This window comes from Paenibacillus algorifonticola (genome assembly GCF_050481745.1).
Lineage (GTDB): Bacteria > Bacillota > Bacilli > Paenibacillales > Paenibacillaceae > Pristimantibacillus > Pristimantibacillus algorifonticola_A.
Genome location: NZ_JBCNGR010000008.1, coordinates 1 through 113998 on the forward strand (window position 1 = coordinate 1; position 113998 = coordinate 113998).

The window sequence follows — 113998 nt, forward strand, 5'->3', positions numbered from 1 at the left end:
CGACGCGGGATGGTGTCGTTACCCTAAAACCTCCGCAAATTCAGACGGTCAGTTTGTCGCTATTGCAATAAACTATTACGCGTATAGTTTGTCGGAATGGTCAGCGAAAATTCATCGCTAAGAGAGGCGTGTTAAAATGAACCGTAGTAACCCGAAGTTTACGTTTATCAGCCGTAAGGAGCAAAGTGTTAAGATTGATTTGGATACGCAGATAGGACGGTTTTTGCAGGCGAAAAGCTTAGTAAAGCGATCGAAGAAAACGATTCATACGTATGCGCAATCGTTGTCACAGTTTCGTACGTGGTATGAAGCGCAAGTAGATGCGGTGATAGACTCTGAGACTTTGAAAACGTTTATCCACTATCTCACATTCGTAAAAGTACGGTGGGACGACCACCCTACGAATAGTAGCGCTGTTGTCGGACTATCGGCGCGCTCGGTGAACAATATTATCCGCGTTCTTAAAATCTTCTTTAATTACCTCGTAGCAGAGCGGACGATAACCGCTTCGCCTATGGATGCGCTATCGTATCAAACGGAAGAAAAGAACACCTTCGAAGTATTCACGGATGAACACGTAGTCTTACTCATGTCCGCGCCGAACCGCCGAGTCTACACGGGAATGCGCGATTACTGTATGATGCTCATGCTTTGCGATACCGGCCTACGTATCGGCGAGCTGACCGGCTTAAAAATATCGGATATCGACTTTACGCTGCGCCAACTCGTCGTCCGCGCTGAAATATCGAAATCGAGAACAACGCGCATCATTCCGTTATCTCCACTTACCATTAAAGAGCTTGAACGTTTGATTTCGTACATGGACGTATCCGACGACGACTACTTATGGCTTACGCAGTTTGGGAACCGCTATTTCGGAGATACGTTCAGCAAGATGCTGAAACTCTACGCGAAAAGGGTCGGCGTTACCGGTCCCCGCGTCAGTCCGCATACCTTCCGTCACTACATGGCGGTCAAGTATCTGCGCGGAGGCGGCGATCCTATATCGTTAGCGCGTATACTCGGCCATTCATCGCTAGATATGACGCAAGTGTACGTCAAGTTTACCGGAATGGATTTGCGCGATCAGCACGACAAAGCATCGCCAGTAACGAATCTACTCGATAAGGGTAACGAGAAAAAGCGCGGTAAGGTGCGGTTTTAACTAAGTAAACGCAGAAAAACGGCACTTACGAACTATTTAGCGGAGGCTGTCCGTTAAGTAGCGTAAGTGCCGTTTCATGTTTCTTCTATTATATGTCGCCGTACGCGAAATGAATCTACTTCCACATATCGCCAAATTGCGACTTTTGTAGTAGGATAATAGTATCTGCTAAGATATAAGGAGAGATTCAAATAATGGAAGAGTATGATACACTTTCCGAAAGTTTGAAGGCGCTTGATACTATTTTAAGCAACGACCCATTAAATAAAGAAATGCTTTGGAGGGTAGTCGATAATTTTTTCAAGCATTCTAGAGAATCAAGCTATTTATCGGCTTCTATAGATACAGTTTTTAGTAAACCCAGCGGGAGCGTTATTGAGTTCTTGCTACAAGATATTAATCTATCCAAAAATGTACTACAAGACCTTCAATCCGAACACGAATTGTTTTATTTAGCACTTTGTGCATCTTTTGCAGACGTTTTCAAGCGCCACTGCATGAAGCAGATGAATAAAGATTATCTAGAAATGATGTTTTGGTCAGATGATTCTACTTTGAAATTGATAAAAGCCGATGGGGATTACTTAGATATACATACGGATACAAGTACGCTTATTTTTATTTCCAAAAAAATTTATGCCGCCCTTATTAACAGAATTGAAACTCTAGAGCCTTTTGATGCAGATATTATAGAAACTCAAATTATAGACTTGTACAATTCACTTCAAGGAGTGGTTCAATACTTAAAAAATCGGGAGTCTGAGGTCGAGGGTGGGCCGGATGAATAATGATAATAATAACACGTTCTTAAATCGCCTTAACCTCACACCATCTTATACAAAACAACTTAGCGTTATGCTCGGCGAGGATTCGGTGAACAGGTTTAATATCGGCAATGAAGCGGTTAATAGCTTTAACGTCGGTAACGAAGCTGTAAGAAACTTTGATACCAAGGGTGCAAAGTATTCAATTCTAAGGCAAGCAAGTATTATTGACCAAGAAATTTTCAATAATACTGCCAATGCAAAAGAGGACATTTATACCTTAGGAGAGAAATTAAAAACTATCTCAGCTTCTTTAAATGCCCTGCTATCAACAATAAATCTAATGGCTGGAGGTTTAGACATGAGTGCGGAGAATTTATCCGAAATTAAACTACGCGTGGAGGATATAAACAAGTCCCTCAATAAATTAACAACTGATGTTGCAGTTATAGACGAACGAATAAAAAACAGATTTGATTCTTTGGATAAATCTATAGCTGATATAAAGAATAGTATAGCGGAAATTAAAGCACCAGTTACTACATTATCAAGTGATTCAATTGAATTTAAGAAAGATATAGAGAGTATTAAGGCTAAGCAGGCAGATTCAGTTACAAATAAAAAATGGCTATTGACTACTATCCTGTCCGGTGCATCTGTATTAGGAGTTATACTTAAATTTATAATAAAATAATCAAAGGCGCCAATCAAAGGCGCCTTTTCAATTCGTACTTACTGCGTCTTCTGCCCGCTAGCCACGCGCAGTACATTCGCCAGCCTATTCGCTTCCTTCTTGCGCGGCTCGTCTTTCTTTACGTTAGCAGCCGCCCATTCCGCCTTCAGAAATACGATAATCGCGTTAGCATCTTCGACTTTCAATTCCGGCTCCTCCTTCGTAATCGCGTTAATCTTCGCTAATGCTGCGCTCGTCTGCGCCGCCGTCGGACGTAAGCCTGCGCGATACTCAGCCGTTGAGAGTCCGAACGTCATCTCGAAGTGTGGCGCGTCCTTAAACGATGTCCAATCGCCGCCCCATGCGAAGCCCAGCGCTTTAGCCTCCGTTACAACTTCGCTCCAATCCGCTACGCCGTCCTTATCCGCGTCCCTCTTCGTATCCCAATAAACGGAGCGGCCGTCGTCCGAGAGCAGCGCGAAATCAATCGCTACTCCGAAATTGTGAAACGAATAGCCTGCGCGCGCATTCGTTACAATCGCGCCTGCTTTCGTACGGCCTTGCGCGTAGAGTCCGTCTTGCTCCGCGTACGTACGAAGTCCTTGCGTAATCACGATCGGTACGCCGCGTTTATAACTGCGCTCGATTAACGCTTCAGTCGCCGCTTTGACTACCGGTAACAGTCCGCTTAATCGCGCGGCCGACTTCGCCTTCACTTCCGCAAGTGTCAACGCCATTACTTAACGCCTCCCTTACGCTTCAGCACGTCGATCATCTCGCGAAACTTGTCCGGAAGTGGCAAGCCGAGCCGACCGTAATTCTCCGTTATGGATATCAGCTCATTCGCGATGTAGAAGTACGTAGCGGCCGCCATTGCTACGTTATCAAGTTCGAGCAGCACGTCGACGCGGTGCGCCAGGATGATAACGAGAAGCATAAGACCTTTCTTCACGCCGCCTGCCGAACCGATAGCGGAGCTGAGTCCGCGACCCTCCTTGAACGAAGCGCTGATGCCCGTAATAATATCCGCTACCATCGCGATTAACAGGAACGTTAGTGCCTCCGTCCAGCCTCCGAAAGCAAACGCAATAAAAGCGCCAGCAACGCCAGCGCCTCCGTTTAATATGATCTGTCCGTTCATTCGGACGCCTCCTCTGCGCTAAGTAACGCACCAACAGCGGCGCGGTCACGCTGCGGTACGTCCTCCAATTTACGTAAGCCGAGTTTGATTAATCGGCAATATACGTACGCCATTAAGCGTCGCCTCCTTCGTTTGTCTGTAACGCGATAAGCTGTTCGTATACGTCCGCGAGCGCCGTCATTAATGCGACATTATCGGCTTCTAGCGATTCTATACGCAGCTCTTCTAGCGATTTCTGCGGTAATAGTGCGGCCTCTTCTTCCGGTGTTTTAGCGCGCTCCGCTACGTCAACTAACACACCATCCACGATAACGAATGTGTAATACGGATATAGCGCCTGCACCTTCACCGCTAGTTCCGTGCCATCCGCGACAAAATAAGCGTCAGGATACGTATCGGCCGTCAGCCATTCACCAGTTTCGTAACTACCGTTTGCATGTACGATCATTGTAGACCCCCCCTTATCTGAACGCGATGTAGTTATACACGGCTCCGGTTGTATTCGTGTAGAGTGAGTTAACCGAGCCTACGTCACGGTAAGCGACCTTGAAACCGTTCGTAGCCGTCTGAACGATCGGACCATACACAGGACTACCGTTATACGCAGGACTACCGCTTATTGCAAAGCCGCAATACTCAGTCCGACCGAATAGTGTACTCAGTATTACGAGTACCGCACTCGGCGTAAACGGCAACGCTATATCCCGCAATGCCGTACCGTCGCCTGTATACGTACCCGCCGCGTAAGCAGCTCCTGCCATAATTCCGTCAAGCTTCGTTTTATCGGACGAACTCATAAGTCCGTTAGCGACCGCTGAAGCAACTGCCGTCGACGCCTTGCCGTTCCACGTATTCTTTTCCGCGTCCGATACGAAACGGTTGCTCGCATCCTGAACGATAATAGACGGCGGATGCGTTGTCGGATGCGTGTAATTATTAGCGCCCGTTGCAATTGTATCGAGCTTCGCTTTATCTGCCGCGCTTTGAAACCCGGCAGAGCCAGTCGTAACCAATGCGTGCGCCGTCCCGCCCGCTCCTTTATGCGCGGTCAAGTCCGCACTTACGCCATCTACTTCAGTCCCTAATGCACCTAACTCCGCTATCTTTGCGTCCAATAAGTCCGCGTTAGCGTTGAAGTTAACGATTGTCGCGTTATCTGACGCCTCTACCTTTTTAATGCCGTTTGGTAACGTCTGCATACTACGGTCCCTCCCATATTTCTAGTTGTGCATACGTAAGTCCGGCCGTTTGTATGCCGCCGAACGTAACGTCATAGCCTTCGAGCTTACCAAACGTCGTATAAATGAACACGTACTCGACGGCCAAATGCGCCGGCATAGCGTCCCGCACCGCAGCTTCCAAGTCCGCGAAGTTAGGCGGCTGCCCTAATGCGGAAACGAACGTCAGCTTCACCGTATAGTTCGCGTTATCCTCTACGACCTCGACTTCGCCGTTTGCGTAAGCTTCCGCAATGGATTCGATTAAGGCCGCCGTTACCGTACCGACTCCGCGAATACGCGACTTAATAACAGCGCGGCGCTGGTCGATCGGCTTATCCGCGTCGGTCGCTAGCGCAAAATTACGCTCCCAGCGCGGTAAGGCCCAAGTCGCCGTATCAACGAACATTTGCGCAAGCACGTCGTATATATCCGCATTAATCTGCGCTGCCTCAGCGGCCTCACGGTCGATGATATTCGTAGCGGTCGGAATGTCTTCGTAATAGCGCGGCAAGTAATCGTGCATATCGCGTTGAATCTCCGTTAGCGTCCTCATTCCGTCACCACTACCGTTCCTGGCGTAGCGACTTGGCCCGCGTTAATCAAGACGTTTGAGACGCCGCCATTAACCGTTAAATCCTCGTAATCCACAACCGGCGGAATGTCGAGAATAACCGCAGCTATGCGCGTGTAGCGAACGAGGTTATCTTTAAACGCAATCGACGCGAGATACGCCGTTACGCCTTCGGTAATCTGCGTCTCGACGGCTTCAATCGTAGCTCCTGGCGCGAGTGTAACGGAGACGGAAACGTTAATCGGTATCTCTGCCGCGCCCGTAACCGTAACCGTTGCGCCGATCGGACGCAGGCTTTCGATATAAGCCGCCGCTGCCGTCACCGTCGCGCTATCTGGCGCTGTCTTATCTGCCGCGAGAAGTACGACCTTGACCGTACCAGGACCGGCCCACACTGGAATAACTTGCGCGTCCGATACGCCGCCGACCTCTAGCGCCCACTGGCGGTATTGATTCGCGTTACCGCTCGTCGCAGGCTTGGCCGCCCGTTCGAGGATACGCGTCCGGAACTCTTCTTCCGTTTCTCCGACCGCGCCGCCCGTAAATGCTGCGCTATTTGTAACGGTGACAACTCCGGCCAAGCCGCCGAGAACGGTATTAATCGCGCCAGCCGCTACGTTACCGGACGCGCTTGCTTCGTCTGCTTCCGCTGGTACGGTGACTCGCGCAGGCCGACCCGTAAGTGTACCGGACGCTGTTGTTGTAAAATAAACGGGCTCTTCGCCTGCTGTCGACGTCTGTACGCGAGTCCCAATCGGTACCGTTACGCCGCCTGCTCCGCCGAACGTTAACGAACCCGCAGCCTTAGTCGACAGCTTACGTGTCAATCCGTACTCAGCCGCGCGTAAATCTAAATACGGGCCGTACGTCGTATCGACAAAGCCGAAGTTGAGTACGTTGTCCATTTCGATATATGCAAGCGCCATTTCGATTGCGGCCGGAGATAGTAAATCGTAAGTCGCCGAACCTTGCCGCTTATCAATTTCCGCAGGACTCGCGTCAAGCATCCGCTGAAGTATCGCGGCTTTCGTTTGATCTTCATACATTAAAGCGTCACTCCTTCCGTAATGATGTCACCGTTAATCGCCTCGACTGAGAACGTAATAAAACAAGCGTCGGCGCTCCGCTGGATTACGAAGTCATCGACGCTTAATATGCGGTCATCGTAAATAATTGCTTCGCGGATAATACGCGTTATCTCCGCGTCAAACAGTTCGTTGTTAACGTTCTGGCCGATCAATGACGTTATCTCGTTACCGTAATCCGTGTCGTAAATGATGTGCTGGTCACGCGCTGTAACGAGCGCCTTCCGGATAAACTGGCGGAGTGCCGATTCGCCGTCAATAATCGCAGTTAGCTGCTGCTCGAATATATCGTAAGTCCGGCTCGGCTCCGGCGTAACGTCCGCCGTTATTACGCGGTCGCTCGTTGAGCTTAACGGTTTTAGCGCCATTAAAACGCCCCCAATCGGTCGAGGATAGCGTAAGTTTGGCCGTCCGATAATTCCGCGAGAATAACGCGGTCATCAACGGCGAGGCCGCTTTCGATAAGACGTTCGGACACGACGCAATCGTCCGCATCAAGTTCGAGTTTAGTACCGTCAATCTGTACGGTAAACTCCGGCGACGCGGCCGTAACCGTTCCGAGTTCGAGCTGCGTGTCCTTATTCGCGCCAATCTGCCGAATAACGTCGTGTAGTTTCTGCGCTACGCTTCCCTCCGGTTTCATTCCGCGTCCTCCTTCGTTTTAGTCTTCGTCTTCTTGTCCGTCTCCGCTGGCGGCGTATATTCGAGTGTCGGCAGATCGTCCGTTGCTGATAACGTTAGCACCATCTTGTGCATACCGGCTGCCCACGTGTGGACGTCGCTGCTCACGTAATAGCTGCCGATAATCTGAGTCATCGCATCGTGAACGTAAACCGATACGCCAGCGTACGTGTCGTCGTAACCCTCTGCCGTTACGATAGCTTCATCGTCTATGACGTTTAATTCCGCGAGTCTATCCGCTGCCAGCTTCGTTATTTCCGCCTGAGTCGCGTCGGAATCGCCCGTCTCAAAGTGCTGCATGAGTCCGTAGCCTTCAATCGAAGCTTGGTCGGATGCGACCGCAATAATCGGCTTCTTCTCTTCATCGCCACCGACAATGCGGACTTGATTGCGCATGTCCTCGATTGATTGCGAATAGGACGCTTCGAGTAAGTTCGTCGCCGACTCGATGATGAACGCTGCTTTCCGATCCGTCCGTTTCGCGAGATGAAGCGCGCCTTCCGCAGCGTAGATAAAATAGCGTCCGCCTCCGTGTTTGCGCGTAACCGTCAGCGCCGTCGTCATCATATCCCATAGCGTCATGTCGCGTAGAATAAGCTTCGGAATAACGTACGGCGTTTCCGCGATCGTGCCGACATTAATACCGAACTCGACGCAGAGCTTCCGGATAATCTGGCTCGCGGTCATCTTCGTAAACTTCTTCGTGTCTTCATTCTTCGCAAGGTATACGTTCTCGTCATAGGCGACCAACGTCATCGATCCGGATTGATCCGTGTTGCGGCGGAATATGAATCCGCGAAACAGTTCGACGCCATCCGAAAACAAACGGAGGTCCTTGCCGAGCTGAAATTCCGCGATAGGTTTAACGCCGTCGAGCGTGTTGGTTAGCGTCACCTGAAGCGTGCGGTACGCCTGCTTGACGTCGCCCGACCATTCGACTGATTGCGTTATCTCTTCTATATAAATGTCTCCGTTGCCTCCATTATAGAGGACGCGTAAATCCTGCGGTACATTCATCGCGGAATCACCAGCTTTTGGCCGAGCGCGATTAAATTCGGATTCGCTCCGATTAGTTTTTTGTTCGCGTCGTAAATCTGCCGCCATTTATCGCCGTTTCCGTATATTTCCGACTTGGCCGCGATCTTAAACAGCGAGTCGCCGCGCGATACGGTATAATTCGATAGCTTCTCGCCTGTGTCCGCTCGGCCCGCTGAAGCCGTCGTTACTGTCGTTTTATCCGCAGCGTAACCGAGTTTGCGGTACGAAACGAATCGATACTCGCGCAGGGATAAATCGAAGTAAATATCGCCGGGATTTCCGCCACGCTCCGGCTCGTACGTAAAGTCACGGACAGTTACCGCGAGATTAATCGGCGTTCCCGTCACCGTTAAGCGCAACGGTTCTCCCGACCGCATCCAGCGCTGTATTTTATGGACGCAATTCCACGGCTTTGGCAGCGGCGAGTAAGCGCAGTAAGTCGCGTTGTAATCGCGCGGAAAGAACGAGCTGAACCGGAACTCCGTTTGGCGACGTTGGCCGATAACGGTATACTCGCCGAATTGCGCCGCGTCCAAGTCCGTGTAGCCGTGCGAAGTAGATACGGAAATAGATTCGGGATTGACCGGAAGCCACAAGCGTTCGGCTCCGTTGTTGAAACTGAGATGAAACTGTATCGGATTCTTCGCCATTAGTTTTCGCTTGGCCCCCCTAACCGTTTTCCGCCTGGCTTCGCGTTCGCGTTGTTAGCGTCAGAAATCATCGTATACAAACTACGCGCGATTTTCCCGACGTCCGCTTCCTCACGAATTGTAGCTCCGCCCATGTTGACGGTAACGGTCGTATTGTTCGTAATTGGCATCGGCTGTGACGGTACAGAGGGTGCGTAACTTACCTGACTGGCGGGAGTGTCCTTACCGCTACCTGAAATAGCTTCGTCAATCTTCTTACTCAAGCTATTCAGCCATAGTGGGTTGTCTAGGAAATCCGAACCCGCGTCCTTCATCTTATCGTAAAAAGAGGTCTTCGGCTCAGTCGCTGATAGTGACGTATTTCCATAAAGTGGGGTATCTTTAGGTTTGTTTTCCATCGCCTCATACAGAGATGAGATATTCTCCGCCCTGGCCGCTCCCTTTGCTGCGGGGCTTTGCGAGCTTATATAGTCCAGAAGCTGTATAACCCACGGAGCAGCCGCGATAGAGATACCTACGACAAGTCCTACGTACCCGCCTGCGTGCAGCCCCGCAACTGCTCCCAACACTAACGCTAAGACAGGGTCGTTCTTTATGCCTTCTACGAATCCAGAAGCTGCACCTTCCGCTATTCCCTTTCCGACTGTCAGTCCCATACTCGTAATTTGCGGGTAGTACCCTTCTGCTGATCCTAGTAGCGTTCCGACTATCTTTTCCGAATAACCTTTAAAGGCCGCTTCTCCCGATCCTTCCCACCATTTATCGAAGGAAGTCTTTACGGTATCAAAAACAAACTCTACCTTGCCTTCAAACGTGGGAATCTTCATAAACTTAGAGTTGTTTGTAAAGTTATCCGCGATATACTTCTTTCCTTTGTCAATCGCCTTTACTAAGTTGCTGACTAGTCCCGTAAGTGCGTTACCGCCGAATTTCGAAATAGCCGCAGAATTGACGTCGAGCCACTTATTTACGTCGCGTAATATCGGTTTCAACTTCTCAAGCGCACCAAAGCCCATGTCACGGAAAGTCATTCTCGTCTTATCGACCGATTTTCTGTAAAGCCCTAGCGCAGTTTGTCCTTGTGCCGTGATGAGTTCTTGGGTAATGCCGTATTTCGTCAGTTCCTTGTCCAGCGCCGCTAATTGCTTAGCCAATGGGAGGTTTTTTATTTCTTTAAGTACGCTCCTTGGTATCTCAAACCTCTCGGCCAAACTAGTAATGTCTCCGCTGTTTAACTCGCGTAGCGCAACGGCAGCACCTTCTAGACCTTGCATAGGGTCCAGAATTGCCAGGCGTTCCGCTATGTTTGTCAGCTCCCGTAAGTCGTCCATATCTTTACTCATTATGATGAAAGATTTCGACGCGTTTAAGAAGTCCGTATCACTTAGTACGGACTCGGCCGATTTCTGACTAATAAAGTCATAGTATTCCTTCGCTTTCTTCTCGTCGCCTTTGAATAGCGCCGTTATGGTACTCGTACTCATCTCCGCCTCCGCCGCTGCGCCGATCGTACTATGGAATAATTTTGCCGCAGCGCTAGCTCCCGTGTAAGCTGCCGCTAATGCGCCTACGCCTGCGGTAAGTCCAGACAATTTGCCCGCCGTTCCTACGATTGCCTTACTGACTGTGCGCAAAGGACGCGATGCCTGGTCAACAATACGCATGTATGCCGTTAAGTTAAACGCCATACGTTACCTCCTCTCTGCTTTACGTCGTTCCCGCGCCTCTTCTTCGAGTTGGTAGCGCATAGACTCGTACATAAAGCGTTTTTCGCGTTCCCCAAGCTGATACACGACGTGTGGCGGAATATGATGCCGTTGAAATATGACGTGTAACAGCCACGCCTCACCGTCGCTCTTTATTAGTTTGGGAAATCGATTTCCTCTTCGCCGTAACCATTAGCCTCTAATGCCGCTTGAAACAATCGTTTAATTTCTCCGTCAAGCAGCGCTTTCTCAACGCAATCCGCTGCGTCCTCTGCTTTGTAATGCGCAATGAGGGCAGCGTCGGAAAAGTCCGGCTCTACGCAGGTCTTAACGATAATCGCCGCTGCGAACATATCCGCGTTCAGTTCCTTGCCGCCTTTACCGTTACCGAACGTAGACTCCTGGCGCGCTCTTTCGATGACGTCCCGGTCGACCGCCTTAACCGTAAAATTAACGCCTAGCCGCGCCATCGGGACGTCGCGTGTTACGTATTTATTAGCGCCAAGCAGCGCCTGAAGTGCGTTAGATTTCGTTTTCATTCGTGATTCCTCCGTTTGGGTTATTGGTCAAATTAAAACGGAGCAGCCGCGTTTTAATGCGTACTACTCCGTTGATATTGCGCATGTTAAGCGGTAACTACCGCATTAGCTATTACGCAGCGGCGTCATGATTTGGTGACCGGTAAATGTGAACGGAAACTCGTTTTCGACCATGCTGCCGACGTCCGACGTAATCAGCGGAATCGAATCGAACGTTACGCCCTTAAGACGTACGCGGTAAGTACCGCCGTTGTCCGGATCGGTTACGGAATAAATCAGCTCCGTTACAAGCGCCGACTTCGTGTCATCCGTACCTTGGCCGATTTTTTCGATGAGTTCGGAGGTTACGAGATAGCCGCTGAAATCGCCGCTGCCACTTACTCCCGTTACCTTTTTTCCGATCCAGCGTGTGCCTGCGATTTTGATATCCTCTTTATCGAAGTTAATCGTCGCGTTAACGGTCGTTACATTCGTGAGCCAATTACCGTCCGCGTCGAATAGCTTGCCGAATCGTCCGCTTATAACTTTCGATGGGTCCATCGTCATTTTTCTTCGCCTCCTTATACGTTAATGGTCATGAAAATACGTTCCATCGAATCGATCTCAACGTAGCTAATCGCGAGGAACACTTTATCGCCAGTCGACGGATTGTTCGGATCGAGCGCGACCACGGGGCCGGACAAGACGCCGTTATCCGCGAGCGTTTCGAGGTATTTCGTAACGCTGGCAATCAGCGCAGCCTGACCATCGTCGTCATTCGGCAGCTTACCGATGTACGATTCGTTAGCCGTTTTCTGAATGTCGTCAATAACCGCCTGTCTTGCGCGAATGCTCCGAATCTTAGCGCCGGAAGTCGTAATGCCTTGTTCGATTTTTACGCGCTTGCCATCGTTGGTTAAGACGAGACTGCCCGCCGCTAGAGCCGCGTTTGTCTGCGCGTTGGATAAGCGCTTTGTCACGTCGTTAGCCGTAGTAGCTGCGTACGTAATCGAGGCGTTAATCGCTGTGCCTGCGATAAGGCCCGCAACAAATGGCGCGTACTCAGAGGACGAAAGAGATACGTCACCGATGACCGCGCCGTTAATTACGTTGACGATGTAGTCGTCTTCGTTCAGCGTTGAGCGCGCGTTACCAAGCGCCGGATCGGCGTCCGTTGTCGCATTACCTCCGATGACGAGCATATACTGCTTGCCGTCAGCGCGATTAGCGATTGTCCACGTTTTAAGCGCCGCATGCTCCGTGACGTCGTATTCATGCGCGACGAAGACGTTAAAGAACTGCGTATCAAAGCCCGCACGCATTGCCGTATAGTCCGCTGTTACTGCTTCGTCCGGCAGCGTATAAACAAGCACGGATGCTGCTCCGCCTTGAAACGCGAGCGTAATCGGACTGATATTATCAACGCCGAATAGCGCTTCCGCTTCTCCGACCGTTTCTACTTCGTAATATTTTTCCTCTACCGCCGTGCCTGCGTACGTACTAAGCGCCAGTGCAACGATGCCGCGTTCGCCGCCTGTAATTGCGTCTACTGCCGCCTGTACAAAGTTGATGTACACGCCTGGTCGCGTAGGTAGAGACGTCGGATCAAATGTGCCTCCCGCCAATGTAAAGCCCCCTTATATGTTCGTAGTAATTTTCGTTCTGACTTCGCCAATTAACGGCACGTCAGTTTGCGTCCGTCTCTCGCGAACTTGCGCACGTAAGACGCCGATTGACGCGAATAAATCGCCGTCCGTCTCAAACGGCTGTGCAAAAGAAAACGCCCCGACGCGTAAATATCGCGATGAGGCGTTAATTGGTATTAAATTTCGGTCGTACAGCACGCTGCTTAACACGTCCATTTTCGTCAAGACATCCGCTATCTGTGCGCCAAAATAAATGATTTGATAATCGCGGTCGGCGCGGTAGTGTTGGTACGTCTCCGTCGCTCGCCCATCGTTTATCAAACGGATGACGAATAGACCGCTATAAGGCTGACGCGGTACTACTTGCTTCTCGGTCAGCGCGTCCGGAAACGTAGCCTTGACGAAAGCTTCAATCGATTCGAGTTCGTTAACGACGCCCAATTCGGAACCCCCTTCGCCGCAGCTCCGCTTTTATATCGTCTTCCATTTGGGCCGCCCAATCTGCGCCATAACGCTCCAACGGTTCATCAATAAATCGCGGAATCGTGCCGGGCGTTGTCGGATGGCGGAACCTGTCACCGTGCTTAACCGGATACTCATCGTGCAGATACGCCGCGTAGTCACGTTTTCGCGCGCCATGCGTCTCGATAACGCTTGCCGATATCGTACCGGTAACATTATCTCCGTCCTTTTCCGTATCAACTTTAATGCTGCGCCGCAAATGGCCCTTATCAAGCGGAGCCACGTCGACCGCTTTCCGCTTCCACGTATCCATAACGTCATGAGCCGCAACGACTGCGCCTTCATCTAGCGCGTCATCTAGCCGCCGATCCCAGCTCCGAAAAAATGCGCCAAGAATCCGTTGCGCTATGTTCCGCCGACCATCGATATTAACCGTTATCCTGTTACTCGCGCCCATTATACGTACACCTCCGTCAAGATAGCGCGGCCGTTAAACATGCGAATAGGCCGTATCTTAATCGGTCTGCGTTCGATCGTTACGCCTAATTCGTTTACATACGTTATTACGTCGTCGTACGCAATGGCCGCTAATTTATCGAGCAATATTCGCATGTCTGCGACCGCCTCCTCTCCGGCTTGATTCGTGACTACCTTCGTCGTCTCTTCGACGCGAGCCTTTAGCGTAATGACTTCGGCTGCCGATGTGCGTCCCCATCCGTCAGACGCGCCAGCTTTCGTTACAATAACCGTCTGCTTCAGCGGTAATATCGCCATTACAGCACCGTCCATTTAACGCCGCGTTTCGATATGACAACGCCGTTTTCCGCGCCTATAAGATCGAGCGCTACTTGCGGAATCAATGCCGCAGGATCGGCGTCAGGTCCGACGACTAAGTCCACTTTGAAACCGACCGATACCGTAAGATTGAGCGCAAAGTCTTCGATGCCTTGGCGTGCTAGTTTATTCGTATCGTTATAAGCCGTCGCGAGTACGTTAGCGAACTCGTAAGTCGCCGCGTCGGGTATCATATATTTCGGGTATTTTCGGGCTAGCGTCCGTCCAGCGACGTTTAGTATGCGTCCTTTACTCGCTTCGTCTGCGTCCGTCCAATCCTCAATTACGATGCAATTTGCGCTGATATACTCGTCCGCTTCCGTTACATTTACCGCCACATTGCGGCCTCCTCCGTTTGTTATTTTACGGAGGATTTACGCGAGGCGGGCGGCTTAACGTGTTTCTCCGCTTTATCCGCTGCTGCTACTTCCTCCGGTTCTTCGACACGCACAACGTCCGCCAATTCGTTTAGTACCGCGATCTCCGCTTCGGACTCCGTGACGAAGAAGCCTCCGCAAAATCTACGGAAGCTCCCGTCTACGTAAAATCCAAGTTCCGGATAACGCGGCGATTCGTATTTCGCTATCCGCTCCATCTTACGCCAGGCCTTTCAGGCGACCGTGTGCTTTCTCTTGCTGGAACTCAAGCGTGTATTCACCGACGATTTGACCGTTCATATAATCGCCTTTAGCACCCATAAATGTATGCCCGAACTCGCGTGACTTAAGCGGTTTGATAGCCATTCTATTTGCATCAACCAGTAGCAGCTCGTCCGAAGACAGGTTTTGGTTGAGGACAATTTCGAATTGACCGAAGTCTGTAACGAGATGATCCACCTTTACCCCGCGAATATTCTCATCCTGCGTGATATGGATTTTATTCGAATCCGCAGCCGAAAGTACAACCTTCTGCTTAGCAGGAACCATGATTTTATAGTTACCGCCACTTGCAAAACCGCCTGATTCATAAATACCTTGCGCAAGGTTGGTAACCGCGCTAATTGTGAGCGCACCGTTTACGTTAGTTACGTTCGTTTGAATAAACTGGCGGATACCTTTCATTTGGCGGATTTGACCGGACTCGTATTGCACGCCGTTAATCAGCGCCTTTTCGAGCTGAAGCGCAAGCTCAAGCTGTTTCTTCTGCTTTTCGTGTTCGTAGAGATTGTCGATTCCAAACTGAGCAACGGCCTGCGCTGTACCGGAGATGTCAATTGAGTCGTCGAAGATTTGTGTAATGTTCGATTTACGCACACGCGGTTTGAATCGAGCAGAACGAGCGTCAGCACCTTCCGTACCCTCTACGAACAACACCTCAACCTTCGCGCCGGAAGCGATAGCAGCGGCCGTTGTAGATGCGTAACCGCGTGTCACTGTCAACGTTTTTGCTCCGACATCGGTTGCGGAAACGTAAAGCAGCTCCTCACCGATTTTGATAACGTGCCCTACACGGAATGGCTCAACGGATACGACGGCAATGCTCGTAGCGCCGACAAGGGCGGATGCAGTCGTTACCGTTTCATCTCCGTACATTTCATCCTCATACCAAACGTGTTCTACCGCCGTAACTGCCTCTGCGAAGCCTAGCGCGTTCAGCAACGGAGTTTGATGCGGATTAAGCAGAAGAATTTCGTCAACTACCGACTCGCGCTTGCCTACTAGATTTGCGTTATATACTTTAGCCATTATTAAATATCCCCTTTATGTTGGTTTTTGTTTATTTATTCAGTTCGTCTTTAAGTGCGGCGTAAGCCATGCGGTCTTCGATGCGACCTGTCCTGCGCGCTTTCTCGCCAGCTTCCGCGATAAGTTGTTCCTTCGTTTTCTCCGCTTTCTCCTCGCTACCGCCCGTACCTCCGCCGATCGCACGCGGTTCCTTCTTCGTTTCAGCGACTAGATACGGTTTCGCGGCCAGCAACGCAGCCACAACGTCATCAACTCCGGCCACATTTCCGTCATCATCTACCGACGCGCCGCTCAAGTCCGCGAGTCTGTATGCGTCATCTACTGCGTCGGCTCTTACGCCAGCCTCTTTCGCGAGCAATCGGAACTCTGCGCGAATAACGCGGTCATTAGCGGCCTTCAGCGCTTTATCGCCGCGTTCGGACGCTTCCGCTGCCTTGCGTTCGGCTTCGGCTTTTTCCGCCTGCAACCGCTCCGTTTCCGTCAATTCCGCAGTTTTACGCGCGTCCTCTTCGGCTTTCAAGCGGTCGCGCTCCGCCTTCAGCTCGTCATAATCGGCGTACTTACTTTTAACGCGGCCTTTTTCGCGTCCAATTAGCGCGTCTAGTTCTTCCTGCGTAAATTCGAGCTTCTTCGGCTTTTCGTCACCTTCGCCGGAATCTTCGTCGCCTTCCGCAAATAATTGTAGATTCAACGGTAGCGAATACATGCGTTTAGTTTCGTTATTCATACGTCCTCCAACCGTTTAAAGCCCGTCGGCTATCGTTTAGTACAGCCGCGCAGTTTAGCGTCATAGGCGTATCGGACAATTGTAGTAACGTTAAATTTTTACGATTTGGAAATCCGTCCAAGCCAATCCGTTACCTGAGTTCGCGCCGCCGTTTCCGCGTCCAAGTGCGATCGTCAAGAACGTCGTATCGAACGGTAAGGTAAACGGAACGCGGAGAAAGGAGCCTTCGCCTGGCTGCGCATAAAACTCGCCCCATAGGTTTTCGTTCGTTGCTCCCGCTTGGATATCGAGGAACAAGCCGGACGTACCCGTTAATTGCAGCTTAATGCGCTGTTGCTGCGCTGTCGTTGATCGTACGCGACAGCGGATTTCGAACGTCTCACCCGCGAATGCGAACAAGTTATTCACACGTCCAACGAGGCTTTTATTGCCGGTCACATCGTACAAATTAGACTGTTCGAAGCTCGGCGTACCCCAAACAGGGTCGGCTGCGTGGAATGTCTTATCTCCCCAATAAAGCGCGTCCGTCACGGACCAAAAGCCCGGAGTTGCTTGCGACACGCCCGCGAAGGCGATACCGTTATCGGTCGCTAAGTTCTGGCGCACGCTGGACTTATTGACGTAGTGTAGGCCGGATAATGTCAGAATCTCGGCTGTTCCCGCATCGCGTGCGGCAACTAGTGCGTCGAGTATTTGCACTACATGATTCCAGTACATTTGATTCGTCGATCCTGCGTTAGTCCGGTCGATTTGCTGCGGATGGATAAGGAGAGCAAGCTGCCATCCGTTTTTAACGCAAAGGTCAATTTGCGCGAGTGTATCCGCAAGATGCTGCGCGCTTGTCTTGCCTGGCGGCATTGCCGTAACCGTGTACCGCGAGCCTCCGAAATAGTTACCGGTAGGCGGTCGACGCGTAATCGAGCCGATATACCCGGAGTAATGCGCGTGATTTTCGTAAATGATCCGTCCCGCATCGCTTTTTATGTTCGTTAGCAGCTTATCTTTGTCGAGGTTGTTATACGCCCCGGATGGTGTTGCGCCTACTTGAATAAAACCTTGGCATTTCAGCTTGTGCGTCGCTTCAATAGTTGTTTTCGACTGAATTACCTCGCGCTCCAAGTCCGATACGTTATTTGGCGTGTTATGGTCGTAACCGTGCGACCAGGTCTCCATGCCCCAGCGCCAGCTCCACTTCTGCAAATCCGCTGTTGTGACGCCTTGATTGTTATCATTCGCCGGATTAGCGATTAATCCCATCGTGAACGGCAGTTTACGCGACCGCATCTCCGCAATCATGTCTTGTTTTAGCCAATACGTAGAGTCGTCGAACGTAATCGCGAATGACGCTTTATTCCCGATGCCGATGCCGTCGCCTTTACTTTGCTGCGCCTGCTCACGTAATGCCTGACCGTAGATTAAATTCGCTAATTGAGCGGTCGATACTCCACCACTACTTCCGCCGCTGCCGGGTTTCTTCGTAAGTCCGCGTCTACTCATCGCGTTTCGTTCCCTTGGCGACGGGCATACCCGAAGTAAGCGTCAGTTGCTGTTACCGTAATCTCTTTAAACGGTTCCAATTCTTCATCGAGCGTGTATCCGGGACGCAGCGTGAACGTCTCTCCGTTTACAGTGAACGTTAAGTTAGCTGCTCCGTCATTGCATATTACTAGTTCGTTCATTGTCTTAGGCATGACGAACGTATTCGTAGTTGTGCCGCTAAATGCCTTTAGTGCTTTCGCCATTTCTCGTCCCCTCTCGTTATTCCGGATTTCTTATCGGCACTATTACGTGCTTACAGTTTGGGTGGAATATCTCTCGTCTCGGCAAGTCGCCAATATACAGATAATCGCCCGGAGCGTCCGGCGTAAGTTTAATCGTACGACCTTCCCACCTTGCGCAAGCATCCTTCGCGCCATGACTTGATATCGTAGCGTACATAACTCCGCGTCCTAGCGCCTCGTTAATTGTCCCGTTAATCTGCGCTTGCATCAGCTTCGTACGCGTAACCATATCGACGTATGTCCCTACCTTCCAGCGCCTGCCGCCCGCGTCCACGATCGCGCTATCAGCCGCAGCTCCTAAGTCCGCGCGGATACGGGCGATTGTCGCAGCGTTAATCGTCTTCCGTCCGTTGATTCCGACCGCCATTTGTTCACGCATAACGTCCGCGACCGCTTTACGGATGGCCGCTTTCGTCCGCCGCTCCATATTCTGCGTGACAGCGAGCAGGTCCGCATAAGTGTCGTCCTTAAACGCTGCGCCTGCTGCCTGATTAGCGCGGTTAAGCGGCGTACGGTTGATACTGCCGATGCCGAGCGCGTTTAACGCCCGATCAATGCCGGACTTAATCGCGTTTGGTATCGTTCGCGTAACCCAGCCAGCCGCGCCGGTCCGTGTCCGCCCGAAAATGCCGCCGAGCCTCTTAAATAGTCCGTCGCCAGATTTGCGCGTGAGATTCGCGACGTCTACGCGATCCATTTCGGCTTTAACGTCCTTAACCGCATCGGCGTAGAGCTTCGTTATCTCCGCTACGTCCTTATCGACGTTCTTACTCATCGTTAAACACCGTTGATTCTACGGTTCCATTAACGCGCTCATCGTCCGCACCGATCTGCGCCAGAATCTGCTCGGCTTGCGTATCGTTTACGCCGTCCAAGCGCTTAATAGCGGACTTAACGTCGATCGTTGCTTGGCCGCCGGTACGGATCGAATAGACCTCCGCCTCAGCCTTGTCGTCCTTCGGAATGCCATCGCGCCAGGTGATCGTAGGATAAACGGCCTCGTACGGCTCGTACCCTTCGACGCCTTCGTTCGCGACGTTTTCGAGCTGCATCGCCGTCCATAAGGCATCCCGAATCGCGCGGTCAACGTGATTACGGATGCGCGTCACCTTGGTGAGTATCGGCATGAAGCGCGCTTTGATGGCACCGCCGTCGGTGTGTGACGTGCCGCTGCCGCCTTTGTCCGCTGAGAGCGTCGTACCGAATAACCATTGCGGCGTTTCGCTCATTTGGTAGAGGATGCCGAGTAGGATGTCGAGTTCTTTAAACGCGGCTTCTAACTGGCCTTCCCACACCATGTAGCCGGGCGCTACCTCGTCCTTATTAACCGGAATGTACTTGCCGCCCCAACGTACGCCGTCGTCTCCGTCAATATCAGGTCCATACGCGATAGGATCGCTGTGTTTCCATAGGATGTAGTCGATCTGTACGAGCCGGTCGTTTATCGCAGCCAATACGGATTCTACCTTCTCAACGCCGCTAATCCCGCGCCAATCATCATCGGTCGTCTTATACGGAATGTGATGTACGAGCAGTTGCGGAACGCCTGAAGCTTCGATATTGCTTTTGCGCCGCGTCGATACCCGTTCGCCGATATTAAACGTCATAACCGGATAGCCGTACGTATTAACGACGCCTGCTTCCGACGCCTCATAGCGCTCGTACACGATGTAGCCTGGTACGTGGCGCTCGACGTTGAGATACGGGCGCTCCGTTGTTCCGCCGAGCAGCGAGTACGCCTCAACCCACTCAATCCACGCGATATTGATTGCGCGGAACTTCTTACGGCTGCCTCGCGACAACTCCGGAAACACGATCGCCGCGTCAACCGATTCGATTATCGGTTCTTTCGGCGCTGCTGGAAGCGTGATGCCTGCGTAATCAGCACGCAAGGCTTCCGTCTCGCTTAAGTCTGCTCTCTGCGCATAATACGTCTTCACGAACGAGTCGCCGCGATAACCGGCCCCGATAACTAATTCGTGGATGAGCTGCGTTAAATCGTTCTCTTCGACGATGGCGTTTAGCCGCGCCTGCTCCGCACTGTCGCCCGCCTTACCACTGTCAAACGTAGGCGGCTCCGTAACCATTAGGTCGGCTGGCTTCGTAAGCAGTACGTCGATTAAGTTAACCGCGATAAACAGCGATTTGAGCTGCGGTTCGTGTGGCGTACCTTTGAGTAATTCCGTTGCGCGGTCGTATATTTCCGCTTGGCGTCCGGCGAATATCGCCTTTCCGCGATAATACTTCGAAATGCGTTCGATATCGGCTGTCGGCGGGTATTGAGCGCCGGTGTAAAATTTGCGTGTCATAGTTGGAATGCGTCCTCCTTTCGTCTAATTAGCGGTAAAATATCGCTGGCTTTTCGCGTACTTGTTTGCGTGATGATTTCGAAGCGTTAACGGCCATCTCTAACGCATCCGGTAAGTCGTCATGCGCGCCAGAACCGTATAATTCAAATTGTTCGAGCAGCAACGCGTGCCGCTTCGAAAATTGAATCGCGCCGGATTCGATATCCGGAATCATCGCTTCAATCCGCAGCTCTTTGCGTGACCGCTGATGTATTTCCTTAACACGCGTGTTCGCAGGATAGCCCGAAGCTCGGAGCGCCTGCTTAAGCTTGTGTACGAAGAACTCCTGCGCTGCCTGCGCTTCTGCCGCGATCTTCATCGGCTGGAATCGCGTCACTCTTTCGACGATTACGCGCATAAACTCGTCCGGATGGACACGTTCGCCGTACGCATCAATAACGTAAACCGTTCCGCTCTTTCGATGCTTAGCGACCGTTAACAGCGCGCTATAGTCGCCGCGCGTCTTGCCCATCGCGAAGTCAACGCCCATATAAACGTCATACTCGGCGCTGCTGAAGTCGCGCGGCGTTCCGTCCCAATACGTAAACTTGTCCGGAATGAATACCGCGTTCTCTTCATCGACCGGATTGTTCATGTACTCCGTGTTAAACGCTTTGCTTCCGTTGTCCCACTTCCACGTCATCAACTTCCATAGCGGCTGTGCTTCCGGCCACAATACAACCGCGCCTCGGTCCATGTCTGCGCGATTCAGCTCGTATAACGCTAGCGCCTCCGCAGCTCGGTCCGGATTATCGCGGTCGATGTAAACGAGTCGGCACGCTTCCCACAAGTCCATGCGCTCCGGCCATTCGATAATCGCCCGATATACGCGCGCTTTAAAGTCCGACCGTTTATACAGGACGTTAACGAGTAATGATTCGTGGTGGACCGTCGTCCCCATATAGACCATTGCAGTTTTCTTACCTTTCGGGTCTCCAAGCGGTACTACCGTTTGAGCGAACCAATCACGCATCTTCTGGCGCAGTTCCGGAGTCGCCGCATTCGACTTTATGTCTTCGAGGTCGTCGCATACGATAAGGTCCGGCCTCACACCGTTCCAATTACGTCCCCGCAGCGCCTGGCCGGTCGATGCCGCTTCAACTTTCGTAAGTAGTTTCGGTATGCCGCTCGGCTGCGGTTCCCACGCGATAAACTCCGAACTGTTATCCTTCGGATTCTCCTGCTGCTTCGGCGATAACAAAGGCCCGAAGTCCCGCCGTAGCTTTTCGTTATGCTTCAGTTGCATCGATATCCAGTCGAGGTTGCCGGAGCTGACCGCCGGTGTCTCCGATATGATAATTTCGTATTTACGCTTGCGGTAAACGATCTCCCGCGCAGGAAACGCTTTTGATAAATACGTTGACTTGGCGTGAGAGCGCGGCGCAGCAACGGCCGTCTTCGCGTTTTTGTTGACGTTGGATACGTCGTCCATGACGTCGCTAATTTCGCGGTGAAAGTCCGGAGCGTCCTCTACGTTATCAATATCGAAGCCGTCCCAGTTGCCCGCGTTGCCTGGATTGCGCGCTTCCGAGAAGTATTCGAGCGCGAACGCGATTAAGTCGTCTTCGCCCGCGTTAATGCGCTCTAAGCGTTCTAATTCCGTCAGCTGCTCGTCGATATCGCGTAAATCATCGTCGGATAGAGCGGCTATATCGGCGTCCTTAATAACGTCCCGTAGCGCATGTAATTCGTGAATAATCGCGTCTCTTTCCGCACGTCCGAGCCATTTACCGTTTGTCCATGCGATAGTAGCCGCCCTCCCCTCGTTTTTAGCGTTGATTTAGCGTGATAGCGACGTCTGGATTGCGTTAAGGCGTAAATACAGCGTTGAAGCGTAGGACGGCGCTATCGGGCGTGTAGATAGGCGAAACCCAAACGTTAATTTTGATACGTGGATTGTAATAGCACCCGATTCGAGCCGCCTCGCAGGGCCGCTTGGGGGTACGGACGCGAACGTACATTCCGCTTGACATTTCGGAATATACATATTCGACACTTTTCGACATCCGTTTATGCATACGCTCAGCGCAGGCTTTATGCAGCGTTTATGCACGGACATATGTACAAAATCCGCATTTCATACACTAGTCGTCGCCGAGAACCCGCATGGTTACGCGGTTCTTGTTACGCGCATAATTAACCGTTTATGCATCGTTTATGCAGTCGCCGATAACCCGCGCTGCTATGCGGTTTGCTACGATCGGTAACAATCCTATTTCCCGCGAATACTGGCGGAATATTCACGTTTATGCAAATTGCCAATTTACGGAAAAATGTATAAACGCGTCCTCTTCCGGCCAAACCGAACGGCCCTGCGGCGCTGCTCCGAAAAAATCCGAAGGGCCGCGCTCCGAACCGCGCGTGCAGGAAAAACCGCCCTAATGTGAAGCGTTGTGCATAGCGTTTTAACGCGTTCCTTCATTATTAGCGCCTAAATAGGTCTTACTTCACATCGTCGCTATCACGATTGACTGACGTGGCTATACGCCTACGTAACGCGTCTATGTCTACCGATCCTGAGACCTTCGCGTCAATCTCGTGCTTATCCGTCAACATACCGTTAACCTGAAGAAGTAGCTTAGCCGCTGCTGCGTTACCTTCGTAGATTACAGAGTCCGCTAATTTATCCATGATATCCGGAAGCCTGTTCATTGTCTGGCGTACTATTTCCTGCTTCAACTCGCGTTCAAATAACGTATCCTTTAACCAGTCGTAAAGCGCCCGCCTACTAACTCCCGCTTCCGTAGCGATCTCCTCCATCGTCTTACCACCGCGGTTAGGCTGCGAAAGATAGCCGATAGCGATCCGGTGATGCGTCTCAAGCCGTTTCAGCATGCCGTTTCACCTCCGTTCTGTATTCGATCATTACCGCTATCTATTACGTCTTAGCCTGCGCGCCTTCTTACGCCTTACCCTACCGTCAGACACTACGTACCATACGAATATTACTAGCGCAGGACATACGCATACCAACGTAATAAGCGAAGGCCCTACGCTAATCTCAACGCCATCATAATGCCTAGTAACGAGTATGAATGCGGTTATGATTAACGCGATGTGAACGGTGATTATTAACGTTAGCAATCGTTCCAACTCCGTTCTATAACGTCTGCTCACGGTGGCTTTCTAAAGCCTACGGGAGCCTAAGAGCCTGCCGCGTCGCTACGCTCCTTGCCTTGTCCGCGACAAAAGAATCTCGCGTCCAAAATGTATTAGTACATGAGGTTTGGCACGCTTTTGGTCAAACCGAAATGTCGCTAGGAACGTAGTGACGACGCGTAAACGTTCCCGTTGGCTTCAAAGCCTGCGTGAACCTCCGTATTACTAAAGCGGTATTAATGCCGCGCTATCCCTAAGAATAAGAGGACGAAACGCGTAAAAACGCCGCAATCCCGCGTGGCTCTAAGCGTTAAGCCACTTCGCAACTATGCAGTATATGAAGCGATTTTGCCCGTTGCTGTGCAGTATATGAAGCGGTCTAATACGGAAGTTCAGCGTCGTCAATCTCGATCTGCCCGTTTCTTTGTTCGTCAGCGCTCAACGCTTGTTTAAATTCGTTCCGTACGAACTCCGTGTATTCGTCGTTCTCATCGCGCGGTCGCTTCCGATACATGACGTCAGGATTCATGCGAATAATCTTCGCGCCGAACGCCTCCGACCTCATTACGAAGCCTGCCGTGATAAGTTCGCGCATGCAGCGAAGCGCGGTAATATCATCGACGCCTACTTCCTCCGCGAACCTCGTTTGCGATAAGTGGCGAATCTCATCGCTGTGCCTTACGTTAGGATTACAGCAAAGATACATATATTCGTAGTGAATATACGGAATCATCTTGTATAGCAGCCCGGCCGCCTGAATCGAAACTTTAGCGATGTCCGTCCGCGTCTTCGTTTGGTAAATCCGCGTGAATGTCGTTCCCTTAATCGCGCGTCCGATCGTGTGGTACGCCTCTGAGACGTTATATACGTTGCGCTTGCCGTCCTTCTCCGTAATTAGCACGCCAGCCGTAACAAGCCCGCTAACAAGCGTAACCGTCCAGCGTCGAGCCTTACCGATAGCACGCGCTATTTCTTCGATTCCCATACGTTTAGCTGCGTACCGAAGCTCGCCGTTACGGTCGAACCGCATGTACGGAATCAGCTTCATGACCGCGCCGATCTCGCCAAGGTTAAGGATATCGTTCAGCTTGCGTACAGGAACGTGATAGGCGACAACGTAATTACGGCCGCCACCCGCAGCTTCAATCGCAGCCTTACGCCTCTTCGCGTCCTGGATTGCGGAAAGCTGTTCGTGACTCATTACGCTGAACTCCGCCTCGTCAACGACTAGGAGTGTGCGACCGGTTTCATCGTCGTAGTACGCCTGTTTACCGAAAGTGTCTGCCATTAGTACACCTCCCGCATATGTTGCGCTCTGCCTTTTCTCGAACGAATGACGCTTAGTACATGATGCTGCACGAAGTAATAATTCAGCTTGCGTCCTTGAACGTAACCGTATGCGATTTTACGTGAAAGTGCAGTCATTTTGTCCGGTGTAATCCGTCGTAACGCCAGTATATCGACTGTCTCGTCCACATAGCGTTCGATCAAAGGGAAGGTATCTTCACCATCCCATCGCGCAGTAAATGCGACAATTAGAGCCTTGCGTCGATTACAGAAGAGTCCGACGGCATTTCCCTCATTATCCTTCGTCTCGCTTACGATGTGTTTCTCGTTACAGAATCGGCAGTATACTTGTTTGTCCATTCGATAGCCTCCGTGATTTAGATTTATATGTGAAAACGTAAAATACGCCATCCCTCGAAGGGGATAGCGTTCAACTTCGTCTATAACGTATAGGTAGCTAAAGGCGCAAAATATACCCCTTAGTGGCGAAATTTTTATTTACTCCGTCTATAACATATAGCTTTGAGAAGGTGTAAATTATACCCCCAAACGTAAGAGCTTTTTCATATTTTATCGAATTATTTTCGTAGAGGTCGCCCGCAAGGCTGTCGCTGTGTGAATTGAAGGGTATGTTGCGGACCTGTTTAGCGGCGGAAGTTCTTGGTTACGACTTTTGGCGTCACGCCGCAATTGTAATTTCCTCGTAGTTCCAACGCATGTAAACTTCCGCTATTTTCTCTGCCGCGCCATCTACGTGTTCGCTAACGTTCTTCTGCGCGATTCCCATAACGCGCGCCGCTTCTGCCTGCGTTAAGTCCTTTCCGTAAACCAACGCAATAGCTTCCGCTTGCCGATCGGTCATGCCGCTGCTTTCAATCGCGCTGTGAAGGTCGATGATAATGTCGGACGCAGCCGTGTCTCCCTTGAATCTGCGCGCTGCTATACGGTGCCTATCGCGTAGAAGCGCCTTAACGCCGTCCGCTGAATTAAGCGCGTATTTTTGTTGATATTTGCGTGTATCTTGCGTTAAATCTACGTTTGTACCGCCCATTAAACCGCCGCCTTCGTATTAGATTCGGATAATAACGGAATCAGACGCTTGCCTATTGCGCTAATTACCGTTGTTGTTACCGCGTTGCCTGCTTGCTCAACGCAATGACTTTCTTTGAGAAAGTGGCAACCCTTTAACTACGTATTAAGGGTTAGCCTCAGCGTAACAACAGGTTCAACAACCCCTGGCTGCTGCTTTTTGCGCTGGCTTCTTCGCTTAACTCCTCCCAACCGAGGCTCGCCGCCTGGGGATATACCCCGTTTGGTAAGTAGCTCGTGTATGAACAGCCTCCCTTTTTGCGTCCATCTAGTGTTAGTAAAAACATAGCCCGTGTTGCGGTTAATTCCGGTGTCAGACCTGGCGTAGCCTTCTCTTACGTACGCCTGTCTGAGCACCCACTGACCGCCTACCTTATGTTGAACACCGGCCTCTTTTAGTATCGCGTTCAGTTCTTCGCCCTTCAGACCGTAGTCCTTCGCAATCAAAGTCACTACCATCGTATTTGTCGAGCGTAGTATTTCATCGTAGTACGAAACTTTAGGAGCCTGTTCCGCTAGAATTAACGCTTGCTGCTCGGTTTCCAATTGTAGCGCCACCCGCGCCTTCTCTTCTTCTATCCAGCGCTCCGCACGCGCTATAGGGTCCTCGATCTGATATGATGGAGCCGGAGCAACTTCGTAGCGGCCGGTTTTATCAATGGACGGAAGAACTTCATGCGTTACCCATCGTCTAAAGGCTTTTGCATTTGGCTTACTGCTTTTAAATACCAGTGAGTACAAGCCGGAGAGACTGACGAGCATTACATTTCTTTGCTGACCTCCTATATGCAATGTATATAGCAGCTTTTCGTCATCATCTAACCCGCTTAACGCTTGGCTTGTGTTCTTAATGTCCAATACTTCGCATACGTCTTTTCCTACGAACCACGACTCTTCCTCTCGCGTCAAACAGCCTATGTTAACTCCCTCGTAATTAAACAACTGATTCACTTCGCATCTCTCCTTCATTTTATTGGTTTATCTATGTTAAGCAGCCGTAGCCGCGTGTTTATGCTTCCTCGCGTTGGTACTCTCGCCAAGCCTCCGTTACGAGCCTAAAAAGAAAGTCCGAGCCACCGCTGTCCGGGTGGAGTACCTTCATCCACGAACGGTATTTTCCGCGAATCGCACTATAACTGTCTCCCTCGTAAACGTCGAATACCTCGTATGGATCGACGGCAATGCCTCCGAATGACTGGCGGTTGTGCGGTTGTTTATAGCTAGCCGCTATCGAGACTGCCGACTTCCCCGCCCGTAGGCCGCTCAAAATATCCGGATAATTCTCCGAAAATAACGCCGATGACAACGCGGCTGCTACGGATAACATCGCAACTATCTCGCTAGGATCTAACGCTACTACTCGGCGCGCAACGCAGAGCGGGAGCCGTTCTAGCGTTTCCACTTCCACTTCAGAAAGTCCGGATATCTCAAAGGGATCGCGCGATGCTGACGAGCTAGCCGCGCCGTTGGGCGGTTCCTCCGGTTTAGCGGTTATGAGGCCGGCCGCCTCGCGTTCTTGGCGAACAACCGCGCGCAGCTCCTTTACCGTCATGTTCGCGACCGGCTTTTCTCCCGAAGCGGTAGTGTGTAATTCCGCCATGAACGTGTCTAAATCCGTTTCGGCAGGCAACGATAGCAGCTCGAACATTTTACCGATCGGTAAATCGATAGACGTCGAGCGATTTCCAAACCGTTCGTAAACCTGCACGTACTTACGCGCCGTTACCGGTACAAGACCGACCGAGCGCAGCCAAGGCTCCCATTGACCGTGAATCAGTCCGTTCACCTTAACGAAATGAAGTCTACGCCCGATTTCGACTGCTATACGCCCAACTCGCACCTCTGCCGCGTCGATTTCGGTTAAGAATCCGCGTATTTCGCCCTCGATCTCCGGCAATTCCGCTGTAAATACGTGTGCCGTCCGTTTCTGCGTGCTAGTAGACATATCCGCCTCCTCTTCGCATGAGTGAATTATGTAAAGCGGAAAATTCCGCGTTATAATATATGTCGATGGAAAACAGCGAATTGCACACGCGACTTTACCGAAATGCAAAATAGTGCAAATTTTTACCGCGTAATCGGCGCGATAATTTCCAGTTAAAATAAACGTTGACAACCGGCGCGTTACGTGCTATTTTAAAATCTTTTTAATCTTTAAGAACTTAAAAGACTTTAACTCACTTAATATCACTACGTTCTATTAAGTTCGTTCCGCACCGGATATAAAACACATCCGATACGGGGCTTATATACACATAGAGGGACGCGTGGGCTTAAAATATAAAAGATAAGAGCCGAAAATGGTCCGCCGCGCGCTCCGATTTCCTGCCGTCCCATCGCCGCCCTACCGCCATTAATTGCGTGCCTACATTTTCACCGCGTTTTCACGTTGATTTAGGCGTCCGGAGCGTCCGTTGGTGTTAACGGAGCCTCACGTAGTTAGAACGGCTGTATCACGGTGAAACTACGGCGAAAAGTATATGGCGCGTTTTTGGTGGCGGAGGAAGGCGAAAGGGCGACGCTGGTAATTATGCAAATATGCGCAGTATACAAATAGTGCAAACGATTATGAGGCGGCCTTTTAGTCGAGGGTAATTATGGACAGCTTACGCATAACGGAGTCATTTGGAATGACACCCTACCGTCCTGTCCCGCCCGAATGCTGGCGTTACCTTCTTCGCAAAGGCAAGCGCTGCACCAGCGCGTCGTTTTCGTTACTTCGATCATCGTACGGACGTTCCTTTCGCTTGAATTAAATGAACAACCGCAATCTCTACGATGCGCATACCGCGTCCATATCCGGTAAACTGAACTTTTGCGTATTTTGCGTTCCCTCTGTCTACAATCCCGCGAACTATTCCGGTATCACCGTTATACGGGTGGCTTCCGACGACTTCCGCTGGTTTTCCTACGATCAATGCGTCGCTGCTCGCCTTACGTCCAGTCCACGTCATCAGTCCGCACATAGCGATAGGCGGCGCGATAAACGGATTCAGTGCGACTCGGCGGAAGGCAGCGCGGTTAAGCTTCGTAATAGTCAGGGTCGGTAATTTTACGCGAGTTACCTGTTGTTTTTGAATAAGAACCGTGTCCCCTAGCGAGCAATGCATCTCCGTTAAGTGAACTGTGACTTCAACTGTTGCGAAGGTCGTTTCGACGGTCCACGCAGCTTCCTTACTTCCTTCGTTATAACGTTCCGCAGCGGCAGGCGTCATCCATACTTTAATTCCCATTTCGTCAGCTCCTTTCGATAATTAATTCGCGATGCTATTAAGAAATTCAATGCAAGATTGCTTCTCCTCTGCGCTGAGCCAGCGTGTACTTTCGATGTCTCTTACGTGACGTTTAATGTCGGATACGCTTCGAATCCAATCGTTGCCCCCGAGTCCGTTAGGATTGACAGACGATACGGAACCAATATCGATAACGTACTCCTTTCCGTAATTAGAGATGACTACTCGTCCTCCACCTACCGCAGATAGTTCGGCTATCTTAAATCCGTTATCGTCGGTTTGTATTGTCAGCATGTTTATTACCTCCTCGCGCAAGCAGGGCGGACATAGCCCTCATAAATTTTAACTACATACGAACCTGACCAATTAACAAACTTAACGCGCACGAATCCGTCTAGAACTTCGACGACTTCACCTTCAGAACCGTGCATCGTACTGTCTCCGTGTACTATGACTTGGTCGCCTTTTATCACTTAGTTACCTCCCCGCGTAAGCTCGCCAGCGTTTTAGTTTCGTTCAGACGCGAAAAGCCTCGCGCCTGTTCTTCGTTTACGTAATTACGTATATAAGTAATCCGGAACAACTTCATAATACCGCATCCATAAAATTACGTCAATACGTAATTGCGAAAATACGAAAAATACCTTATACTACGATTAACGACGATAAAAGGAGTAATGAATTATGAAAAAGAGTCTATTTTCTGCCGTAGGTAAAGAAGCAATCGAGCGTGCGTTACAGGAAGGGTCGCCAGAAGAGGCGGCGGAGTACGAGAATCAGCCTCTTGTTGCGGAACTGCGAATCGGAGCCTACATTAAAGCTCGTGGAATCAATCAAAAACAACTCGCAGCGATGACAGGGATACGTGAAGCAGCAATCAGCCAGCTTTGCAGAGGATTTGTAGACCGCTTAAATCTCGATCATATTGCACGAATTGGTACCGCTTTGAAAGTCGATAGCATTGCGGACTTATTACAGCTTGTGAAGTATTCGGAGAGCGACGCTGCAATGATGAAACCTCGTGGTTATCGCGAGGAAGGCGACTAAGCTGCGGCCGTCCGCGCCGTATACTCGATAAGCTCGTAAACTTTCGGATCAATAACGCCGCCTCCGATCGTAACTGCGCCGCTCTGACCTGGTACAAGCGTTGTTTGTATCAGGTTATCATCCTCTTCGTCAGCTTCCGCTACTAACCGCTTCTCCTCCGCTCGCCGTAACGTATTGCTGGCGGTCTGAGGCGAACTGACTCCGATTGCCTGCGCTATCTCTTTCAACGTTGCGCCTTCGTCACGTAACCGTACGGCGGTTTGCTCGCGGTCCGTTAGCGTCTCGGCTGCTGGCTTCGCGGGTTCGTACGTCTTACCGTCGCTGCCTTCGACTTTTCCAGTTGTTGCAGTTGCATCAAGTGGAATTACGCTCTCCTCGTCGACACTGCCGGAACTTGCCCAGCGCATTACCGTTGTCTCATGAACGCCGATCATTTCGCCAATCATGCGATAGCTCTTTCCGGCTTTCCGTAAACGCACCGCTGCTTCCTGCTTCTCTTTCTTCGTAATTTCGCGGTGGTGATTGAGGGTGAACGCTAGGTATTCGCCTTCCCTGCGTTAAATGCAGGGTATTCCCTCATTTAAAATGATAGAATTGGACGAAGCTGCCGTTTCGAAAATAATTTAAAAAATTTCGAAACCATGCGTACAAACGTTCGTATTAATATTAAAAGGAAGCGCCCGACACGGTTACAGCCGCAATCAGGCGCACTCCAAGGCTCACACAGCGGCAGCGAGCGGCCGATCTTGTTTAGACGTCATCCACTCGATTAGGTCCGGCAAATTGGCGGGCAAGTTAGAAAGCTCGTCGGCCGTATCGAGAATGACATCAAGTTCGCAGAGATAGCAGCAATATTCGTACATACCGACGCCTTCAGCGGAAGGCTTGACACGTACAAACGACAGAGCGTAACGCTCAATGATAGCGGCTATATCCGACGCAATCAGAAACCCATTTTCCACACAACGGTCATAGCCACCAGGTAAAGACGGTTCTACAAGGTAATTAATAATCTGGATTTGCTTCATACGCGTAACAGCTCCTTATAAAATAATTAACCGCTGCCTCATTCGACTATTGGCGTAGAAGAACGAGACGGCGGCTAGGTAAAACAGGCACGTTGGTGCGCACCTTTGAAACGACGAGCCGCCGAGTAGCCGAAATAGTTGGCGCTATTTCATTCAAGCTGCGGCGGCCGTAAACGAGGCCCGCATAGCGATCCGGTTGCAGCCGGTACGGACTTTAGAACAGCAGATACGTTGCCGCGTATCCTTCTCCGAGCAGTTAGCGCTACTCAGACGTTAGAGCGCCTGGATGGGCGGTTAAATTTACGGAATCATCAGAAACGACGATCCGCGACCATCGCGCCGATTAAGCAGCGCTAGGTTTCGGCCCCTGTCGTTGGAGCCTCATCAGGCGGTAACGGTATCCAATCGAGATCAATACCGATTTCTAATAGAACGGTTACTACGAACTCGAACGCGTCCATGCTGCGGAGAGCGGCGTACATAGCGGTTATTAACGCTCCAACATCGCCGCTAACTCCCTCCGTTAAGATGATGCCCACGTCACTGGCGTACGTCTCATATAAACGGCCTGGAACGGGGATAACGCGGTCGAGCCAGAGGTTACCGTCAGAAACGTACATTGCAATCGAAGGTGAAACGAGATAGGCGCGTTCTATTTTGACGGAACCGCCCTCGCTGTATGGTCCGTTAATTACGGTGATGGGCTTCATAGGCCGGCCCTCTCTTTCATCGCAGCTTTATACACCAGCAAGCGTTTGTAGCGGGAAGCTGGCGGTAGTACCGTCGAATGGCCGCGCATAAATGCGTGTCTTTGCGTCCCGTATGCGTTTTCTTTGTGAAGATAGTACGTCAGTCTTCGTGTAAACGACGGACGGAACTCGCGGAGTATGCGACCGTTGTTAATGAGGTCGTACAGCGCGCCACACTCAACGCAGCGAGCGTGAACGGAATCAGCATCGTGTTTCACATAACGGAATTGGACGGCATGGCGACACTCGTTACAGTAATCGGGACGCGTCCTCATCGGAACACCTTCAGATAACGGCGCTCGCCTTCGTGCATAACGAATAGGCCGGTATCGTCTATAAGGCGTCGCTTTCCCCGCAGCCAATGCGCAGGACCATGATAAACAGCGCGGATACTAAAGAGGTTTGTCATTACGGAAAGCACCTCCGGATAATAGCGAAGGCAATTTCAGCTGCGAGTTCAGCAATAATACGGATTACAAGGCGCGTTTTTCTGCGTCGAACTGGCGTCGGGATTTCGTTGATATTCGGATAAGCGAGAATCATATTGCAACGCCTCCTTTCTGCGGAATAAAACCGAGCTGTCGGAGCTGCGCGTCGGTTACGCGGACAGTGCCGATCGTTTTGAGCGGTGATATGCCGGTGATACGGAAGAAGTAGGCGGGCTGAGAAAGGAATGAAGCCGGAGATGAACGGTCAAGAATGGAAGCGAAGATAAGTCCGCCAGTGTGAAGTACGAAGCGTAGACGGTGCGTAGTTTGCGGTTGTTTAGACATACGGATAAAACCTCCCTGATTATAATTGAGCCTGACGAAACTATCTGATACAATATTCGTATTAGAAGTATACATAAGAACTTGTCAACTAGTTAACAAGATGACTAACTAACGAAAGTATATTACGTCGCCTATTAACTTGTCAACTAGTTGACTAAATTATATTTCGGAGGAATAACTGTGATACAATTTACACTGGATAGAGTAATGCGCGAACGACACTTATCGCATAAAGACATTGAAGAAAAAACAGGTATAAGCCGCAACACAATTAAAGCCCTCGCTGCAAATGCTAATACTCGTATTGATTTCCCAACATTGGACGCACTTTGTAGTAAGCTCGGACTGCTTCCGTCAGATTTAATCATATTCACTCCAAACGAAGAAAACGAAAAAGCAACAGAAAGTCACTAACATACGTTCGGCCTCAACCGCTCACAAAAACGAGCGGTTTTTTGCTGTTTTTAAACTGCGTCAATTTGCGTCAAGGCCGCGTTAAAGCTGCGTTATAAATGCGCGCATCTCTCGTTAATACAGTAACGCGTTAAAGTATTATGATGATTTGCCGATATATACAGAGAGGACAGTATATGAGGAGGCGGTTAAATGGGAGAGCTATCGTTAGAAGAGGCTATTCGATTGTTCCTACGCGATAGAAAGTATGCCAATTTAAGTAAGCATACGTTGGAGTTCTATTATCGCGAGTTTCTGAAGCTGCGTAATACTTTAGAGATACAACAGTTACCGACCGATCCGGCAGCGATAACGTATCGTGTCCTGAAGGAGAACGTTATCTTTTACCTCATGGAAGAAGAAGAGTTAAAGCCGACAACAATTAACTGCCTACTACGTGCCGTCCGTGCTTTGTTTAACTATCTCGTAAAGGAAGAGTTTTTACCGGAAAGCCCCTTCAAAAAAATATCGCTGGTTAAGGTTAAACGAACCATAGTTAACACTTTTACGAACGAGCAGCTCTTTGCCCTTTTCCGCCAGCCAAAGCTAAATACGTTCAGCGGCGTACGTGATTACACTATGATCTTACTTCTCCTAGAAACGGGCATACGTGTACGTGAACTATGCGAGATTACACTCGATGACATCGATTGGAGCGTCATGTCTATTAAGATAAACGGCAAAGGAGCCCGTGAGCGCTTCGTCTACTTCCAGGATAAAATGCGCCAGCAGTTAATCACGTACATTCATCGGCGTGGCGACGTTCCTCATCGCACCCTTTTCACTAAGCGCGGAAATCAAAAACCAATCGATCGGCGCGCCGTCCACGAACAAATACAAACCCACGGTAAAACAGCGGGAATAACAAACGTCCGCTGCTCGCCACACACAATGCGGCATACGTTCGCCCGACTCAGCGTTCAAAACAAAGCGAATTTGTTTGCGCTGCAATCTATTCTCGGTCACAGTACGATGGACCAAGTATTGACGTACGTTAATCTGTTCAGCAGCGAAGTACGAGACGCGCATAAGTCCTTTTCACCGGTGGAGAATATTAAAATAGGCGAGGTAACTTAGATGACTACTAACGGGGATATCTCGGAACTTACAACTTATAGCTTAAACGATGCGTTCATCGTTTTTTATAACGCAAAACAAGCGGAGGCACTACGTGGCCAGACGCTTAGAAATTACCGAAGTCACTGGGCGTACTTTTGCGACTGGCTACGCATTGAACATGCCAGTATACAGTACATTAACGAAATAACTTCCGTTTTACTGCGGCAATACATCAACTATATGCACAATAAGATTAAGTTTAGCGACATACCGCATAGACTCGTAAAAGGAAGTAAAATTTCTACGCACACCGTTATTTCGCGAATACAAACGATGAAAACGATGTTTATTTTCTGGACGAATGAACGCATGATTACAGTTAATCCGGTCAAAACGATCAAAAAACCGCGCGTCGACGTAGACGAACGGCAGACCTTTACGGATAATGATGTGCGGAAGCTTCTCGCAGCTCCGGATATTACAACCCACGCAGGCTTCCGCGATCGTACTGTAATGCTGCTTCTAGTGGACGGTGGATTCCGTATAAACGAGGCCCTACGAATCAATACCGATTTGATAGATCACGAAACCTGCTCCATATACTTACCGGCATCTATGAATAAGAATCGTAAGAGTCGTCGCGTCCCTATATCACCGGAGACGCTGGCCGAGATCGATAAGCTTATCGAAATAAACCGCGAACACTATGAGTCCGATTATCTTTTTATAGCAAAGAACGGCCTTCCCCTTAAGATTGATCATTTTCGTAAAAGACTGCGCGAGCATACCGCCAAGGCAGGCGTTGATCCTAAGCTATCGCGTCCGCACCAATTCCGCATTTACTTTTGTACGATGTATCTACTTAACGGCGGCGACATAATGACTCTCCAACGTATAGTCGCGCATGCTGACATTGAAACTACCCGAAGTTATTCGCGAGCCGACGATGAGCATATACGAAAACAGCATGCGAAATTCTCACCGCTAACGCGACTAAAGTAAGCGATCGAAAAGTTAACCTTACCCGTCAATGACTTGCGTATCCGGTTAGAAAAGTTAACTAAAACCATCCGTTCTGTTTACACAAGCGCTCTAAAGTATTATCATAAAGTGGATAGCGCACATAAAAGTTAACTTTAATCACTCGTAGGTAATAGCGGTAAGACATTTAGTAGTAAGCTAATATTTCAGGTAAAGCCCCCATCCGCCAAGATAACGGGGCTTTTTCCTATTTAAGATTAAACCGCCAGATCAATAATTGCTACGATTAGAGTAAGCAGAAATACGATGAACATTCCGAACTGAAGCATTAAATTAATTACATCGCCAGTCTTCAAATATACGTCCTTTCTTCTTACCGCTATTACCTACGATTGATTATATATAATAACTTTAAGTATAGCCAACAACATTTCACCGCGATGAATCTTTCTTGACTTTTAATTATTTTCATGATATGTAGTTCACTTTTGCGCACTAATCAATATCTCCGAATTGCGCTTCGTAACGTTTAAGGCGTTCGGCCATTCCCGCATCAGCTACAATACGCGGCGGCGCTGCGGCTAGACTTTCGACTGTATCGCGTAAAACTTCTTTCTCGTCTGCGAGTGCGGCGCGTTGCTGGTCGGCGGCTTCTAGCTTCGCGACCATTTCGCGGTACTCTTTCAGCGTCGTAATATCGCCAGCGAGAACGGCCGCTTTCGCCTGGCGCTTGGGGACGGTTGCTTCAGCGGAAGGAGCTGCGATTTCGTACGATAGTGATACGGGTAGGTCTTCTAGTAGCTCGCGTTGCGGACAATTTGTCCGAATCAGTTCGTATCTATCTATCAGGCGACGGGATTGCCTCGGCTGGAATCCGATACTCTCACACCATTTTTCGAAACAACCGTTACCGTGCTTCGATAATGCTTCTTGTGCTTCCTTCAACTCGCGGCCCAACTCCGTATACGCTTTGCCGACGATCTCACGCATATTGCGTTCCTTCGTTTTAAGGAAGGTCGCGATCGGCTCGTCTAGCTGTTCGTAATGCACACCTGTGTTCCGCCTCCTCCGTATTATATTTTCGTCAGGAATTTCCTGCAACTACCGCAATTAGCGATTTGCCTCAAGATGCGGAAATTAATTAATGACGCTAATAACCGGTTTTTATACGGCTTTCACCGTACTCGTTACGGTTATCTTCCTAGTGAGAAGGGATATTCCCAACTTTTTTCGGCACACATTATTTTAGCTAAGTTATCCACAACTCCGTTATGCTCGCGTTATCTTCTTAATTTGCTGATTCTTACATTATCGCATCCCGCGTTTACTCTCGCCCTTAAACGCAAGCCTACCGCACTGTTCGCGTATCCGATCGGCTAAGCGCTAAATAAAAAAAAAACAGCGGCCACCCCCCGTAAGGAATAACCGCTGTTTGGTGTTACTACGTTCTTTTGCTCAGTTTGTTAAGGTAACGCAATATCTCACCGATTCCCATTACTACAAACCCTAGCGCGAATATCGTAGTACCTGTTGGTATGCTCGAAAATAGCGCTATTAATACACCTGTTATAATAATGACTATACCTGCAACTCCGTATAAATTTATCGCAGATTTAGCTTCTGCGGACTCTATTTCCGAAGCGCTACGTTGCGCCCAGCTCGACGTAGTGTCTCCACTTTTAACTTCGTTCTTCGACTCCATCACGCAATCCCCCTGCGATTCCCTTTTTAGGTAATACGTATATTATCGGTTTATGTAACGGAAAAATGAAGAAAGCGACCGCACCACGGAATAAGCTCCGTAAGCGGTCGCCTTGATCGTCAGTAGATTAAATCCGTATTTTCGTGTAATATATGACTACGTTGACTATTCGGAACTGTGCGAGTTTATCGCAATGGTTACGAAATTGTTTATTGGAACGATTGCGCGGATTTGTTCACAAATTCACCGTGTCAGCAAACGTTTAAAGAGCGAAAAGCCAGTAACGACGCGGTTTTACGACACCTTATGCTCAATCCGCAGCTTATCAGCAACCATCGCGATAAATTCGCTATTGGTCGGCTTGGACTTGCTGATGTTGATCGTATAGCCGAACAGGTGGCTAATGCTGTCGATGTTGCCGCGCGTCCAAGCGACTTCAATAGCATGGCGAATCGCCCGTTCGACGCGGGATGGTGTCGTTTTGAATTTTTCCGCGATTGCTGGATATAACGTTTTTGTAATCGCACCCAAAATTTCGATATTGTTATACACCATTGTGATGGCTTCGCGCAAATACTGGTAGCCTTTAATATGAGCAGGCACACCAATTTCATGAATGATGCTTGTAATATTGGCATCCAGATTTTTGCCTTTAGCAAGCGGAACAACATTCGATTTCACTGTTGATGAGCTCGAATTGTAAGAAGATGATGCCGAGTACGAAGAGTTTCCGAACAACTGGCGAATCCGGTTAGCCAAAATATCCATATCAAATGGCTTAAGAATATAATAAGAAGCACCCAATTGAACTGCTTTTTGTGTAATGTTTTCTTGACCGAAGGCGGTCAACATAATGATTTTAGGCATTGGAGAGATGTTCATTTCCCGCAAACGCTCCAAAACGCCAAGTCCGTCTAAATGAGGCATAATAATATCAAGAATGAGTACATCCGGTATTTTACGGGATTCTTCCAAGTGCCTCAGCACTTCTTCACCGTTATACGCTACACCGCTTACATTCATATCACTTTGATCGGATATGTATTCCGATAACAAATTAGTAAATTCTCTGTTGTCATCTGCCAACAATACATCAATTTTTTGCAAGATATTATCCTCCCTCAAATGATAATCCATTTTTCACTCTGAACCTTCCCCTAGTTGTCTTGAATAACATTTTCGACACGCTGATATAAATTCCTTCTGTCGAAAATTATTTTTCTTTATTTTTTTTCGCAATACCGTTATACTGATTATTTATTTACAATTAGTGCTTCGTTTCGCTGAGTTTCGACAAAAGAAGGTGTCCATCAAAAGTAAAACAACCGCCTGCAGCGCATATGCTCACTGCCGCTGGCGGTTGTTATTATGCTGCTGTTTGACTGCCTTGCTGCAATGTAGATTTTAATAACACCCCTGCATCTTGAAGCATCCATTCGATGAAACATCCATAACCCGATGTAGGGTCATTTACGAACACATGGGTCACCGCACCAACCAGCTTGCCATTTTGAATGATCGGGCTGCCCGACATACCTTGTACAATGCCACCTGTTTTATCAAGCAGACGCTTGTCCGTTATTTTAATAACCATTCCTTTAGTTGCCGGACTGTTTTGCTTCATAACATGAGCAATTTCAATATCAAATTTCTCAACCTTTTGGCCGTTTACTACGGTATAAATTTGAGCGGGACCTTCAGCTACCTCTTCAGCAAAAGCAATCGGCAAAGCACTGCTGTTATAGCTGTGGGTAGGATTTTCATTCATTTTGCCAAAAATGCCAAATGGCGTGTTTCGTTCCACATTGCCTAGCACTTTGCTTTCCTTCACAAAATGGGCCCTTTTTTCGCCCGGCTCGCCATTTTGACTTTTGTTAATCGACGTTACGCTGGATTGTAGAATTTGGCCATCACCAACTTCTATAGCAGTCTGTGTGTCCATATCTGTAATGACATGTCCAAGCGCACCGTAAACGCCCTGATCAGGGGCATAAAACGTCAGAGTGCCTACACCAGCAGCGGAATCGCGTATATAAAGCCCTAGCCGCCACGTTCGATCCTCAGCATCATAAGAAGGATTCAAAACGGTTTTGCCTAAATGTCCGCCACGCTTATATACAATATCAAGCGCTTTCCTATTGTTGCCTGCATAATCAACGAGCTCTGCAACTTTCCTAACTTCGGAAACCTTTTGACCATTGATCTTGACGATCAAATCGCCCAAACGCAATCCTGCGAGCTCACCTGGAGATTGTTTGCTTCCATTCTGATTAGTCACTTGATGATGACCGACGACTAAAATTCCGGCTGACTTCACCTTGACCCCAATGGTTTGACCACCAGGAATGACCTTTAAATCAGGCACAACATTGACTTTCACCGTCTTGAAAGGAATTTTACCGAATAATTTCACTTTCATCCTCGTCTCGCCGCTTTGCTGCGAATGTAAGGATAGCGGTTCGTTCAAATTGACTGATAAAGACCGGGTCGATGAGCCATTCACTTGAAGCATACGCGGGTCCACCGTAACTTGAGCATGAACAGGAACTCCATATTGTAATCGTTTCGATTGGCCTGTGAACAAACGCAGTTCATTCGGGATTGAGGCTAAGTGCTGAAACGGTGTGGAGAATCCTACCATGCAAATCAAAATCACGAGAACCAGACCGAACCATCTCTTCCTCTTGCTGGAGTTCAATGATTTCACGCTCCCTGTAATTCCATCGCATGACGAAAAGGATTAATCGCCATTGGCGTACCTTTAAGTTACCCCGCCCCCACCGTTTTATGACCACAAAAAACTTCCCTTAATGTCCTCCATTAGGCTCCTTTCTGCCGCAATGCCAAATCAAGCATTTCTTGTGCATGATGTCTCGTTTTCTCGGTCACTTCAACGCCGCCCAGCATGCGTGCCAGCTCCTCTATCCGGGTATTGCTCATAATTTCTTTAATGGAGGTCGCTGTACGCTGATTAACGACTTGCTTGCGGATTTCATAATGGTGATCGGCCATACAAGCTACTTGCGGTAAATGAGTAATCGAGAAAATTTGGCAGCGACGCGATAGTTGGGAAAGCTTCTCCGCAATCGATTGAGCTGCACGTCCGCTAACACCTGTATCCACCTCGTCAAATACGAGCACTGGAATTTGGTCATGCTCAGCAAATATCGCTTTCAGAGCCAGCATAACGCGTGACATCTCACCGCCTGATGCAATTTTATTCAATGGCTTAAGCGGCTCTCCAGGGTTCGGAGCCAGCATAAATACCGCTTCGTCACAGCCATTGCTATTAAGCATAACAGCGGCTTCCTTTTGATCGTGCTGCTTGATTCTGTCCATTTGCACAGAAAAAATGGTGTTAGGCATTTGCAGTTGACGCAGCTCACGCTCAATGGACTCGGCCAATCGTGTTGAAGCATGATTGCGCAGCTTCGAAAGCTCCTCAGCAAGTTCAAGTGCTGACTTATACAACGTTGCTTCGCTATTACGCAGCTTTTCTAAATAGTCATCGCGGTTTTCGATCTTGTCGCGTTCCACGACGATGCTTTTATAATAAATGAGAATATCCTCAATGCTCTCGCCATATTTGCGCTTCAAACCATGAATGAGGTCGAGACGATCTTCGATAGTCGCAAGCTGCTCCGGGTCTGATTCAATGGTATCTCTGTAATCCCTAAGTTGAAAAGCGGCATCCTCAGCTTGATAATATGCCGATTGAAGCTGTTCAAGCATCGGCCCGACAATAGTGGGATCATACGTCTGTATATCGGAAAGCTTAATAATCGCTTTGTTTAAAGCATCCAAGCCAGCATCCCCATACAGCAAAGAATATGCTTCGGTTACATTGTCCATCCGTTTGCTGGCGAATTGAAGCTTGCGTTTCTCTTCAGCCAAGCTTTCATCCTCTCCAACCTTAAGCTGGGCATTTGAAATTTCTTCGATTTGAAAACGGTACAAGTCCAGCATTTGCACATTATGACGTGCTGAATCTTCAAGCTCACGCAGTGCCGCTCTTGCCTGCTGCAGCTCTTTATATACCGATTTATAAGTCTGCTTGCGCTCAATAAGCAGGTCACCTGCAAACATGTCAAGCCATTCCAAATGCCGCTCTGTGCGCAGTAAAGACTGATGCTCATGCTGACCATGAATATTTACTAAGCATTCTCCAATTTCACGAAGCATCGTCATAGTTACAAGCTGTCCATTCACTCGGCTGCTGCTTTTGCCTTGGGAAGTGAGCTCACGACGAATGACGAGCATCTCGTCATGTGATGCCTCTACTCCTAGTCTCTCCAGCACATGCCAAACAGGATGCATCCGCGGCAAATCAAACATCGCATCCATTTCCGCCTTCTGGCAGCCATACCTGACCATATCTGCGGAGCCCCGTCCTCCAACAATTAAGCTAAGCGCGTCAATAATGATGGATTTACCCGCTCCCGTCTCCCCCGTCAAAACATGAAAGCCATGGTGGAACGAAACCGTCACCTGCTCAACTACAGCTAAATTTCGAATGGACAGCTCTCGCAACATAAACTGATGCCTCCTAAAATTGGTGTGTTAGTTCAACAGCTCCAGCAACCTTTCTACAACCTCATTGCTTTGAGCTTTCGTGCGGCAAATAATCAGAATTGTATCATCTCCGCAAATGGTTCCCATTACTTCCTGCCATTCCATATTGTCCAGCAGCGCGCAGATCGTATTGGCTGTACCCGGCAAACACTTCATTACGACAAGATTATCTGTGAAATCGATATTCACGAAGTGATCGAGCAGTGCCCGTTTGAGCTTGTGAATCGGATTGATTCGTTGTTTCTCCTGCGGCAACGAATATCTGTATCGGCCATCCTCTGCTGGAACTTTAATGAGCATAAGCTCCTTAATATCACGTGATACTGTAGCTTGCGTTACCTGCAATCCGGTATTACGGAGCGCTTCAACTAGTTCCTCCTGCGTCTCCACAACCTGATTCGTAATAATTTCCTTGATTTTAAATTGACGTATCCCTTTCATAAATAAAGCGCCTCCCAAACATGCTATTCTATAACTGAAAAACAACTTTTCTAATGGAGCGTTCCTTCACATTAATAAACAGGATGCCCTGGCATTTCGGCAGCAACAACGCGTATACAAGCAGCCTGTCTCTTATTCCACTTCCCGTCCAATCCATCGGCATACGATCCCTTGCAGTCTTCACGACGTATAACTCTCCGTCAAGTTCTGCAATATAATCAATATACAAACGGCTGTCCAGTTCTTGGCCATCCAGATCAATCTGAATGGGAATTCGGTGTTTGCCTGAAACGACATGATAACCACTCTGCTCAAGAAACAAAATGTTCTCATCATTCGGATCAAGCGGGACACCTTTACCAAGCTTCAAGCGGTTGAAGGAGGCTGGTTCATGCAGCCAGCGATGAAACAATCGAAACAACCACAGGATTAACAAGGCTGAGGCAACTAGCATAATTAACCAGTCACCGTATTTGTCCATATGCAACCCTCCATCCAAAACATCCATATATGTAATGGTTCGTGATGGGGGGTGCATATTCCTGTCAATGTTTATAAAGCGAACGCATGTTTGGTTGAGTCCAGTGTATCAAAAAAGACCCAACTCTGTAAAGCAAAAAATAGGGGAACGCCTGATCGCCTTAGCGATGCAGGCATTCCCCTCGCAGCTTGCTACTGTTTTTCAGCGGAAAAGGTGCCGCTCGCCTGCTTGACGAGCTCCATAATTGCCGCATCATCCGGAACCTGCTGATTAGGCTGGTTATCCCAAATCCAGTAAGCCAAAAATTCAATATTGCCTTCTCCACCTGTAATAGGAGAGAAGGAAAGATCACGCAGCGTATACCCCATCTCAGCGGCAGCCTGTGTTACATTGAGCAACACCTCTGCATGCACCTTCGAATCCCTTATAACACCTGATTTCCCTACTTTATCGCGTCCTGCCTCAAATTGCGGCTTGATCAACGCCATCACGCCTGAGCCCGGATCAATCAATCCTGCTAATGCAGGCAAAATGAGCTTCAATGAGATGAACGAAACATCAATCGTAGCAAAAGTTGGCTTGGGACCGAGCAGCTCCTCAGGCTTCATATAACGGAAGTTAACGCGCTCCATGACGTTCACGCGTGGATCTTGGCGAAGCGACCAATCCAGCTGATTATAGCCGACGTCAATGGCATAGACGTATTCTGCTCCATTTTGCAAAGCGCAATCTGTAAATCCGCCTGTCGAAGCACCGATGTCCAGCATGGTGCGTCCAACGAGATCCAGCTCAAAAGCGCGAATTGCCTTCTCCAGCTTTAAGCCCCCACGGCTGACATAGGCATGAATAGCCCCTTTTACTTTAATATCTGCCGTGCGAGGAACTTTCATACCACTCTTGTCGATCGGTTCGTTATCCACCAGAACAAGGCCTGCCATTAGCGCTTTCTTCGCCTTCTCCCTGCTTTCATAAAAACCGCGCTCGACGAGCAGCACATCTATTCGTTCTTTAGGTGTCGTCATTCTTCTACCTAGCCTTCTAATGCTGTCCGGTTACGCGCATTTTGCTGCGAGGATGCATGTTTTTAAGCTCAGCCGCTACCCGTTCGCCCGTCAGGCCAACTTCAGCGCGCTGTTCTTTAATGGAACCATGTTCAATAAACTGGTCCGGAATACCAACGATACGAATCGGCAAGCCATAAATGCCGCGCAGCGAATAAAATTCAAGAATCGCACTGCCCAAGCCGCCTAGCTCCGCTCCTTCTTCCAGCACGATCATGTTTTTACCTTCATTAGCAAGTGAAAGAAGCATTTTCTCATCCATCGGCTTAATAAAACGGGCGTTTACTATGCGGACATTCATGCCGTCACGCTTCAACAGCTCCGCTGCTTCTTCAGCCACTTGTAGCATCGGGCCAATGGCTATAATAACAGCTGAATCGCCTTCGCGAACCGTTTCCCATGATCCTATAGGCAGCGGCAGCAGTTCAGCATCAATCGTTACGCCAAGCCCATTGATCCGCGGATAACGGACTGCAATCGGACCATCATTATAATCAACCGCCGTCTTCATCATCCGGCGAAGCTCATTTTCATCCTTAGGCATCATTAAGACCAGATTCGGCACATGGCGCAGAAATGGAATATCATACACGCCATGATGGGTTTCTCCATCGGGACCTACAAAGCCTGCACGGTCGATAGCAAAAATAACATTCAGATTCTGGCGGCAAATATCATGCACAACCTGATCATAGGCTCTTTGCAAGAAGGTAGAATAAACAGCAAATACCGGCTTCATTCCTTCGATCGCAAGTGCCGCAGACATCGTCGCTGCATGCTGCTCGGCGATACCGACGTCAATCATGCGGCCTGGAAAACGCGCTGCGAATTCCATTAACCCCGATCCACCCGGCATAGCAGGTGTAACCGCAACGATACGCTTATCCTTCTCTGCGAGTTCAATAAGCACATCGCCAAATACTTGCGTATACATAGGCGAGCCAACGGCCTTAACGACCTGACCCGATTCGATTTTGTAGGGGGAGATGCCATGCCATTTATGGGAATCTGCTTCAGCAGGAGAGTAGCCTTTCCCCTTCACCGTCACGACATGCACAAGAACAGGACCCGGAACTGAATCAGCCTGACGAAAAATATCAAGCAGCTGCTCCATATCATGCCCGTCAACCGGTCCTAAATAAGTGAGACCGAATTGTTCAAAAAGAATGCCTGTTACGAGCAAATATTTCAGGCTGTCTTTAAACTTTTCTGCCGTCTTGGCCAGCTTGCCGCCGACAGCAGGAATTTTGTTCAAGAAATGCTGCAGCTCTTCCTTCGCTTTCTGGTAATGGCGGTCTGAGCGGATTTTGCCCAAATATTGATGCATCGCGCCGACATTCGGCGCAATGGACATTTCATTGTCGTTCAGCACGACAATCATTTTCTTCTTTTCATGGCCGATATGATTAAGCGCCTCGAAGGCCATCCCACCAGTCAATGCTCCGTCGCCAATGACGGCTACGACACGATTGTCTTCGCCTTTAAAATCTCGCGCCATCGCCATGCCGATTGCTGCAGACAGCGATGTGCTGCTATGTCCGGCTTCCCAAACATCGTGCTCGCTTTCGTCGCGTTTCACAAATCCGCACATGCCTTTATATTGACGCAGCGAATCGAAGCGATCCATGCGCCCTGTTAAAATTTTATGCACATAAGATTGATGGCCTACATCAAATACAAATTTGTCATTCGGGCTGTCAAATAAATAATGCAGAACGAGCGTTAGCTCCACAACTCCCAGATTGGAAGCAAGGTGACCACCCGTAACGGAAAGCTTCTCAATGAGAAACTGGCGCACTTCGCTTGCAAGCTGCTCCAGCTCTTTCTTGGATAACCCTTTTAAATCCTGAGGCCCGTTTATATGTTCAAGCAGCACAGTACTTCCTCGCTTTCGCGAACAGCAGCCTTCACTGTTCAATAGACGTCAAAATATTTAAACTATTATAACATAGGCATTGTTTTTTTCCCAATCCTCAAGGCATTAGAGTGAATTAATGATCCCTCTGCACCAGATAATCGGCGATTTGCAGCAGTCTGTCCGGTGCTGCAAGTCCTGCATCAAGCACTGCTGACTTCGCGTCCTGCGTCAAACGCTCTACTTGAGCCTTGCTCTCGTCAAGCCCCATCAGATAGGGATAGGTTACTTTTTGTTGCTCGACATCGCTATTCGTCTTTTTGCCAAGCTTGCTCTCATCGCCAATCAAATCTAGAATGTCATCTTGAATTTGAAAAGCCAGCCCGATATTGCGACCATATTGCTCAAGCAGCTTGATTTGTTCTTCTGTAGCACCGCCAATACGTGCGCCAGCCGTAACAGAGAACACAACCAGATCTCCGGTTTTGTGCAAATGAATATATTCTAGCTCTGCAAGCGACGTGATGCCCTGCTCACCCAGCATATCTGCTACTTGCCCGCCTACCATGCCTCTGGCTCCGGCAAGCATAGCCAAATCTTCCACGATATCGAGTGCGACCTGTGCACTGACACCGCCAGCTTTAGCTGCTTTAGGAATTAAATGAAACGCATGGGTCAGCAGCGCGTCACCAGCCAAAATCGCCATCGCCTCTCCGTACACCTTATGATTCGTGAGCTTGCCGCGGCGATAATCATCATCATCCATCGCTGGCAAATCATCATGGATTAAGGAATACGTATGTATGCATTCAATCGCGCAAGCTACAGGCAAAGCTTTGCTCACCGTATCTTCATTACCGGTAATAGCCTCAGCTACTGCAAGCACAAGAGCGGGCCGCAAGCGTTTTCCACCTGCTTCCAGGGAATACATCATGGATTCACGGAGCTTATCCGGAACCTGCCACTGCGAAGGCAGCACTTCGGTCAGTGCCTGCTCTACGATGGCGGCGCATTGCGCCAAATAGGATTTTACCAAAACCGTGTCGCTCAAGCGCTATTCTCCTTTGTCTTCGCTCGGTGGAGCAAACGTTTTTTTCTGAAAGCCCTGCTCTGTCTCAATAAGTGTCTCGATCTTCTGCTCCACCTGCTCCAGCTTGCCACTGCACAGCTTCGACAGACGCATGCCCTCTTGAAATAGATCAATCGCTGTTTCTAGCGGAACATCGCCGTTTTCAAGCTTTTCTACAATCGTGTCAAGCTGCTCCATTGCCTGTTCAAAACTAAGCTCGATTGCTTCCTTTTTTGCCACTGCTGCTCTCTCCTTCCGACGAAGATACTTCGCAGGTCAGCTGCCCATCGGCTAGTTTAACCTTTACGGTATCCCCTGCCTTCACATCTGCTACTGACTTGACCAAACGCTGCTCCGACTCCTCATAAACTAACCCGTATCCTCTCGCCATTACCTTCAGCGGACTAAGCGCATCAAGCTGGCGTATGGAGCTATGAAGCTTAAGCTGCTTCTCCTGCAGCGTTTGCTGGATGATCTGTTCCAGCCGTTTCGAAGTTCCTTTGAGCCTGCTTGCCGCAAACTGCACGCGCTGCCCTGGATGATGCCCGGCAAGCGTCGCTTGCAAACGCTCCAGCCTGCTACGCCCGCGCTGCGCTGCCTTAAGCGTCCGCTGGCGCAAGCGTTCCTCCAGCAAATCAAGACGCTGCGCCTGCTCCAGCAAATATTTGCGAGGATAAAGGAAAAATGGGGAACGGCGCACACGGGCAAGCTGCTCCTTGCGGCTGCGAATAAGCTGGCGCAGCGATTGCTCCAATTGCTGGCGCTGCCTGCTTAAATGCTTCTCCAGCTCGGCTGCATGCGGTACAGCCAGCTCTGCCGCTGCCGTAGGCGTCGCTGCACGCAAGTCTGCAACGAAATCAGCAATCGTATAATCGGTCTCATGGCCGACGGCGCTAATGATTGGAATATCGGATGCCGCTATACTGCGCGCTACCTGCTCCTCATTAAACGCCCAAAGCTCTTCAAGCGAGCCACCGCCGCGCCCTACAATTAATACGTCGATTTCTCCAAAACGGTTCATTGCTTCTATCGCATGTGAAATGGAAGGTGCTGCTTGCGCTCCTTGCACTAGAACCGGATAAACATAAATACGCGCAGCAGGATAACGGCGCTGCAGCGTAATCATCATATCGCGAACTGCTGCCCCTGTCGGCGAAGTAATCAGCCCGATCGCTCCAGGAAAGCGTGGTATCGGGCGTTTGCGCTCAGCGGCAAACAGCCCTTCTTCCTCCAGCTTGCTCTTGAGCTGCTCGAAAGCGAGATACAAGCTCCCGATACCATCAGGCTGCATGGCGGCCACATAAAACTGATAGTTGCCATCCCGCTCATAGACTGAAATGTTTCCGCGCGCCATCACTTTAGCGCCTTCACGAGGAATAAAAGGCAGCCGTTGGTTATGCGAAGCAAACATGACGCACTTCAACCGACTGTCTTTATCCTTAAGCGTAAAATACATATGGCCGCTGGAATGATGCGTAAAATTAGAAATCTCTCCGCGCAGCCACACATCGCCAAGCACAGCGTCCGAGTCCATTTTCATCTGGATATATCGGTTAATGTCCTTTATCGAATAAACCCGCGGCTGTTCTTTCATCGCCTTACTCTCCGATCCCGTTTGCGCGTTTGGCTGCCTTAATCGTGTTCTGGATCAGCATCGTAATCGTCATTGGACCAACGCCGCCCGGTACTGGCGTAATATAACCGGCTGTTTCCAGGCAATCCTCGTAATCCACATCGCCCGCCAGCTTGCCATCAGGCAGACGGTTAATGCCCACATCAATAACGACTGCTCCTGGCTTCACAAACTTGCTGTCAATCGCTTTCGCTTTGCCGATGGCTACGACAAGAATGTCCGCCTGTTTTGCGATCTCTTCCATGTTGGCTGTTTTGGAATGGCAGATCGTCACCGTAGCATGTTCTCTAAGCAGCAGCATCGCGACAGGCTTGCCGACAATATTGCTCCGTCCAATGACAACGGCATGCTTCCCTGCAATATCAACGCCGCTGCGTTTAATCAGTTCAATAACGCCTGCCGGCGTACATGGCAGCAAGCTATCATCGCCTATTACCAGATTACCCACACTTTCAGGATGGAAACCGTCGACGTCCTTTTCCACTCGAATCGCATCAATAACGGCTTTCTCGTTAATATGCTTAGGCAGCGGCAGCTGCACCAAAATACCATTAATGCTATCCTGCTCATTAAGCTTGGCAATCAGCGCCAAAACTTCCTCCTCCGTTGCCGATTCGGCCAAACGGTGAACCTCGGAGTATAATCCGAGCTGCTGGCAGGCTTTTTCCTTGGAACCGACGTATACTTTAGAAGCAGGATCATCTCCAACCAATACAACTGCAAGACCCGGAACAACACCCTTTTCTTTAAGCGAAGCCGTATCTGCCCCAATTTCCTCACGAATAAGATCCGAAATCTGTTTGCCTAATATGATATGTGCGCTCATCATGTGTCGCTCCCCTTCTTGCCGACCGGCTTTCTCCGCCAGCGGTTCCTTAGTTTGTATGATCAGGCTCGGCTTTCAGCTGCTCAAGTCCGCTAATCAGCTTGCCTAACACGCCATTTACGAACTTGCCAGACTCTTCCGTGCCAAAATGCTTAGCGAGTTCAATTGCTTCATTTATAACCGCTTTCGGTGGTACATCGTTGCTGAAGACCATCTCAAAACAAGCCAGACGCAAAACCTGGCGGTCTACCCGAGATAGCCTGTCTACCTGCCAGCCGGTCAAATGATCCTGCAGCATGTCGTCAATAGCCGCTTTGCGCTCCGCGACGCCCATTACAAGCTGTCTTACAAAATCATCATCCGTATTGCCAATATCTCCTGGCTCTGCGCCGATCTCATTAGCGGAATGAGCCTCTTCAAGAAGCATGTCCACCGCTTCATCAGCCGTGACTTCATTCATTTCCATCTGGTACAAACTTGATACTGCAATTTCTCTCGCTAATCTACGTTTCATGGGACCTCCAAAGCAGTTGCACTGCTTACTGAAATTTATTATTGCTAGCGTAAACGGCTGAAGCCGTCCTTTGGCGGCAAAGCTTCCGTTTCGCGGGTGAAATATAAGCCTATTTATAAGTGTAAAGCTTATAAATTCTTATATTTTAGGAATAACGCTGACGGCGTCCTTTCTATATAGACGCCATCGTTTTGGCGAAACGTATAGAGAAAGGATGGAAACAGCATCTCCCTTTATAAAGTCTCAGAACTTCAAAAAAACCTATGATCTCCTCCCTGCCTCGAACAACCGGCAATCCGGCTTCCGGAGAACGGAGGAGACCACAGGATTATCTAAACGGGCGAAATCTTTCCATTAAAACACTCCATACTTGCTGCCATGGAGCGATCGGATCCTGCCGCAAGTCTTTCTTTTTGCCTATCCAATACCCAACTGAAATGAGCAGCATAAAAATCAGCATATCCCAAAAACCTGCAAACAAATACACGAAGCCAAAAAAGAGTCCTGCTGCTGCGCCAATTGTCCGCTTTCCGTAATGAACCCAAAATTCCCTCCACATCCGCTAGCCCACCTCTATTCCACGCGACTCTTGTACATGCCTGTCTGAATGACATTCGCTACAAATACCGTCACATTTGAAACCGGTATCCCTGTAATATCCTCAATATGGCTTTTGACAGCAAGCTGAATCTCTTCCGTGATCGTTGGGATTGAGCTTTCTCCATCAACAAACACGCGAAGCACGATGTCAAGGCCAGAGTCGGAAGTACGAATGCGCGCACGCAAATCTTTAACCCCACGACGCTTGGAAGCTGCTTTGAGGGCTAGATTTTCAATCGTTTCAATGGAAATGCGAATGTCGCCAAAATCTGTCCGTTGATCTATGGAAGGCGGAGCTGCAGAGCCTCGATGCAAGGAAACAATAAAAAATCTCAAGCTGAGCAAAAACAATACAATCCCAGCTATCATAACGGAAATCTGGATCGATGGCTGCTCAAACATACGGTCTAAAGCCGTAAGAAGCGCTCGCTTCGAAATCCAATTAAAGCCAATACATGCGATCATAATGGAAGCGGCACCGATTACAATGCTATAAATAAACAATAGCAACTTGTCCACAATTCTAAACAATGCAAATGCCTCCTCCGGGCAGACCGAATGAAAACCCCCTTGCGCCGAGCGGCATGCCGATCACGAGGGGGTTATAGTCAATTCTCTTCCATACAGTTATTACTTGACGCGCAGCAGTTGGTCTTCCTCTACCGGCTTCTCGGCAGCTTTGAAATGAACATCGTGAATATGTACGTTCACTTCAATAACATGAAGACCTGTCATCGTTTCAATCGAACGTTTCACATTACGCTGAATTTCCGAAGCAATTTCTGGGATGCGGTTGCCATATTCCACAATAATGGATACATCAATCGCCGCCTCACGCTGTCCAACATCAACTTTAACGCCTTTAGACAAATTTTTGCGGCCAAGCATCTCCGCGATTCCGCCTGCGAAACCGCCGCTCATGCCAGCTACACCAGGCACCTCAACTGTAGCCAGTCCAGCAATGACTTCAATAACCTCGGGTGCGATCTGAATAACGCCAATGTCCGTTTTCTCATACTCTGTTGCTGTTGTACTCATGATAGCTTTACACCTCCCTAAAGTTGCGCGTCCCGCTCTGCATCAAGCGGGTAAAGCTTCCGCATCTTATTTCTATACTATAGCATTCGCCATGAAATATGACAAACCATTACAGATTGTCCCCAGCTATTGCTGCAGCCTGCTCTGGGTGGAAAACATCATATTCCTCGAGGAACTTGATATCAAAATTTCCTTCAATAAACTTTGGATGCTCCAGCAGTTTTTGATGGAAAGGAATCGTTGTTTTTATGCCTTCAATCGCGAATTCAGACAAAGCTCGTTTCATGCGGGCAATCGCTTCCTCTCGCGTTCTTCCCCAAACGATCAGCTTGGCAATCATGGAGTCATAATGCGGCGAAATCGTATAACCCGGATAAACTGCGCTGTCCACCCGCACGCCAGTACCGCCCGGCGCCAGATAGAACGGAATGTGTCCAGGAGACGGCATAAAATTGCGCTCGGAATCCTCAGCGTTTATCCGGCATTCTATCGACCAGCCATTAATCGCAAGATCTTCCTGCTTAAAGGAAAGCGGATTGCCTTCCGCTACGGAAATCATCTCTTTTATCAGATCAACATTCGTTATCATTTCTGTAACGGGATGCTCAACCTGAATACGAGTATTCATTTCCATAAAATAAAACTGGCCATCCGGCCCAAGCAAAAATTCAAGCGTTCCTGCGCCTGAATATTGAACGGAAAGCGCTGCGCGAACAGCCGCTTGCCCCATCGCTTCACGAAGCTCCGGAGAGAGAACTGGGCAAGGCGCTTCTTCGACCAATTTCTGGCGACGACGCTGAACCGAGCAATCGCGTTCAAAAAGATGCACAGCGTTGCCATGCTTGTCCGCCATAATTTGAACTTCGACATGCTTCATGCCTGTCAAATATTTTTCTAAATAGACGCCTGCATTGCCGAAGGCTTTCTGAGCTTCCTGCTGCGCCGTCGTAATTTGCGAAACGAGCATTTCCTCGCTGTCTGCAATACGGATGCCTTTGCCGCCCCCGCCTGCAGTTGCTTTTATGATAACGGGATAGCCGATCTGACGTGCAACTTCAACCGCTTCTTCCATTGTCTCAATGAGGCCTTCAGAGCCTGGAATAACCGGAACGTTTGCTTGCTGCATCGTTTGCTTGGCTACCGCCTTGTCGCCCATTTTGCTAATCGCCTCAGGTGAAGGCCCGATAAACGTAATGTTGCACGATTCGCAAAGCTCCGCGAAATTCGCATTTTCTGCAAGGAAGCCATAGCCTGGGTGAATCGCATCGCATTCCGTTATGGTCGCAACGCTCATCAGGTTCGTTAAATTCAAATAGCTGTCCTTCGACAAAGTAGGCCCGATGCAATAAGCTTCATCTGCAAGGCGCACATGCAGCGAATCGCGATCCGCCTCCGAATAAACGGCTACGCTTGCAATGCCGAGCTCGCGGCAAGCCCGAATAATACGCACGGCGATTTCGCCGCGGTTGGCAATAAGAATTTTTTGGAAATTCACATTGTTACTCCTTTCAAATGGCTAGTTCTCCCAGAAGGAGCAATGCTGTTATTCCGGTTTCACCAGAAATAGCGGCTGCCCGTATTCCACCAATTGGCCATTCGTTACAAGTACTTCGACGATTTCGCCGCGCACTTCCGCTTCCAGCTCGTTCATAAGCTTCATCGCTTCCAAAATGCAAACGACGCTTTTCTCGGATACACGGTCGCCCGGTTTTACGAATACCGCAGCCTCAGGGCTTGGCGAGCTGTAAAACGTACCAACCATGGGGGACGTGATTTGGTGCAAATTCTCACTTGCAGCGCGCGCTGCAGGCGTCTCAGACGCTGTAGACTGTGAAGCTGGATCAATAGCAGGTGCTTGTGTGTAAACGGGAGCAGGCTGCTGTGAATATGTATGCATTAGCGGGGCTGCTTGCACATTGACGACTTCCGTTTTCCCGGGCTTGCGAATTAGCAGGCGAGTCCCTTCGTTTTCGATTTCCAGCTCATGAACGGAGGTTTGATCGACCAGCTTGATCAATTCTTTAATCTCGCTCAATTTGAACATGAATTTTTCACTCCTTAAAGTTTTGCGGTAGCAAAACCGCATAGTAGCTTATCTTGCATTGTTCACTTTTATTAATGGGCACAATAACGTTTAACATTATATCATAAACGCTGAGGAACACGAATTATTTTTTACAAATGCATAAAATAACCCTTAAACAGCTGCCTGTTCCCTTCGTAATAAACGTCCCAAGCACTTCATAGCTTCAGTCGCAGCATCCAGAATAATGGTCGAGGCAGGCAAAAATGAACCGCGCATCATTAAAAAACGCAGTCCAGGAGATAAAACAAAGCCTGAACTCCGCTCTTTTTTGATTAAATAGAAAAGAAAGAAGGAAACTGCCGGATAATTCCGTTCGTCATTACGTCTGCCATTTCAACCGCCTGCGGTTCAATTTGATCATTCAGGGCGACGTTTTGCTCATAGTTTTTAGCAAACCGTGCCGCAACTTCACTCGTAAGCAGCCTCAGATGCTCATCAAGCATCCTTTTCCATTCCTCTTTAGACCAATAGGGATTTATCCGGCTCAGGAAGTCGGCAATGTTATCTGCGTTCATATACCAGCGTTTTTGAGCATCAGCTGCCGCTGCGCTATCGCCAGCCTGAAGCGCCTTGACGAGTTCAACTGCAATGACAAGATGCTCCCGCAGCAGCTCGGCAAACCTTGCCGCAATCGCCCTTCCATAAAAAGGTTCAAGCACTGCTGCAAAGTCTGTTGGGTTCCTTAGCAGCCTAGCGGTCGTTGCTTGTTCGTCCCCAAGACGGTCAACAATGCTGTTCACCGTCAATCTTGTCCAGTACACATGCTGTACCCACAATGCCCGCAGCTTGCGGTTCAATTCCATGCTAGACGATGTCCAGCAAACAGGATGAAGCGGTTTGGCCAATTGCTGGGGATGAGAAGGATAATAGCGATACATAATATATCGTTGGCTCCTTTTTAATTTTTTACATTATATAGGCTTAGTGTGAGTGTCGTGCATGATGGGCATAAAAAAAACCGGAAGCGCCAGCTTAACTGACGTCCGGGATTTTCTGCTCTGGCAACGATTAATTAAGGTACAAATTGCACCGATACCTGATCTGCATTGATTTCCATTTTTTTCATAACGAGATCCACAATATCAGCTGCTTGATTTTTCTCCAGCTTCTCGCTGGCTACGACGACTTTATAAACGTTGTTTTCTTCATCTACGATGGCGGATTCATAGTTTTGCATCAGTTGCTCTTCAAGCTCTGTCAGCTTTACATTTTTTTCTTCAAGCATGGACAGCTGTTTTGCCGCTTCAGTGGATTTTTCTTTATCTACCTGCGTATTTGCGATATCTGCCATCAGCTTATCAAGCTCCTCGTTGTTTTCCTGCGTCCGCTTCTCCTGAATATCGGCGAATACGCTCGTTGCCGGGGCCCCTTGCTCATACTGTTCCAGTACCTCTTTGTCAGCCTCGCTCACTCCATTGTCCGCACCTTGCTGGACCTCATCCACAACGATGCCGTTGCCCGCAGCCTCAGTCGCACCCTGTTTCACCGTCTGCTCGAGCTGCGAGTTGTCTGTCAGCAAATCTGGCGAGCTTGCATCCTGCGTAAACAAGTAATAGGCGGACAGTACCACCATCAAGCTGAGCATCGATACGAGCCAAATCGTTTGTCTTTTCGTGTTCATGTGAACACCCTCCTCAAAATGGTATAAAAGCTAAACTACTGCTTCCTCGGTGCAACAGAAATACGGGATGCCGCGACATTCACGCCTTTTTCGACCGCATCTATAATTAAACGCCTGACGGTTACGTTTTCCGCACCCTTGGCTACGATAAGGATACCGCGAATGCGCGGGTTGATCCTCTTTTTAACAATGGGCTTCTGATCGCCAGACACCTCAACGAGTACGACCTCTCCATCCTTGTTAATCGCCGTAATATGCCGTTTGCCCCCGTTTTTGTCATTCTCGTCTGTAACCGACTGCGTCTCCTTCTCGTTGCGTTCAACGACGATTTCCTCTGTCGAATCAATGGTGACCAGTACATCCACTTCGCCAACACCGACGATTTTCTCTAAAATTTCTTTCAGCCTCGCCTCCAGCGGCTGCTCCACCGCTTCGAATGAGGCTCCTTCATTCGAGCCCGGGCTGGTCCAGGCCGTGTCATCTACTGATTGCAGAATTTGCCCCTGCCCCTGTATGGAAGGCTCAACCTTGTTAAAGGTGAGAAAAGAATTAATCAGCATCAGAAGCGCTCCAACACAGCCGATAATGAGCAGGAGGCGCAGCATTTTTACTCGCTTCGGTCCCCCAGGGCCTCCGCCCGCCATCGCTTCCAGCTTCTCCAGCCACTTCGCCACCTGTCATTACCCACTCCTTTCGCTTCACTTTTCTCCGCGAATGCTTGCTGGCTGGCGAATAATGATGGCATCGGGCGATAAGCCCCAGCCCTCGGCGAGCACAGCTCTCGTCTGCTTATCAAGCTCTGCGCTGACGGGCTGCCATAACGGCTCATCAGCAGCACTCTGCTCTTCTGATGACTGATTCGGCCCAGTCTCCAGCAGCTCAGGCACCATAACCTCCACGCTTACTGGTTCCACTGCTTCGACCTGTCCATTTCCCTCCTGTACATCCTGTGTCGAATTCGCTTCCGCAATTGCAGGAGATCCTCTCGGCGAGACTGCCTCTTCTTCAGGAAGCATCTGGGGAAACGTCACTGTCACCGTATCCATATCGACCATCTCAACATCCCCTTCCTTGATCCATTTCAGTTTGACTTCAACCGAGCTTGCCGACTGGCCCGTATAGCGGACGATTGCGGTTTCCATCGCTTTGGAAAGCGTACTGCCGGTCAGGCTAGCCGCCTGCTGCTGCTGCTTTCGTTTAAGCTCCTCTGCCTGACGCTGAATGTCGGCAAGCGTTGGCATTTTCACCTGCCGCTGGGCTGTGCTCATCTCCCATTGCTGAATGCCCGCGCTCAGTCCCGCCGTTACGTCGCCTTGCAGCAGGCGAAGCAGTGGAGATAGCAGCGTCAGCAGAACAAGAAGGCCGATAACAAGTCTGGCATAGCGCAGCATCGCCTTGTTGGGCAGCAGCAGCTCGGTGCATACAGCGAGCATAATGACAGCGATAATGTCACGCAGCCACTCGCCCAGCCAAGCTACCATGCGATTCGCCCCCTTTTTTTTCAAGCAACCGGTTTACCGCACCATCATTGCTGCATTTCCTGCTGTCAGCACGATCGTTACCGCCAGGAAAAACATTAAGCTGACAGCAGCCAGCGCAGCAAATACATAGATCAGCGTCTTGCCAATCGTTTGCAGGCAGGCCACAATCGGTGAATCTCCCAGCGGCTGCATGACGGCGGCGCATACATTGTAAATTAGTGCCAGTGTCAAAATTTTGATTGCGGGAAAAGCACTGATAAACAGCAGCATAATGACGCCTGCGAGCCCGATTGCATTTTTCGCCAGCATGGACGCCGATATGACGGTATCCGCAGCATCCGAAAACATGCGCCCGACGACAGGAACAAAATTGCCTGTGACGAACTTGGCCGTTCGCATCGTTACACCGTCGGTCACCGCTCCCGTCGCTCCCTGCACCGAGACGACACCGAGAAAAATCGTAACCAGCGCGCCTAAAATGGTAATACTGATGCTGCGCAGCAGATTGGCAAGCTGGGTCACCTTGAAACGCTCGGTCATGGCGCTGACGATATGCAAAACGGCCGAGAAGAACAGCAGCGGAAATACGAGCGTATAAACGAGCGTGCCTACGACATGAATCATAAAAATAATGAGCGGATGCAGCACCGACACCGTTACAACATTGCCCATCGACGCAAGCAGCGCGAGCAGCAGCGGAAGCATCGCCAGCATGAATTGGATCATGTTTTCTATCGCTTCCTTCGCATAGCCGATCGCTACATTAAAGCTGTTGACCGTGATGATAAGGATGACCATAAAGGTAATAGAATAAGCTACCTTACTGACCGCATTGCGCTCGAAGGCGTTTTGCAGCGTTTCCAGCATCATGCTGAATACGGTAAGCGTGACGATTGTGACCAGCAGCTTGCCATTGTAGAGCACCTCGTGCAGAAAATAAGACAGCAGACCTTTCAGCACCGTTTCCAGCTTGAGCCCTTCTCCGCCCGGCAGCAGCATTTGGGCAAAGCTTGGCAGCTTCTGCTCAGGGAAAAATCCGCCATATTCGTTTTTGAGCTCGTTCCAGTATTTCTCCACCGCATCCGTATCCATATCGTTCAGCCCGCTGCCGGTCAGCTGCCCGAGTGCGGCTTGCGCCTGGGCCTGCTGTGTTTGCTGCTGCTGCAAGGACTGCGATTGCTGACTTTGCGGAGTCTGCTGCGACTGCTGGGTCTGTGGAGAAGACGTTGGCTGCGAAGCTAGCTGCGGATAAGAAGCCTGCTTCGACTGCCAGGCTGAAGTTGACACACCTTGCGCTGCGGCCTCCGAGCTTGGCACAAGCAGCAAAAAGTACAATATAGCCGCTAACACCGTAAACCACACGGCATTCGGCGGATAGGAGCTGCCAGCAAGCTTTATCCTCAACTGGCTCCTCCTCCTGTCGGCAGCAGGTTGATGACCGTTTCGATAATGACGCTGATGATCGGGACCGCCATGACAAGAATTAATATTTTGCCAGCGAATTCGATTTTCGACGCAATGCTTTCCTGTCCGGCATCCCTTACAATTTGAGCGCCAAATTCAGCGATGTAGGCGATGCCGATTATTTTCAGCACCGTCTTTAAATAAATAGAAGGAATGCCGGAGCGATTCGCCAAATCAGAAAGCACCGCGATGACGGAATCGATTTTGCCAAGCAGGAACAGAAAAATAAAGAGGCCGGTAAATGCCGCAAGCAGGAAAGCGAACAGCGGCTTTTGCTCTCGAACGACAAGGATGAGGACTGTTGCAATCAGCCCAAGACCGACGATTTGAATGATTTCCACTTCGCTTCACCTACTTGCGGCTTCTCTTCAAGCTGGCTACTGAAACAGAAAAATCGTTTTAATTTCCTGAAACAGCTCGTTCAGCATACGCACGACCATAAACAGCACGACAACAAAGCCGATTAATGTCACCCAATGCGCCATATCTTCCTTCCCCATCTGCTTAAGCACCGTATGAATCATCGCGATGATAATTCCGATACCGGCTATTTGGAAAATGGCGCTCACATCCATATTCATTTCCGCGGCACCCCATTAAACCATCAAAATAACGAGCAGCACGGCGATTAAAACGCCGAGGCTTTTCCACATCGTCTCATACCTCGCCTGATCTTCCCGCGCCGAATCTTCCTCCGCCTTGAGTTGAATGAGCGCCAGCTTCAAATGCTTAAGCTGGTCCTCACGGTCGCTAATACCGAGCGTTGAGCCAAGACGGATCAACACCGCCTGCTCGCTTGCCCGCATGGCCGTAGCTCCCCAAACCTCGCGAACCGCCCGCTCCCAGCTTTCTGGAAACGATAGCCCTTCATCGCTTGCAAGCCCTTCCGCGGCAAGCATCAGCATTCGGTTGAGTGGAGCCGGAACAAAAGCTGCGGTTCGATTCAGCGCCTCCGGCAGCGGGGTATGCCCGTAGCCAATTTCCGTTTCAAGCCTCTGAAGCGCGTGAGCAGTATGGCGAAGCTGGCGGGGCCTAGCGGCAAAACGCGCCGCCTGCTGGAAGCCAAGCATCGTTCCGGCGAACAAAATGAGCAGCGCGCCAAGCAGTTTCAGCACATGGCATCGCCCCGCATCAGCCCGGAAAACAAGGGCGCAGCATCTTCGGCTAATCGCGATACTGCTGCCGTTGGCTCGCGTGCCGCCCAGCCTCTTACGCAAGCTTCCGCCGTAAGCACCCGGTGCATAATGCCCGAAGGCGTTCGGCGAAGCTCGACGATAAGGGAGAACGCTCCTTCCTCCAGCAGCGAGCGCAATACAGGCCGCCCTCTAGCATCCTCGGCATCATACGCATGAGCTGTCGCTATGACGCTGACTCCGGCATGGCTCGCTTCCCGAATCGCCTCGCCATCCTCGGGCCGTCCAATCTCATCAGCAATAATGACATCTGGCGACATCGAGCGCAGCAGCATCATCATTCCTTCCGCCTTCGGACAAGCATCCATGACGTCGGAGCGCGGGCCAATATCAAAGGTTGGAATGCCTCGCACACAAGCGGCTATTTCCGAGCGCTCGTCCACGATTGCAACTTTTCTGCCCGGCCAGCTGGCGGCATCTCCGCCTCCCCATAACCCGTAGCTGACGGATCTTGCAATGTCGCGAACGAGCGTCGTCTTGCCCTGCTGTGGAGGGGCTAGCAGCAGCGTGGAGCGGATCGTTTTGCGAGATCGGTCAAGCAGCTTCGGTATGAGAGGAGTCGCTGAGCCGGGAACCTCTCTGGCAATGCGAATATTAAAGGCGCCTATTTCCCGAATGCCGCGGACGCTGCCGTTATCGAGAACAGTACGCCCTGCAAGTCCAACCCGATGACCTCCTGCAACTGTAATGAAGCCCCGCCTGAGCTCCTCTTCCATGGCATACAAGGAGTAGTTGGTCATCCGCTCCAGCAGCTTGCGGCATAGGTCAGCAGTAGGCTTGTACGCTCCGCCTGCTTGCGTTAAGAGCGTGCCATCGTTTGCAGCGAAACGCGATTGGCCTGCCATGCCAATTTCTAGCGGACGCCCTTCGCGAATCCGTATCTCTTCCAGCTGCTCCTGAACCTGCGCAGGCAGCCGTTCCAATATCGCTTTCAGCTCTAGCGGCAGCAAATGCGTAATACGGCTAAGCATGCGTTCATCACTCCCGGATGTTTGTCCTTAGTCCTCTTATATGTATGCTTGGCCAGCTAAAATATGTCCAACTGGATTCATATTGCTAGATTAGAATTTATTTAACTAGGAGCAGACCGCCTCTTATTACGAGAACAGCAGAAAATTATAGAAAAGGCCTTCGTACTCGAGTACAGCGCCGTTTCTCGTTATTTTTTCAAAATACCAATCATTAAACATAGAATGCCTGCTGCTACCCAAGCAAATTTGCTATAGGACAGCTTGTCTGCAAGCCCTACCAAACCAATCGTCGTCGTCGCAATCAAAATCAGCGGCCCTACTAACGCCAAAGAGGAATTGACGAGAAGCGCCTTGTCGATCTGATTGAGTTTAAGCATAATAATAGCTGCGCAAATTTCGATGGTTCCCGAGGCAAAGCGCAAGGATGCCATTGCCAGCACAATTTTATTCAGCATAAAAATCCACCTCCACCCTTGTCCAGCCGACCTGTTTCTAGCTTATGCAGCAGACCACTGCATTCATGACCGCTGCACTTGGGACACATGCCCAGAAGAAGGTGCATATATTGCAGGCATAAGGCTAAGAGAAGCTAGGCAAAGAAAGGCGGATTACGACATGCAAGTTGAGGTCATATCAAGCGTGAATGAAGCCAGCCAGGCGCGCTTCCATCATAAAACAGCCATCGTTGTCGATGTATTGCGGGCTGGCAGCACGATTGTGACGGCGCTTGCGGCCGGGGCCGAAGCCATCGTACCTGTAGAAACAGTTATGGAGGCCAAAGCAGCGCAGCGGCCGGGGGATTTGCTAGGGGGGGAACGATTTTGCCGCAAAATATCCGGCTTTGACCTTGGCAATTCGCCTGATGAATATGAAGCGAATACGGTTCGCAACCGCCGTATTATTTTGACCACAACGAACGGAACGCGCGCGCTGCAAAAATCCTCCCGTGCCGATTACGTATTGACAGCCGCGCTAATGAACGCCGCTGCCTGCGCCCGTGCGGCGCTCGCGCTGCGGCGCGATGTCGTCATTTTATGCGCAGGCTATAATGATGCTTTCGCTGCCGAGGATGGCTATGGCGCCGGACTGCTGCTTGAGCGGATGATGCAGGCAGGCATAAATGCTTTGGAGCTGGACGACTTCGCAATCGCTATGCTCGGCTTCTACCGCAGCCGCAGTTCTGCTGCGCTCGAAACACTCGCCTCCGGATCCACAGGCAAGCGGCTGCTCAAGCTTGGTCTCCAGCGGGATATTGAAGCATGCGCAGCCGTCGATATTTATAAAGACGTTCCCGTACTGCAAGGAGAGAAGCTCGTGCTGGTGACTCGCTGAATGGCTTATAAAAATAAAAGCAGCAGACTAAGGCGAGAAAATCACGCCCTAGCCTGCTGCTAGTCTCGCTTTAGGCTGCTACTCCAGCACAAGCGCTTTATTGAGAAATTTATTTTTCATTATTTTGTGATTAATCCGTTCGATCGTTGATTCATCTTTAGGGACTGGTGCGAATCTATAGAGCAATAACCATCTGAGGCACGCAATGGCTTCAAACCTTTGAACTTCTTCCTTATCAAATTCACTTTGTGCTAAATATGCATGTTGGAATACCGTGGCCAAGGGTTCCCCATTGTATAAATAAATTAAAAAGCTCGTCCAGGCAAAATCATACCTGGCATCCCCTAATTGCCCATTGGTCCAGTCAATGATCGTATATTTCCCTTGCTTTTCTACTACGTTGCCTAAGTTAAAGTCACCGTGGATAAACTTATTTTGCTGCATATTTGAACCATTAATTAGCTCTATTAATTCCGATTGAATGTCTTGATGCTCTTCGATTTGCGGGTAAAAATAACGGATAAAATCGTATTTTCTATGAAGCAGAGGATCTAATTTCTGGGCGGATACTTGATGGATGTCCAACAATAATTGAGCCAAATTCTCAACTTGCTGATTCGATATTTGGGAGAGCGGGCTGCCATCATAGCTGGTTAACAGCGCCTTATGCCCAGAAGCGGTGTGACCCCATCCATACGCTGCCGAAACAGAAATGCCTATGTTCCTAAGCGCTTGCAGCAGGACATATTGAAAATGAACATCTGGATCGGAATCCTTGTTCCATATTTTTAGAACAAAGCTGTCCGTAACAGACGAATATTTCCACACATGAGCCTCCAGTCCAGCCGGCATGCTGCTGCAGGCTAGTTCTTGTTTCAGCAGCTCATTCATGAAACTTGTGCTCTCAGCCCAAACCATTTCATTTAAAAATGCCACATTGGATCCTCCTTCCATTTAGATTAATCATAACCAATCGTACTTAAGCTTACCACTCTGTACATCTTCATATATGCAAAAAAGGCAAAGAGCGTTTGCTCCTTGCCTTTTTCTATGTCTCTTACATGTTTCTTACATTAAAGCAAGTCGTCTAACGACGGTCCTGTGGCCCGCCAACGAAAGCTTGCTCTGCCGTATCCAAACCGTATGCCGTATGCAGTGCACGCACCACTTCTTGCAGCGGCTCAGCGTCGATGACGCAGGAAAGTCTGATTTCAGAAGTGCTGACCATCTTAATGCTGATGCCAAGACCTGAAATCGCTGCGAACATCGTAGCAGCTACACCTGGATTGCTGACCATGCCAGCACCGACGATTGAAACCTTAACCAGGTTTTCTTCGGAAGTCACTTTGTTGTAGGGAAGCTCTCCGTGCAGATTTTCAATGACTGCAACCGCTTTGTCTTTATCATCGAGCGAAAGCGTGAAGGAGAAGTCGGCTGTGCCGTCCTGTACGCCGCTTTGCACAATAATGTCTACATCCACGCCATTATTTGCAAGCGCGCCAAATACTGTCGCGAGCACGCCTGGCAAATCAGGAACGCCCAGAATGCTTATTCTAGCTACATTTTTATCGAATGCAATACCGCGAACGACAGCGCCTTGTTCCATCGTTACTTCCTCCTTTACACTTGTACCTTCGTTGTAGGTAAAGCTTGAACGAACGACCAACTTTACATTGTAATGCTTTGCGTATTCAACCGCGCGCGGATGAAGCACAGCAGCTCCCAGATGGGCAAGCTCCAGCATTTCATCATACGAAATTTCATCCAGCTTGCGAGCGCATTTCACCACGCGCGGATCGGTCGAATAAATGCCATCCACATCAGTGTAAATTTCGCACACATCTGCTTTAACCGCAGCTGCCAGCGCAACTGCCGTCGTGTCGGAGCCGCCACGTCCCAGCGTCGTAATGTCGCCATCCTCGGACATGCCTTGAAAACCAGCTACGATAACAATATGGCCCGCATCCAGCTCCTTAATCATGCGCTCCGTACGAATATCTGTAATTTTCGCCTTGCTGTGTACAGCATCCGTACGAATTCCCGCCTGCCAGCCTGTCAACGAAACGGCGTGGTGTCCCAGCTGGTGAATCGTCATCGACAAAAGCGCTACCGATATTTGCTCGCCTGTCGTAAGCAGCATATCCATCTCGCGCGCTGGCGGATTAGGATTAAGCAGCTTCGATTGGTCGATCAGATCATCCGTTGTATCCCCCATTGCTGATACGACAACAACAACACGGTTTCCCGCCTGTTGATTCTCAATAATACGTTTTGCTACCCGTTGCATCCGCTCCGGCGTTCCCACCGAGCTTCCGCCAAACTTCATCACTATCAACGACAAAGCTGACTCACTCCCAACCTTGACATATACATGCAAGTCAATATTATAGCACAACCGTCATACATCTGGGTATATCCCATCACAAAAATACAAGCAACCTTCACAGCTTCAGCATGCTATTTGGAAACGTCGGTATCGAAATATTTTGTTGAAATTTCCAAATAAGTACCGTCCTTTTTCATATCCGCAAGCGCCCCATTGACTGCGATAACAAGCTCATCATGCCCTTTCGTAAACAAAGCGCCGCTTGCCGTTGCCTCCGACATTTCATCAACAATTTTGAGCGGTGCCTCCGGCTGGCGATGCAACAAGTCTAAATACGTTAACCCATCATTAACCGTCGCGTCCACTTCACCGGACAACAACAAGGAAATCGCATCATCAAAACCTTTGGACGGCACAATTTCCGCGCCGTACCGCTGTGCAATATCAAGCAAATTGCTTGTCAGCGATTGTGCCGCCTTTTTCCCTTGCAAGTCAGTAAGCTTCTTAATATCTGTGTTATCCTGCTTCACAATCAGCACAATATGGGAGTAAATATAAGGATCGGAAAAATAATATTGCTCCAGTCGATCGTCCCGAATACTGACTTGATTAAAAACAACATCGAACTTCCCCGCATCAAGTCCCGCAAATATTTCATCCCATGGCGTTTCAATAAATTCTGGATCCACGCCGATACGCTTGCTAATTTCCGCAGCTATCTCTACATCGAATCCGACAAGCTTCCCGTTTTCGTCTCGATAAGTAAAAGGCGCATACGTTCCTTCCGTTCCTATACGCAGCTTGCCGCTTGCTTGAACAGCCTTCAGGGAGTTTTGCCCACCAGTCGCCGCTTCGCCCGAACTTGCAGCTGGCTGATTCGTTGCATGTGGCTTTGGTCCCGTGCCACATGCCACCAACAAGAACCAACAGGCTACCAGCAGAAAAACAAAGCTTTTTCTTGCCATTCACTCTACTCCTCTACGTCATCGCTAGATGCATGAGCTTAACTATTATATTGAATGTTACAATAGCAAGCCTTTATCCATCAATGCTTTTTGGGAGAAAAATGAGAAGTTCGTGTGAAGTTTAGTCCATTCATATAAAAAAGCTGCTCAAAGGGTTAGTTGCACCCTTGAAGCAGCTCATTGCCATCTCCTATGCGCGGGAGATGTATTTTCCTTCGCGAGTATCGATCAACAGCACATCGTCCTCATTAATGAACAATGGAACTTGTACGTTGTGTCCCGTTTGAAGCTTTGCATTTTTAGTTGCGCCGGTTGCCGTGTTGCCTTTAATGCCTGGCTCCGTCTCAATAACTTTCAGCTCAACGCTGTTCGGCATTTGGATACCGATGATTTCGCCTTGGTAGCTGGAGATGTTGACCGTCATGTTCTCGATCAGGAAGTTGATTTCCCATTTCAGCTGCGATTCGTTAAGCTCGAACTGGTCATACGTTTCGTTATCCATGAACGTGTACTCGGAACCGGAGTTGTACAAGTATTGTACAGCACGGTTTTCGATGATCGCACGAGCAAGCGATTCGCCTGCACGGAACGTTTTCTCAACAACGTTGCCGTTGCGGAGGTTTTTCAGCTTGGAGCGGACGAATGCCGCGCCTTTGCCTGGCTTAACGTGCTGGAAATCGGTTACGGAAAAAATGTCGCCATCTACTTCAATGGTCAATCCTGTTTTAAAATCATTTACTGAAATCACTGCTGATTACCTCCTGGGATTAGAAAAATAGCAAGCTTGATCGTGCTCGTTTACCGCTGTTACCACAACTTAGCCTAAAGTAAGAAACGCTTTAGTGGATGCGGTTAATATTTTAATACCGGTGTCCGTAATTACGATGTCATCCTCGATCCTTACTCCGCCGAAACCGGGGAGATAGATGCCAGGCTCAACCGTTACCGTCATACCGGGGGTTAAAATCGTTTCGCTAAGCTTGGACAGACGCGGAGCCTCATGCACTTCCATGCCGAGTCCGTGTCCGGTGCCGTGACCGAACTTGTCGCCATAGCCGTATTTCGTAATGACATCGCGTGTCAAAGCATCCGCAACACGTCCTGTCATACCCGGACGGATATGAGCAAGGGCATTCAACTGCGCTTCCAGCACAATGTCATAAATTTCGCGATGCTTGTCCGTTGGCGTACCAACGACAACCGTACGCGTAATATCAGAGCAATATCCTTTCAGATAGGCGCCGAAATCCAGCTTCACGAATTCATTGTTGCCGATAACCCGCTCACTTGCTTTGCCATGCGGCAGGGCTGAGCGCTCTCCGGACGCTACGATCGTCTCGAACGAAGAGGAATGAGCACCGTGGCTGCGCATGAAAATTTCCATCTCCAGCGCGATATCGCTTTCCTTCACGCCAGGCTGCAGCAGCTTCTGGATATGCGTAAATGTCGCATCCGCCAGATCGGCAGCCTCCTGCATCACTTGAAGTTCCGCTTCATCCTTGATCATCCGCAGGCCTTCAACAAGCCCCGCTACTGGATGAAGGGCAATGTCGCCAAGCACAGCCGTCCAATCAGCGAATTCGCCGTAAACGACATGCTCCTGCTCAAAGCCCAGCTTGCTGATTTTTCTCGCTTTCAACAGCTCTTTCACCGTTTCCATCGCTTTAGGCGCATGCTCAACGATTTCATAGCCGATCGCCTGCTCAGGAGCCTGCGTCATATAGCGGAAATCGGTCAGCAAAATGCTGTCGCTTAACGTAATGAGGACCATACCAGAGGAGCCTGTAAATCCGCTAATATAACGGCGATTGTATTCGCTGTTAATAAGTAAAGCTTCCAGACCCAGCTCCATAAGGGCGCTGCGCAAGCGATTCACTCTTTCCTTTGACATTTATGTTCATCCCCTTTCCGTTTTTTAAGTCATCTTCAGCTTACGAGCGAGTGCCGCAAGGCCAAGCTCATAGCTCTGTGGACCGAAACCGGCAATTTGCCCGACCGCTACAGGTGCAATAACCGACACGTGACGGAATGCCTCGCGCGTATGTATGTTCGACAAATGCACCTCAACTACAGGAAGAGCTACCGTACTTAAAGCATCACGCAGCGCATAGCTGTAATGCGTAAACGCTCCAGGATTAATAAGTATGCCATTCTCTGCGCCATAAGCGCTATGTATCCGATCAATAAGCGCGCCCTCATGGTTGGATTGAAAAAAATCCAGCTGTACATTCAGCCCCTTCGCCTGCTCCAGCAAGTTAGCCTCAATATCAGCAAGCGTAGCCGATCCATAAATTCCTGGCTCACGAACACCAAGCATATTCAGATTCGGGCCATTAAGCACCAGAATTTTGAGCATTTGCACACCTCCCTAACGGACAAATCAATGTGAAAGACAAAGATCAATTGCCATTTTACCACATATGCCCGCCGCTTGAGAAGGGACAACTATTCAGCTTGCTTGTACAGGCTCTCGGGACGCCTCGTCTGTAAATTCAAAAGCAATGGTATAGCCGATAAAAACACCCCATAGCAAAAAGACACATAGTTCGGCGCAAAGCGTATTCCAGCCTGTTTTCCACACCGATCGAGTCACATGGAGCAGCGGTCCTAAAGCAAGAAAAACGATCGCCCACCAAGCGAGCCCATAGAGCACACCAGGCCATGGACCTTTGAGCTTGCGTAACAACAGTCCGTATAGCAGCGCAGCAATTATTGAAAAAATAATGTAGCAGCCAATACCCACCACTACGCCCCAGCCCGACTTCAAAAAGGAGGAACGGAAAAACGGGTCCGCCATTATGCCTGGCAGCTCCAGTGTAAATTTCATTTCATAAAAAAACCAGCGCAAAATGCCCCAAATCAGGCCAGCAAAAAAGCCCGTCGATAAGCAGTACATCCAAATATTCGTATGATGCTTGCCTTCATATGGATTGCCGCCTTTTCCGGCGGTCCGTTTATTTTGTTTGTTTTCTGCCATCATTTCCTTCGCCTCCAGCTTGTAATCACCTGTCGCCTCCTAAATAAAAGAAGCCATGTTTAAGTATGTGAAAAAAAGCATAGAAGTAACCGCTTCTATTGGCAGTTGTTTGTGAATGGCCCGGGCAGCTCAAACGTTGGCAATTGCCGCACCGATCAAGTACAATAGAACTATTCGCAAGAAAATGAAAAAATGGATTCGTCACCTGATCGGGACGATACACTTTTAAGGAAGGTGACCAACACTTGTCGCAAAAGCCAAAAAGCATCTATGGAGGACAAGCTGTCATTGAAGGCGTCATGTTCGCAGGAAGCCATGTCAATGTTACCGCTGTTCGCCGAAAAAATGACGAAATCATCTTTTATGAGGTTCCGCGGACGACGAAGCGCTGGATCCAGCAGCTGAAAAAAATTCCGATCGTGCGTGGTGTTGTCGGCATAATAGATTCCAGCGCCAAAGGCTCGCAGCATCTGAACTTTTCTATGGAAAATTACGCGGAGGATGAGGCGAAGGAAGAAGCCGCCAAAAATCCCGAAGCACAGCCGAAGCCTGAGAAGGAGCAAAAATCCGGCTTCAGCCTTAGCATGATAGTCGGTGTTGCTGTGGCAGGCGTGCTATCGTTTATTTTCGGCAAGCTGATTTTCACCGCGGCTCCCGCTGCGCTGGAAGAACTATTGTTCAGCAATGTATTTGAGAGCAAAATCGGTCATAACCTATTAGAAGGACTTATCAAAATCATTTTATTGCTTGCTTATTTGTATCTGATGTCGCTTACGCCGATTATCAAAAGACTGTTTCAATATCATGGCGCCGAGCATAAAGTAATTAGCGCTTATGAAGCTGGTGAGAAGCTTACGATCAGCAATGTGCAAAAATACAGCCGCCTGCACTATCGCTGCGGCAGCAGCTTTATTATTTTCACTGTCATTGTCGGCGTTATTATTTATTCGCTGCCTTTCTTCACTTGGGACTCCATCTGGGAAAGAATTTACATTCGCATTTTGCTGCTCCCTATCGTTCTCGGCATTTCTTATGAAGTGCTGCGCATTACAAATGCGATGCGCGACATTCCCGTGCTGCGCTATCTCGGCTACCCGGGCCTGTGGCTGCAATTGCTGACAACGAAAGAGCCGAAGGACGATCAGGTTGCCGTATCCATCGCTTCCTTCAACCGGATGCGCGAGCTTGATCAACAAATGACCCATATTAAAGCGTAAGGGCGGAATGATTATGGCAAACAGGCCTAAAAAATGGAGCGTGCCAGCAATTATTATTATGTCTTTGCTTGGCATCGGAGTTATTTATGGCGTTTTGACCGATATGCGTTCATTCCTTATCCCGATTATCGTATTCGGCCTCATATATGTGCTTTACAAATTCCCGCCTGACCGCTGGAGAAGCCGTTCCGGCTCTGCCTCGCCTCAGGTGCGCCCTGGCAACCGCTCACAGCCTGCCAAACGCCCGAAATCGCAGCGTACGCCGTTCCGTGTTATCGAAGGCGGCAAAGAAGATGATGATCTGCCGAAGTATCATTAAGCCACTGCAGCCCGCGATAACAGCTGGCCAATCACTCAAAAAGAGCGTGACCCCGATTTCTCGGAGGTCACGCTCTTTTTTTGGGTAACTGCAACATGCTTCGTTTCACTTCATATTTGCATTATCACTCATTATCGAGCTCGGCGCGAACCGCTTTAAGGTCATCCAATCGGGAAGGATCACGTTCGAAAAATGCAACGAGCGTCTCAATGCAGGTGATCGAATCCCAGCTTAAATGATGTTCAATGCCTTCGACATCCTGATAAATATTCTCATCTTGGACGCCGATAATGGCCAGAAATGATTCCAGCAGATGGTGGCGCTCCACAAGCCGCTTGCCCATCTTCTTCCCTTTTGTCGTTAATACAAGACCACGATATTTCTCATAAATTAAGTAGTTATCTTTATCGAGCTTTTGAATCATCTTCGTCACTGACGAAGGGTGAACCTCCAGCCCTTCCGCAATATCCGATACTCTCGCGTAACCTTTTTCGTCTATGAGCTTATAAATTCGTTCCAAGTAGTCTTCCATGCTCGGTGTCGGCATTGAAGAACCCCCTAACCCAACTTCTTTCACCTTGTTTCCTCGGCGTTTCTCTAGTATCATACACTGTTTTGAAACCTGTCTGCAACCTTAAGGACAATCCGGGGCCGCGTAATAATTAATGGCATTAGCGATTGAAGCATTTCTTGAAATATAAGAATTTATAAGTTTCACATTTATCATTAGGCTTATATTTCTCGGACTGAAACGCGCTGCGCCGCCAGAGGACTGCTTTCGGCCGTTTCACCTTACAACTCCCAGTTTGAAGCCCACCCACTTGACGCACATTATAACCTGAGCTTCTTATTGTTGAAGCATCAAAGCAAAGGAGGTGCGCTCATGGCTTTCACCGTAGAGGAGCGTCCGAAAGCAGCGCTGAAAAGCTTATCCTTCGTACCCGAGCTCGTATATTTTGAACCGGATGCGCTAAATTATCCGAAAGGCAAGCGCATATATGACTGGGTGCAAAAGGAAGGCATTCCATTCCGCATGACCAGCTCGCATAACCGGATTACCAATTTGCCCGGTGAAACCGAGCTTGAGAAATACCGAATTGCCAAACGCACGCTCGTCGTCGGCATTCGCAAAACGCTAACCTTTGATAATTCCAAGCCGTCAGCGGAATATGCCATTCCCATTGCGACCGGCTGCATGGCGCATTGCCATTATTGCTATTTGCAGACGACGCTTGGCGCAAAGCCCTATATTCGCGTTTATGTCAACATCGATGAGATTATCGGCGCCGCCAAGCAATACATCGACGAGCGAGCACCGGAAATAACCCGCTTCGAAGCTGCCTGTACGTCCGATCCTGTCGGGCTGGAGCCCATTACGGGAAGCCTGCGCGAGCTGATTGAATTTATGGCGGAGCAGCCACTAGGCCGACTGCGCTTCGTAACGAAATTCCATCATGTCGACTCACTGCTGGATGTTAAGCATAATGGCCATACCCGCATTCGCTTCAGCGTCAACAGCAAATATGTGATCAAAAATTTCGAGCCGGCCACCTCCCGCTTCGAGCAGAGAATTGAAGCCGCAGCCAAAGTAGCTAAAGCCGGTTATCCGCTCGGCTTTATCATTGCGCCGATCATCTGGCATGAGGGCTGGGAGGAAGGCTACGCAGAGCTGCTCGCATCGCTTGCAGAAGCGCTACCTGAAGAGGCGAAGCAAGCCGATTTAACCTTTGAGCTTATCCAGCACCGTTTTACGAAAACAGCGAAAAACGTGATAGAGCGCCGCTATCCGCGCACGAAGCTGGAAATGGACATTGAGAAGCGAAAATACAAATGGGGTCGCTGGGGACAAGGAAAATATGTCTACCCTACAGAACAAGCAGATGCGCTCCGATTATTTATATCAGAGCGCATCTTTGAACATTTTCCTCAAGCAAAAATTGAATATTTCACTTAACTCTGCAAGCATAGGAATTAAAACTTCAACCAATCCGGCGTAATGAGATTCAGCCACGATGTAATTTGCGTCATTTGATCGGTGAAGAGCATAATGCCAAGCACAATCATAATCGCTCCGCCGACCTTCATCACCGTATTCGTATATTTCAGCAGCCATCTCGCTGAGCCCAGGAAAAAAGCCAATACGAAAAACGGAATGGCAAAGCCTAAAGCATAGGCCGTAGTCAGCTTAAACCAGGTATTCGGCTCGGAAGCCGCCAAAGCCAGAATCGCCGTTAAGGCTGGTCCTGTGCAAGGCGACCACCCGGCCGAAAATCCGATGCCAAAAATAAAGGAGCCTAAATAGCCGGTTTTTTTCGAAGGATCAAACGGCAGCTTGCGCGTCTTCATCAGCAATTGCGGCTGAAAAACGCCGAGCAGGAACAGGCCCATCAGCACAATTAAAATCGCCGATAATTTGCGAATGAGCGGCTCATATTCGCTGAACGTTTCCGCGAACACATTCGTACCGTAGCCAAGCGTGTAATAAACCGTACAGAAACCGATAATGAAAAATAGCGTATGCAGCATCGTGCGAGAGCGCATTTGCTTGCTCGTATGCTCATTATTTTTGAGATCGCTGACGGAAATGCCGGTTATGTAAGATAAATAAGATGGATACAAGGGCAAGCAGCATGGAGAGATGAAGGAGGCAAAGCCAGCCCCGAGTGCAAGCCAAATATTAAGATCGTTCACCGTACAGCACCTCGATTTTGATTAACTCCCTGTTCTTATTCCCCGCTTGAACAGCAGCAAGGCCAGCAAAATAACAATCAGCAGAAGCACGATCGTGCCACCCGGAGCCAAGTTCCAAATTCCTGCAACCATCAAGCCGCAAATAACGGCAATTTCACCAATAATGACGACGGTAATAATGCTCTGCCGAAAGCTGCGCGCAATAATAAGACTGCAAGCCGCTGGAATCGTCAGCAGTGCAGACACAAGCAGCGCTCCCACGATTTTGATGGAAGCACTAATAACAAGCGCGGTTAACACGCTAATCATAACATTATAAAAACGGACGGGCAACCCGCTCACCGCTGCTGCATCCTCATCAAAAGTAAGCAAAAACAGCTCCTTCACCTGCAGCCTGATGGCTACAAGAACGATAACCGTAACCACGGCAATCGTAATTAAATCGATATTGCTCAGCGTATAAATGCTGCCGAACAAATAGCCGGTAACATTGACATTAAAGCCTTTGCCCATTGTGAACAAAATCGAAGCCAGCGCAACGCCGCCTGACATAATAATCGCAATGGACAGCTCGGCATAGGATTTATAGGCTTTCCTCAGCTTTTCAATCGCAAACGAAGCCGCAACAGCGAACAGCAGACCTACCGCAACCGGATACACCCCAATTAAGAAACCAAGCGCAACACCCGCAATGGATACATGTGACAGCGTATCGCCAATCATGGACAAACGGCGCAGCACGAGAAAAATGCCCATCAGCGGCGCTGTCACTCCGATAAGCAAGCCGCCAATCAGCGCCCTTTGAAAAAATTCGCTAGTAACGATCTCCAACCTGAACAACCTCTTCTCTGCTATCCATTTCCTGACGAAGCCCGCGCAGACTGTGAGTCAGATCATCTTGCGCACAATTTTGCAAATCATGCGAATGTTTTTTGTAAAACTTCAGCTTGCCGCTTTGCGCTGCCTGATGCAGTCCCAAATAAGTGCGGATCATCTCCATATCATGGGATACCATGAGGAAGGTGATATTGTGATGCTGATGCATATGCTTGATCATATGGAAAAAGCTTTCCTGCGTCTCTGCATCGATCCCTACAGTAGGCTCATCCAAAATAAGCAGCGACGGATTGTTAATAAGCGCCCGCGCCAAGAAAGCACGCTGCTGCTGGCCACCGGATAGCTGGCCGATCCGCTTGTCCGCCAAATCCTCGATTTTCATCGCATGCAGGGCGTCATCTGCCTTTAAGTAATCGCTCTTCGTTATGCGGCGAAACAGCTTATTGCGGCCGTAAAGGCCCGATAGCACCACTTCACGAACCGTCGCTGGAAAAAGGGGATTAAACGCATTTTTTTGCGGCACATAACCAATTTTTTCCCATGCCTTAAACTGGCCTACCGGCTCGCCGAACAAACGAATGACGCCGCTCTCCGGCTTCAGCAAGCCAACAATCATTTTGAGCAGCGTCGTCTTTCCCGCGCCGTTCGAGCCAATCAGCCCGATAAAATCACGCTCGCGAACGCTCAAATTAAGCCCGGTAATGACGCGCTGCTGCTGGTACGAGAAGGTAACGCCCTCCAGCGAAATAATATCCTGATGGCAGTCGCCTGCCGGGCTGGAAAGCAAGTCCGCTTCTGGCAGCCTCTCTGTCACTTGCTGCATCCTGTCAACCTCCCTTGCTTATTACTATATTGTTATACTTCCCTGATTATATCATTTATAAAGCGCCGTTTACCTATTTCAGTGCTTTCAAGAGATTTTGCAAATTCGCTTCCATCAGCGTAATGTAGGTATCGCCATTTTTCTCCTGCTCTGGCGTCAGTCCCTCTACCGGATTCAGCATCAAGGTGTCTACCTTCGCTTCGCTCGCGAGCGTATCCGCAAGTGCCGGAGATACAAGCTCCTCGAAGAAGATATAGCGAATGCCTTGTTCCTTCACATATTTGGCGATATTCAACAAATCCTGCGCTCTAGGCTCAGCATCAGCCGATAATCCCATTATTGCCGTTTGCGTCAAGCCATAGTCGCGGGCCAAATAACCAAACGCCTGATGGGATACTACGATATCCTTCATCGTCGTTTTGGACAGCTCCTGCTCGAACTTCGCATCAAGTGCTGTTAGCTTGCTGTGCAGCGCTTCATAATTCGCCTCATATTCGGTTTTATGGGCACTGTCCACTTGAATGAGGCTATTTTTCACATTTTCAGCCATAATGATAGCCGATTTCGGGCTGACCCAAGTATGCGGATCGACATCGAGGGCATGCTCATGATTATGCTCGTCCGCAGCTGTGCCTTCTGCCTCATCGCTATGCTCTTCATGATCCGCATGCTCCTCTGCCGTTTCAGCGCTGTGATCATGCTCCTCTTCAGAACTGCCTTGAATCAGCTCAATACCTTTGCTCATTTCGGCCGTAATGATCGTCTGATCGTTCGGCAAACCCTTTAGAAAGCTGTCCGTCCAGCCTTCCAGTCCTGCTCCATTGTACAGAAACAGCTGCGCTTTGGAGGCGGTGCTGAGATCCTGGCTTTTCGGCGTCCAATCATGCGGCTCCACTCCTGCCGGGATGAGGTTGACGACATTGACATATTCACCGCCAATTTCTGAGGCGAAATAATAGAGAGGATAAAAACTAGTCACGACATTCGTCTTGCCTTCTACAATAGAAGATTTCGAATTGCTGCCGCATGCGGACAGCACAAGAACAACCGACAACAATAAAGCGGCCATAGCCGTTATTTTCTTGCTTGATACATTTTTCATTTCGCAAATGCTCCATTTCTGTGAAAACCGTTTTCTTTTAGTAATCGTTATGATTACGTTCAGATTATACGAGGGCTGGGCATCACTGTCAACTGCTATTCGCATGTTCTCGGTCTACTTCGAGCAGAACGCAAAGCGAGTATGGCGGTTGTGTGTCCATTCCGCTCCCGCTGTCGAAAAAAAATAAAGTGTTAGACTCGCAACATCCCATTAAGGTAACGGTCACTTATGTTGAGAGTAACATAAGTTGCCTTTGGTACGTCTATGTTACAAACAAGGGGGAAGAACATGAGGATAATAGGGTGCGTTATACTGCTGCTAGTCATGGGGCTTGCGATCATAGCTTGCAGCGAACCTCAAGCTGAGAAGCTGACCACAAAGACATTGCAAGAACTCTACCCAGGGGATATTGCGAATGTGGATTCCATTGAGATTACGGACGGCAGCTCGGGCGAGCGGAAATTGTTCTCTAACAAAAAACAGATTCAAGAGTGGATCGATCAAGTGAAAAACATGAAATTCGAGCCTGATCCGAACCAAGAAGACCGGAGCGGCTTCCTGTATGCGGTATCTTTGCGGGAAGGTCACGAGAGCAAGCTGGGATTCACTCCGAATTCGCAGGGCAGGCACTATTACATCTACAATGAGGAATTGACAACCCGAATTCAAGAGTTGTTTGGAAACGGGGATTCCACAAAAAACGATTAATAAGAGCCGCACCAAAGCGGCATTCATTGCGTGAACGGAGAACGTTAATTCAATGACAACAACGGCAGTCTATAACTTATTTATCAAAAACTAATAAAAAGAGAACCGCAGCGGATTAGCTCCGCACGGTTCTCTCTTATGCTACTTGCTATACTGCCATTCCTTTTATTTCACAACAGCGCCGTTCGGCATATCGTCCGGCACTGTCGCCAGCGTTAGCTGGTCTTCGTGCGACGCAGCCAGAATCATCCCTTGCGACAATTCTCCGCGCAGCTTCACCGGCTTGAGGTTCGTCACGCAAATCACCTTGCGGCCGACAATCGACTCCGGCGTATAAAATTTCGCAATGCCCGAAACAACTTGGCGCTGCTCATAACCGAGATCGAGCTGCAGCTTCAGCAGCTTGTCGGCTTTCTTCACGGGCTCGGCAGCGATGACCTGCGCCACTCGCAGCTCTACCTTGGCGAAATCGTCGATGCCGATTTCTTCCTTGCTCTCCACCGGAGCCGTGTCTGCCGCGGCTCCTTCCGCTCCAGCGCCAGCCGCTTGCTGCGCGGCTTCCGGCTGCGCTTCCGCCTTGGCAGCGCCGCCGCCCATCTCGGCTGCGATAAAAGCAACCTCATCCGCCGTCTCCAGGCGTGGGAACAGCGGGCTGTCCTTTTGCACCCGCGTGCCTGCCGGCAGCTGCCCGAACGTGCGCATGCTCTCCCATGACGTCAGCTCGCCCGGCTGAATGCCGAGCTGCTTCCACAGCTCCCGCGGCGCATGCGTCAGAAACGGCTGAAGCATAATCGACGTGAAACGCAGCGCTTCCGCCAAATGCTGCATAACCGCAGCCAGCTCCGCGCGCCTCTCTTCATCCTTCGCCAGCGTCCACGGCTGGGTCTCATCAATATATTTGTTCGTCCGGCTGACGAACTGCCAGATCGCAGCAAGTGCAACGGAAAACTCCATGTTTTCCATAGCGGCCTCCACAGAAGCAATCGTATCCTGCGCCAGCGCTTCGAGCGAAGCGTCGAATGGCGTGATTTGTCCGGCATATGTCGGAATCTCGCCATCAAAATATTTATCAATCATCGCAACGGTACGATTAAGCAAATTGCCGAGGTCGTTGGCAAGATCAAAGTTAATGCGCTCGACGAAGTTTTCCGGCGTAAAGGTGCCATCGGCACCGAAAGGCACCTCGCGCAGCAAATAATAGCGGACAGCATCGAGGCCATAACGGTCGATCAGCATAACCGGGTCCACAACATTGCCCTTCGACTTCGACATTTTGCCATCCTTCATGAGCAGCCAGCCATGGGCAAATACCTTTTTCGGAATCGGCAGGTTGAGCGCCATGAGCATAATCGGCCAATAGATCGTATGGAAACGAACGATTTCCTTGCCTACGAGATGGACATCTGCCGGCCAGAAGCGCTCATATTTAGCTGCAGCCTCGGGGTCATCGCTGCCATAGCCAAGCGCCGTAACATAATTGGAAAGCGCATCAATCCACACATAAATGACATGCTTCGGATCTCCAGGCACTTTAATTCCCCAATCGAAGGTCGTACGCGATACGGCAAGATCCTCCAAGCCCGGCTTGATGAAATTGTTGATCATTTCATTTTTGCGTGATTCCGGCTGAATAAAATGGGGGTTGTCCTCATATAGCTTAAGCAGGCGGTCTGCATATTTGCTCATCCGGAAAAAATAACTCTCTTCCTTTACCAGCTCGACCGGACGTCCGCAATCCGGACAATTCCCATTTTCAAGCTGGCGCTCAAGGAAAAAGGATTCACACGGCGTACAGTACCAGCCTTCATACGTACCCTTATAAATATCATCCTGTTTGAGCAGCTGATCGAAAATTTTCTCAACGACCTTCTTATGCCGCTCCTCCGTCGTGCGAATAAAATCATCATTGGAAATTTCCAGCTTCGCCCACAAGCTTTTAATGCCGACTACGATATCATCGACGAATTGCTGAGGCGTCTTGCCTTGCTCCTGTGCCTTGCGCTCGATCTTCTGCCCATGCTCATCGGTTCCGGTCAAAAACCAGACGTCGTAGCCGCGCAGCCGCTTGTATCTCGCCATCGCGTCGCCCGCCACCGTTGTATACGCATGCCCTATGTGCAGCTTGTCGCTCGGATAATAAATCGGCGTAGTCAAATAAAACGTTTTGTTGTCATTCACCATCTCAGCAGCCTCCCAATTTTCGATTCTAAAAGCACATAAAAACGCAAAAAACTCCCGTCCAACATGGGACGAGAGTATAAAACTCACGTGGTACCACCCAAATTCCCCTTGCATCTTCTCCTCATTCGCAGAAAAAAACGCAATGGCTTCGTGTGCCGCCGATTGAAGGCGGACAATCCCGTTAACGCCGGTCAAACGCTGCCCTCTTACCCGCTCCCGCCCAGTCAAACCCAGGGCTCGCGCTGCTCAAAGACAGATCCTCCAGGACCATATTCCAACTTTGCCCGTACCGGCTCGCACCTTATTGCCCGGCTCTCTGCGACGCAGCCTCCATTGTACTTATCCATTCATCAGACTCATATATGACAAAATATACCGAACCGTCAGCCCTTCTGTCAAGTAGGCTGATCCCCCTCGCTCTGCTTTCCGCCCTTTACGGGAGGAACCGGATCGTAGCCACCGGCGTGAAACGGGTGACAGCGGCTAATCCGCCGCGCCGCAAGCCATGAGCCCCTGAGTACGCCATGCTTCTCAATGGCCTCCAGCGCATAGGCGGAGCATGTTGGAGCAAAGCGGCAGGAAGGGGGCAAATGCGGTGAAATCGCTTTGCGGTAAAAATGAATCGGCGCTTGAACGACACGTCTGGCAACAGGTCTCTTTTCCATTAGCTTTGCGCCGCTGCTGCTTCTTCCTGATCACAGTCTTTACAATAACCGAACACTTCAAACTTGTGCTTGACGATTCGGAAGTCAGCAGGCGCAGTTGTCTGTTCCATTGGGCAGCACATAATCGGGTACGTTTTGCCGCAGTTCAGACAAATCATATGATGGTGGTGGTCATGCTCGCGGCAATGCAGCTTGAACTTGACGCCCTCCTCGAATACCACCTGCTCCAGCACACCCAGCTCCTCCATGACACGCAGGTTGCGGTATACCGTATCGAAGCTAAGTCCGGAATAGGACTTGCCCATGTATTCATAAACATCCTTAGGGGCTAAGTAGCCAGGCGATTCTGCGAATAGCTTGGCCAGCGTCTTGCGCTGGTCGGTAATGCGCAGTCCTTGGCTCGACATGATTCTCACAATATCTTCAATGGTATGCGTATGTGAATGTGAATGTGCATGTGTACTCATGCCACAAACCTCCTGCCTCTGAAATCTCTTTCTCCCATAATGCCGAAAAAAAAGACTCTCGTCAATGAGAGCCTTCCTGCCGCTGCTATTTTAACCGTTCAACCGCATATTAATTAGGAAGCTCGCGACCATGGCAACAAACAAAATCAGGCTGGTAATTCCGAACGTTAGTCGCAAACTGTGCGCCTTGCGAAGTTTGTCCCCGCTACCCGCTTCCAGCTTGGCAAGCGTATAAGAGCGCTGCATAAAAAGAAATAAAATTAATGAAGTGACAAAAAACATATTAACAATAAACCATACGGCTGTCCAAAACATGCCCCGGCCCCCTCTAACCGCAAAATCCCTGGGCTACAGGAACCATCGATTTAATATCCACATAAATAAAACGAAGCTGACAACTGCCCCACCGATGCATATCCAGCCGGAACGAAACCGCTGCCCGAACATACGCATAATGCCAAAGCTCAGCAATCCGAAAATGAGCAGCAAAAAAACGACGCCCAAAATAAATAACGCTGGCGATACATTGCTGACATCTACTAAACTCACGCGATACACTCCCCCATAATATTTCTATCTAGCATTATAAGGGATTTGCCCTGCATAAAGCCAGTGCTAACGATTCAAGTGCAGCCACTTTCCTGCCATAAGTAACGAATTTGTCACGAATTAAGGCTTGAACATGGCTAGACTACCCTTATTTGCTGTATCCCAACATTTTCAAGGCGTAATTCAATTCCACATCTTCCCCTTGTATATACATTTGAGCAAAGGATTGTTCATCAAAAGGGATTCGAATGTCCGGAATCACTCCGCCCTCCCTCGTATGGTCGGCATCCCCTTGGATCCTTTTATCCTTATTTAGCGATCTACCATCAGGGAATTGGATTACATATCCTTCGGGCATCCTTATCTCTATCGGCCTGCTAACAATTCCAAACGAACCTGCCGTCGACGTAAACCCAATAATCTTTACATGGGGCAATCCCTTCAAGACCAGCGGCAAGCCTTCGCCCGAGCTCCCCGTTCTGCTATTAATCAAGACCATTACTTGACCAGCGAAGTAAGGAACTTGAGGCTTTACGGAAAGAATCTCATTTTGGTTGATCTCAAACCTGCCCGTGTTTCTATTGTAATAACTGACATATTCATAGTGCTTCTCCTTCTTTACAAAATAACCTGCCATCTTCGCCGCTAGCGCATCCTCGCCTCCGGGATTATCCCTGAGATCGATTATCAAGCCTTTGACATGACTAGCTTGAAAATGCTTCAATTGCTCGGACAACGATTTTTCGGGCGCAGGGAAATTCGAATTAGGGAGAAAATGCTTAATCTTCACATACCCGTTCCCGCCGCCGATTATATTTGCTTCAACAGGAGAGAAAGCTAAATCTTCTTGCGTCATTTTCGATTTCGTCAGCTTCAGCGTCTCGTATTGGTCATCGTAGGCTGTAAGGGTCACTTCATGCACCTTTGATTCTTCCAGATTCCGATACGCGACTTTTATTTTCTGGCCGATTGGCGCTCTTGCCATAAACCGCCCTTGATAATAAGCCTTTACCTCTTCAGTGGCATAGTAACTCTCACTCCATCTGGTCCTCTCAAAGGCCTCTTTGCCCGTTTTCCCGTCCCAAGCTACGATCTCCGCGCCTAAACGGATACCGTTCATATAGGCTGGGCTTCCTTCTAAAACGAGGCTAACCCGCACCTTGCCGTTGTCCAATTGGACCGTGCTGATGCCAAATCCACCGCCAACCTCGTCTTTGAATACTTTATCGTCTTCATACACGTTGTGATCCACCAGCTTGATATGTCCATCACCGATCGAGCCCAAATATTCCCTAAGCGTTCTGTAGTATAAATCCTTATCCTTATTTTTCTCCGCTTGCTCGAAGAGAACACTATACTTGACATTCAGTTCATTCCAATTGATTCCCTTCCAGCTTCCGAAAGGATACTCTCTGGAAAGTCTTTCATTCATTTCAGCAAAAGCATCGGTATAGCTCCTTGCACTTAAATCGCTAGCCGGATTATAACGAAGAACGCCAGCATTCATGATTGCGAAGATGATCGAAATGATGCCACAAGCACAGACGACAGACACAACATGCTGAATAAATTTATTTTGCTTATTTTTCAACAATGGGCTGGATCGAAATAATCCCTTTACCGTACATAGAAAAATAATAATGGTTGGCGTATAAATAATAAATGCTAACAAGGTTCTATCTCCGCCCAACAGGCTTGCAAGGAAGACAACGATTCCCAGAGCGGGCAAGAAGCCCAGCCATTTTGGAGCGGGATACTTTTTCACGAAGGCATACCTTGCTAATAAAAATAGATTCAATAAACACAATAGCATTTCATACGGGGTTAACCATTTTACCGAATCCAAAAGACCATAGACACTCATACCTTTATTCCTCCAATATGCTCCAACTGATTTCCTTGATGAGCTTATCGGTGAATTATGAACGGAGCGTGAACAGCGACAAAAAATAAACCGATTTCCTGGACATCCCCATGTATATGTTTATTTAGCAGGAAGGTTCAAGATGATGGTCGTGCCTTGTCCTAGTGTGCTTATGACTTCAATGGTTCCCTGATGATGCTCCACGATTTTTTTCACAATGGCCAGCCCGAGTCCATTGCCCTTCTTGCTATTTCTAGCTGAGTCTGTTTTATAAAACCTTTCGAAAATATGGGCTTGCTGCTCCTTTGAAATACCGCAGCCAGTGTCAGTTATCGCTACTGTAAGCTCATGGCCTTTCTGAGCTATATCGATACGGATTTTCCCGCCTTCCGGCGTAAATTTAATGCTGTTGCCGATCAGATTCACCCATGCTTGATTGAGCTGGTCATAGTCCGCCGTTATTGGAATCGAAGAGGACACCACCATATCCATGTCTATGCGCTTGCCTGACCATAAGGGCTCGCATGCGACAACCGCTTGTCTGATCTGCTCATCGAGGTTGAATCTCGTCGCCTTAAAAGGATGATGCTCTGACTCGAGGGACGCGAGCTGAAGCAAATTATCGCTGAGTCTGGATAATCTCTCACTCTCCGATACGATAACATCCAAATAGCGATCGCGATTTTTTTCGTCGACCAACTGGTCGTTCTTCAAAGCTTTTGCAAACCCCGATATAGACGTTAATGGCGTTTGAATTTCATGCGACACATTCGAAACGAAGTCTTGCCGCATCTGTTCCAATTGCTTAAGCTCTCTGGCCATCACGTTAATGCTTTGTGCCAATGTTCCCAATTCATCCTTGCGCTTCAACGACAGCTCCACCTCGAAATCCCCCTTCGCCAGCTTCTTCGTAGCTGAGGTCATGGTTTTAAGAGGCTTGACGATATAGCGGGCGGAAATCAGAATACCTACACATCCGATAACCAAAACCATTAACAGAATAGCTATCAATAGGCGATAAATGGTGGCTTCATTTTTAGCGGAGGATTGCACAAATAAAGCATACCGGCTCCCATTCATGTCAAATGGCAAACCAACGAAAGTGTCCTCATCGCTTTTAGACGATCGATAAAGCTCGCCTTTGAGCACCATCCGTACAGCTTCCGGTCTTATTGAGACGGCAAACTCGGGATGATCGAAGCCGTATAATTCCCACGCGCTGGTTTCAGCCACCAATTGAAAGGGATATGACGTCAGCTTTGCCATGCTCATCATAAATTCTTCATGATGCTGCGGCGGATTCCGTTCATATAACTGGACGATCTCCCTTCCTGCGGCAATCATGTCGTTCTGCCCGGCTTTGTTTAAATCTTTTTGGAATAGGGCTAGTCCAATAAGAAGGGACGAAATTAGCCCAACGATAATGACGGCCAAAAATACAAGTACGATGCGAGTATATAAGCTCTTAATCATTCGATACCTCTAGCCGATAGCCGAGACTGCGCGCAGTTTCGATGCGAAAATGCTCCGTGTCATTGGCAAATCGCTCCCGAAGCCGTTTTATATGGACATCGACAGTTCGATCATCGCCCTCGTAATCCCTTCCCCAAATCTGCATGATGAGCTGTTCGCGGGTTAAGATTTGCCCAGGATGACTGGCTAGCTTGAACAGCAGCTCAAACTCTTTGAGGGGGAGATTAAGAACCTCATCCCTTCGATAAACTTTCAAATTGCGTTGGTTTAGGACAATGTCTCCCATTTGTATCATCTGGGAGGCAGCGATTCGATAACGCTTGAGAAGCGCCTTTACTCTCATTACAAGCTCCATCGGTTCGAATGGCTTCGTCAAATAATCATCCGTTCCAAGTAAAAAGCCCTTCACTCTCTGCCCAGGCTCCCCTTTGGCCGTCACCATCAATAGCGGAATATCTGAATTTCTGGCCCGGATTTCCCGGCATAAATCCCAGCCATCCATATACGGCATCATAATATCGAGGATAACGAGATCGACATCTGCCCCTTCTACGACCGCTAATGCCTCGGTTCCGTTCTCCGCCTCTATGATAACAAATCCTTCATTATGCAAGTATAAGCTCATTAGCTCGCGAATGAGCGCATCATCGTCCGCGATTAGTATTTTGACCATATTGGAATTTCTCCCCTTTGAATTTAATATAGCAAACATTCCATATCCTTGTGTATGAAAGTTTCCTATAGGGTTGAAGCATTTAATCTTCAGAATATCTTCAGAAATTCCCTGCTTAAATCCAAAGATTTATGAAGTATGCTAGAAGCAGTGCTTACAATGAAGAAGGAGCGAAAGAATATGAGCTATGATACGCTGCTCGATATGATTCAGCAATACGGCTATGCAGCATTATTTTTTTCCCTATGGCTCGGCATTGTGGGTATGCCTATTCCTGATGAAGTTATCGTTATGACAGGTGGCGCCGTGACGGCTAACGGTATTTTGCACACCTTCCCTGCTTTTTTGCTCACTTACTTAGGGGTTATTTCCGGCTTATCTTTAGGATTTGTACTCGGCCGCTTTGTCGGCTCCCCTATCCTGGATAAACTGCGGCGAAAGAAAAATTTCGAGCGCTATATCAACTTCTCAGAACGTTTGATGCTCAAATATGGAAGCTTTGCCATTTTCATCAGTTATGCCTTGCCAGTGGTCAGACATGTCATGCCTTATTTGGCTGGCATTAATAAAATGAGCTTTAGGCGCTATGCTTTTTTTTCTTATACGGCAGGGCTGATATGGACACTGATTTTTTTCGTGTTAGGACGTTTTGCCCTGGAACGCGTTCACGTTGTAGGAAATATCATTTATACTTACGGAATACGCTTGCTGTGGATCGCTCTCGCACTGGCGGCAGCGGTTGTCCTCATCCGATTATTTAGGCGGAATAAGAAAGCGATTTAAAGGAGATAGATGCATGAAAATGACCATTTTAGTAGCTGAAGATGAACAGGAAATTCGCGACGTCATTCACATTTATTTGCGGAATGAAGGCTACCTTGTGCGGGAAGCGGAGGACGGGACGCAGGCTTTAAAAATGGTTCAGCAAGAGAAAATTGATCTGATCATTCTCGATATTATGATGCCTCATTTGGATGGCATTCAAGCTTGCCTCAAAATCCGCGAAATATCGAATGTTCCTATAATTATGCTCTCAGCTAAAGGGGAGGATTTAGATAAAATTATGGGTCTTTCCACAGGCGCAGATGATTATGTCACGAAACCATTCAACCCTCTTGAGCTGATTGCTCGGGTAAAAGCCCAAATCAGGCGGCAGCATTTCACTTCCAGCAAGCCCGCCATAAATGATTCTGAAATAGCTGTGGATGATTTGGTCATTAATCGAGACCAGCATAGCGTTGTCGTGCGCGGCCATGAAAAATCGTTAACCCCTATTGAGTTTTCCATTCTGGAATTGTTAGCGATGCACCGGGGGCAAGTTTTTAACGTCGATAAAATCTATCAAAGCGTGTGGAAGGAACATACCGCGTTTTATTCGGAAAATACAGTAATGGTTCATATACGCAACATCCGCGAGAAAATCGAGGTCAATCCTAGAGAGCCGCAATATATTAAAACGGTCTGGGGAGTGGGATACAAGATTGAAAAATAAGCTGTGGACTTATATAAACGGTAAAAAAAGCATTCGCGGCCAAATGTTCTGGGCTTTTATTTTCAGCCTCATGCTCGCGACTTTAATCAGCACGATCTATTCTATGTACCGACCACAATCCGGTTTTATTTATAAATTTTTGCCTTTGGGCATTTTTGTGCTTTCTTTTTGGTTCAGCTTCTTATTAATGACCCGCCGTACGATCCGTTATTTCAAGACCATTACCACTGGCTTGAAAGCAATGTCCTTCGGGAATTTAAGCTACCGCATTCCGTTATCGAGCCAGGATGAATTAGGGCATGTAGCACAAAATATCAATGATATGGCGGAACAATTGCAAAGCAGGCTGGAGCGTGAGCGACAGCTGGAAAAATCCAAAATGGAGCTGATCACCTCCGTTTCGCATGACTTGCGAACACCATTGACCAGTATTATCGGCTATCTGGATTTATTGAAAACCCACTCCTTCCAAGATGTTCAGGAGCAAGAAAGGTATATCGACAATGCTTATAACAAAACCCAGCAGTTGAATAAGCTAATTGACGATTTGTTCGAATATACCCGGCTTAGCGACCCGGATGTCCATTTATCTTTTCAGGAAATCGATTTCAACCGATTATTGGCGCAGCTTGTTACTGAATTTGAGCCTGTAGCTCAGGAACAGAGCATTTTAATAAAAAAAGCTTTGCCTGCAGTACCTGTCATCGCTCTTATGGATACTGGAAAAATGGTCAGAGCGATCGACAATTTATTAATGAATGCGTTAAAATTTTCCGTAAAGCCCGGAGAAATCACCATACAGCTTTATGTTCAAGAAGGGCGGATTACTTTAAGCGTCGAGAATGTGGGCCAACCGATTACGAAGGAGCAGGAGGCTCAATTGTTTGAGCGATTTTATAAAATGGAGCCCTCCCGCAGCCATGTCCATATGCCTGCCGGCTTCGGCCTAGGTCTATCGATTGCTAAACATATCGTCGAGCTTCACGAAGGACGAATCTGGCTTAACCATCATCAGGGGCATTATGCGTTTTGCGCCGAATTTAAGCGCCCACAGCAGCGGCTTTAAGCTCGCCAGCTTGCTCTTCATGATGTCTCGCCTATTACCGCACCTCCCTTTTTACGGCAAACATAGACAAATGCGGGAGGTACGTTTAAGGGCACAAATGTAATTTTTTCAATTTCAAAATGCTCTCTAAGCTGCGATCTCATCTGCAAGGAATATTGAAAAGCAATGAATAGACCGTCATCTTTAAGGGATACGAGAATTTGCTCCATCAGCTTGTCTCGCATCGTTTGAGGGAAATTGGAAAATGGCAGTCCGCTAATAATGCAGTCCAACTGCTTGATCGCTTCCGTATGCAGCGATGCCTGAAGATAGCTGCCGTCCTCATAGCTTGAAAATTCGGGATAATGCTCCTGCAATTGTTCACGCATATATGGATCTTTTTCAAAAAGGATAACCTTAGTCGCCTTCTTTTTGGCTGCTTGAATGTATTTGGTTATCGCGCCAGTACCGGCGCCCAATTCCGCAACACTCGTTGTGCTATTCCATGGGACTGCCTCCAGCATTTTTTTCGCAAGAAATTTTGAGCTTGGCGTCACACTGCCGATTTGTCTGGGCGAGCGCAAAAATTTATTTAGAAAAAGCATTTTTTCCTGTTTCCAGCTGTTCACTTTTATCATCATCGTATCCCCCTATATTTCACTCTCCTTATGCTATCCAAAAAATCTGAATATAAAGTGAGGGGGAAACTAAAGGAATTCTGAAGATTCAATAGCGGAATCCTTGCCTTCCACTTTGCTCAGCCTATGGTTCGAAATATTGTTAAAGAAATCGGGGATAAACACTTGATTATTCTGAATCGCCACAACAACTTCTCATGCAGTCAGGAATCTCAAAACGTAGTGGCGTTCCACCATGGTTACTTTGTTTTATGTATGTCATTGGGCTGGTTTCGAATTGTCCTTCCGTTAATCAGATTCGTCACTAGCTTCGAAAGATGCCCTATTGGTCATCATGTTTAAGTCTTTCACGTTGACTCAGTATACAATGAGCCGATTTTTCTCAGCTTCGTATGACTGGGCTTTGTGCCTGCCTGAGAAAGCGCTAGAAGTTTACAGCAAGCGCTGGCTATTGAGGTTTTCTTTCGTATGACCAAACAAGATCTCGCTATGGCAAGTAAACAAAGAAAAAACGAGTGATGAGAGCTGCACCCACGGTGAAATGGTTCACGGACTCTTCAAAACTCGTTGCCAGGTTCGAACATGGAACCACAAGGGCATTGAACAAATCTATATTGAGCTTGACCTAGAAGTACGCCGTTTGCAAGTATGATATCATCCATTTACCCGAAAAGAATGCTTATGACGTTATGACCCGTTTATTAAAGCATAGATTCTCACAATTCCCAATTAATTCAGTGAACTGCATAAGTCATGCGTGATTGATTTTAAAACTAATATATGTTAATAAAGAATTTATTTGATTTTTGTAATTTCTTTTGCTTCAGCTTGCATAGGATAGGAGTCTCCTAGTGATCCATTAATGACTATATCGACCTTATCAGTAATATTAAGGGGATTATACTGTTCTTCATTTTGAACAGTAAGCCACATCGCATCTGGAGAGGATTTTTTCAATATTTCTTGAATTGAGTTTACCTTCAATTCTTGGTCATTTAAATTTTTTACATCTTGGTCAGTTATATTTCTTACAACAAGAACTTTCTGATCTTTTTTATCAATGATATATCCTGTCCTATAATCCCATGACTTCGTACAACCTGAAATAACCATTGTCATTAACACTAGTGAAATAATTATTATCTGCTTCATTTTTAATTCCCACTTTCATAGCATTATAGAAATACATGGTCCCACTGGGCATTTGCTCAAATGAGACCATGTTGGAATTTAAAATATGTACGAAAATGCGAGCGGATTAATAGGTGGAATCAATGTTAACACCTGACATGCCTAAGCCATCATAAACCAAGTCAAACTTTGAAACAATGTTTCCAATTGCTACCCCACCAGAAAGTATGCGACCTTTGTACACGCCTTCGATGCAAGCATAGTCTTTAGTTCCGTTATTTATGATTGAATAGAAAAGGCCACCGCTGTCTCCGCTAGTCATACCAGTAGCGGCTGTAACAAACGCATCATCCGGACCAGTAGGATCATCGTATGAATCATCAGTAACTTTAACTGATGTCGTTTTATGGCCTGAACGACCTATTGCCCTTATATAGTCACCGATCTCACGGCGCGACCCGTTATAATCGAAGGTACCAATTGTTAGCAATGATCCATTGAGATAAACACTTCGATCGACGCCACTCGCTAACGTAATGTACCCTGCATCATAATCATTACCGTTACCAGATGTCGCATTCGACATGCTTCCGATTGTAGCGGTACCATCGGAATTGTCATACCAAGCCCCATTACCGCAATGACCGGCAGTTACAAAGACACCCTTGCTATTTGCTGTGCCATTAAATGCACCGCTGCATATAGCTCCACTCGGTCCATTAATTTCTTCTCCCGGATACAAAGTATAGGCATCATTCGTGGTCTCAATATCAGCAATGATCCAGTTAACCATATCCTCGTCAATATGCGTCAGTATTTCTTCTTTAAGATCCTTGTAGTTCTGCTCAGAAATATATACGTTGACTTTGTTTATTTGATTGTTTTTTCCCACACCCGATAAATCTAATTTCCCAGAACGCATCAGTGCCGAAAGCTTTTCTTTAGATTCGAGCAGCTGTTTTTCACTATATTTTACATACTTGATTTTTGCCTTTTCAGGGAAAGCACTTTGTTTCTTGAGAGTGTTTTCAAGTTTCGAATCCTCAGTAAGTAAAATTACATTTGTTCCATCTTCTTCGGTGTATACACCGCCGTATTCATCTACATGGTTCTTTTTTACCCAATCTTTCAGTTTTGCTCGGTCATCCATCTTTTTTGTTTGTTCACCGAGCCAAGCAGACACTAGCAACCACAACAAGAGATAATAAGCCAGTAAAGGAAGTGGTAATAACCTTTTTTAGTGACATAAGTTACGCTCCCCGATCATTATTTTATTTTAATCAGAACTTTTGTAGAGATGGGCAGAAAACGAAAAGAATTTCGTTTTGACCTTGGAGAAATTGTTGATTTTTACGAATTGCAACTAATGGAGACGTATTCCATTTTTGAATTTTTCTCATCCCTCCTCCATTCTTGTATAGAAGTTGTGAGCATGTGTGAGCGATACGACAATCTGCTCGGCTCCTTATTTATTGAAACAGGAAAACCGGATGTTGCCGATCTCCTATTTACAATTAAATGGGGTTTACAATAACAACGCGTTCATTGAATAAAAAGTTGCTAATATTTTCCTGGAAGACAATTCCCTATATGAGGAACACATGTTCCGTATTAGTGTTTTTATAACAGCACAATGGTGTTCATGACTTATGCAGTTCGATCCAAATGATTGGAAATCCATAGATTCGAAATATTGTCCATATTGCACATCCTTATACGTAGAAATTGCCCTTCTTATACTGGTTATTTGAATAGCCATCCAAAACGTACAGCTGGTGTATGAATCTGGTTGTGATTCAAGCTGTCCTTCAAAATGACCCGGAATACCCGCTATCCCATCGTTTTTGGACACAAGCAAAAGATAATTATGGATTAACATAATACGAATAAGCGTATTGCAAAAAAGATTTTAAAGCTCCACAAAAGCATGCCTAATGATCGTGGAATTGAATTAAGCATTATACTGGAAGATTACCTGTTGCATTTTGTGTATCCAACACCATTTGAATTCCACTACTCTGATTTGCACCGAGAAAACTATCAATCCGATGACAATTATATTTGTGGCGGATATGACGATGCAGATTTAGCCACCCATATTGTAGTAACCTATTATCGCGGTATTGCTGTATACGGCAAAGCCATTCGTGAAGTTTTCCAGCCCATTGACGAGTCATTTTATATTAAGTCAATCCTCTATGATGTTCAAAATTCAGCAACGGATATTATTGAAACACCGATGTACATATCCTTAAATCTTTGCCGGGTTCTATTCTTCTTAAGAGAAGGCGCCGTATCTTCTAAAAAAGAAGGTGGAGACTGGGGCATGCGTGCCTTGCCTTCCGAGTATCACCCGATTATTGAGCGTTCTCTGAATGAATACAGCGGCATCGATGATAAGTCGGAGTTTAATCGTGAACAATTGACGGAGTTTGCCGCCTATATGCTAAGCGAAATAAATCAAGACAATCGAATCAATCAAATAAATACGAATTAGGCGGATTCAAAACGGTATTTCAGAAGCTTTTATCTGAAATGCCGTTTTTCACAATTACGCGTTGGTGTGAGCCCTTGTGCTGACTCCCCTTGACTCCCTTTGACTCCCCTCCCTCCGACATCCCCCTGACTCAATACTTGTTTAAAATATGGGTCAGCATTACGTGCAGCGTATAGTCATTCCCTAGCTCAGGCGGTATACTTTTTTCAGAGGTGACTGTATGTTAGACCGCCACATCGGAGGATTACTTATGAATACGATTATGATTGTCGAAGACGAGGACGCCATTTCTCGGGTGCTTGCTGCTTATATAAGAAAGGCAGGATTCGATTGCAATATATACCGAAATGGCGTGGAAGCTATTAAAGCTTTCGATGCGGAGACGCCCACGCTCGTTCTTCTCGATGTCATGCTGCCGGGAATGAATGGCTGGGAGGTTTTGAACCATATTCGCTACAAAAGCGCTTGTCCCGTCATTATGCTGACGGCTAGAGGCGATGTAAGCGATCGGATTTTGGGGCTTAACGAAGGGGCCGATGATTATATGACGAAGCCTTTTGAGCCAGAAGAGGTTGTCGCCCGCATCCATGCGGTGCTCAGACGGCCGCCCCGTTCACTCGTCAGCTCGGAGCAAGTCACTTTCGGTAGCATTCGTATCGATTTTAAATCACATACGGTTTACCTAAACGGCGCCAGCCTATCCATCACTCCCCGTGATTTGTCGCTGCTCATGTTCCTTGCTGAGCATCCGAACCAGATTTTTTATCGCGAGCAGCTGATAGATAAAGTATGGGGCATGGATTATGAGGGCAGCGACCGCGCGGTAGATTTGGCCATCAAGCGTTTGCGCAAGCTGCTGCTGCATTGGCCGCCAGAAGAAGGAGAAATCCGCACCCTGCGGGGGACGGGGTACATGCTGTATGCCAACACCCAATAATCGTCGCCAAACGCTGCTCAGCCGCTGGACGTTTCGTTACGTGCTCACCTTATTCATTGGGCTGCTTGCCATCGGAATAATATCGATTTTCTGGATTCGCCAGGAGACGCTGCATGAACGGAAGCAAAATCTCAAAGCCTTTGCGCAGGTCGCCACGCAGTATGTGAGCAATGAAAACGGGAAAATCGTTATTCCGGGCAATTTCTATGAATGGATTGACCGCACCCAGCGCCGCTACTCGCTTCCGGGACAATTTTCGTTGCGTGTATTTGACCATAGCGGTACGGTTATTTTTCTTAAACAGGGTCCCAGAGATGCAGCACCTGATTCAGCTCCGGCTGTGCCTCCAGCTTCCAATGAGCAGAGCGTCATCCTATCGGATGATCAATATACGCTGATTAGTCCAATCGTTGGAAAAAATACAGAAGAGGTCATCGGAGCGGTAGTCATTTCCTACGCCTATAAGGAGTTAGTCCATGTTAATCAGAACTACCGTCTCATTGCTTCCCTGCTCCTTGGCTCAGGCTTGCTCGGCTGGCTCATTATCTTCTTTCTGTCGCGAAATTTAAGAAGGCCGATCAAGCAGCTCGCTGAAGCACTCAATCAAATGGAGGCCGGCAATTATCAGGTCGTCGTTCCCAACCGTGTGAAGGAAAAAGAAATACATGACCTGCTGATGTCTTTCCAGACGATGGCTGCGCGCCTCGGCACATTGGAGGAGCTGCGTACGGAGCTGCTTGCAGGTGTGACACATGAGCTGAAAACGCCGATTTCCTCCATTCATGGCCTTGTTCATGCCGTTCGTGATCAGGTGGTTACGGAGGAGGAAGCGGTGGAATTTCTGGACATCTCCTTGCAGCAGACACGCCGGCTTCAGCATATGGTTACCGACCTGCTGGATTTCAATGCCTTCGCTTCCGGCAAAATCAGCGTCCGACAGGACTCGCTTGATCTCGGCAAGCTAGTTGGAGAGGTTGTGTACCAATGGGGACTGCTTGATCCTGTGGAGGGACTTGAGCTATCAGCCGATATTCCGAGCGAAGCCTTCCTGGCTGTCGGGGACGCCAGCCGCATTCAGCAAATTATTGTGAATTTGCTGAACAACAGCAGGCAAGCGCTGCAGGGCCAAGGGCGCATCCACGTATCCCTATCGCCATCCTCAGTCGACAGCTATGAAATTATCGTTCAGGATAACGGTCCCGGCATACCGGAGGAGGAGCAGAAAAATATTTTTGAACGATACTTTCGCGGTGAGCGTAAAAAGCTTTCTGTTGGCGGCCTTGGACTCGGTCTAACCTACAGCCGAATGCTTGCCATTGCCATGGGAGGTCAGCTGAATTTGAAGCACAGTACCCCGCTGGGGACGACGTTCCAGCTATTGCTCCCTAAGCAGCCGTAATTGTTCGTGAGGCCGTTTCGGGTCCAGCTATCTAGGTATCTAGGTGTCTAGCCATCACAAGGATCGACTTGGCGGACATAGTGGCAGCTATTTCAACAAAAGCATGGGTTTTGGTACAGGTTGCGGACTCAGGAGACGCTAATGGGCTGGCGAAAGCCATTTTGAGGTGAGTATGTGGGCAATAGCGATTCCCCTGTCCGCATAAGCGGATCCTCAGTCCTTCAAAAAAGGAGCTGAACGTCCCGGCTGCGGTTTCGCAAGCCTTGAATCGTCCAATGAGCTTGGCCTAGAGTAAGCGTTATGCATGGCGCAGCAGGCAGACTCCCGCATACAGACACACCTCGTTTTTACGTCTAAATAATATATATTATATATTTTGATTTTTTTCTCCCCACTCACATAACTGTTCTAAGACAGGCAATAGCGTTTCCGCTTTATCTGTGAGACTGTATTCGACCTTAGGCGGAACCTGAGGATACTCTTTCCGATTCACCAAACCATCCGCTTCCAATTCTTTAAGGTGTGAACTCAAGGTTTTATAAGTAATCGTGCCTATTTGTCTTTTCAGATCATTAAAGCGAACCGGCTGATTTTCGGCCAGCAGATAAATAATAACCATTTTCCATTTACCTCCAATAACTGATACTGTGTAACCAAAAGGTGTATCTTGAATATTTTTAACTTTCCCTTTATATTCAGCCATACTCATATTTACACTATCCTTTCGGGTAGTACCTATCAATAAAGTGCGTACTACGATTTATTTTTCGTTCCGTTTATACTAGCCTTACTTTGATGTAAGGGAGAGCAAAACATGACTAATAAAACAATACGCCTATTAATGCCGCAATGGCAAGGGGGCGATAACCCTAACTACTCTTTTGGAGCCGAACTGCTTGCTTGGCTTGCTCCGGACAATGATCAACCCCTTATTCATGTGCCCGTGCAAGCGTATGATGGCACTCCACTCGAAAACGAGAACGGTATGAATGGGAGACAACAGCTGCTGGAACAACTAGAGGCTGCACAGCATATCATTAAAGCGCATAAGCCGGATCGCATAATCATGTTTGGTGGCGACTGCTTAGTCGAGCAAGCCCCATTTGCCTATTTAAACGAACGATACGGTGGAGAGCTCGGCTTAATTTGGATCGATGCTCACAGCGATTTAGTTAGATATGTGGGCTATGATAATGGGCATACATTACCGCTCGGAAATCTGTTAGGAGAAGGGGATGAAGCGTTCGCAAAACATGTGAAAATCCCACTAAAGCCTGAAAATGTCTTTATCGCGGGACTTGCAACTCCTACAGAACTAGAAATAGAAGTGATTTCAGAAGCGTTTCAAAGACTAGGAATAGTTCCTGTCGAACAAGACACAGAAATGATTGAAAGACTAGGTATTAGAACCGCAGGCACCGCAGAGTTATCAAGCAGCATGGAATCTATAAAAAAGTGGATTAAAGAAAGCGGCATTAAGCACCTGGCTATTCATCTTGATTTAGATGTGCTTGATCCCAAAGCGTTTCGTTCTTTATTGTTCGCGAACCCCGAAGCGCCTTATACTTATTCTCCTGCGGGAACGATGCAAATACCTCAATTACTTAATCTGTTTAAAGAACTGTCAGAAGAAACAGAGGTAGTTGGATTAGGCATAACGGAGCATTTGCCGTGGGATGCGATTAATTTGAAAAATCTGCTCGGAGAAATACCTATTTTTAATAAGTAATGTCATCATCGGTAATTATGATAGAACACTGGTCGGCTTAATCATAGAATACACTCTCGCGCTTTATGTTTGCGAGGGTGTATTTTTTATATGGCAGCCCCTGCAAAAATCTTGATTGGTTGGCGTTACCATCCCCCATTCTCCCTCAACATCTTCCTGACACATAACTATATTAATCTAAGTCCAGAACCACATCCCCCCCATTTGAGAGGAGCTTCCCCCTATGAAAGCCAAAAAAACGATCGTCACCCTGCTGATCCTGCTTGCGGTGAGCGCAGGTGCCGTTCAATTGACCACGGCCAACAGCAGTAATGCCAACCCCGACAATAAGACTAATGAGGCAACCGTTCCAGCCCAAGTCCATAAGCAAAAAAAACCGGACAAAAAGCCCCCCTCCTCCCCGGTTTCTGAAAATGCTAAGCCTTCCGCTCATGCCGGGTCTGGATCAGGGGCAGGCACCAGCGTAACCGATCAGAACGGTTATACAATCTCGATCGAAGGCGGATTTGACACGGATTCCGTGGACCATGGCAGACCCGTTGTACTCATAGCTTCCGCGCTTGGCGTATCTGCCGAAGTATTCCGTGAAGCTTTCAGCGGCGTAACACCTGCGGGCACCGAAAGCGGCGGCCCTACCTCCGAGCAAGCACAATCCAACAAAGCAGCTCTGCTGAAGGTGCTAGCTCCCTATGGCATTACTAACGACCGTCTGGATGAAGTATCGAACTACTACCGCTACAACGGCAGCAGGGGCGAGTTATGGACGCATACGGCGGCGACCGCTACAACCGTAATAGCGAACGGCAAAGTGACCGGAATTAAAATCATAAATGCAGGTGCAGGCTATTCCTCCGCTCCTGCGATAACCATCACAGGACCAACGGGCACCTTCTCCGCCACAGCTACCGTTTCCTATACAACGGATTTTAAAACAAACGGCAGTCTTACTGCGATTAAGTTGAACTAAAAAAGCTGAAAAAGCTGTTATCGGTACCATGGGAATGACCCCATACCGATAGCAGCTTTTTTTGCTGAAGTTTATTATCGTATCCATAGGATGTACGCTTGACTAATCAACGATTGAATGACAATCGTTTGTCCCTCGCCCTTTTGTCAATAACAATTGAGAGGCTTCGGGCAAGCTCTGCAGTATTCGGAGGACATTTCGTAATAAAAGCAGCAGGTTTGACGAATAGAGGTCAACATTTCTCCGGCCATGCCTGCCTTGGTCGGTTTTGCAAACTTCGCAAGCGGGTTGCGGCGTTCTCCAAATAGGGCCGCTGGTGCAGTTTCTGTCATAAACTCAAAATCGTCATGAAGACGCTGTATAACAGATGGATCACCCTCCGCTTCCTCCAAACCATCCTCATATAGCGGAGCCACACGGACAAATGCATTTTCCCACAAAATCGCCAGCGGAACTTTACCAGCTACGGATAAAGAACGAAATAAGGGTGAAAGATGCTCCGCAAATAGCTGACGCAGCATCTGCTCCCGCCATTCCAGCCGTTTTCCCGCCTCTGGCTCAGTAATCTCCAGTCCATCCATGCTCAAATTAGGAAACTTGGAGCCGCTCACCTTACTTTCACTTTCATCAGGCGAAGCCAGTCGGCAGTTATTTAACGTTAACGGCAAGCCCTTGTTGTATACCGTCATCGCATACAAGACAGGTGCAACGTATAGAAAAGCATAGCGCTTCGCAAGCATGGATGCTGCTACTCTTCTCGTTGGCGCGCCTATTTCACTTGCTAGTCGATCCAGATAGGACTTACATTTCTCTAGGTCTAGCAAATCTTGGGCTATAATGGAGAGAGTAGCAGGCTGTTCCTTTTTTTCAGGCGTAAACTTGAACCTGGCTTCAAGCTCTTTCCACTGTGCAGGTGAAAGATTAACCGGCATATTATCGCGTACCAAGGAAAATTTCTGCTGTTCTATCCACAATCATATTAATCGCGATCGGCCCATAATAAGCAATCCATATGTTCGAATCTACTTCGTAGACTTGATTGTTCTTCACGGCTTCAACACTTTTCCAAGTTTCCGTCTGCTGGAACTCCTCCACGACCTCCTTGAACATGTCGTCATGCACGAGGAAGTAATGGTCTGCCCCTACTTCAGGAAAAGCCTCAAATGAAATTTGATATGCCGTATCCTTCTCATCCAGCACCTGCTGTGGAGCGGACAAGCCTAGATCGTTATATAAAATGTCCCCTGTGCGGTGGCTTGGCGTATGAATGCGAATGCCTTCATCACGTGGGCGAATCAGCGCAACGGTTTGCTCTCCAAGCTTGGTCTTCAGCTCTTCCTTCAGCTTAGCTGTTTTCTCGTTATATGCTTCCAGAACAGCACTCGCTTCTTCCGATTTCCCTGTAATTTTGCCGAAGGTCGTTAAGGTATCGCGCCAATTTTCATCAAAATCAAGCATGATGGTAGGCGCAATTTTGGACAAGCTATCATACACTTTTTCCTGAAACTCTGTACAAATGATTAAATCCGGTTCCATGGCAGCAATAGCTTCCAAATTCGGCTCATCCCTCGTGCCGAGCAATTTAACATCCGTCAGCTTCTCGGACAAATACTCCGGGAAATCGGTTTTATCTGCCGCAGCTTTCACGCTGCCTGCAGGCTGCTCGCTTAACGCTACCAGCTGGTCCACAAATTTAGTGTCAAGCACCGCAATTTTCGTAGGATGCTGCTCCAGCGTTATTTCTCCCTTTGCATGCTTAATAACGACCGGATAAGCTTGTTGTGCCGCTTGCGCAGCATTTGTATTAGATGAAGCAGTGCTAGTTGGGCTGGCTCCCCCTGTATTGTTCCCCGAACCATTGCCGGGCGCAGTTGCACATGCACCGAGCAACAAGATTAAGCTCAACATCAAACTTACCGCTAAAATAGACCCCTTGCTCCTATTCATTCCTAAAACTCCCCCGTTAACATGTTGATAATGATTATCACGATCATTATTATAGGAGAGATTAGGACTTGAGCCAATGGGATATCCCGACACATAGGATGAACTTATGCGACGGTTTTGCCTAAAATAAAGCGGGGAAACGCCAAAATGCTTCTTAAAAGCCCGGCTAAAATAATAACTATCCCCATAACCTACCGATTCCGCGATTACCTTTAACGGAAAATTCGTCTTCAATAACAACGCTTGCGCATGATCCATACGAATTCGGATTAAATATTCCAGCGGTCCAATATTCAGCTTCGCCTTAAATAATCGCTGCAGCTGCCTTTCGCTGCAATGAAGGGTACTTGCTATATCCTGGAGGCTGATGGGCTCGGCATAACGCTCCTCCATAAACCGAATCGTCTGGCTTACATAGTTCGGCTGAGCCATCGACGTTCCCTCATGCGCATGGAGCTGCAGCAGAAGGTCGTACACCAATTGGTGAAAAATAGCTCGCACATGGAACTTCTCCAATTGGGCATCCAGCAGCCAATAGGTGTGCATTTGCTCTATTTTCGCAAGGACACCGAGAGGATAGTTAGGAGCGAAGCCATATTGCATTTGAAAGGGATTGTTGTCCCTATACACATTTAGCAGCTCCTTGCGGCTGGTCACAGCGAGAACGGCTTTATAAAAAATCATATAATAATCGAATGGCTCAGCGACTTGTTTGATGTCTATCGTTGCACCTTTTCCAGCATGGCATACATAACAACGGTCGACGATATGCTCGGTACCGTCAATGAGGACTCTCGCCTGTCCAGCAACAGCTACCAAGAAGGCGCTCGCCGGCAAACGGAAGCCTTGCACCCCGTCACCCAATCGCAGCATAGACCGACGAACATCAAGTACCCGTATAGCCGCATGATTCCATAAGGGCAATTGTTCCTGCAACTTCATTATGTTCACCTTCCATGTCTGTTTACCGCATCTGTTTACCGCTTCCATCTCTTTCATTATAGTAAGAATCATTCTCATTATCAAAATTATTTTTCCGCAGCGCAAGCCAGAGCTGTGAAGAATCTATCTATCTAAAATTTACTATTTTTTGTTTTTTAATCCATTTGTTGATATAATCAAGTTGTAAGCGCTTTATATTTCGAAGAAAAAGGAGGAGGCTGTAGAACCCCGAGACGATGGTAGAGAGAGGAGAAAATACTGAAATCATTCATTGTGAAGGAGCTGTAAATGATGCTAAGGTCAAAACTCATTATTTGGTGTACCGTGCTTGCATTTGTCGTGTCATTAATTCCGACCGCCTGGAGCAATCAAGCTTCGGCTGGACTAGCCTCGGGAGACAAGTTTTTGGGAAATATTATTGCAGGCAGCACTCCCTCAAGTTTTGGCACCTACTGGAACCAAGTGACACCAGAAAACTCAACCAAATGGGGGGCCGTAGAATCAACAAGAAACAGCATGAACTGGGGCGCGGCAGATACTGCCTATAATTACGCGAAAACTAACGGCTTCCCCTTCAAGTTCCATACGCTAGTATGGGGAAGCCAGGAACCTGGATGGATAGGAGGGCTTTCCGCAGCTGATCAGCGTGCCGAGGTTATTCAATGGATACAGGCGGCTGGCCAGCGTTATCCAAATGCAGAGTATGTAGATGTGGTCAATGAGCCCCTGCATGCCAAGCCGTCCTTCCGCAATGCCCTTGGAGGAGATGGCACAACCGGCTGGGATTGGGTAATCTGGTCGTTTGAGCAAGCACGTCTTGCTTTTCCGAATGCGAAGCTGCTGCTAAATGAATATGGCATCATTAGTGATCCTAACAAAACCGCAACATACGTTCAAATTATTAATCTTCTCAAGAACAGAGGTTTAATTGACGGAATCGGAATACAATCCCACTACTTTAATATGGACACGGTGTCCGTAAACACAATGAATTCGGTTCTGAATACATTGGCAGCAACCGGATTGCCCATTTATGTGTCTGAGCTTGACATGACAGGTGATGACGCCACACAGCTGGCCAGATATCAGCAGAAATTCCCGGTATTATGGGAGCATCCTGCTGTCAAAGGCATTACACTGTGGGGATATATCCAGAACCAGACTTGGGTAACCGGCAGTCATCTCCTTACAAGCTCTGGTACTGAGCGTCCTGCCTTGCAGTGGCTGCGGCAATATTTGAGCAACAATGGCGGTAATGGCGGCGGCAGCGTACTCGCTACTTTTGAAGCCGGGACGCAGGGGTGGAGCGGCACTTCACTCGCTGGAGGACCTTGGTCGACTACCGCATGGAGCTCGCAGGGCTCCCGTTCGCTGCAAGGCGATATTACCATGTCTGCTGGCAGCCAGCATTATTTATTGAAAAGCGGCAGCACCAATTTTACTGGATACACAAAGCTTAGGGCTACAGTCAAAGGCGCGAGCTGGGGCAGCTACGGCTCCGGGTTAGGTGTAAAGCTATTCGTCAAGCATGGCAGCAGCTATGCATGGAAGGATAGCGGCTGGGTCACTATTAGTGCAGGGGGCTTGGCGAATTTGACACTGGATCTGGCTGGTGTAAATTTGGCCGATATTAAGGAATATGGCATTCAATTCATCGGTGCGAGCAACGCTTCCGGAACCACTGCTGTTTATGTAGACAATGTAGTGCTTGGAAATTAATTCAAGATGGATTAGGGGACAGTAAAGTAAGGGCAGCCTATGCCTATGAGCTATATGAAACGGCTTATAGGCTTAGTCAGCCCAATACGGGATATCACAGCGCTTCACTGCCCGAATAACGGGGAGGCTAGCAAAATCGCGGCAATAAAGATAAGCTGCAGCAAGGCACGGAAAGGAGGATTGGGTACAGACCTGCCGCCGATCGTCATTTTTTCGCGTGCCGCATAAATATTGGCCGGGAACATGGCGACAAGCATCAACGTCAAGCCTATAGCAGCAGCTAGTGAAACGGCGGGCAGGCATATACCGATTGCTCCGGCAATTTCCAGGCATCCGGTCACAGTTACAATCCATTCTTTTTTTGGAAAAGATGGCGGAACCATACGTATGAGATCCTTTCTGCGTTTACCCCAATGGGCGGAAGCGGTCAGCAGAAACATAATGGCTACCGCTGCCTGCAAGGCTGTCTGCCAATCATCGAAATAGGATAAGCCGAGCAAACCCAGGACTCTGAATAACAAAAAAGATGCGACAAGCGCTATAAATGGTGCCATGATGATTCCTCCGTAGCATTTAGAAGTTTTTTATTCTTGATGTGAAAAATGTCTAATCATCCTACTTTCTTCATTGGGGAATCACTGTTTCTTGAGGATGCCCGCCATGAAGTCCGATAGCTCTTTCACAGCAAGTGAGGCTGATGATACGGGAATGGACGCCCGGACACGCAGCCCTAACGACAGCAGAACGAACAATTCAGCTGTAATATCTGGATTCACCGTCTCTTCAATTACCCCATGCTCCTGACCCGCTACAATCCATTGCTTAGACAAAAACACCGATCGCTCATAAAAATGCTGGAGCACCTCTGCGATAGCAGGTTCATCCTCCCTGCCCAGCAAATACAGAAGTACTTTGTTCGTCACTTCATCCCTGTCTTCCAGCCCCGCTAAGTTTCTGGAAATAATATGCATCGGCCCTTCGAACGATTTACCCGTCGTTTTAGCAACCTCGGCGATAAAATGTTCATTGATGCTTTCGAGTCGATCCTGCAGCACCCAGGCAAAAATCTCATCCCTGCTGTTCACGTAATGAAAAATAGCACCCTTGGATAATTGCGATTGCTCCATAATATCCTTCAAAGTAATGGCATGGCAGCTTTTATCCTGCAGCAGTTCCTTCGTTGCATTCAGCAATTGCCGGATGGTCTGCTTCCGGCGTTCTTCATTCTTCATCGTTTGCCTCCCGTTTTAATGTCAGCGATTTATGTTTATAGTCTGATTATATAAACCGACCATCGGTTTGTAAATAGAGAAAAAAATGAGTCAAGCAAGCGGTAAGCTAGAGCCTCTTTACAAGCTCTAGCTTTTATGTTCGATGAAGATTCCTAAGCAGATTTCAAGCATAGCTGCTACTGCGCCTGCCTAACGATTCGGCGATAATAACCAACGGTTGCCTTAGTTACGACCAGTTGAACTCCGGTTACGTGGTAGTTCATCGTATAGCAAACTTAAGCGGCCTTAAAGCTAAGCAGCCGCAGGGTTACAGGCTGTCAACAAAATCCAAATAAGCTAATGCGTTTGTTTCTAGTTTGCTTGCAGACGTTTCTACCGCTGCACCAGGTTCATTTTCACCCGGCTCCGCTTCTGTACCATAAGAAGCAAAATAGGAACGATAATCAGCATCGCAATACAGGAAGGAAATTTCAAAAGGAGCTAATACTTGGGCAAGTGTGTAGCGATATCTTCCCTCTTCCCGATAATTCTCTTCTGTTGCTCCAGCGGATACCGCTAACGCCACTTTGCGATTTTTCAATTTGTCCCCACCTTTGGAACCGAAGGCCCATCCATAGGTTAAAACCTCATCCAGCCATTTTTTAAGGAGAGGCGGACAATTAAACCAATAAATAGGGAACTGAAACACCAGATTGCCATGTGCTTCAACCAACTGCTGTTCTTTCTCCACGTCGATGTTTCCATCAGGGTAAGCCTTATGCAATTCGTGTATCGTATACTTTTCTGGATATTTCGCAAGCTCTTCTGTCCATCGCTTATTGATGACCGATGTTTCTAAGCTGGGATGTGTGACAATAACGAGTGTTTTCAATGAAGGCTCCTCCTAAAGTGTGATTGGCCTCTTGAGTATAAAGCGTACGCTGCAATTATATAAGTACGCACTTTAAGTATAGCTACTTACCTCAAGGTTAGTGTCAATCAGTCGTCACACATAGGTAGTTGGCTAGGAGCCGCTTATATAGCCGCATGTGCTTTCCGCAGCTCATCCTGCAATTTGGCAATAGGTATTTGAGCTGGCTCAACCTCAGTCAATACCGCTAAAGCTGCCGCTGTTCCAGCTGCCTGTCCGGTTGCCATACAGCTCGGGGTCAGGCGCGTAGTGGCGAGCGCCTCGTGTGAAGTCGAGATGCACCTTCCCGCCGCGAGCAAATTGGGCACATTATGGGATAGCAGACAGCGCAGCGGAATGTCATAAGCGCCATCACCGGAAATAAAAGCAGCGGTTACCCCTTTTCCGGTTGGATCATGGAGATCAATGGGGTAGCCACTGCGTGCTATAACATCGCTGTGCTTCCTCCCCTCTATCACATCTTCCTTCGTGAGTGAGTAATGGCCAACAATTCGCCGCGATTCCCGTATGCCGATTTGCGGAGCAACTGCTGAGATGGAAGCCCGCTCAAAACCGGGTACATCGCGCTGCAGAAACTCCGCCATCATCAGCACCTGCCGTCTCCCCTCCTGTTCAGCAAGTGTCAGATCCTCGGCATTAGTCGCATCCAGCCCCTGCACCCGTGTACAGTTAATCAGCACCTCATCCTCAGCTGGCCCCGTAAAAAATAGAATCTGATCACGGTTAATGGGCAAATTCGCCTTCTTCCATTGCGAATAGAATCCGCTCACCCCAGTCAGCGGCAGACCCGGCAGCTCTGAAAAAGGTGTTTTTTGATAAAAGTCCTCCGGGTGGTCCATCATATATTGCTTTACTTTATCCAAGTTAACACCGCGCATCCTGAACTTCATCGTCATTGGCTGTGCCTGATGATCCAGAGCACGCCCATGAAGCGTTTCTGCCCCGGAAAGGTAAGCGACGTCCGCATCACCGCTTGTATCCACAAATACTTTGGCACACACTTCTGTTCTGCCAGACTTATTGGTTACATGTACGGCCTCAATGATGCCTTCCCTCACCCCAACCTCGTCCACCATACTATGAAGCAGCAATTTGACACCAGCCTCGCGCAGCATATCTGCCGCAACGACCTGATAAATTTCCGGATGATAAGGCGTCAGCGTATGAACGAAACCAACCGTATCCCGGAGATGCCCAGGCGAGCCTCCGCGAGCCTGCAGCCGATCTACAATTTCCTGGGCGATGCCTTTGATGACCTGCTCGCCGCTGCTCGTATGGAACGTCATCCATGGATAGACCATGGCTGCCGTAGACATGCCGCCAACAAAGCCATAACGTTCGATCAGCACAGTTCTCACACCTTGCCGGCCTGCAGCAATGGACGCCGCTATTCCTGCAGGCCCCCCGCCAACAACGACAACATCTGCCTCTATTTTGTTCTTCATTTCATCCTCCCTTTCGAAGCTGCACTTATTCCTTCAAGCCCGTCATGGCCACACCTTCAATAAAACGCCGCTGGGCCAGAAAAAATACGATTAACAGCGGTACCGTTGCCATTACGGTCGCACTCATTAAATAATGCCAGGATGTGCCGACCTCATCCGTAAATAGCGACAGGCCTAGCGGAAGGGTCATCAAATGACGTGAATTAATGAAAATAAGCGGGTCAAAAAACTCATTCCATACGGTTACGAATGTGAAAATCGTCAACGTCGCCAGTCCAGGCTTGGCAATCGGCAGCATAATTTGTGCATAAATCCGAAATCGGGTACAGCCGTCTATCATCGCTGCCTCTTCCAGCTCCGTCGGCACCGTAATGAAAAACTGCCGCATCACAAAAATTCCGAACACTCCACCCGCCCCAAAGATCGGCAGCAGGATAAGCGGCAAATGCGTATCAATCCAATTAAGCTCACGCATGAACAGAAACATCGGAATCGCCGTTACCTCATGTGGAATCATCATCGCGCTGAGCAAAATCAGAAACACGATATTTCGGCCCTTGAACGGTATTTTTGCAAACGCATAGCCGGCCAATGAGGCAAAAAAAACGGTGCCTAGCACAACTACAAACGCAATATATACACTGTTGAAATAAAAGCGGTGGAACGGGATTAGCTGGAAGACATCGACATAGTTTTGCAGCCGGAACGCAGGCGGGATCAGCTTCGGCGGATAGGTGAAGATGTCCTGCGGCTCCTTGAAGGAAGTAGACAGCATCCATAAAAATGGCACGAGCATAATAAGCGAGATGAAGCTTAAAAGGCTATAAACGCCCAGCAGTTCCAGCGGCCTGCTAAAGCCTGCATTAGGTGTCGCTTTCATTGAACACCCACCTTTTTCTGAGCTGCCATTGCAGCAGAGTCAACATAAGGACCACGAAGAACAGAACGAACGCCAGTGCTGATGCATATCCCATCTGAAACAATTTGAATGCTTTTTCCCAAATATAATACACCAGCACCTTCGTACTGCTGCTAGGCCCGCCTTGCGTCATGACATAAATTTGGCCAAATACCTTCAGAGAACCGATAATGGTCATAACGACGGCCAGAAATACAGTAGGCGTTATCATTGGCAGCGTTACATTAAAAAAGCTTTTGCCCTTGCCCGCTCCATCCAGCATCGCGGCTTCATACAAGGAGCGTGGCACCTGCTGAATGGCAGCAATAAAGAGCACCATGTTCAAGCCTGCATTTTTCAAAACGCTGGTTACAATAATCGATGGCATGGCCAGCTTCTCGTCGTACAGCCACGCCGGCCCTCTAATATCGAGCAGCAGCAAAACCTGATTGATAAGCCCCGAATCCGTTGCGAACATATATTTCCAGACAATCGACCATACGATAAGAGAAGTCATGACGGGTACAAATATCGCGGTTCGGAACAGCCCAATCCCCTTGAAGCTTTTGGATAAAAGCAGCGCCAGCAGCAGGGCCAGCACAATATTAAACGGAACAAGGCCTACTGTAAAATAAAAGGTATTCCCTAGCACTTTCCAAAATAAATGATCTGTCGCAATACTCCGATAATTATGAAGCCCGATAAAGTGGTGTTCACCCAGCAGCGGCCAATCCATCAAACTCATAAAGAGTGCTTGCCCCATCGGAAACAGCAGCAGCAAAGTAAAACCGAGTACCATTGGGGAAACAAACAGCCAGCCTGCAATTTGCGCCTCACGGGCAAGCGGCCCGCTTCTTCGTTTTTTGCCCACATCCTTCATTAAGGTAACACCGCCTTCTAGCTCAATCTATCCGTGGCATTGCGGAACTCGCTGACCGTTCTCCGCAGCTGATCCTCCGTCTTCCCGACTACCATTGCTCCCAGCATAATCGCACGAACACCAGCATTGCGCAGCACCGCTACATCGCCGGGCACAAGCTGCCGCTGTGATGGAATAACAACCGGAAGCCCCGAATGCTCGACTAAATAGCGATACTTCATCACATCTGCATAGCTGAGCGGCGTCCCATACTCGCTTCCCGGCACAATTGATGCTTCCACAGCGGTAAAGCCGAACTGCCCTGCGCCCTGTACAAGTGTGAGATCATAATGTTCATTGATTGCAAACGTGCGGTCAAGGCCCAGCTCCTCCAACAGGAGCGAAGGAAGATGATGCGCATAAATAGAATAGAAATCAAAGCCCAGCGGAGCCAATCTTTCCATGTCTGGTCTGGTTACGCCTTCAAGGCTCCCAGCTGGCACAACACCGAATGGCCCGTCAAACTTTTCCCGAATGCTGTGGAATACCGCCTCGTATTCGTCAAGTGAACCAAAATGCGTGCCGCTAGCGCGATGGCCCACATTGACATGTACTTTCAATGCATCAGCCCCCTCATCCAGCGCGGCTTGAGCCAGCGCCGCATCATTGGCGGGCAGGCTGATGAATAAAGATAGCTTATGCTTGTGGAACTGCTCCTTTAATTTTCCCAAGTCACTCCACTCCCTTGAACTTTTTTGGCGAGGCAAGGCGGCCCGTCAGACGGACCGTCCCCCCTTATACGGCTGCTTATTTCAAAATAGCGTCAACTTCCGTTTGCATTTTTGCCAAGTTTTCCTGCGTGCTGCCCGATCTGCCGAACAGGCGGTCGAAGCCCTGCAGAACGGCGTTGTCGATGTCCTGCCAGCGAATATGCCCCGGAAGCATGCGGGCCTTCGGCATTTCGTCGATAACCGCCTGAGTAATATGCTCTACTGGCGGGTTGTTCGGCTGATGCAGGAACGCATCCGAATGAAGCACCGAGGTGCGAGGCGGGACAAAATAAGTCGCTGTTGCCTCTATACCGGCCTGGCTAGCGAAATATTTCAGAAGCTTCTTCGCTTCCTCAGGGTGCTTACTGTCCTTGAACAGCGTGTAGCCCGCCTGTCCAAGCATCGGCGCACTGCCCTGCGAGCCGGACGGCATCGGCGCTATGCTCCACTCGAAGCTCGTAATCTCTCTTGCTTTTGATACATAGCTGTAGTTGTCGAAGAACATCCCGACGTTGCCCGCATCAAAGCTGACCTGCTCGCCAGCCTTCGGATGAGATTGGTCGGTGAACATCATGCGGCTCAGCATATCGAATGTTTCCAAGCCGTACTGGTCATTCCAGGTGAAAGCAGTTAAATCTGCGTTGAATGGTCCGCTGCCATTGGACCAGGAATAGGAGGATAAAATCGCCCATGTTTTCCAGTCGCGGAAAAAGTTTGCGCCGTAGATGCGGCTTTTCGCATCGCTGTTTGAGATCGCCTTGGCGGATTGCTCGAATTGTTCCCAAGTCCATTTCCCTTCTGATGCGAGCGTGTTTGGGTCTGATAATTTCGCTTGATCAAACAGCGTCTTGTTATAAAACATAACCACAGGCGGCGTCGAGAAAGGCAAACCCAGCAGCTGCTCGCCGTCACGGAAAAGGTCAAGGGTGCTTGGAATGTAATCGCCCAGCTTAAAGTCCGCGTCATTTTTAAATTCAGATACATCCGCCATTATGCCATTTGCCTTGAACTGCGGAATCATCCGCTCGGATACCCATGCGATGTCCGGCAGCGTTCTACCAGCTGCCAGCACTGAAATTTTCTGCTGGTACTCGGCGAACGGCACGGATTCCATCACAACCTGAATACCCGGGTTTTCCTGTTTGAAGCCTGCAATGAGCTTGTTGTACACATCCATATGCCCCTGATTGCCCCACATTAAAAACGTTAATTCGATATCCTCCTTCTTCTGCTCCGTACCATTGTTTTGAACGTTGCCAGAATTCGTACTGCTGCAGCCGACAGCTATTGCAATCGGTAAAATGGATAGGAGAGCCCGACTCGCTTTTTTCATAAAATCCCCCTTAGCTGCTATTAGTTTGTATTTCCTACTTAAGTATAGCGGTGGCTATTGCCTTCCTTAAACCATGCAAATTGCAGAAATGGTGCGTTTTATTCCTCTATTTCCTTATCGTGCCTTCCCTAAAAGTTGGAGTCGGTAAATTGATCGCGATACTCGCCTGCTGTCTGTCCGGTCTGCTGCTTGAATACAAGCATAAAATGCTTCGGGCTTTGATGCCCGGACAGCCGTGCCACATCGTAGATTTTCAGCTGCGTATGCACGAGCAGCCACTTCGCCCTTTCAATGCGCATCTCCAATACATATTCTGAATAGTTGACCCCTGTCTCGTTCTTGAACAGCTGGCTCAAATACGTCGCATTCAGGCTCACCTGGGATGCGACGGTTTGCAAGCGCAAATCCCCGTCGATATGCTGTTTCACATATTCCCTGACGTCGCGAATAATTTTCCGGTTATTCCCGCCGCTCCCCATCTGTTCGTGATCTGCGGCTGCGGTCAGCGAAGTAGAAACGCCATACTTGCGATCCAGAAGCAGCTGGGCCTTTCGCATTGCAGCTACAAGCTCGTGCCGCTCAATCGGCTTCAGCAAATATTTGAACACGCCATATTCTATCGCCTTTTGCGCATATACAAACTCCCCGTAGCCACTCAAAATAATAACGATCAGCTCCGGATACATTTGTTTCACCTTTCCCATCATCACCAGTCCGTCCATCTCTCTCATCCTGATGTCGGTGATCATGACATCAGGCATGTCACATTTCAAATAAGCAATGGCCTCGCTGCCATTCGCAGCCTCTCCCGTTACCTCAAACGAATGGACCGACTGATGGATCAGCTCCCGCAAGCCCTGGCGTATAACCGTTTCATCCTCTACGAGCAAAACCTTATACATCCTGACCAGCCCCTGCCCTCTTAAAGTGGAATCGTAATCGTAACTGCGAAGCCCCGTCCCAGGCTGCCATCCACTGTAAGGCAGCCGCCCTTGTCATACATAAGCACGATGCGTTGGAATATGTTGCTTAGCCCCAATTCATCGTGACCACTGAGCTGCAGCGGCTGATTGTCCGTGTGCTTGCCGATCGCCTTGTTCAGCTCCTCTATTTCCGTCTCGCTCATTCCTTTGCCATTGTCACGAACCGTAATAAGCAGCTCATCCTCGAAACGCAGGGCAGAAATCCAGATCGTGCCTCCCTCTTCTCGATCATCTATGCCATGATAGACTGCGTTCTCAACCAACGGCTGCAAAATAAGCTTCGGTATAAGGCAGTCCTTCACCTCATCTTCAATTTCGTACAGTACCTGCAGCTTGCCACCATACCGGACCTGTTGAATGCGCACATAGGAATCTACAAAATGGATTTCCTCCCAAAGCTGAATCCGTCTGTCCACCTTATCGATGGTGTAACGAAGCAGCTTGCCAAGGGCGGTCACCATATCAGACACCTCGGCATGCTTGCGCTGAATGGCCATCATATTAATCGACTCCAGCGTATTATATATAAAATGCGGATTGATTTGGCTTTGGAGCGCAGACAGCTCCGCTTCCTTCTCCCGCATGCCGAGTACAAATACCTCATGAAAGAGACGATTGATTTCCTCCATCATATTGTTGAAGCCGCGTCCAAGCTGACCAAACTCATCATTGCTTAGCATCGTTACCCGTTTATTGAAATTCCCCTGCTCAGCTCGGGCCATCGCCCTCTTCAGCTCAATAAGCGGCCTTGTAATACGATAGGAGAGCAGCACGGCCAGCCCTGTAACCATTCCGACGCAAACGGCAGCAAACCATAGCGTAAAAGTCATCATTTCACGCGACTCCTTCTGGATAACGGCGATCGGCGTCAAGCTGATTACGGACAAGCCTGTATAGGAGGAATGATCCTGTACGAATAAATAATCGCTGCTGCCGAGCTTTTTCTTTTGCCTGTTCCTCATTTTCTGCAGCTGACCATCCTTTAACAGCTCGCCATAGGCGGAAACGCCGCCCTCTTCCACTCGCTCGAATATGAATCGCTGCCGGTCATCGACGATCAAAAGGCTTGCCTCCCGCTCAAAATTCAGGTTCGATAAAATATGGCCGAACGCCTCCACCTTGACGTCAATAATCATATAGCCTAATCGCACTAGCGTTTTCGGCTCTCTAATAACCCTTGCGACTGATATGTAGGACTCCGAGCTTGGGCTGCTGTAATAGGACGGTTCATGAGGCGGGATGATTGTCCATTCCCCATCGGATTGATTCAGCTCTGAAAACCATGAATCCCGCCTGCTGTCCCATACCGCATCGGCCGACATCGCATCTACGTTAGAAAATAAAATGCCGCTGTTGCTGATTAGATGAATGCCGCGAATTTCAGGCCGGTTGTATGCTTGCCCAGATGTATACAGCTTCATTTTCAAATAATCGTCAGATAGCGCCCAAGTCCCCGAGCCCATCGGCCCGTTGTATTTCGCCAGAATAGACAGCACCATCTGATCATACAACGGCATAAGCGATACTCGTTCCAGGTCTTTCAGCATCCGATCAAGATTGGTGTTGATCTGCTGAACAATGTCGATGGTAAATTGCTCCGTCTTGTGATTAACCGTTGCTGAGAAATGACGGTACGTCACCATGCCCTGCAGGCTTAAAGGCAGCAAAATAAGCAAGATGAAAAGGAGCAGCAGCTTGGTGCGCAAATTGCTTTCACTCAGATGACCTTTGAACCACTGATGCAATAATGTCAAGATTATCAAGCTTGTCTGCCCCCTGTCGTGAATGGATAGGTCCTCCATTTCTTATTTGAAGTTTATATTATAATGGGAGGCGAATGAATCCTACCCCGTACCATTCGGAAAAGGTATGGAATGTTTAGCAACAAAAAAACCACGCCCGTAGGACATGGTTTAGTCAATTCCCCTTTCTATAAAATAATGGCTTATGACCAGTCGTTAACTTGAACACTCGGCCAAAATGCGTCACACTTCCGAAGCCTACCTTCCTCGCAATCAGGTTGACCTTCATCGACGATTGCTCCAGCAGCTTTTTCGCCTCCTTGATCCTGACGCTGTTCAAATACTCCACAAACGTAAAGCCCGTCGCTTCTTTAAAAAAACGGCTTAAATAATAGGGGCTGACATAAAATTTCTCTGCTAGCAGATGAAGCGAAAGATCCTGCATATAATGGCTGTTGATATAGCGGACAACCTCCGAAATTCTTTCATGCATCGGACTTGGCGATTCTAACGGCTCTATGCTGTTTTGTTTGACATGCCGGCAGCAAACAAGGAGCAGCTGCAGAACCAACGTCTGCGCATACATCTCGAAGCCCGCCTTCTTATCCTGAATTTCCTCGATGATACGGCTTGAAAGGGCCTCGATGGATAGCCTGTCCTGCAAAGAGCATTTAATTATCATGTACTCCTGCTCAAACAGCGGCTGCAAAGTGTTCATATAGGAACCATTAGCCGAGGCCATCTCAAGCTCATGAATATTAATAATAAGCCGCTCATGCTGGGGCGTTTCCGTATTGGTTGTCCGGTGCAAAATATTGGGGGAGATAATAATAACATCCCCTTCGTTGATCACCATCGTCCTGTCCTTAATGAAAAATTCCCGTTTGCCAGACATCAAATAAAAGATTTCATACGTACTGTGAAAATGGCTGGCAGGCATATTGTGGCTTAACGCCCTCCGGTGGGACACCAAAAAAGTCCCGTCCCTATTTTCAAATTGAAAATCTCCCATCCAAAGCTCCGCCTCTCTTCTTCGTCTGTCATTTTATTATACGCTTCTGCTTATTTCCTGCAAGATATAAGAAGAATGATGGCATTTTCGCAAAAAATGTACATTTTCCTCTGCTAAAATAGGCTTAATACGAGAAGGAGGAATGAACCACATGCAAGAAACCCTTTCCCCCATTCAATGGGCAGAGAAGGCCTGCGAGGCATTGATGGCCAAATTCGAGCCGGAATTGCTTCCGCCGGACCGTTTTCACTATCATCAGGGCGTGTTTCTGTCGGGAATGGAGAAATGCTGGCAGCAAACGAAAAAGGACAAATACAGCGAATATATTAAGCGGTGGGTAGACAGCCAAATTCTCTTAGATGGCAGCATTAAGAAGCACAAGCCAGATGAACTGGATGATATTCAGCCCGGTGTCCTTCTCTTTAGATTGTATGAGCAAACGGGTGACGAACGGTATAAAAAAGCTTTACACACCCTCGTTCCCCTATTAAAATCATGGAAAACGAATCCGTCGGGCGGCTTCTGGCACAAGGAGCATTATCCGAATCAAATGTGGCTGGACGGGTTATATATGGCGGGCCCGATTGCCGTGCAGTTCGGCCAAACATTCGGCGAAAGCGAATATTTTGACATGATGACGTTCCAAGCGCTGATGATGGCTAAACATACGAAGGACCCGAAAACAGGCCTGCTGTACCACGGATGGGATGAGACGAAGGAAGCGGCTTGGGCCGATCCGGTTACTGGGCTAGCTCCCGAGTTCTGGGGCCGGGCAATCGGCTGGTACCCTGTCGCTTTGCTGGAAATGTTCGAATACCTGCCTGAAGATCATAAGGATAAAGCAGCGCTAGTCGCTATCCTTCAGGACCTGCTCATCGCGCTGACTAACTTCCAAGATGCTGCGACTGGTTTATGGTATCAGGTTGTTGACAAACCAGACAAGCCGGATAATTGGCTGGAAAATTCCTGTACGGCCCTATTTGTTCATGCCATTGCCAAAGCGGTGCGCTTCGGCTATCTCGATGCCAAGTATTTGCAATATGCTTGGAAGGGCTATCAAGGCGTAATTGATACACTGAAGCTTGATGAGAATGGCAGCGTCATCATCGGCCAAATTTGCATCGGTACAGGAATTGGCGACTACGCCCACTATATTGCCCGCCCTACTAGCGAAAATGATCTGCATGGCGCAGGCGCTTTTATCCTCATGTGTGTGGAAATGAGCCTTGCGGAAAGGATAGCGTAATTATGCAAAAAGCTGGAGCCCTGTGAGGGGCTCCAGCTTTTTGTTGGAAGATGTGATTCAGAATTAGGTGAAGTTTTATGCATTCGGTTGAATTCGGTTGAATTGGGATGAAGTCAATTATCCGCCTGAGGCAGCGGGGATAGCCTCTTGGTTCGCCTCCCCTTGCGAATGGCGATACAATTCATCGTAGTAGCCTCTATTTTCCAGCAGCTCTGAATGTGACCCCGCTTCGACAATGGCTCCATGCCGCAGGACGATAATTCGATCAGCCTGCATGATGGTCGACAAGCGATGCGCAATGACGATTGTCGTTCGACCTGCGGACACGACATGCAGCGCTTGTTGGATGAGCTGCTCCGTGTAGGAATCCAGATTCGCGGTCGCTTCGTCCAAAATCAGAATTTTCGGCTGGAAGACGAGGATGCGCGCGAAGGACAGCAGCTGCCGCTCGCCCGCTGACAGCCCGCTGCCGCGTTCGGACAATCTCGTGTCGTAGCCGCCCTTCATCCGTTTGACGAGTTGGTCGGCACCTACGAATTCGCATGCGCGAACGACAGCTTCACGGGAGATAGCCTCATCGAACATCCGGACGTTGTCGATGATGGTGCCCGCATAAAGATAAGGCTCTTGTTGAACTAGACCGACGATCCGGTGCAAGTCGGCCTGCTTTAAATCTCGAATATCGTTGCCGTCGATGAGAATGCTGCCCTCCTGCACGTCATAGAACCGGCAAAGCAAACTCATCAGCGAGCTTTTGCCTGCGCCCGTCGTACCGACGAAGCCAATCATCTCTCCCGAATGGATGTGAAGGTCGAGTCCGCTGAATATCGGTGAAACGCCCTCATAACCAAACGTAATCTGATTGAAATCGAGGCGTCCCTCTACCGACTCCCTTTCGATTCGAAGCGGATTAGGACGATCTACGATTTCCGGCTCGGTATCAAGCACGCCCCAAATTCGGTTCACGGCGACCGTAGCTGACTGGAGCGTGTTCCACTGCTGAGTGATCGCATTAATCGGCTGGAAAAATTGGCGAATATACGTGATGAACGCGTACAGAACGCCGAATTCAAGTACTTGGCCTAGTACCGCTTTGCCGCCGATCCAGATAATGAAAGCAATTGTAAGATTGCTGAGCAAATCAAACGACCGATTAAATAATACCATCGTGCGTATTTCACGAATATTAGCTTTAAAATAGGCCTCATTCCGTACATTGAATTGCTCGGCCTGCGCTTTTTGCTGATGGAAAACTTGAATGAGGTTCATGCCTGACAGGTTCTCGGTTACGAACGCCACAAGACGGGACAAACGGGTCCGCGCCAGCTGATACGTTTTGCGCATGTAAGAACGGAATGCGATCGCGATAAATGCGGTAATCGGGAGCAGCACCAGACAATAAGCGCCGAGTGTTGCGTCAAGCTGAAACAACATAATCAAGATGAAGAGCAGCGTAAGGCCGTCGCGCAGCAGCGTAAGCAGCACTTGGTTGAAAAATTGGTTTACAGCTTCCGTATCACTGGAAATATGCGTAATGAGATTGCCGCTGGGCATCTTGTCAAAATAGGACAAGGAAAGCTTCGTCATATGTTCAAATAGCTGCTTTCGTATTCGGGCCACGATGCTTTGCCCGGCATGTTGGAGCAGATTGTTTTGAAGATAGCTAAACAACAATTCTGATGCCGCCAGTCCAAAATAGATCAAGCAGATGACCAGAATGCTGCCGTATTCCTTGTTCCCGGCCATTAGATTATCGTCGATCGCTACCTTGATCAAGTATGGCTGGAACAGCTCAGACATAATGGCGATTATCGTACATAATATGACCAAGGCAAAGGTGAACCGATGCGGTCCC

Annotated in this window: 129 protein-coding genes and 1 pseudogene (1 of these 130 cut by a window edge); 24 read left to right on the top strand and 106 right to left on the bottom strand. The window is 48.6% G+C overall.

Annotated elements, in window-relative coordinates; translation table 11 throughout:
- The first annotated feature begins 136 nt into the window (after positions 1–136).
- The 3 genes from ABEW34_RS07470 to ABEW34_RS07480 all read left to right on the top strand — a co-directional run bounded on the left by ABEW34_RS07470 (position 137) and on the right by ABEW34_RS07480 (position 2623).
- A complete protein-coding gene (locus tag ABEW34_RS07470; RefSeq protein WP_430156605.1) occupies positions 137–1165 on the top strand; it encodes a tyrosine-type recombinase/integrase in 1029 nt (342 codons plus the stop codon).
- A gap of 194 nt (positions 1166–1359) precedes the next feature.
- Positions 1360–1953, top strand: coding sequence for a hypothetical protein (locus ABEW34_RS07475; RefSeq protein WP_430156606.1), 594 nt, complete (start codon positions 1360–1362; stop codon positions 1951–1953).
- Positions 1946–2623: a hypothetical protein gene (locus tag ABEW34_RS07480; RefSeq protein WP_430156608.1), complete on the top strand. Its 678-nt coding sequence runs from the start codon at positions 1946–1948 to the stop codon at positions 2621–2623. The genes ABEW34_RS07475 and ABEW34_RS07480 overlap by 8 nt, the downstream gene beginning before the upstream one ends.
- Before the next feature lie 38 nt (positions 2624–2661).
- Here ABEW34_RS07480 and ABEW34_RS07485 read toward each other — a convergent pair whose 3' ends face one another.
- From ABEW34_RS07485 to ABEW34_RS07655, 35 genes are all read right to left on the bottom strand, one after another.
- Positions 2662–3339, bottom strand: coding sequence for a M15 family metallopeptidase (locus ABEW34_RS07485; protein ID WP_430156611.1), 678 nt, complete (start codon positions 3337–3339; stop codon positions 2662–2664).
- Positions 3339–3743 (bottom strand): phage holin family protein, encoded by a 405-nt coding sequence (locus ABEW34_RS07490; protein ID WP_430156614.1) that lies wholly within the window; start codon positions 3741–3743, stop codon positions 3339–3341. The genes ABEW34_RS07485 and ABEW34_RS07490 overlap by 1 nt, the downstream gene beginning before the upstream one ends.
- On the bottom strand, positions 3740–3856 hold the full coding sequence (locus ABEW34_RS07495; RefSeq protein WP_430156617.1) for a CD1375 family protein: 117 nt from the start codon (positions 3854–3856) through the stop codon (positions 3740–3742). Before ABEW34_RS07495 ends, ABEW34_RS07490 begins: the two co-directional genes overlap by 4 nt.
- Positions 3856–4191: a hypothetical protein gene (locus tag ABEW34_RS07500; protein WP_430156619.1), complete on the bottom strand. Its 336-nt coding sequence runs from the start codon at positions 4189–4191 to the stop codon at positions 3856–3858. The genes ABEW34_RS07495 and ABEW34_RS07500 overlap by 1 nt, the downstream gene beginning before the upstream one ends.
- 13 nt (positions 4192–4204) lie before the next feature.
- Positions 4205–4942 (bottom strand): hypothetical protein, encoded by a 738-nt coding sequence (locus tag ABEW34_RS07505; protein WP_430156622.1) that lies wholly within the window; start codon positions 4940–4942, stop codon positions 4205–4207.
- Between the two features lies 1 nt (position 4943).
- Entirely contained in the window at positions 4944–5516 is a 573-nt protein-coding gene (locus tag ABEW34_RS07510; RefSeq protein ID WP_430156624.1) for a putative phage tail protein, read from the bottom strand.
- Entirely contained in the window at positions 5513–6580 is a 1068-nt protein-coding gene (locus ABEW34_RS07515) for a baseplate J/gp47 family protein (protein WP_430156626.1), read from the bottom strand. Before ABEW34_RS07515 ends, ABEW34_RS07510 begins: the two co-directional genes overlap by 4 nt.
- Positions 6580–6987, bottom strand: coding sequence for a DUF2634 domain-containing protein (locus tag ABEW34_RS07520; RefSeq protein WP_430156629.1), 408 nt, complete (start codon positions 6985–6987; stop codon positions 6580–6582). Before ABEW34_RS07520 ends, ABEW34_RS07515 begins: the two co-directional genes overlap by 1 nt.
- Positions 6987–7262 carry a DUF2577 family protein gene (locus tag ABEW34_RS07525; protein WP_430156631.1) on the bottom strand — a complete coding sequence of 92 codons (276 nt, stop codon included), beginning with the start codon at positions 7260–7262 and terminating at the stop codon, positions 6987–6989. The genes ABEW34_RS07520 and ABEW34_RS07525 overlap by 1 nt, the downstream gene beginning before the upstream one ends.
- Positions 7259–8317, bottom strand: coding sequence for an XkdQ/YqbQ family protein (locus tag ABEW34_RS07530; protein ID WP_430156634.1), 1059 nt, complete (start codon positions 8315–8317; stop codon positions 7259–7261). Before ABEW34_RS07530 ends, ABEW34_RS07525 begins: the two co-directional genes overlap by 4 nt.
- Complete coding sequence (locus ABEW34_RS07535) at positions 8314–8988, bottom strand: LysM peptidoglycan-binding domain-containing protein (RefSeq protein WP_430156638.1); 675 nt, start codon at positions 8986–8988, stop codon at positions 8314–8316. The genes ABEW34_RS07530 and ABEW34_RS07535 overlap by 4 nt, the downstream gene beginning before the upstream one ends.
- Positions 8988–10676 carry a hypothetical protein gene (locus ABEW34_RS07540; RefSeq protein WP_430156640.1) on the bottom strand — a complete coding sequence of 563 codons (1689 nt, stop codon included), beginning with the start codon at positions 10674–10676 and terminating at the stop codon, positions 8988–8990. The genes ABEW34_RS07535 and ABEW34_RS07540 overlap by 1 nt, the downstream gene beginning before the upstream one ends.
- 173 nt (positions 10677–10849) lie before the next feature.
- The gene (locus tag ABEW34_RS07545; RefSeq protein WP_430156643.1) at positions 10850–11233 is read right to left on the bottom strand and encodes a phage tail assembly chaperone; all 384 of its coding nucleotides are present in this window, start codon (positions 11231–11233) and stop codon (positions 10850–10852) included.
- A 105-nt stretch (positions 11234–11338) separates the two neighbouring features.
- On the bottom strand, positions 11339–11779 hold the full coding sequence (locus ABEW34_RS07550) for a phage tail tube protein (RefSeq protein ID WP_430156645.1): 441 nt from the start codon (positions 11777–11779) through the stop codon (positions 11339–11341).
- A gap of 14 nt (positions 11780–11793) precedes the next feature.
- Complete coding sequence (locus ABEW34_RS07555) at positions 11794–12837, bottom strand: phage tail sheath subtilisin-like domain-containing protein (RefSeq protein WP_430156648.1); 1044 nt, start codon at positions 12835–12837, stop codon at positions 11794–11796.
- A 12-nt stretch (positions 12838–12849) separates the two neighbouring features.
- Positions 12850–13299: a hypothetical protein gene (locus tag ABEW34_RS07560; RefSeq protein WP_430156651.1), complete on the bottom strand. Its 450-nt coding sequence runs from the start codon at positions 13297–13299 to the stop codon at positions 12850–12852.
- Positions 13286–13777, bottom strand: coding sequence for an HK97 gp10 family phage protein (locus ABEW34_RS07565; RefSeq protein ID WP_430156653.1), 492 nt, complete (start codon positions 13775–13777; stop codon positions 13286–13288). Before ABEW34_RS07565 ends, ABEW34_RS07560 begins: the two co-directional genes overlap by 14 nt.
- On the bottom strand, positions 13777–14094 hold the full coding sequence (locus tag ABEW34_RS07570; protein ID WP_430156656.1) for a hypothetical protein: 318 nt from the start codon (positions 14092–14094) through the stop codon (positions 13777–13779). The genes ABEW34_RS07565 and ABEW34_RS07570 overlap by 1 nt, the downstream gene beginning before the upstream one ends.
- Positions 14094–14492 carry a hypothetical protein gene (locus ABEW34_RS07575; protein ID WP_430156658.1) on the bottom strand — a complete coding sequence of 133 codons (399 nt, stop codon included), beginning with the start codon at positions 14490–14492 and terminating at the stop codon, positions 14094–14096. The genes ABEW34_RS07570 and ABEW34_RS07575 overlap by 1 nt, the downstream gene beginning before the upstream one ends.
- Before the next feature lie 20 nt (positions 14493–14512).
- Positions 14513–14749: a hypothetical protein gene (locus tag ABEW34_RS07580; RefSeq protein ID WP_430156661.1), complete on the bottom strand. Its 237-nt coding sequence runs from the start codon at positions 14747–14749 to the stop codon at positions 14513–14515.
- A gap of 1 nt (position 14750) precedes the next feature.
- Positions 14751–15839, bottom strand: coding sequence for an SU10 major capsid protein (locus ABEW34_RS07585; protein ID WP_430156663.1), 1089 nt, complete (start codon positions 15837–15839; stop codon positions 14751–14753).
- 31 nt (positions 15840–15870) lie between these two features.
- Positions 15871–16530 (bottom strand): scaffolding protein, encoded by a 660-nt coding sequence (locus tag ABEW34_RS07590; RefSeq protein WP_430156665.1) that lies wholly within the window; start codon positions 16528–16530, stop codon positions 15871–15873.
- 126 nt (positions 16531–16656) lie between these two features.
- A complete protein-coding gene (locus ABEW34_RS07595) occupies positions 16657–18063 on the bottom strand; it encodes a hypothetical protein (protein ID WP_430156666.1) in 1407 nt (468 codons plus the stop codon).
- Complete coding sequence (locus ABEW34_RS07600) at positions 18060–18308, bottom strand: hypothetical protein (RefSeq protein WP_430156668.1); 249 nt, start codon at positions 18306–18308, stop codon at positions 18060–18062. Before ABEW34_RS07600 ends, ABEW34_RS07595 begins: the two co-directional genes overlap by 4 nt.
- 16 nt (positions 18309–18324) lie before the next feature.
- Positions 18325–19122 carry a phage minor capsid protein gene (locus tag ABEW34_RS07605; protein WP_430156669.1) on the bottom strand — a complete coding sequence of 266 codons (798 nt, stop codon included), beginning with the start codon at positions 19120–19122 and terminating at the stop codon, positions 18325–18327.
- Complete coding sequence (locus ABEW34_RS07610; protein WP_430156670.1) at positions 19115–20656, bottom strand: phage portal protein; 1542 nt, start codon at positions 20654–20656, stop codon at positions 19115–19117. Before ABEW34_RS07610 ends, ABEW34_RS07605 begins: the two co-directional genes overlap by 8 nt.
- A 28-nt stretch (positions 20657–20684) precedes the next feature.
- Positions 20685–22127 carry a phage terminase large subunit gene (gene terL / locus ABEW34_RS07615; RefSeq protein WP_430156672.1) on the bottom strand — a complete coding sequence of 481 codons (1443 nt, stop codon included), beginning with the start codon at positions 22125–22127 and terminating at the stop codon, positions 20685–20687.
- Between the two features lie 1010 nt (positions 22128–23137).
- Complete coding sequence (locus ABEW34_RS07620; protein WP_430156674.1) at positions 23138–23530, bottom strand: phBC6A51 family helix-turn-helix protein; 393 nt, start codon at positions 23528–23530, stop codon at positions 23138–23140.
- Between the two features lie 643 nt (positions 23531–24173).
- Positions 24174–25082 (bottom strand): hypothetical protein, encoded by a 909-nt coding sequence (locus tag ABEW34_RS07625; RefSeq protein WP_430156677.1) that lies wholly within the window; start codon positions 25080–25082, stop codon positions 24174–24176.
- Positions 25082–25441 (bottom strand): hypothetical protein, encoded by a 360-nt coding sequence (locus ABEW34_RS07630; protein WP_430156679.1) that lies wholly within the window; start codon positions 25439–25441, stop codon positions 25082–25084. Before ABEW34_RS07630 ends, ABEW34_RS07625 begins: the two co-directional genes overlap by 1 nt.
- A 319-nt stretch (positions 25442–25760) precedes the next feature.
- Positions 25761–26132 carry a sigma factor-like helix-turn-helix DNA-binding protein gene (locus tag ABEW34_RS07635; RefSeq protein WP_430156682.1) on the bottom strand — a complete coding sequence of 124 codons (372 nt, stop codon included), beginning with the start codon at positions 26130–26132 and terminating at the stop codon, positions 25761–25763.
- 137 nt (positions 26133–26269) lie between these two features.
- Positions 26270–27121 (bottom strand): phage antirepressor KilAC domain-containing protein, encoded by an 852-nt coding sequence (locus tag ABEW34_RS07640; protein WP_430156684.1) that lies wholly within the window; start codon positions 27119–27121, stop codon positions 26270–26272.
- A 58-nt stretch (positions 27122–27179) separates the two neighbouring features.
- On the bottom strand, positions 27180–28115 hold the full coding sequence (locus ABEW34_RS07645) for a DUF3102 domain-containing protein (protein WP_430156687.1): 936 nt from the start codon (positions 28113–28115) through the stop codon (positions 27180–27182).
- 778 nt (positions 28116–28893) lie between these two features.
- Positions 28894–29403 carry a hypothetical protein gene (locus ABEW34_RS07650; RefSeq protein ID WP_430156690.1) on the bottom strand — a complete coding sequence of 170 codons (510 nt, stop codon included), beginning with the start codon at positions 29401–29403 and terminating at the stop codon, positions 28894–28896.
- 21 nt (positions 29404–29424) lie between these two features.
- Positions 29425–29697 (bottom strand): hypothetical protein, encoded by a 273-nt coding sequence (locus ABEW34_RS07655; RefSeq protein ID WP_430156693.1) that lies wholly within the window; start codon positions 29695–29697, stop codon positions 29425–29427.
- A 390-nt stretch (positions 29698–30087) separates the two neighbouring features.
- On the opposite strand from ABEW34_RS07655, the gene ABEW34_RS07660 reads away from it, so the two are divergent.
- A complete protein-coding gene (locus tag ABEW34_RS07660; protein WP_430156695.1) occupies positions 30088–30450 on the top strand; it encodes a helix-turn-helix domain-containing protein in 363 nt (120 codons plus the stop codon).
- On the opposite strand, the gene ABEW34_RS07665 is transcribed toward ABEW34_RS07660, so the two are convergent.
- The 3 genes from ABEW34_RS07665 to ABEW34_RS07675 form a co-directional block, all read right to left on the bottom strand.
- A complete protein-coding gene (locus ABEW34_RS07665; protein ID WP_430156698.1) occupies positions 30447–30929 on the bottom strand; it encodes a hypothetical protein in 483 nt (160 codons plus the stop codon). The two genes, ABEW34_RS07660 and ABEW34_RS07665, sit on opposite strands and share 4 nt — an antisense overlap.
- Before the next feature lie 240 nt (positions 30930–31169).
- Positions 31170–31478, bottom strand: coding sequence for a hypothetical protein (locus tag ABEW34_RS07670; RefSeq protein ID WP_430156701.1), 309 nt, complete (start codon positions 31476–31478; stop codon positions 31170–31172).
- A 353-nt stretch (positions 31479–31831) separates the two neighbouring features.
- Positions 31832–32188 carry a hypothetical protein gene (locus tag ABEW34_RS07675; RefSeq protein WP_430156704.1) on the bottom strand — a complete coding sequence of 119 codons (357 nt, stop codon included), beginning with the start codon at positions 32186–32188 and terminating at the stop codon, positions 31832–31834.
- A gap of 125 nt (positions 32189–32313) precedes the next feature.
- Between ABEW34_RS07675 and ABEW34_RS07680 the strand changes: the two genes are divergently transcribed.
- Positions 32314–32520 (top strand): hypothetical protein, encoded by a 207-nt coding sequence (locus tag ABEW34_RS07680; protein ID WP_430156706.1) that lies wholly within the window; start codon positions 32314–32316, stop codon positions 32518–32520.
- A gap of 246 nt (positions 32521–32766) precedes the next feature.
- On the opposite strand, the gene ABEW34_RS07685 is transcribed toward ABEW34_RS07680, so the two are convergent.
- A complete protein-coding gene (locus ABEW34_RS07685) occupies positions 32767–33000 on the bottom strand; it encodes a hypothetical protein (protein ID WP_430156708.1) in 234 nt (77 codons plus the stop codon).
- Positions 33001–33180: 180 nt separating this feature from the next.
- On the opposite strand from ABEW34_RS07685, the gene ABEW34_RS07690 reads away from it, so the two are divergent.
- The 3 genes from ABEW34_RS07690 (at position 33181) to ABEW34_RS07700 (ending at position 35514) form a co-directional block, all read left to right on the top strand.
- Positions 33181–33414, top strand: a complete 234-nt coding sequence (locus tag ABEW34_RS07690; protein WP_430156711.1) for a helix-turn-helix domain-containing protein — start codon at positions 33181–33183, stop codon at positions 33412–33414.
- A gap of 192 nt (positions 33415–33606) precedes the next feature.
- Positions 33607–34530, top strand: coding sequence for a tyrosine-type recombinase/integrase (locus tag ABEW34_RS07695; protein WP_430156713.1), 924 nt, complete (start codon positions 33607–33609; stop codon positions 34528–34530).
- Positions 34531–35514 (top strand): tyrosine-type recombinase/integrase, encoded by a 984-nt coding sequence (locus ABEW34_RS07700; RefSeq protein ID WP_430156716.1) that lies wholly within the window; start codon positions 34531–34533, stop codon positions 35512–35514.
- Between the two features lie 236 nt (positions 35515–35750).
- Here the strand turns inward: ABEW34_RS07700 and ABEW34_RS07705 are convergent, their stop codons facing one another.
- The 29 genes from ABEW34_RS07705 to ABEW34_RS07845 all read right to left on the bottom strand — a co-directional run bounded on the left by ABEW34_RS07705 (position 35751) and on the right by ABEW34_RS07845 (position 60556).
- The gene (locus ABEW34_RS07705) at positions 35751–35849 is read right to left on the bottom strand and encodes a putative holin-like toxin (protein ID WP_430156719.1); all 99 of its coding nucleotides are present in this window, start codon (positions 35847–35849) and stop codon (positions 35751–35753) included.
- A gap of 139 nt (positions 35850–35988) precedes the next feature.
- On the bottom strand, positions 35989–36543 hold the full coding sequence (locus tag ABEW34_RS07710; protein WP_430156722.1) for a hypothetical protein: 555 nt from the start codon (positions 36541–36543) through the stop codon (positions 35989–35991).
- 946 nt (positions 36544–37489) lie between these two features.
- The gene (gene spo0A / locus ABEW34_RS07715) at positions 37490–38302 is read right to left on the bottom strand and encodes a sporulation transcription factor Spo0A (protein WP_056028967.1); all 813 of its coding nucleotides are present in this window, start codon (positions 38300–38302) and stop codon (positions 37490–37492) included.
- Between the two features lie 259 nt (positions 38303–38561).
- Entirely contained in the window at positions 38562–39893 is a 1332-nt protein-coding gene (gene spoIVB / locus ABEW34_RS07720) for a SpoIVB peptidase (RefSeq protein ID WP_430156725.1), read from the bottom strand.
- A gap of 122 nt (positions 39894–40015) precedes the next feature.
- Positions 40016–41728: a DNA repair protein RecN gene (gene recN / locus ABEW34_RS07725; RefSeq protein WP_430156727.1), complete on the bottom strand. Its 1713-nt coding sequence runs from the start codon at positions 41726–41728 to the stop codon at positions 40016–40018.
- A 27-nt stretch (positions 41729–41755) separates the two neighbouring features.
- Positions 41756–42208 carry a transcriptional regulator AhrC/ArgR gene (gene ahrC / locus ABEW34_RS07730; RefSeq protein ID WP_046231955.1) on the bottom strand — a complete coding sequence of 151 codons (453 nt, stop codon included), beginning with the start codon at positions 42206–42208 and terminating at the stop codon, positions 41756–41758.
- Positions 42209–42236: 28 nt separating this feature from the next.
- The gene (locus tag ABEW34_RS07735) at positions 42237–42689 is read right to left on the bottom strand and encodes a hypothetical protein (RefSeq protein WP_430156729.1); all 453 of its coding nucleotides are present in this window, start codon (positions 42687–42689) and stop codon (positions 42237–42239) included.
- 191 nt (positions 42690–42880) lie between these two features.
- Positions 42881–43711, bottom strand: a complete 831-nt coding sequence (locus ABEW34_RS07740; protein WP_430156731.1) for a TlyA family RNA methyltransferase — start codon at positions 43709–43711, stop codon at positions 42881–42883.
- 16 nt (positions 43712–43727) lie between these two features.
- Positions 43728–45626 (bottom strand): 1-deoxy-D-xylulose-5-phosphate synthase, encoded by a 1899-nt coding sequence (dxs, locus tag ABEW34_RS07745; protein ID WP_430156734.1) that lies wholly within the window; start codon positions 45624–45626, stop codon positions 43728–43730.
- A 115-nt stretch (positions 45627–45741) separates the two neighbouring features.
- Positions 45742–46656, bottom strand: coding sequence for a polyprenyl synthetase family protein (locus tag ABEW34_RS07750; protein ID WP_430156737.1), 915 nt, complete (start codon positions 46654–46656; stop codon positions 45742–45744).
- Positions 46657–46659: 3 nt separating this feature from the next.
- Positions 46660–46914 (bottom strand): exodeoxyribonuclease VII small subunit, encoded by a 255-nt coding sequence (xseB, locus tag ABEW34_RS07755; RefSeq protein WP_430156740.1) that lies wholly within the window; start codon positions 46912–46914, stop codon positions 46660–46662.
- A complete protein-coding gene (gene xseA / locus ABEW34_RS07760) occupies positions 46886–48268 on the bottom strand; it encodes an exodeoxyribonuclease VII large subunit (RefSeq protein ID WP_430156743.1) in 1383 nt (460 codons plus the stop codon). The genes xseB and xseA overlap by 29 nt, the downstream gene beginning before the upstream one ends.
- A gap of 4 nt (positions 48269–48272) precedes the next feature.
- Positions 48273–49133, bottom strand: coding sequence for a bifunctional methylenetetrahydrofolate dehydrogenase/methenyltetrahydrofolate cyclohydrolase FolD (folD, locus tag ABEW34_RS07765; protein WP_430158499.1), 861 nt, complete (start codon positions 49131–49133; stop codon positions 48273–48275).
- Positions 49134–49182: 49 nt separating this feature from the next.
- Positions 49183–49647: a transcription antitermination factor NusB gene (gene nusB / locus ABEW34_RS07770; protein WP_046231948.1), complete on the bottom strand. Its 465-nt coding sequence runs from the start codon at positions 49645–49647 to the stop codon at positions 49183–49185.
- Between the two features lie 328 nt (positions 49648–49975).
- Entirely contained in the window at positions 49976–50206 is a 231-nt protein-coding gene (locus ABEW34_RS07775; RefSeq protein ID WP_430156745.1) for a DUF2273 domain-containing protein, read from the bottom strand.
- A 14-nt stretch (positions 50207–50220) separates the two neighbouring features.
- The gene (gene amaP, locus ABEW34_RS07780; RefSeq protein ID WP_430156746.1) at positions 50221–50778 is read right to left on the bottom strand and encodes an alkaline shock response membrane anchor protein AmaP; all 558 of its coding nucleotides are present in this window, start codon (positions 50776–50778) and stop codon (positions 50221–50223) included.
- A gap of 99 nt (positions 50779–50877) precedes the next feature.
- A complete protein-coding gene (locus ABEW34_RS07785) occupies positions 50878–51285 on the bottom strand; it encodes an Asp23/Gls24 family envelope stress response protein (protein ID WP_046231945.1) in 408 nt (135 codons plus the stop codon).
- A 109-nt stretch (positions 51286–51394) separates the two neighbouring features.
- Entirely contained in the window at positions 51395–52780 is a 1386-nt protein-coding gene (gene accC, locus ABEW34_RS07790) for an acetyl-CoA carboxylase biotin carboxylase subunit (RefSeq protein ID WP_430156748.1), read from the bottom strand.
- A gap of 48 nt (positions 52781–52828) precedes the next feature.
- Positions 52829–53329, bottom strand: coding sequence for an acetyl-CoA carboxylase biotin carboxyl carrier protein (accB, locus tag ABEW34_RS07795; RefSeq protein ID WP_430156751.1), 501 nt, complete (start codon positions 53327–53329; stop codon positions 52829–52831).
- A gap of 314 nt (positions 53330–53643) precedes the next feature.
- Positions 53644–54249, bottom strand: coding sequence for an acetylglutamate kinase (locus ABEW34_RS07800; protein ID WP_430156754.1), 606 nt, complete (start codon positions 54247–54249; stop codon positions 53644–53646).
- A gap of 134 nt (positions 54250–54383) precedes the next feature.
- Entirely contained in the window at positions 54384–54992 is a 609-nt protein-coding gene (locus ABEW34_RS07805) for a SpoIIIAH-like family protein (RefSeq protein WP_430156757.1), read from the bottom strand.
- 35 nt (positions 54993–55027) lie between these two features.
- Positions 55028–55666: a stage III sporulation protein AG gene (gene spoIIIAG / locus ABEW34_RS07810; protein WP_430156760.1), complete on the bottom strand. Its 639-nt coding sequence runs from the start codon at positions 55664–55666 to the stop codon at positions 55028–55030.
- 24 nt (positions 55667–55690) lie between these two features.
- The gene (spoIIIAF, locus tag ABEW34_RS07815) at positions 55691–56473 is read right to left on the bottom strand and encodes a stage III sporulation protein AF (RefSeq protein ID WP_430156763.1); all 783 of its coding nucleotides are present in this window, start codon (positions 56471–56473) and stop codon (positions 55691–55693) included.
- Positions 56474–56506: 33 nt separating this feature from the next.
- Positions 56507–57877, bottom strand: a complete 1371-nt coding sequence (gene spoIIIAE, locus ABEW34_RS07820) for a stage III sporulation protein AE (RefSeq protein WP_430156766.1) — start codon at positions 57875–57877, stop codon at positions 56507–56509.
- The gene (gene spoIIIAD / locus ABEW34_RS07825) at positions 57874–58278 is read right to left on the bottom strand and encodes a stage III sporulation protein AD (protein WP_046231941.1); all 405 of its coding nucleotides are present in this window, start codon (positions 58276–58278) and stop codon (positions 57874–57876) included. The genes spoIIIAE and spoIIIAD overlap by 4 nt, the downstream gene beginning before the upstream one ends.
- Positions 58279–58314: 36 nt before the next feature.
- The gene (spoIIIAC, locus tag ABEW34_RS07830; RefSeq protein ID WP_046231940.1) at positions 58315–58518 is read right to left on the bottom strand and encodes a stage III sporulation protein AC; all 204 of its coding nucleotides are present in this window, start codon (positions 58516–58518) and stop codon (positions 58315–58317) included.
- 15 nt (positions 58519–58533) lie between these two features.
- The gene (spoIIIAB, locus tag ABEW34_RS07835) at positions 58534–59052 is read right to left on the bottom strand and encodes a stage III sporulation protein SpoIIIAB (protein WP_430156769.1); all 519 of its coding nucleotides are present in this window, start codon (positions 59050–59052) and stop codon (positions 58534–58536) included.
- Positions 59046–60101, bottom strand: coding sequence for a stage III sporulation protein AA (gene spoIIIAA / locus ABEW34_RS07840; RefSeq protein WP_430156771.1), 1056 nt, complete (start codon positions 60099–60101; stop codon positions 59046–59048). Before spoIIIAA ends, spoIIIAB begins: the two co-directional genes overlap by 7 nt.
- Positions 60102–60289: 188 nt before the next feature.
- Positions 60290–60556 (bottom strand): YqhV family protein, encoded by a 267-nt coding sequence (locus tag ABEW34_RS07845; RefSeq protein ID WP_056029004.1) that lies wholly within the window; start codon positions 60554–60556, stop codon positions 60290–60292.
- A 160-nt stretch (positions 60557–60716) separates the two neighbouring features.
- On the opposite strand from ABEW34_RS07845, the gene ABEW34_RS07850 reads away from it, so the two are divergent.
- The gene (locus ABEW34_RS07850) at positions 60717–61433 is read left to right on the top strand and encodes a 2-phosphosulfolactate phosphatase (protein ID WP_430156774.1); all 717 of its coding nucleotides are present in this window, start codon (positions 60717–60719) and stop codon (positions 61431–61433) included.
- 78 nt (positions 61434–61511) lie between these two features.
- On the opposite strand, the gene ABEW34_RS07855 is transcribed toward ABEW34_RS07850, so the two are convergent.
- The 7 genes from ABEW34_RS07855 to ABEW34_RS07885 all read right to left on the bottom strand — a co-directional run bounded on the left by ABEW34_RS07855 (position 61512) and on the right by ABEW34_RS07885 (position 67704).
- The gene (locus ABEW34_RS07855; protein ID WP_430156776.1) at positions 61512–62369 is read right to left on the bottom strand and encodes an aminoglycoside phosphotransferase family protein; all 858 of its coding nucleotides are present in this window, start codon (positions 62367–62369) and stop codon (positions 61512–61514) included.
- 151 nt (positions 62370–62520) lie between these two features.
- Positions 62521–63774, bottom strand: a complete 1254-nt coding sequence (locus tag ABEW34_RS07860; RefSeq protein WP_430156778.1) for an aspartate kinase — start codon at positions 63772–63774, stop codon at positions 62521–62523.
- Positions 63775–63890: 116 nt separating this feature from the next.
- Entirely contained in the window at positions 63891–64724 is an 834-nt protein-coding gene (locus tag ABEW34_RS07865; protein WP_430156781.1) for an amino acid ABC transporter substrate-binding protein, read from the bottom strand.
- A 190-nt stretch (positions 64725–64914) separates the two neighbouring features.
- Complete coding sequence (efp, locus tag ABEW34_RS07870; RefSeq protein ID WP_046231928.1) at positions 64915–65472, bottom strand: elongation factor P; 558 nt, start codon at positions 65470–65472, stop codon at positions 64915–64917.
- Positions 65473–65541: 69 nt separating this feature from the next.
- On the bottom strand, positions 65542–66615 hold the full coding sequence (locus tag ABEW34_RS07875; protein ID WP_430156784.1) for a M24 family metallopeptidase: 1074 nt from the start codon (positions 66613–66615) through the stop codon (positions 65542–65544).
- A gap of 24 nt (positions 66616–66639) precedes the next feature.
- Positions 66640–67080 carry a type II 3-dehydroquinate dehydratase gene (gene aroQ, locus ABEW34_RS07880; RefSeq protein ID WP_430156786.1) on the bottom strand — a complete coding sequence of 147 codons (441 nt, stop codon included), beginning with the start codon at positions 67078–67080 and terminating at the stop codon, positions 66640–66642.
- 93 nt (positions 67081–67173) lie between these two features.
- Positions 67174–67704, bottom strand: a complete 531-nt coding sequence (locus ABEW34_RS07885; RefSeq protein ID WP_430156789.1) for a YqhR family membrane protein — start codon at positions 67702–67704, stop codon at positions 67174–67176.
- A gap of 296 nt (positions 67705–68000) precedes the next feature.
- On the opposite strand from ABEW34_RS07885, the gene ABEW34_RS07890 reads away from it, so the two are divergent.
- Positions 68001–68918: a DUF1385 domain-containing protein gene (locus ABEW34_RS07890; protein WP_430158501.1), complete on the top strand. Its 918-nt coding sequence runs from the start codon at positions 68001–68003 to the stop codon at positions 68916–68918.
- A gap of 13 nt (positions 68919–68931) precedes the next feature.
- Positions 68932–69237: a hypothetical protein gene (locus ABEW34_RS07895; protein WP_430156791.1), complete on the top strand. Its 306-nt coding sequence runs from the start codon at positions 68932–68934 to the stop codon at positions 69235–69237.
- 124 nt (positions 69238–69361) lie between these two features.
- Here ABEW34_RS07895 and mntR read toward each other — a convergent pair whose 3' ends face one another.
- Positions 69362–69784, bottom strand: a complete 423-nt coding sequence (gene mntR / locus ABEW34_RS07900; RefSeq protein ID WP_056029020.1) for a transcriptional regulator MntR — start codon at positions 69782–69784, stop codon at positions 69362–69364.
- A 336-nt stretch (positions 69785–70120) separates the two neighbouring features.
- Here mntR and splB point away from each other — a divergent pair, with 336 nt between their 5' ends.
- Positions 70121–71191 (top strand): spore photoproduct lyase, encoded by a 1071-nt coding sequence (splB, locus tag ABEW34_RS07905; RefSeq protein WP_430156794.1) that lies wholly within the window; start codon positions 70121–70123, stop codon positions 71189–71191.
- Between the two features lie 17 nt (positions 71192–71208).
- Here the strand turns inward: splB and ABEW34_RS07910 are convergent, their stop codons facing one another.
- The 4 genes from ABEW34_RS07910 to ABEW34_RS07925 form a co-directional block, all read right to left on the bottom strand.
- Positions 71209–71928: a cytochrome c biogenesis CcdA family protein gene (locus ABEW34_RS07910; protein ID WP_099519824.1), complete on the bottom strand. Its 720-nt coding sequence runs from the start codon at positions 71926–71928 to the stop codon at positions 71209–71211.
- A gap of 21 nt (positions 71929–71949) precedes the next feature.
- Positions 71950–72759: a metal ABC transporter permease gene (locus ABEW34_RS07915; RefSeq protein WP_430156797.1), complete on the bottom strand. Its 810-nt coding sequence runs from the start codon at positions 72757–72759 to the stop codon at positions 71950–71952.
- Positions 72743–73588, bottom strand: coding sequence for a metal ABC transporter ATP-binding protein (locus tag ABEW34_RS07920; protein WP_430156800.1), 846 nt, complete (start codon positions 73586–73588; stop codon positions 72743–72745). The genes ABEW34_RS07915 and ABEW34_RS07920 overlap by 17 nt, the downstream gene beginning before the upstream one ends.
- 73 nt (positions 73589–73661) lie before the next feature.
- Positions 73662–74690: a metal ABC transporter solute-binding protein, Zn/Mn family gene (locus tag ABEW34_RS07925; RefSeq protein WP_430156803.1), complete on the bottom strand. Its 1029-nt coding sequence runs from the start codon at positions 74688–74690 to the stop codon at positions 73662–73664.
- Between the two features lie 288 nt (positions 74691–74978).
- On the opposite strand from ABEW34_RS07925, the gene ABEW34_RS07930 reads away from it, so the two are divergent.
- Positions 74979–75398: a hypothetical protein gene (locus tag ABEW34_RS07930; protein ID WP_430156807.1), complete on the top strand. Its 420-nt coding sequence runs from the start codon at positions 74979–74981 to the stop codon at positions 75396–75398.
- Positions 75399–75563: 165 nt separating this feature from the next.
- Here the strand turns inward: ABEW34_RS07930 and metG are convergent, their stop codons facing one another.
- The 8 genes from metG to ABEW34_RS07970 form a co-directional block, all read right to left on the bottom strand.
- Positions 75564–77579 (bottom strand): methionine--tRNA ligase, encoded by a 2016-nt coding sequence (gene metG, locus ABEW34_RS07935; RefSeq protein WP_430156810.1) that lies wholly within the window; start codon positions 77577–77579, stop codon positions 75564–75566.
- Positions 77580–77974: 395 nt separating this feature from the next.
- Positions 77975–78244 (bottom strand): membrane protein insertion efficiency factor YidD, encoded by a 270-nt coding sequence (yidD, locus tag ABEW34_RS07940; protein ID WP_430156812.1) that lies wholly within the window; start codon positions 78242–78244, stop codon positions 77975–77977.
- On the bottom strand, positions 78244–78711 hold the full coding sequence (locus ABEW34_RS07945) for a Fur family transcriptional regulator (RefSeq protein WP_430156814.1): 468 nt from the start codon (positions 78709–78711) through the stop codon (positions 78244–78246). The genes yidD and ABEW34_RS07945 overlap by 1 nt, the downstream gene beginning before the upstream one ends.
- A gap of 90 nt (positions 78712–78801) precedes the next feature.
- On the bottom strand, positions 78802–79026 hold the full coding sequence (locus ABEW34_RS07950) for a hypothetical protein (RefSeq protein ID WP_430156817.1): 225 nt from the start codon (positions 79024–79026) through the stop codon (positions 78802–78804).
- Between the two features lie 33 nt (positions 79027–79059).
- Positions 79060–79260 carry a hypothetical protein gene (locus ABEW34_RS07955; protein WP_430156820.1) on the bottom strand — a complete coding sequence of 67 codons (201 nt, stop codon included), beginning with the start codon at positions 79258–79260 and terminating at the stop codon, positions 79060–79062.
- Between the two features lie 148 nt (positions 79261–79408).
- A complete protein-coding gene (locus tag ABEW34_RS07960) occupies positions 79409–81124 on the bottom strand; it encodes a S41 family peptidase (protein ID WP_430156823.1) in 1716 nt (571 codons plus the stop codon).
- Positions 81125–81244: 120 nt separating this feature from the next.
- Entirely contained in the window at positions 81245–82597 is a 1353-nt protein-coding gene (locus ABEW34_RS07965; RefSeq protein WP_430156826.1) for a HAMP domain-containing sensor histidine kinase, read from the bottom strand.
- Positions 82590–83270: a response regulator transcription factor gene (locus ABEW34_RS07970; RefSeq protein ID WP_430156829.1), complete on the bottom strand. Its 681-nt coding sequence runs from the start codon at positions 83268–83270 to the stop codon at positions 82590–82592. The genes ABEW34_RS07965 and ABEW34_RS07970 overlap by 8 nt, the downstream gene beginning before the upstream one ends.
- A gap of 180 nt (positions 83271–83450) precedes the next feature.
- On the opposite strand from ABEW34_RS07970, the gene ABEW34_RS07975 reads away from it, so the two are divergent.
- The 3 genes from ABEW34_RS07975 to ABEW34_RS07985 are packed head-to-tail and all read left to right on the top strand — an operon-like array spanning position 83451 to position 85828.
- Positions 83451–84053, top strand: coding sequence for a DedA family protein (locus tag ABEW34_RS07975; RefSeq protein ID WP_430156832.1), 603 nt, complete (start codon positions 83451–83453; stop codon positions 84051–84053).
- 13 nt (positions 84054–84066) lie between these two features.
- Entirely contained in the window at positions 84067–84762 is a 696-nt protein-coding gene (locus ABEW34_RS07980; RefSeq protein ID WP_430156835.1) for a response regulator transcription factor, read from the top strand.
- Positions 84752–85828 carry a HAMP domain-containing sensor histidine kinase gene (locus ABEW34_RS07985; protein ID WP_430156838.1) on the top strand — a complete coding sequence of 359 codons (1077 nt, stop codon included), beginning with the start codon at positions 84752–84754 and terminating at the stop codon, positions 85826–85828. The genes ABEW34_RS07980 and ABEW34_RS07985 overlap by 11 nt, the downstream gene beginning before the upstream one ends.
- 17 nt (positions 85829–85845) lie before the next feature.
- Here the strand turns inward: ABEW34_RS07985 and ABEW34_RS07990 are convergent, their stop codons facing one another.
- The 3 genes from ABEW34_RS07990 to ABEW34_RS08000 form a co-directional block, all read right to left on the bottom strand.
- Entirely contained in the window at positions 85846–86445 is a 600-nt protein-coding gene (locus ABEW34_RS07990) for a class I SAM-dependent methyltransferase (RefSeq protein ID WP_430158502.1), read from the bottom strand.
- 795 nt (positions 86446–87240) lie between these two features.
- Positions 87241–87597 carry a DUF3221 domain-containing protein gene (locus tag ABEW34_RS07995; protein ID WP_430156841.1) on the bottom strand — a complete coding sequence of 119 codons (357 nt, stop codon included), beginning with the start codon at positions 87595–87597 and terminating at the stop codon, positions 87241–87243.
- A gap of 106 nt (positions 87598–87703) precedes the next feature.
- Positions 87704–88759 carry a hypothetical protein gene (locus ABEW34_RS08000; RefSeq protein WP_430156843.1) on the bottom strand — a complete coding sequence of 352 codons (1056 nt, stop codon included), beginning with the start codon at positions 88757–88759 and terminating at the stop codon, positions 87704–87706.
- A 744-nt stretch (positions 88760–89503) separates the two neighbouring features.
- Here ABEW34_RS08000 and ABEW34_RS08005 point away from each other — a divergent pair.
- The 3 genes from ABEW34_RS08005 (at position 89504) to ABEW34_RS08015 (ending at position 92409) form a co-directional block, all read left to right on the top strand.
- A complete protein-coding gene (locus ABEW34_RS08005) occupies positions 89504–90073 on the top strand; it encodes a DUF4111 domain-containing protein (protein ID WP_430156845.1) in 570 nt (189 codons plus the stop codon).
- Between the two features lie 250 nt (positions 90074–90323).
- The gene (locus tag ABEW34_RS08010; protein WP_430156847.1) at positions 90324–91010 is read left to right on the top strand and encodes a response regulator transcription factor; all 687 of its coding nucleotides are present in this window, start codon (positions 90324–90326) and stop codon (positions 91008–91010) included.
- Positions 90994–92409, top strand: a complete 1416-nt coding sequence (locus tag ABEW34_RS08015; protein ID WP_430156849.1) for an ATP-binding protein — start codon at positions 90994–90996, stop codon at positions 92407–92409. Before ABEW34_RS08010 ends, ABEW34_RS08015 begins: the two co-directional genes overlap by 17 nt.
- 367 nt (positions 92410–92776) lie before the next feature.
- Here the strand turns inward: ABEW34_RS08015 and ABEW34_RS08020 are convergent, their stop codons facing one another.
- Positions 92777–93118 (bottom strand): winged helix-turn-helix transcriptional regulator, encoded by a 342-nt coding sequence (locus ABEW34_RS08020; protein ID WP_430156851.1) that lies wholly within the window; start codon positions 93116–93118, stop codon positions 92777–92779.
- Between the two features lie 105 nt (positions 93119–93223).
- On the opposite strand from ABEW34_RS08020, the gene ABEW34_RS08025 reads away from it, so the two are divergent.
- Both ABEW34_RS08025 and ABEW34_RS08030 read left to right on the top strand, forming a co-directional pair.
- Positions 93224–94138 (top strand): arginase family protein, encoded by a 915-nt coding sequence (locus tag ABEW34_RS08025; protein WP_430156852.1) that lies wholly within the window; start codon positions 93224–93226, stop codon positions 94136–94138.
- Positions 94139–94361: 223 nt separating this feature from the next.
- Positions 94362–95105: a hypothetical protein gene (locus ABEW34_RS08030; RefSeq protein ID WP_430156855.1), complete on the top strand. Its 744-nt coding sequence runs from the start codon at positions 94362–94364 to the stop codon at positions 95103–95105.
- 146 nt (positions 95106–95251) lie between these two features.
- On the opposite strand, the gene ABEW34_RS08035 is transcribed toward ABEW34_RS08030, so the two are convergent.
- The gene (locus ABEW34_RS08035; protein WP_430156858.1) at positions 95252–96052 is read right to left on the bottom strand and encodes an IucA/IucC family C-terminal-domain containing protein; all 801 of its coding nucleotides are present in this window, start codon (positions 96050–96052) and stop codon (positions 95252–95254) included.
- Positions 96039–97994 (bottom strand): ABC transporter substrate-binding protein, encoded by a 1956-nt coding sequence (locus tag ABEW34_RS08040; RefSeq protein ID WP_430156861.1) that lies wholly within the window; start codon positions 97992–97994, stop codon positions 96039–96041. Before ABEW34_RS08040 ends, ABEW34_RS08035 begins: the two co-directional genes overlap by 14 nt.
- 291 nt (positions 97995–98285) lie before the next feature.
- On the opposite strand from ABEW34_RS08040, the pseudogene ABEW34_RS08045 reads away from it, so the two are divergent.
- Positions 98286–99236 (top strand): annotated as a pseudogene (locus tag ABEW34_RS08045) (endo-1,4-beta-xylanase); the annotation flags it as partial.
- The gene (locus ABEW34_RS08050) at positions 99231–99713 is read left to right on the top strand and encodes a hypothetical protein (RefSeq protein WP_430158505.1); all 483 of its coding nucleotides are present in this window, start codon (positions 99231–99233) and stop codon (positions 99711–99713) included. The pseudogene ABEW34_RS08045 and the gene ABEW34_RS08050, both read left to right, overlap by 6 nt.
- Before the next feature lie 104 nt (positions 99714–99817).
- Here the strand turns inward: ABEW34_RS08050 and ABEW34_RS08055 are convergent, their stop codons facing one another.
- From ABEW34_RS08055 to ABEW34_RS08105, 11 genes are all read right to left on the bottom strand, one after another.
- The gene (locus ABEW34_RS08055) at positions 99818–100267 is read right to left on the bottom strand and encodes a DoxX family protein (protein WP_430156864.1); all 450 of its coding nucleotides are present in this window, start codon (positions 100265–100267) and stop codon (positions 99818–99820) included.
- An 81-nt stretch (positions 100268–100348) separates the two neighbouring features.
- Positions 100349–100945 (bottom strand): TetR/AcrR family transcriptional regulator, encoded by a 597-nt coding sequence (locus ABEW34_RS08060; RefSeq protein ID WP_430156866.1) that lies wholly within the window; start codon positions 100943–100945, stop codon positions 100349–100351.
- Positions 100946–101252: 307 nt separating this feature from the next.
- Positions 101253–101816 carry an NAD(P)H-dependent oxidoreductase gene (locus ABEW34_RS08065; protein ID WP_430156869.1) on the bottom strand — a complete coding sequence of 188 codons (564 nt, stop codon included), beginning with the start codon at positions 101814–101816 and terminating at the stop codon, positions 101253–101255.
- A gap of 143 nt (positions 101817–101959) precedes the next feature.
- The gene (locus tag ABEW34_RS08070) at positions 101960–103300 is read right to left on the bottom strand and encodes an FAD-dependent oxidoreductase (RefSeq protein ID WP_430156871.1); all 1341 of its coding nucleotides are present in this window, start codon (positions 103298–103300) and stop codon (positions 101960–101962) included.
- A 25-nt stretch (positions 103301–103325) separates the two neighbouring features.
- The gene (locus tag ABEW34_RS08075) at positions 103326–104096 is read right to left on the bottom strand and encodes a carbohydrate ABC transporter permease (RefSeq protein ID WP_430158508.1); all 771 of its coding nucleotides are present in this window, start codon (positions 104094–104096) and stop codon (positions 103326–103328) included.
- Between the two features lie 67 nt (positions 104097–104163).
- Positions 104164–105078, bottom strand: coding sequence for a carbohydrate ABC transporter permease (locus tag ABEW34_RS08080; RefSeq protein WP_430156873.1), 915 nt, complete (start codon positions 105076–105078; stop codon positions 104164–104166).
- A gap of 17 nt (positions 105079–105095) precedes the next feature.
- Positions 105096–105788, bottom strand: coding sequence for a hypothetical protein (locus ABEW34_RS08085; RefSeq protein WP_430156876.1), 693 nt, complete (start codon positions 105786–105788; stop codon positions 105096–105098).
- A gap of 76 nt (positions 105789–105864) precedes the next feature.
- The gene (locus ABEW34_RS08090) at positions 105865–107160 is read right to left on the bottom strand and encodes an ABC transporter substrate-binding protein (protein WP_430156879.1); all 1296 of its coding nucleotides are present in this window, start codon (positions 107158–107160) and stop codon (positions 105865–105867) included.
- Between the two features lie 128 nt (positions 107161–107288).
- On the bottom strand, positions 107289–108062 hold the full coding sequence (locus tag ABEW34_RS08095) for a response regulator transcription factor (protein ID WP_430156883.1): 774 nt from the start codon (positions 108060–108062) through the stop codon (positions 107289–107291).
- A 20-nt stretch (positions 108063–108082) separates the two neighbouring features.
- Positions 108083–109906, bottom strand: coding sequence for a sensor histidine kinase (locus ABEW34_RS08100; RefSeq protein ID WP_430156885.1), 1824 nt, complete (start codon positions 109904–109906; stop codon positions 108083–108085).
- Positions 109907–110060: 154 nt separating this feature from the next.
- Positions 110061–110897 (bottom strand): helix-turn-helix domain-containing protein, encoded by an 837-nt coding sequence (locus ABEW34_RS08105; RefSeq protein WP_430156887.1) that lies wholly within the window; start codon positions 110895–110897, stop codon positions 110061–110063.
- A 151-nt stretch (positions 110898–111048) separates the two neighbouring features.
- On the opposite strand from ABEW34_RS08105, the gene ABEW34_RS08110 reads away from it, so the two are divergent.
- Positions 111049–112143, top strand: a complete 1095-nt coding sequence (locus ABEW34_RS08110) for a glycoside hydrolase family 88/105 protein (protein WP_430156889.1) — start codon at positions 111049–111051, stop codon at positions 112141–112143.
- A gap of 117 nt (positions 112144–112260) precedes the next feature.
- Here ABEW34_RS08110 and ABEW34_RS08115 read toward each other — a convergent pair whose 3' ends face one another.
- Positions 112261–113998 carry the 3' portion of an ABC transporter ATP-binding protein gene (locus tag ABEW34_RS08115; protein ID WP_430156890.1) on the bottom strand. The gene runs 104 nt beyond the window's last position, so only the last 1738 of its 1842 coding nucleotides appear in the window; its start codon lies off the right edge, out of view — the gene reads right to left on this strand; it ends in the stop codon at positions 112261–112263.

What these genes read in the sequence shown, in the direction of transcription:
- ABEW34_RS07470 (WP_430156605.1), top strand. Translation starts at nt 137, where the DNA reads ATGAACCGTAGTAACCCGAAGTTTACGTTTATCAGCCGTAAGGAGCAA.
- ABEW34_RS07475 (WP_430156606.1), top strand. Translation starts at nt 1,360, where the DNA reads ATGGAAGAGTATGATACACTTTCCGAAAGTTTGAAGGCGCTTGATACT.
- ABEW34_RS07480 (WP_430156608.1), top strand. Translation starts at nt 1,946, where the DNA reads ATGAATAATGATAATAATAACACGTTCTTAAATCGCCTTAACCTCACA.
- ABEW34_RS07485 (WP_430156611.1), bottom strand. Translation starts at nt 3,339, where the DNA reads ATGGCGTTGACACTTGCGGAAGTGAAGGCGAAGTCGGCCGCGCGATTA.
- ABEW34_RS07490 (WP_430156614.1), bottom strand. Translation starts at nt 3,743, where the DNA reads ATGAACGGACAGATCATATTAAACGGAGGCGCTGGCGTTGCTGGCGCT.
- ABEW34_RS07495 (WP_430156617.1), bottom strand. Translation starts at nt 3,856, where the DNA reads ATGGCGTACGTATATTGCCGATTAATCAAACTCGGCTTACGTAAATTG.
- ABEW34_RS07500 (WP_430156619.1), bottom strand. Translation starts at nt 4,191, where the DNA reads ATGATCGTACATGCAAACGGTAGTTACGAAACTGGTGAATGGCTGACG.
- ABEW34_RS07505 (WP_430156622.1), bottom strand. Translation starts at nt 4,942, where the DNA reads ATGCAGACGTTACCAAACGGCATTAAAAAGGTAGAGGCGTCAGATAAC.
- ABEW34_RS07510 (WP_430156624.1), bottom strand. Translation starts at nt 5,516, where the DNA reads ATGAGGACGCTAACGGAGATTCAACGCGATATGCACGATTACTTGCCG.
- ABEW34_RS07515 (WP_430156626.1), bottom strand. Translation starts at nt 6,580, where the DNA reads ATGTATGAAGATCAAACGAAAGCCGCGATACTTCAGCGGATGCTTGAC.
- ABEW34_RS07520 (WP_430156629.1), bottom strand. Translation starts at nt 6,987, where the DNA reads ATGGCGCTAAAACCGTTAAGCTCAACGAGCGACCGCGTAATAACGGCG.
- ABEW34_RS07525 (WP_430156631.1), bottom strand. Translation starts at nt 7,262, where the DNA reads ATGAAACCGGAGGGAAGCGTAGCGCAGAAACTACACGACGTTATTCGG.
- ABEW34_RS07530 (WP_430156634.1), bottom strand. Translation starts at nt 8,317, where the DNA reads ATGAATGTACCGCAGGATTTACGCGTCCTCTATAATGGAGGCAACGGA.
- ABEW34_RS07535 (WP_430156638.1), bottom strand. Translation starts at nt 8,988, where the DNA reads ATGGCGAAGAATCCGATACAGTTTCATCTCAGTTTCAACAACGGAGCC.
- ABEW34_RS07540 (WP_430156640.1), bottom strand. Translation starts at nt 10,676, where the DNA reads ATGGCGTTTAACTTAACGGCATACATGCGTATTGTTGACCAGGCATCG.
- ABEW34_RS07545 (WP_430156643.1), bottom strand. Translation starts at nt 11,233, where the DNA reads ATGAAAACGAAATCTAACGCACTTCAGGCGCTGCTTGGCGCTAATAAA.
- ABEW34_RS07550 (WP_430156645.1), bottom strand. Translation starts at nt 11,779, where the DNA reads ATGACGATGGACCCATCGAAAGTTATAAGCGGACGATTCGGCAAGCTA.
- ABEW34_RS07565 (WP_430156653.1), bottom strand. Translation starts at nt 13,777, where the DNA reads ATGGGCGCGAGTAACAGGATAACGGTTAATATCGATGGTCGGCGGAAC.
- ABEW34_RS07570 (WP_430156656.1), bottom strand. Translation starts at nt 14,094, where the DNA reads ATGGCGATATTACCGCTGAAGCAGACGGTTATTGTAACGAAAGCTGGC.
- ABEW34_RS07580 (WP_430156661.1), bottom strand. Translation starts at nt 14,749, where the DNA reads ATGGAGCGGATAGCGAAATACGAATCGCCGCGTTATCCGGAACTTGGA.
- ABEW34_RS07585 (WP_430156663.1), bottom strand. Translation starts at nt 15,839, where the DNA reads ATGGCTAAAGTATATAACGCAAATCTAGTAGGCAAGCGCGAGTCGGTA.
- ABEW34_RS07595 (WP_430156666.1), bottom strand. Translation starts at nt 18,063, where the DNA reads ATGAGTAGACGCGGACTTACGAAGAAACCCGGCAGCGGCGGAAGTAGT.
- ABEW34_RS07600 (WP_430156668.1), bottom strand. Translation starts at nt 18,308, where the DNA reads ATGGCGAAAGCACTAAAGGCATTTAGCGGCACAACTACGAATACGTTC.
- ABEW34_RS07605 (WP_430156669.1), bottom strand. Translation starts at nt 19,122, where the DNA reads ATGAGTAAGAACGTCGATAAGGACGTAGCGGAGATAACGAAGCTCTAC.
- ABEW34_RS07610 (WP_430156670.1), bottom strand. Translation starts at nt 20,656, where the DNA reads ATGACACGCAAATTTTACACCGGCGCTCAATACCCGCCGACAGCCGAT.
- terL (WP_430156672.1), bottom strand. Translation starts at nt 22,127, where the DNA reads ATGGACGACGTATCCAACGTCAACAAAAACGCGAAGACGGCCGTTGCT.
- ABEW34_RS07620 (WP_430156674.1), bottom strand. Translation starts at nt 23,530, where the DNA reads ATGCTGAAACGGCTTGAGACGCATCACCGGATCGCTATCGGCTATCTT.
- ABEW34_RS07625 (WP_430156677.1), bottom strand. Translation starts at nt 25,082, where the DNA reads ATGGCAGACACTTTCGGTAAACAGGCGTACTACGACGATGAAACCGGT.
- ABEW34_RS07630 (WP_430156679.1), bottom strand. Translation starts at nt 25,441, where the DNA reads ATGGACAAACAAGTATACTGCCGATTCTGTAACGAGAAACACATCGTA.
- ABEW34_RS07635 (WP_430156682.1), bottom strand. Translation starts at nt 26,132, where the DNA reads ATGGGCGGTACAAACGTAGATTTAACGCAAGATACACGCAAATATCAA.
- ABEW34_RS07645 (WP_430156687.1), bottom strand. Translation starts at nt 28,115, where the DNA reads ATGTCTACTAGCACGCAGAAACGGACGGCACACGTATTTACAGCGGAA.
- ABEW34_RS07650 (WP_430156690.1), bottom strand. Translation starts at nt 29,403, where the DNA reads ATGGGAATTAAAGTATGGATGACGCCTGCCGCTGCGGAACGTTATAAC.
- ABEW34_RS07655 (WP_430156693.1), bottom strand. Translation starts at nt 29,697, where the DNA reads ATGCTGACAATACAAACCGACGATAACGGATTTAAGATAGCCGAACTA.
- ABEW34_RS07660 (WP_430156695.1), top strand. Translation starts at nt 30,088, where the DNA reads ATGAAAAAGAGTCTATTTTCTGCCGTAGGTAAAGAAGCAATCGAGCGT.
- ABEW34_RS07670 (WP_430156701.1), bottom strand. Translation starts at nt 31,478, where the DNA reads ATGAAGCAAATCCAGATTATTAATTACCTTGTAGAACCGTCTTTACCT.
- ABEW34_RS07675 (WP_430156704.1), bottom strand. Translation starts at nt 32,188, where the DNA reads ATGAAGCCCATCACCGTAATTAACGGACCATACAGCGAGGGCGGTTCC.
- ABEW34_RS07685 (WP_430156708.1), bottom strand. Translation starts at nt 33,000, where the DNA reads ATGTCTAAACAACCGCAAACTACGCACCGTCTACGCTTCGTACTTCAC.
- ABEW34_RS07695 (WP_430156713.1), top strand. Translation starts at nt 33,607, where the DNA reads ATGGGAGAGCTATCGTTAGAAGAGGCTATTCGATTGTTCCTACGCGAT.
- ABEW34_RS07700 (WP_430156716.1), top strand. Translation starts at nt 34,531, where the DNA reads ATGACTACTAACGGGGATATCTCGGAACTTACAACTTATAGCTTAAAC.
- recN (WP_430156727.1), bottom strand. Translation starts at nt 41,728, where the DNA reads ATGTTGCGAGAGCTGTCCATTCGAAATTTAGCTGTAGTTGAGCAGGTG.
- ahrC (WP_046231955.1), bottom strand. Translation starts at nt 42,208, where the DNA reads ATGAAAGGGATACGTCAATTTAAAATCAAGGAAATTATTACGAATCAG.
- ABEW34_RS07735 (WP_430156729.1), bottom strand. Translation starts at nt 42,689, where the DNA reads ATGGACAAATACGGTGACTGGTTAATTATGCTAGTTGCCTCAGCCTTG.
- ABEW34_RS07740 (WP_430156731.1), bottom strand. Translation starts at nt 43,711, where the DNA reads ATGACGACACCTAAAGAACGAATAGATGTGCTGCTCGTCGAGCGCGGT.
- xseA (WP_430156743.1), bottom strand. Translation starts at nt 48,268, where the DNA reads ATGAAAGAACAGCCGCGGGTTTATTCGATAAAGGACATTAACCGATAT.
- folD (WP_430158499.1), bottom strand. Translation starts at nt 49,133, where the DNA reads ATGAGCGCACATATCATATTAGGCAAACAGATTTCGGATCTTATTCGT.
- nusB (WP_046231948.1), bottom strand. Translation starts at nt 49,647, where the DNA reads ATGAAACGTAGATTAGCGAGAGAAATTGCAGTATCAAGTTTGTACCAG.
- ABEW34_RS07775 (WP_430156745.1), bottom strand. Translation starts at nt 50,206, where the DNA reads ATGTGGAGGGAATTTTGGGTTCATTACGGAAAGCGGACAATTGGCGCA.
- ABEW34_RS07785 (WP_046231945.1), bottom strand. Translation starts at nt 51,285, where the DNA reads ATGAGTACAACAGCAACAGAGTATGAGAAAACGGACATTGGCGTTATT.
- accB (WP_430156751.1), bottom strand. Translation starts at nt 53,329, where the DNA reads ATGTTCAAATTGAGCGAGATTAAAGAATTGATCAAGCTGGTCGATCAA.
- ABEW34_RS07800 (WP_430156754.1), bottom strand. Translation starts at nt 54,249, where the DNA reads ATGTATCGCTATTATCCTTCTCATCCCCAGCAATTGGCCAAACCGCTT.
- ABEW34_RS07805 (WP_430156757.1), bottom strand. Translation starts at nt 54,992, where the DNA reads ATGAACACGAAAAGACAAACGATTTGGCTCGTATCGATGCTCAGCTTG.
- spoIIIAF (WP_430156763.1), bottom strand. Translation starts at nt 56,473, where the DNA reads ATGGTAGCTTGGCTGGGCGAGTGGCTGCGTGACATTATCGCTGTCATT.
- spoIIIAC (WP_046231940.1), bottom strand. Translation starts at nt 58,518, where the DNA reads ATGAATATGGATGTGAGCGCCATTTTCCAAATAGCCGGTATCGGAATT.
- spoIIIAA (WP_430156771.1), bottom strand. Translation starts at nt 60,101, where the DNA reads ATGCTTAGCCGTATTACGCATTTGCTGCCGCTAGAGCTGAAAGCGATA.
- ABEW34_RS07845 (WP_056029004.1), bottom strand. Translation starts at nt 60,556, where the DNA reads ATGCTGAATAAAATTGTGCTGGCAATGGCATCCTTGCGCTTTGCCTCG.
- ABEW34_RS07850 (WP_430156774.1), top strand. Translation starts at nt 60,717, where the DNA reads ATGCAAGTTGAGGTCATATCAAGCGTGAATGAAGCCAGCCAGGCGCGC.
- ABEW34_RS07865 (WP_430156781.1), bottom strand. Translation starts at nt 64,724, where the DNA reads ATGGCAAGAAAAAGCTTTGTTTTTCTGCTGGTAGCCTGTTGGTTCTTG.
- ABEW34_RS07875 (WP_430156784.1), bottom strand. Translation starts at nt 66,615, where the DNA reads ATGTCAAAGGAAAGAGTGAATCGCTTGCGCAGCGCCCTTATGGAGCTG.
- aroQ (WP_430156786.1), bottom strand. Translation starts at nt 67,080, where the DNA reads ATGCTCAAAATTCTGGTGCTTAATGGCCCGAATCTGAATATGCTTGGT.
- ABEW34_RS07885 (WP_430156789.1), bottom strand. Translation starts at nt 67,704, where the DNA reads ATGATGGCAGAAAACAAACAAAATAAACGGACCGCCGGAAAAGGCGGC.
- ABEW34_RS07890 (WP_430158501.1), top strand. Translation starts at nt 68,001, where the DNA reads ATGTTCGCAGGAAGCCATGTCAATGTTACCGCTGTTCGCCGAAAAAAT.
- ABEW34_RS07895 (WP_430156791.1), top strand. Translation starts at nt 68,932, where the DNA reads ATGGCAAACAGGCCTAAAAAATGGAGCGTGCCAGCAATTATTATTATG.
- mntR (WP_056029020.1), bottom strand. Translation starts at nt 69,784, where the DNA reads ATGCCGACACCGAGCATGGAAGACTACTTGGAACGAATTTATAAGCTC.
- splB (WP_430156794.1), top strand. Translation starts at nt 70,121, where the DNA reads ATGGCTTTCACCGTAGAGGAGCGTCCGAAAGCAGCGCTGAAAAGCTTA.
- ABEW34_RS07920 (WP_430156800.1), bottom strand. Translation starts at nt 73,588, where the DNA reads ATGCAGCAAGTGACAGAGAGGCTGCCAGAAGCGGACTTGCTTTCCAGC.
- ABEW34_RS07925 (WP_430156803.1), bottom strand. Translation starts at nt 74,690, where the DNA reads ATGAAAAATGTATCAAGCAAGAAAATAACGGCTATGGCCGCTTTATTG.
- ABEW34_RS07930 (WP_430156807.1), top strand. Translation starts at nt 74,979, where the DNA reads ATGAGGATAATAGGGTGCGTTATACTGCTGCTAGTCATGGGGCTTGCG.
- metG (WP_430156810.1), bottom strand. Translation starts at nt 77,579, where the DNA reads ATGGTGAATGACAACAAAACGTTTTATTTGACTACGCCGATTTATTAT.
- yidD (WP_430156812.1), bottom strand. Translation starts at nt 78,244, where the DNA reads ATGGAAAAGAGACCTGTTGCCAGACGTGTCGTTCAAGCGCCGATTCAT.
- ABEW34_RS07945 (WP_430156814.1), bottom strand. Translation starts at nt 78,711, where the DNA reads ATGAGTACACATGCACATTCACATTCACATACGCATACCATTGAAGAT.
- ABEW34_RS07950 (WP_430156817.1), bottom strand. Translation starts at nt 79,026, where the DNA reads ATGTTTTGGACAGCCGTATGGTTTATTGTTAATATGTTTTTTGTCACT.
- ABEW34_RS07960 (WP_430156823.1), bottom strand. Translation starts at nt 81,124, where the DNA reads ATGAGTGTCTATGGTCTTTTGGATTCGGTAAAATGGTTAACCCCGTAT.
- ABEW34_RS07965 (WP_430156826.1), bottom strand. Translation starts at nt 82,597, where the DNA reads ATGATTAAGAGCTTATATACTCGCATCGTACTTGTATTTTTGGCCGTC.
- ABEW34_RS07970 (WP_430156829.1), bottom strand. Translation starts at nt 83,270, where the DNA reads ATGGTCAAAATACTAATCGCGGACGATGATGCGCTCATTCGCGAGCTA.
- ABEW34_RS07975 (WP_430156832.1), top strand. Translation starts at nt 83,451, where the DNA reads ATGAGCTATGATACGCTGCTCGATATGATTCAGCAATACGGCTATGCA.
- ABEW34_RS07980 (WP_430156835.1), top strand. Translation starts at nt 84,067, where the DNA reads ATGAAAATGACCATTTTAGTAGCTGAAGATGAACAGGAAATTCGCGAC.
- ABEW34_RS07990 (WP_430158502.1), bottom strand. Translation starts at nt 86,445, where the DNA reads ATGATAAAAGTGAACAGCTGGAAACAGGAAAAAATGCTTTTTCTAAAT.
- ABEW34_RS07995 (WP_430156841.1), bottom strand. Translation starts at nt 87,597, where the DNA reads ATGAAGCAGATAATAATTATTTCACTAGTGTTAATGACAATGGTTATT.
- ABEW34_RS08005 (WP_430156845.1), top strand. Translation starts at nt 89,504, where the DNA reads ATGCCTAATGATCGTGGAATTGAATTAAGCATTATACTGGAAGATTAC.
- ABEW34_RS08010 (WP_430156847.1), top strand. Translation starts at nt 90,324, where the DNA reads ATGAATACGATTATGATTGTCGAAGACGAGGACGCCATTTCTCGGGTG.
- ABEW34_RS08015 (WP_430156849.1), top strand. Translation starts at nt 90,994, where the DNA reads ATGCCAACACCCAATAATCGTCGCCAAACGCTGCTCAGCCGCTGGACG.
- ABEW34_RS08020 (WP_430156851.1), bottom strand. Translation starts at nt 93,118, where the DNA reads ATGAGTATGGCTGAATATAAAGGGAAAGTTAAAAATATTCAAGATACA.
- ABEW34_RS08025 (WP_430156852.1), top strand. Translation starts at nt 93,224, where the DNA reads ATGACTAATAAAACAATACGCCTATTAATGCCGCAATGGCAAGGGGGC.
- ABEW34_RS08030 (WP_430156855.1), top strand. Translation starts at nt 94,362, where the DNA reads ATGAAAGCCAAAAAAACGATCGTCACCCTGCTGATCCTGCTTGCGGTG.
- ABEW34_RS08040 (WP_430156861.1), bottom strand. Translation starts at nt 97,994, where the DNA reads ATGAAGTTGCAGGAACAATTGCCCTTATGGAATCATGCGGCTATACGG.
- ABEW34_RS08055 (WP_430156864.1), bottom strand. Translation starts at nt 100,267, where the DNA reads ATGGCACCATTTATAGCGCTTGTCGCATCTTTTTTGTTATTCAGAGTC.
- ABEW34_RS08060 (WP_430156866.1), bottom strand. Translation starts at nt 100,945, where the DNA reads ATGAAGAATGAAGAACGCCGGAAGCAGACCATCCGGCAATTGCTGAAT.
- ABEW34_RS08070 (WP_430156871.1), bottom strand. Translation starts at nt 103,300, where the DNA reads ATGAAGAACAAAATAGAGGCAGATGTTGTCGTTGTTGGCGGGGGGCCT.
- ABEW34_RS08075 (WP_430158508.1), bottom strand. Translation starts at nt 104,096, where the DNA reads ATGCTCGTGCCATTTTTATGGATGCTGTCTACTTCCTTCAAGGAGCCG.
- ABEW34_RS08080 (WP_430156873.1), bottom strand. Translation starts at nt 105,078, where the DNA reads ATGAAGGATGTGGGCAAAAAACGAAGAAGCGGGCCGCTTGCCCGTGAG.
- ABEW34_RS08090 (WP_430156879.1), bottom strand. Translation starts at nt 107,160, where the DNA reads ATGAAAAAAGCGAGTCGGGCTCTCCTATCCATTTTACCGATTGCAATA.
- ABEW34_RS08095 (WP_430156883.1), bottom strand. Translation starts at nt 108,062, where the DNA reads ATGTATAAGGTTTTGCTCGTAGAGGATGAAACGGTTATACGCCAGGGC.
- ABEW34_RS08105 (WP_430156887.1), bottom strand. Translation starts at nt 110,897, where the DNA reads ATGGGAGATTTTCAATTTGAAAATAGGGACGGGACTTTTTTGGTGTCC.
- ABEW34_RS08110 (WP_430156889.1), top strand. Translation starts at nt 111,049, where the DNA reads ATGCAAGAAACCCTTTCCCCCATTCAATGGGCAGAGAAGGCCTGCGAG.